The 115343-nt window shown below is 65.4% G+C and carries 102 protein-coding genes and 1 tRNA gene (1 of these 103 running past the window's edge); 69 read left to right on the top strand and 34 right to left on the bottom strand.

The genetic code is table 11. The annotated features are described in order from the left end of the window. Window positions 1–639: 639 nt before the first annotated feature. On the bottom strand, window positions 640–1536 hold the full coding sequence (locus J2S97_RS15945; RefSeq protein WP_307050933.1) for a hypothetical protein: 897 nt from the start codon (window positions 1534–1536) through the stop codon (window positions 640–642). A 54-nt stretch (window positions 1537–1590) separates the two neighbouring features. Here J2S97_RS15945 and J2S97_RS15950 point away from each other — a divergent pair, with 54 nt between their 5' ends. The 6 genes from J2S97_RS15950 to recN are packed head-to-tail and all read left to right on the top strand — an operon-like array spanning window position 1591 to window position 7342. After that, complete coding sequence (locus J2S97_RS15950) at window positions 1591–2466, top strand: hypothetical protein (protein WP_307050934.1); 876 nt, start codon at window positions 1591–1593, stop codon at window positions 2464–2466. Between the two features lie 6 nt (window positions 2467–2472). Continuing rightward, entirely contained in the window at window positions 2473–3465 is a 993-nt protein-coding gene (locus tag J2S97_RS15955; RefSeq protein WP_307050935.1) for an HAD-IIA family hydrolase, read from the top strand. A gap of 22 nt (window positions 3466–3487) precedes the next feature. Beyond that, entirely contained in the window at window positions 3488–3748 is a 261-nt protein-coding gene (locus J2S97_RS15960) for a hypothetical protein (protein ID WP_307050936.1), read from the top strand. 2 nt (window positions 3749–3750) lie between these two features. After that, entirely contained in the window at window positions 3751–4563 is an 813-nt protein-coding gene (locus J2S97_RS15965; RefSeq protein ID WP_307050937.1) for a TlyA family RNA methyltransferase, read from the top strand. A 13-nt stretch (window positions 4564–4576) separates the two neighbouring features. Next, the gene (locus J2S97_RS15970; protein ID WP_307050938.1) at window positions 4577–5599 is read left to right on the top strand and encodes an NAD kinase; all 1023 of its coding nucleotides are present in this window, start codon (window positions 4577–4579) and stop codon (window positions 5597–5599) included. 3 nt (window positions 5600–5602) lie between these two features. After that, entirely contained in the window at window positions 5603–7342 is a 1740-nt protein-coding gene (gene recN, locus J2S97_RS15975; protein ID WP_307050939.1) for a DNA repair protein RecN, read from the top strand. 50 nt (window positions 7343–7392) lie between these two features. On the opposite strand, the gene J2S97_RS15980 is transcribed toward recN, so the two are convergent. Continuing rightward, the gene (locus J2S97_RS15980; protein ID WP_307050940.1) at window positions 7393–7917 is read right to left on the bottom strand and encodes a DUF2867 domain-containing protein; all 525 of its coding nucleotides are present in this window, start codon (window positions 7915–7917) and stop codon (window positions 7393–7395) included. Between the two features lie 78 nt (window positions 7918–7995). On the opposite strand from J2S97_RS15980, the gene J2S97_RS15985 reads away from it, so the two are divergent. Genes J2S97_RS15985 through J2S97_RS16000 form a run of 4 tightly spaced genes read left to right on the top strand, consistent with a single transcriptional unit; the run spans window position 7996 to window position 12046 of the window. After that, window positions 7996–9789, top strand: a complete 1794-nt coding sequence (locus J2S97_RS15985; RefSeq protein WP_307050941.1) for a CTP synthase — start codon at window positions 7996–7998, stop codon at window positions 9787–9789. Between the two features lie 27 nt (window positions 9790–9816). Beyond that, window positions 9817–10479, top strand: coding sequence for an NUDIX domain-containing protein (locus J2S97_RS15990; protein ID WP_307050942.1), 663 nt, complete (start codon window positions 9817–9819; stop codon window positions 10477–10479). Beyond that, a complete protein-coding gene (gene xerD / locus J2S97_RS15995; RefSeq protein ID WP_307050943.1) occupies window positions 10479–11531 on the top strand; it encodes a site-specific tyrosine recombinase XerD in 1053 nt (350 codons plus the stop codon). Before J2S97_RS15990 ends, xerD begins: the two co-directional genes overlap by 1 nt. A 23-nt stretch (window positions 11532–11554) precedes the next feature. Next, window positions 11555–12046 (top strand): 8-oxo-dGTP diphosphatase, encoded by a 492-nt coding sequence (locus tag J2S97_RS16000; protein WP_307050944.1) that lies wholly within the window; start codon window positions 11555–11557, stop codon window positions 12044–12046. A 125-nt stretch (window positions 12047–12171) separates the two neighbouring features. Here J2S97_RS16000 and J2S97_RS16005 read toward each other — a convergent pair whose 3' ends face one another. The 4 genes from J2S97_RS16005 to J2S97_RS16020 form a co-directional block, all read right to left on the bottom strand. Continuing rightward, on the bottom strand, window positions 12172–13311 hold the full coding sequence (locus tag J2S97_RS16005) for a bifunctional 2-methylcitrate synthase/citrate synthase (protein ID WP_307050945.1): 1140 nt from the start codon (window positions 13309–13311) through the stop codon (window positions 12172–12174). Window positions 13312–13376: 65 nt separating this feature from the next. Next, on the bottom strand, window positions 13377–14282 hold the full coding sequence (prpB, locus tag J2S97_RS16010) for a methylisocitrate lyase (RefSeq protein WP_307050946.1): 906 nt from the start codon (window positions 14280–14282) through the stop codon (window positions 13377–13379). Beyond that, a complete protein-coding gene (locus tag J2S97_RS16015) occupies window positions 14282–15802 on the bottom strand; it encodes an MmgE/PrpD family protein (RefSeq protein ID WP_307050947.1) in 1521 nt (506 codons plus the stop codon). The genes prpB and J2S97_RS16015 overlap by 1 nt, the downstream gene beginning before the upstream one ends. Before the next feature lie 10 nt (window positions 15803–15812). Then, window positions 15813–16454, bottom strand: a complete 642-nt coding sequence (locus J2S97_RS16020) for a GntR family transcriptional regulator (protein WP_307050948.1) — start codon at window positions 16452–16454, stop codon at window positions 15813–15815. Between the two features lie 174 nt (window positions 16455–16628). Here J2S97_RS16020 and J2S97_RS16025 point away from each other — a divergent pair, with 174 nt between their 5' ends. Next, the gene (locus J2S97_RS16025; RefSeq protein ID WP_307050949.1) at window positions 16629–18530 is read left to right on the top strand and encodes a propionyl-CoA synthetase; all 1902 of its coding nucleotides are present in this window, start codon (window positions 16629–16631) and stop codon (window positions 18528–18530) included. 73 nt (window positions 18531–18603) lie between these two features. Here the strand turns inward: J2S97_RS16025 and J2S97_RS16030 are convergent, their stop codons facing one another. Both J2S97_RS16030 and J2S97_RS16035 read right to left on the bottom strand, forming a co-directional pair. Then, window positions 18604–19314: a response regulator gene (locus J2S97_RS16030; RefSeq protein WP_307050950.1), complete on the bottom strand. Its 711-nt coding sequence runs from the start codon at window positions 19312–19314 to the stop codon at window positions 18604–18606. Continuing rightward, entirely contained in the window at window positions 19311–21008 is a 1698-nt protein-coding gene (locus J2S97_RS16035; RefSeq protein ID WP_307050951.1) for a sensor histidine kinase, read from the bottom strand. The genes J2S97_RS16030 and J2S97_RS16035 overlap by 4 nt, the downstream gene beginning before the upstream one ends. A gap of 140 nt (window positions 21009–21148) precedes the next feature. Between J2S97_RS16035 and J2S97_RS16040 the strand changes: the two genes are divergently transcribed. The 10 genes from J2S97_RS16040 (at window position 21149) to J2S97_RS16085 (ending at window position 30846) form a co-directional block, all read left to right on the top strand. Continuing rightward, complete coding sequence (locus J2S97_RS16040; protein ID WP_307050952.1) at window positions 21149–22489, top strand: cation:dicarboxylate symporter family transporter; 1341 nt, start codon at window positions 21149–21151, stop codon at window positions 22487–22489. 232 nt (window positions 22490–22721) lie between these two features. Continuing rightward, window positions 22722–23621 carry a ParA family protein gene (locus J2S97_RS16045; RefSeq protein ID WP_028271698.1) on the top strand — a complete coding sequence of 300 codons (900 nt, stop codon included), beginning with the start codon at window positions 22722–22724 and terminating at the stop codon, window positions 23619–23621. Window positions 23622–23629: 8 nt separating this feature from the next. Then, a complete protein-coding gene (locus J2S97_RS16050) occupies window positions 23630–24487 on the top strand; it encodes a segregation and condensation protein A (protein ID WP_373460573.1) in 858 nt (285 codons plus the stop codon). 101 nt (window positions 24488–24588) lie between these two features. Continuing rightward, window positions 24589–25170, top strand: coding sequence for an SMC-Scp complex subunit ScpB (scpB, locus tag J2S97_RS16055; RefSeq protein ID WP_373460576.1), 582 nt, complete (start codon window positions 24589–24591; stop codon window positions 25168–25170). A gap of 109 nt (window positions 25171–25279) precedes the next feature. Then, window positions 25280–26485: a pseudouridine synthase gene (locus J2S97_RS16060; RefSeq protein WP_307050953.1), complete on the top strand. Its 1206-nt coding sequence runs from the start codon at window positions 25280–25282 to the stop codon at window positions 26483–26485. 3 nt (window positions 26486–26488) lie between these two features. After that, window positions 26489–27598: a prephenate dehydrogenase gene (locus tag J2S97_RS16065; protein WP_307050954.1), complete on the top strand. Its 1110-nt coding sequence runs from the start codon at window positions 26489–26491 to the stop codon at window positions 27596–27598. Then, complete coding sequence (gene cmk, locus J2S97_RS16070; protein WP_307050955.1) at window positions 27598–28311, top strand: (d)CMP kinase; 714 nt, start codon at window positions 27598–27600, stop codon at window positions 28309–28311. Before J2S97_RS16065 ends, cmk begins: the two co-directional genes overlap by 1 nt. 64 nt (window positions 28312–28375) lie before the next feature. Continuing rightward, window positions 28376–29059: a lysophospholipid acyltransferase family protein gene (locus J2S97_RS16075; protein WP_307051154.1), complete on the top strand. Its 684-nt coding sequence runs from the start codon at window positions 28376–28378 to the stop codon at window positions 29057–29059. 10 nt (window positions 29060–29069) lie between these two features. After that, on the top strand, window positions 29070–30620 hold the full coding sequence (gene der / locus J2S97_RS16080; protein ID WP_307050956.1) for a ribosome biogenesis GTPase Der: 1551 nt from the start codon (window positions 29070–29072) through the stop codon (window positions 30618–30620). Between the two features lie 149 nt (window positions 30621–30769). After that, window positions 30770–30846, top strand: a tRNA-Pro gene (locus tag J2S97_RS16085). A 71-nt stretch (window positions 30847–30917) separates the two neighbouring features. On the opposite strand, the gene J2S97_RS16090 is transcribed toward J2S97_RS16085, so the two are convergent. Then, on the bottom strand, window positions 30918–31808 hold the full coding sequence (locus J2S97_RS16090) for an Fpg/Nei family DNA glycosylase (RefSeq protein ID WP_307050957.1): 891 nt from the start codon (window positions 31806–31808) through the stop codon (window positions 30918–30920). A 147-nt stretch (window positions 31809–31955) separates the two neighbouring features. Between J2S97_RS16090 and gcvH the strand changes: the two genes are divergently transcribed. The 5 genes from gcvH (at window position 31956) to J2S97_RS16115 (ending at window position 35032) form a co-directional block, all read left to right on the top strand. Further along, a complete protein-coding gene (gene gcvH, locus J2S97_RS16095) occupies window positions 31956–32342 on the top strand; it encodes a glycine cleavage system protein GcvH (protein WP_307050958.1) in 387 nt (128 codons plus the stop codon). Between the two features lie 132 nt (window positions 32343–32474). Then, the gene (locus J2S97_RS16100) at window positions 32475–32951 is read left to right on the top strand and encodes an FHA domain-containing protein (RefSeq protein WP_307050959.1); all 477 of its coding nucleotides are present in this window, start codon (window positions 32475–32477) and stop codon (window positions 32949–32951) included. A 23-nt stretch (window positions 32952–32974) separates the two neighbouring features. Further along, window positions 32975–33691, top strand: coding sequence for a transcriptional regulator FtsR (gene ftsR, locus J2S97_RS16105; protein ID WP_307051155.1), 717 nt, complete (start codon window positions 32975–32977; stop codon window positions 33689–33691). Beyond that, a complete protein-coding gene (locus J2S97_RS16110) occupies window positions 33691–34194 on the top strand; it encodes a bifunctional nuclease family protein (protein ID WP_307050960.1) in 504 nt (167 codons plus the stop codon). The genes ftsR and J2S97_RS16110 overlap by 1 nt, the downstream gene beginning before the upstream one ends. 241 nt (window positions 34195–34435) lie before the next feature. Further along, window positions 34436–35032 (top strand): MerR family transcriptional regulator, encoded by a 597-nt coding sequence (locus J2S97_RS16115; protein WP_307050961.1) that lies wholly within the window; start codon window positions 34436–34438, stop codon window positions 35030–35032. Between the two features lie 110 nt (window positions 35033–35142). Here the strand turns inward: J2S97_RS16115 and J2S97_RS16120 are convergent, their stop codons facing one another. Continuing rightward, complete coding sequence (locus J2S97_RS16120) at window positions 35143–35979, bottom strand: ParA family protein (protein WP_307050962.1); 837 nt, start codon at window positions 35977–35979, stop codon at window positions 35143–35145. Between the two features lie 309 nt (window positions 35980–36288). Here J2S97_RS16120 and J2S97_RS16125 point away from each other — a divergent pair, with 309 nt between their 5' ends. After that, window positions 36289–39684, top strand: a complete 3396-nt coding sequence (locus tag J2S97_RS16125) for a pyruvate carboxylase (RefSeq protein WP_307050963.1) — start codon at window positions 36289–36291, stop codon at window positions 39682–39684. 86 nt (window positions 39685–39770) lie between these two features. On the opposite strand, the gene J2S97_RS16130 is transcribed toward J2S97_RS16125, so the two are convergent. Next, entirely contained in the window at window positions 39771–41609 is a 1839-nt protein-coding gene (locus J2S97_RS16130; protein ID WP_307050964.1) for an AMP-dependent synthetase/ligase, read from the bottom strand. Window positions 41610–41787: 178 nt separating this feature from the next. Between J2S97_RS16130 and J2S97_RS16135 the strand changes: the two genes are divergently transcribed. Beyond that, on the top strand, window positions 41788–42879 hold the full coding sequence (locus tag J2S97_RS16135; protein WP_307050965.1) for an ROK family glucokinase: 1092 nt from the start codon (window positions 41788–41790) through the stop codon (window positions 42877–42879). 3 nt (window positions 42880–42882) lie between these two features. Here the strand turns inward: J2S97_RS16135 and J2S97_RS16140 are convergent, their stop codons facing one another. Genes J2S97_RS16140 through J2S97_RS16150 form a run of 3 tightly spaced genes read right to left on the bottom strand, consistent with a single transcriptional unit; the run spans window position 42883 to window position 44986 of the window. Then, window positions 42883–43407 carry a hypothetical protein gene (locus J2S97_RS16140; protein WP_307050966.1) on the bottom strand — a complete coding sequence of 175 codons (525 nt, stop codon included), beginning with the start codon at window positions 43405–43407 and terminating at the stop codon, window positions 42883–42885. Next, window positions 43407–44201 carry an alpha/beta hydrolase gene (locus J2S97_RS16145; RefSeq protein ID WP_307050967.1) on the bottom strand — a complete coding sequence of 265 codons (795 nt, stop codon included), beginning with the start codon at window positions 44199–44201 and terminating at the stop codon, window positions 43407–43409. The genes J2S97_RS16140 and J2S97_RS16145 overlap by 1 nt, the downstream gene beginning before the upstream one ends. Next, window positions 44198–44986: an alpha/beta hydrolase gene (locus J2S97_RS16150; RefSeq protein ID WP_307050968.1), complete on the bottom strand. Its 789-nt coding sequence runs from the start codon at window positions 44984–44986 to the stop codon at window positions 44198–44200. The genes J2S97_RS16145 and J2S97_RS16150 overlap by 4 nt, the downstream gene beginning before the upstream one ends. Window positions 44987–45097: 111 nt before the next feature. Between J2S97_RS16150 and J2S97_RS16155 the strand changes: the two genes are divergently transcribed. Next, window positions 45098–45832, top strand: coding sequence for a lysophospholipid acyltransferase family protein (locus J2S97_RS16155; protein WP_307050969.1), 735 nt, complete (start codon window positions 45098–45100; stop codon window positions 45830–45832). A 92-nt stretch (window positions 45833–45924) separates the two neighbouring features. Beyond that, a complete protein-coding gene (locus J2S97_RS16160) occupies window positions 45925–47316 on the top strand; it encodes a class II 3-deoxy-7-phosphoheptulonate synthase (RefSeq protein ID WP_307050970.1) in 1392 nt (463 codons plus the stop codon). Window positions 47317–47388: 72 nt separating this feature from the next. Here J2S97_RS16160 and J2S97_RS16165 read toward each other — a convergent pair whose 3' ends face one another. Both J2S97_RS16165 and J2S97_RS16170 read right to left on the bottom strand, forming a co-directional pair. Next, a complete protein-coding gene (locus J2S97_RS16165; RefSeq protein ID WP_307050971.1) occupies window positions 47389–49524 on the bottom strand; it encodes a Stk1 family PASTA domain-containing Ser/Thr kinase in 2136 nt (711 codons plus the stop codon). Between the two features lie 103 nt (window positions 49525–49627). Beyond that, entirely contained in the window at window positions 49628–50980 is a 1353-nt protein-coding gene (locus tag J2S97_RS16170) for a lytic transglycosylase domain-containing protein (protein WP_307050972.1), read from the bottom strand. 242 nt (window positions 50981–51222) lie between these two features. On the opposite strand from J2S97_RS16170, the gene J2S97_RS16175 reads away from it, so the two are divergent. Continuing rightward, a complete protein-coding gene (locus J2S97_RS16175) occupies window positions 51223–51576 on the top strand; it encodes an Rv2175c family DNA-binding protein (RefSeq protein WP_307050973.1) in 354 nt (117 codons plus the stop codon). A gap of 101 nt (window positions 51577–51677) precedes the next feature. On the opposite strand, the gene J2S97_RS16180 is transcribed toward J2S97_RS16175, so the two are convergent. After that, complete coding sequence (locus J2S97_RS16180) at window positions 51678–52772, bottom strand: polyprenyl synthetase family protein (protein ID WP_307050974.1); 1095 nt, start codon at window positions 52770–52772, stop codon at window positions 51678–51680. Next, the gene (locus J2S97_RS16185; RefSeq protein WP_307050975.1) at window positions 52769–53299 is read right to left on the bottom strand and encodes a hypothetical protein; all 531 of its coding nucleotides are present in this window, start codon (window positions 53297–53299) and stop codon (window positions 52769–52771) included. Before J2S97_RS16185 ends, J2S97_RS16180 begins: the two co-directional genes overlap by 4 nt. A gap of 140 nt (window positions 53300–53439) precedes the next feature. Here J2S97_RS16185 and dinB point away from each other — a divergent pair, with 140 nt between their 5' ends. The 23 genes from dinB (at window position 53440) to dnaE (ending at window position 80486) form a co-directional block, all read left to right on the top strand. After that, window positions 53440–54600 (top strand): DNA polymerase IV, encoded by a 1161-nt coding sequence (dinB, locus tag J2S97_RS16190; protein ID WP_373460577.1) that lies wholly within the window; start codon window positions 53440–53442, stop codon window positions 54598–54600. Window positions 54601–54844: 244 nt separating this feature from the next. Then, complete coding sequence (locus tag J2S97_RS16195; RefSeq protein WP_307050977.1) at window positions 54845–55216, top strand: DUF3040 domain-containing protein; 372 nt, start codon at window positions 54845–54847, stop codon at window positions 55214–55216. 365 nt (window positions 55217–55581) lie between these two features. Next, window positions 55582–56010: a division/cell wall cluster transcriptional repressor MraZ gene (mraZ, locus tag J2S97_RS16200; protein ID WP_028271726.1), complete on the top strand. Its 429-nt coding sequence runs from the start codon at window positions 55582–55584 to the stop codon at window positions 56008–56010. A 188-nt stretch (window positions 56011–56198) separates the two neighbouring features. Beyond that, window positions 56199–57197, top strand: a complete 999-nt coding sequence (rsmH, locus tag J2S97_RS16205; protein ID WP_307050978.1) for a 16S rRNA (cytosine(1402)-N(4))-methyltransferase RsmH — start codon at window positions 56199–56201, stop codon at window positions 57195–57197. After that, window positions 57194–57862, top strand: coding sequence for a hypothetical protein (locus J2S97_RS16210; RefSeq protein ID WP_307050979.1), 669 nt, complete (start codon window positions 57194–57196; stop codon window positions 57860–57862). The genes rsmH and J2S97_RS16210 overlap by 4 nt, the downstream gene beginning before the upstream one ends. 43 nt (window positions 57863–57905) lie before the next feature. Beyond that, window positions 57906–59708 carry a peptidoglycan D,D-transpeptidase FtsI family protein gene (locus J2S97_RS16215; protein WP_307050980.1) on the top strand — a complete coding sequence of 601 codons (1803 nt, stop codon included), beginning with the start codon at window positions 57906–57908 and terminating at the stop codon, window positions 59706–59708. Window positions 59709–59785: 77 nt separating this feature from the next. Then, complete coding sequence (locus J2S97_RS16220) at window positions 59786–61438, top strand: UDP-N-acetylmuramoyl-L-alanyl-D-glutamate--2,6-diaminopimelate ligase (protein ID WP_307050981.1); 1653 nt, start codon at window positions 59786–59788, stop codon at window positions 61436–61438. 6 nt (window positions 61439–61444) lie between these two features. Then, a complete protein-coding gene (locus J2S97_RS16225; RefSeq protein ID WP_307050982.1) occupies window positions 61445–62920 on the top strand; it encodes a UDP-N-acetylmuramoyl-tripeptide--D-alanyl-D-alanine ligase in 1476 nt (491 codons plus the stop codon). Continuing rightward, window positions 62917–64026 carry a phospho-N-acetylmuramoyl-pentapeptide-transferase gene (gene mraY / locus J2S97_RS16230; RefSeq protein ID WP_307050983.1) on the top strand — a complete coding sequence of 370 codons (1110 nt, stop codon included), beginning with the start codon at window positions 62917–62919 and terminating at the stop codon, window positions 64024–64026. The genes J2S97_RS16225 and mraY overlap by 4 nt, the downstream gene beginning before the upstream one ends. Beyond that, window positions 64008–65609: a UDP-N-acetylmuramoyl-L-alanine--D-glutamate ligase gene (murD, locus tag J2S97_RS16235; RefSeq protein ID WP_307050984.1), complete on the top strand. Its 1602-nt coding sequence runs from the start codon at window positions 64008–64010 to the stop codon at window positions 65607–65609. The genes mraY and murD overlap by 19 nt, the downstream gene beginning before the upstream one ends. Before the next feature lie 2 nt (window positions 65610–65611). After that, window positions 65612–66985 (top strand): putative lipid II flippase FtsW, encoded by a 1374-nt coding sequence (ftsW, locus tag J2S97_RS16240; protein WP_307050985.1) that lies wholly within the window; start codon window positions 65612–65614, stop codon window positions 66983–66985. Between the two features lie 6 nt (window positions 66986–66991). Beyond that, a complete protein-coding gene (gene murG, locus J2S97_RS16245) occupies window positions 66992–68092 on the top strand; it encodes an undecaprenyldiphospho-muramoylpentapeptide beta-N-acetylglucosaminyltransferase (protein ID WP_307050986.1) in 1101 nt (366 codons plus the stop codon). Continuing rightward, the gene (murC, locus tag J2S97_RS16250; protein WP_307050987.1) at window positions 68089–69492 is read left to right on the top strand and encodes a UDP-N-acetylmuramate--L-alanine ligase; all 1404 of its coding nucleotides are present in this window, start codon (window positions 68089–68091) and stop codon (window positions 69490–69492) included. The genes murG and murC overlap by 4 nt, the downstream gene beginning before the upstream one ends. Continuing rightward, window positions 69485–70348, top strand: coding sequence for an FtsQ-type POTRA domain-containing protein (locus tag J2S97_RS16255; protein ID WP_307050988.1), 864 nt, complete (start codon window positions 69485–69487; stop codon window positions 70346–70348). Before murC ends, J2S97_RS16255 begins: the two co-directional genes overlap by 8 nt. A 275-nt stretch (window positions 70349–70623) precedes the next feature. Then, entirely contained in the window at window positions 70624–71847 is a 1224-nt protein-coding gene (gene ftsZ, locus J2S97_RS16260) for a cell division protein FtsZ (protein WP_104175489.1), read from the top strand. A gap of 46 nt (window positions 71848–71893) precedes the next feature. After that, the gene (locus J2S97_RS16265; RefSeq protein WP_307050989.1) at window positions 71894–72631 is read left to right on the top strand and encodes a polyphenol oxidase family protein; all 738 of its coding nucleotides are present in this window, start codon (window positions 71894–71896) and stop codon (window positions 72629–72631) included. Continuing rightward, window positions 72624–73370, top strand: coding sequence for a YggS family pyridoxal phosphate-dependent enzyme (locus J2S97_RS16270; RefSeq protein WP_307050990.1), 747 nt, complete (start codon window positions 72624–72626; stop codon window positions 73368–73370). Before J2S97_RS16265 ends, J2S97_RS16270 begins: the two co-directional genes overlap by 8 nt. Before the next feature lie 88 nt (window positions 73371–73458). Beyond that, the gene (locus J2S97_RS16275; RefSeq protein WP_307050991.1) at window positions 73459–73995 is read left to right on the top strand and encodes a cell division protein SepF; all 537 of its coding nucleotides are present in this window, start codon (window positions 73459–73461) and stop codon (window positions 73993–73995) included. A 117-nt stretch (window positions 73996–74112) separates the two neighbouring features. Continuing rightward, window positions 74113–74400, top strand: a complete 288-nt coding sequence (locus J2S97_RS16280) for a YggT family protein (protein WP_307050992.1) — start codon at window positions 74113–74115, stop codon at window positions 74398–74400. 174 nt (window positions 74401–74574) lie between these two features. Further along, on the top strand, window positions 74575–75273 hold the full coding sequence (locus J2S97_RS16285; protein ID WP_307050993.1) for a DivIVA domain-containing protein: 699 nt from the start codon (window positions 74575–74577) through the stop codon (window positions 75271–75273). A gap of 133 nt (window positions 75274–75406) precedes the next feature. Beyond that, window positions 75407–75973 (top strand): signal peptidase II, encoded by a 567-nt coding sequence (gene lspA, locus J2S97_RS16290; protein ID WP_307050994.1) that lies wholly within the window; start codon window positions 75407–75409, stop codon window positions 75971–75973. Further along, on the top strand, window positions 75966–76892 hold the full coding sequence (locus J2S97_RS16295) for an RluA family pseudouridine synthase (RefSeq protein ID WP_307050995.1): 927 nt from the start codon (window positions 75966–75968) through the stop codon (window positions 76890–76892). Before lspA ends, J2S97_RS16295 begins: the two co-directional genes overlap by 8 nt. Window positions 76893–76928: 36 nt before the next feature. Further along, a complete protein-coding gene (gene dnaE, locus J2S97_RS16300) occupies window positions 76929–80486 on the top strand; it encodes a DNA polymerase III subunit alpha (RefSeq protein WP_307050996.1) in 3558 nt (1185 codons plus the stop codon). Window positions 80487–80498: 12 nt separating this feature from the next. Here the strand turns inward: dnaE and J2S97_RS16305 are convergent, their stop codons facing one another. Then, window positions 80499–80957, bottom strand: a complete 459-nt coding sequence (locus J2S97_RS16305) for a flavin reductase family protein (protein ID WP_373460578.1) — start codon at window positions 80955–80957, stop codon at window positions 80499–80501. 181 nt (window positions 80958–81138) lie between these two features. Here J2S97_RS16305 and J2S97_RS16310 point away from each other — a divergent pair, with 181 nt between their 5' ends. The 3 genes from J2S97_RS16310 to nrdR all read left to right on the top strand — a co-directional run bounded on the left by J2S97_RS16310 (window position 81139) and on the right by nrdR (window position 83892). After that, entirely contained in the window at window positions 81139–81783 is a 645-nt protein-coding gene (locus J2S97_RS16310; protein ID WP_307050998.1) for a hypothetical protein, read from the top strand. A 94-nt stretch (window positions 81784–81877) separates the two neighbouring features. Further along, window positions 81878–83254 (top strand): histidinol dehydrogenase, encoded by a 1377-nt coding sequence (hisD, locus tag J2S97_RS16315; RefSeq protein WP_307050999.1) that lies wholly within the window; start codon window positions 81878–81880, stop codon window positions 83252–83254. A 140-nt stretch (window positions 83255–83394) separates the two neighbouring features. After that, entirely contained in the window at window positions 83395–83892 is a 498-nt protein-coding gene (gene nrdR, locus J2S97_RS16320) for a transcriptional regulator NrdR (protein ID WP_307051000.1), read from the top strand. A 69-nt stretch (window positions 83893–83961) separates the two neighbouring features. Here the strand turns inward: nrdR and J2S97_RS16325 are convergent, their stop codons facing one another. From J2S97_RS16325 to map, 3 genes are all read right to left on the bottom strand, one after another. Then, a complete protein-coding gene (locus J2S97_RS16325; protein ID WP_307051001.1) occupies window positions 83962–84720 on the bottom strand; it encodes an SDR family oxidoreductase in 759 nt (252 codons plus the stop codon). Window positions 84721–84736: 16 nt separating this feature from the next. Beyond that, a complete protein-coding gene (gene ppgK / locus J2S97_RS16330) occupies window positions 84737–85540 on the bottom strand; it encodes a polyphosphate--glucose phosphotransferase (RefSeq protein ID WP_307051002.1) in 804 nt (267 codons plus the stop codon). 72 nt (window positions 85541–85612) lie between these two features. Next, window positions 85613–86491, bottom strand: a complete 879-nt coding sequence (gene map, locus J2S97_RS16335; RefSeq protein ID WP_307051003.1) for a type I methionyl aminopeptidase — start codon at window positions 86489–86491, stop codon at window positions 85613–85615. 123 nt (window positions 86492–86614) lie between these two features. On the opposite strand from map, the gene J2S97_RS16340 reads away from it, so the two are divergent. Beyond that, entirely contained in the window at window positions 86615–86779 is a 165-nt protein-coding gene (locus J2S97_RS16340) for an SPOR domain-containing protein (protein WP_146072382.1), read from the top strand. A gap of 5 nt (window positions 86780–86784) precedes the next feature. On the opposite strand, the gene panB is transcribed toward J2S97_RS16340, so the two are convergent. Then, a complete protein-coding gene (gene panB, locus J2S97_RS16345) occupies window positions 86785–87690 on the bottom strand; it encodes a 3-methyl-2-oxobutanoate hydroxymethyltransferase (protein ID WP_307051004.1) in 906 nt (301 codons plus the stop codon). A 278-nt stretch (window positions 87691–87968) separates the two neighbouring features. Here panB and glnA (J2S97_RS16350) point away from each other — a divergent pair, with 278 nt between their 5' ends. From glnA (J2S97_RS16350) to J2S97_RS16365, 4 genes are all read left to right on the top strand, one after another. Continuing rightward, entirely contained in the window at window positions 87969–89309 is a 1341-nt protein-coding gene (glnA, locus tag J2S97_RS16350; RefSeq protein WP_104175506.1) for a type I glutamate--ammonia ligase, read from the top strand. A gap of 9 nt (window positions 89310–89318) precedes the next feature. Further along, complete coding sequence (locus tag J2S97_RS16355) at window positions 89319–92330, top strand: bifunctional [glutamine synthetase] adenylyltransferase/[glutamine synthetase]-adenylyl-L-tyrosine phosphorylase (RefSeq protein ID WP_307051005.1); 3012 nt, start codon at window positions 89319–89321, stop codon at window positions 92328–92330. Window positions 92331–92414: 84 nt separating this feature from the next. Beyond that, window positions 92415–92834: a VOC family protein gene (locus J2S97_RS16360; RefSeq protein WP_307051006.1), complete on the top strand. Its 420-nt coding sequence runs from the start codon at window positions 92415–92417 to the stop codon at window positions 92832–92834. Window positions 92835–92935: 101 nt separating this feature from the next. Then, entirely contained in the window at window positions 92936–93451 is a 516-nt protein-coding gene (locus J2S97_RS16365; protein WP_307051007.1) for a GNAT family N-acetyltransferase, read from the top strand. Between the two features lie 178 nt (window positions 93452–93629). On the opposite strand, the gene glnA (J2S97_RS16370) is transcribed toward J2S97_RS16365, so the two are convergent. Further along, window positions 93630–95054 (bottom strand): type I glutamate--ammonia ligase, encoded by a 1425-nt coding sequence (glnA, locus tag J2S97_RS16370; protein WP_307051008.1) that lies wholly within the window; start codon window positions 95052–95054, stop codon window positions 93630–93632. Window positions 95055–95339: 285 nt separating this feature from the next. Here glnA (J2S97_RS16370) and J2S97_RS16375 point away from each other — a divergent pair, with 285 nt between their 5' ends. Continuing rightward, window positions 95340–95777, top strand: coding sequence for an RDD family protein (locus tag J2S97_RS16375; RefSeq protein ID WP_307051009.1), 438 nt, complete (start codon window positions 95340–95342; stop codon window positions 95775–95777). A gap of 99 nt (window positions 95778–95876) precedes the next feature. Here the strand turns inward: J2S97_RS16375 and J2S97_RS16380 are convergent, their stop codons facing one another. From J2S97_RS16380 to lipB, 4 genes are all read right to left on the bottom strand, one after another. Beyond that, window positions 95877–96233 (bottom strand): DUF3817 domain-containing protein, encoded by a 357-nt coding sequence (locus tag J2S97_RS16380; RefSeq protein WP_307051156.1) that lies wholly within the window; start codon window positions 96231–96233, stop codon window positions 95877–95879. A gap of 111 nt (window positions 96234–96344) precedes the next feature. After that, the gene (locus J2S97_RS16385; RefSeq protein WP_307051010.1) at window positions 96345–97109 is read right to left on the bottom strand and encodes a DUF4191 domain-containing protein; all 765 of its coding nucleotides are present in this window, start codon (window positions 97107–97109) and stop codon (window positions 96345–96347) included. An 89-nt stretch (window positions 97110–97198) separates the two neighbouring features. After that, window positions 97199–98206, bottom strand: a complete 1008-nt coding sequence (gene lipA / locus J2S97_RS16390) for a lipoyl synthase (RefSeq protein ID WP_307051011.1) — start codon at window positions 98204–98206, stop codon at window positions 97199–97201. Continuing rightward, the gene (gene lipB / locus J2S97_RS16395; protein ID WP_307051012.1) at window positions 98203–98871 is read right to left on the bottom strand and encodes a lipoyl(octanoyl) transferase LipB; all 669 of its coding nucleotides are present in this window, start codon (window positions 98869–98871) and stop codon (window positions 98203–98205) included. The genes lipA and lipB overlap by 4 nt, the downstream gene beginning before the upstream one ends. A 131-nt stretch (window positions 98872–99002) precedes the next feature. Between lipB and J2S97_RS16400 the strand changes: the two genes are divergently transcribed. Then, on the top strand, window positions 99003–100664 hold the full coding sequence (locus J2S97_RS16400) for a serine/threonine-protein kinase (protein ID WP_307051013.1): 1662 nt from the start codon (window positions 99003–99005) through the stop codon (window positions 100662–100664). 6 nt (window positions 100665–100670) lie between these two features. On the opposite strand, the gene J2S97_RS16405 is transcribed toward J2S97_RS16400, so the two are convergent. Beyond that, the gene (locus J2S97_RS16405; protein ID WP_307051014.1) at window positions 100671–101570 is read right to left on the bottom strand and encodes a TIGR01777 family oxidoreductase; all 900 of its coding nucleotides are present in this window, start codon (window positions 101568–101570) and stop codon (window positions 100671–100673) included. 73 nt (window positions 101571–101643) lie between these two features. Here J2S97_RS16405 and J2S97_RS16410 point away from each other — a divergent pair, with 73 nt between their 5' ends. Further along, a complete protein-coding gene (locus tag J2S97_RS16410; RefSeq protein ID WP_307051015.1) occupies window positions 101644–105213 on the top strand; it encodes a S41 family peptidase in 3570 nt (1189 codons plus the stop codon). Between the two features lie 121 nt (window positions 105214–105334). Here the strand turns inward: J2S97_RS16410 and J2S97_RS16415 are convergent, their stop codons facing one another. Then, window positions 105335–105766: an OsmC family protein gene (locus tag J2S97_RS16415; RefSeq protein ID WP_307051016.1), complete on the bottom strand. Its 432-nt coding sequence runs from the start codon at window positions 105764–105766 to the stop codon at window positions 105335–105337. Window positions 105767–105898: 132 nt separating this feature from the next. Between J2S97_RS16415 and J2S97_RS16420 the strand changes: the two genes are divergently transcribed. After that, complete coding sequence (locus J2S97_RS16420; protein ID WP_307051017.1) at window positions 105899–106288, top strand: VOC family protein; 390 nt, start codon at window positions 105899–105901, stop codon at window positions 106286–106288. 132 nt (window positions 106289–106420) lie between these two features. On the opposite strand, the gene J2S97_RS16425 is transcribed toward J2S97_RS16420, so the two are convergent. The 4 genes from J2S97_RS16425 to J2S97_RS16440 form a co-directional block, all read right to left on the bottom strand. After that, window positions 106421–106771, bottom strand: coding sequence for a hypothetical protein (locus J2S97_RS16425; RefSeq protein ID WP_307051018.1), 351 nt, complete (start codon window positions 106769–106771; stop codon window positions 106421–106423). Between the two features lie 158 nt (window positions 106772–106929). Continuing rightward, entirely contained in the window at window positions 106930–108681 is a 1752-nt protein-coding gene (gene sucB / locus J2S97_RS16430; RefSeq protein ID WP_307051019.1) for a 2-oxoglutarate dehydrogenase, E2 component, dihydrolipoamide succinyltransferase, read from the bottom strand. Window positions 108682–108808: 127 nt separating this feature from the next. Beyond that, window positions 108809–110191 (bottom strand): dihydrolipoyl dehydrogenase, encoded by a 1383-nt coding sequence (gene lpdA, locus J2S97_RS16435; protein ID WP_307051020.1) that lies wholly within the window; start codon window positions 110189–110191, stop codon window positions 108809–108811. Between the two features lie 251 nt (window positions 110192–110442). Then, entirely contained in the window at window positions 110443–111969 is a 1527-nt protein-coding gene (locus J2S97_RS16440; RefSeq protein WP_307051021.1) for a leucyl aminopeptidase, read from the bottom strand. A gap of 359 nt (window positions 111970–112328) precedes the next feature. On the opposite strand from J2S97_RS16440, the gene J2S97_RS16445 reads away from it, so the two are divergent. The 3 genes from J2S97_RS16445 to J2S97_RS16455 all read left to right on the top strand — a co-directional run. Beyond that, window positions 112329–113267, top strand: coding sequence for a proteasome assembly chaperone family protein (locus tag J2S97_RS16445; protein ID WP_307051022.1), 939 nt, complete (start codon window positions 112329–112331; stop codon window positions 113265–113267). Window positions 113268–113300: 33 nt separating this feature from the next. Further along, window positions 113301–114632, top strand: a complete 1332-nt coding sequence (locus J2S97_RS16450; protein WP_307051023.1) for an MFS transporter — start codon at window positions 113301–113303, stop codon at window positions 114630–114632. Window positions 114633–114707: 75 nt separating this feature from the next. Further along, window positions 114708–115343: the beginning of a DUF4192 family protein gene (locus J2S97_RS16455; RefSeq protein ID WP_307051024.1), read on the top strand. The gene runs 654 nt beyond the window's last position; 636 of the gene's 1290 nt are visible here — the first part of the coding sequence; the start codon lies at window positions 114708–114710; its stop codon lies beyond the right edge, outside the window.

A 115343-nucleotide genomic window follows, 5' to 3' on the forward strand; every position in this document is an offset into this window, starting at 1 on the left:
TCCCGGGCGGACGCTCTGCACTTCATGCAGTGAAAACCGAGACGCTCTCGCACTTCCTGCACGCTCCGGGCAGACCCTCTCTCACTTCCCGCAAAGGCCGGCAGCGGCACCCAAGCCCCACACCGCCGTCGTAATTCAGCACAAAGTGAGAGAGCATCGGTGAATTTCACCCAGGAAGTGAGAGAGCATCCACGAATTTCACCCCGGAAGTGAGAGAGCGTTGCCCTTGGATTTCGCGCGGAACCCAGGCACCGTTTCTCAGTTGCATATGAGAGCAACAATGCCCGTGTCCCCAAGAGCGACCGCCCGGCCGCAGGCTGACTGGCGCCCCAGTGCCTTGGGCCTGCTGTGCCTGTGACGCTTGACACGAGAGTCCCTTGCGAGGCCGGGACAGTTAGTTCGTGAGCGGCGACTCGCCTAGAATTGCATGAGATGTACGGACTTGGAAGCGCTTTATTTCGGGTTGCGTAGGAAAACGAAACACGGATAAGAGCGGCTGCGATTGCGCCAGTGGTCAGCTCACAACAGGAGGAATCCAACATGGCTGAGCACAACGGCGGAAATCGCAGCGGAAAAGATCGCGGCAGCCACGGAGGGGGTCGGCCTTCAGGTGGCGGCCCGTTCCGGGCGTCAAATAATTCAGGCGGGGATCCCCGCGGATTCCGTGCCAAGGATGACCGCGGCGAGCGTCCGGCCCGTGAGGGTGGTGGAGAGCGTCGCAGCTTCGGTGCGGGCGATCGTGATCGTAAGCCGTTCGGCGAGCGTCCGTCCCGTGAGGGTGGGGAGCGTCGCAGCTTCGGTGCGGGCGATCGTGACCGTAAGCCGTTCGGCGAGCGTCCGGCCCGTGAGGGTGGGGAGCGTCGCAGCTTTGGTGCGGGCGATCGTGACCGTAAGCCGTTCGGTGAGCGTCCGTCCCGTGAGGGTGGGGAGCGTCGCAGCTTCGGTGCGGGCGATCGTGACCGTAAGCCGTTCGGTGAGCGTCCGTCCCGTGAGGGTGGGGAGCGTCGCAGCTTTGGTGCCGGCGATCGTGACCGTAAGCCGTTCGGTGAGCGTCCGTCCCGTGAGGGTGGGGAGCGTCGCAGCTTTGGTGCCGGCGACCGTGATCGTAAGCCGTTTGGCGACCGTCCGTCCCGTGAGGGTGGGGAGCGTCGCAGCTTTGGTGCGGGCGACCGCGACCGTAAGCCGTTCGGTGAGCGTCCGTCCCGTGAGGGTGGGGAGCGTCGCAGCTTTGGTGCGGGCGACCGCGACCGTAAGCCGTATGGCGACCGTCCGCGCCGCGAGGGCGACGGCGAACGCCGCAGCTTTGGCGGCGGTGACAACCGCAAGCCTTTCGGCGACCGCCAGGAACGGGCTCCCCGGAGTTTTGACCGTGGCGACTCCGGCCCCCGCGAGTTCGGCCGCGACCGTCCCGAGGACCGTCCCACCCGCGTACCGAACGCGCGCGACCTGCGCAGCGCCAACCGGCCGGACCGTGAGCGCTCTCCCGAGATCGACGAAGACGTCACGGGCCAGGAACTGGACCGTGCAACCAAGCACGAGATCAAAACCCTCGAAGCCAAGAGCGCGGAATGGGTTGCACGGCACCTGGTCATGGCCGGGCGCCTCATAGACGAGGAACCGGAACTTGCATTCCAGCACGCGCTGGCTGCCAGCCGCCGTGGCGGACGCCTGTCTGCTGTCCGTGAAGCCGTGGGCCTGACAGCCTACGCCGCGGGCCACTACGGGGAAGCCCTGCGGGAATTCCGCACCTACCGACGGATCAGCGGCTCCAACGTGCACCTGCCTGTCATGGCCGACTGCGAGCGGGGCCTCGGCCGTCCCGACCGTGCCCTCGATGTCGCACGGTCCGAGGAAGCCAATGACCTCGACGCGCCCGGCAAGGTTGAACTGGCCATCGTGGCCGCCGGAGCCCGCACGGACCTTGGCCAGCTCGATGCTGCTGTGGCCGAACTGGAAATCGCGCAGCTGGACATTAACCGGGCCTTCTCCTACAGCCCGCGGCTCTTCCGCGCCTATGCAGATGCCCTGGCAGCTGTTGGCCGCGAACAGGAAGCCGACAAGTGGCAGCGCCAGGCCGTTGTTGCGGAGAACGCGCTCGGCCTCGGAGCCGACGAGGAACCCGACATCATCGACCTCGGCTGGGACGAGGAAGAGGAAGCCCGCGAAGAGGAAGCGCGGCGCCGTCTGCTTTCCCAGCAGAAGGCTGACAGCGCTCCGGCCCCCGCTGCGACCGTTCAGGACGCAACCCAGGCAGCAGTTGCCGAGGCCGCCGCATCAGATGCAGCCGCCCTCGATGAAGGCAACGACGACGCCGAATCGGATTACTTCGAGTCCGACGACGCTGAATCTGACGAAGACTCCGCGGAGGAAGACGAGTTCGAGGCCCGCGGCGACGCGGAAGCCGGCACCACCGACGAAGGCGACAGCAACGACGATTCCGCACAGCCGGACCGCGAGAGGGAATAACTGCGCATGAGCGCTGATTCATTGATCTCAAGGTTCGATGCCCTGCTGTCCGACCTTGACGGTGTTGTCTATGCCGGCCCCCACGCCATTCCCGGTGCCGTTGAGGCGCTCCGCCAGCTGGCGGGAATCGACGTCGGGCTTGGCTACGTGACCAACAACGCGTCACGGACTCCCGCGCAGGTGGCGGCGCATTTGCGGGAGCTTGGCGCCCCTGCTGAAGACGAGCAGGTGGTCAGCTCTTCGCAGGCTGCCGGTGAGCTGCTGGCCGGTCTCCTTCCGGCAGGGGCACGGGTCCTGGTAACGGGCAGCCCGGCGCTGGCGCATGAGGTGGAGTTGGTGGGGCTGACCCCGGTGCACAGCGCCAAGGACAATCCGGTGGCGGTGGTCCAGGGATTCAATCCCGAAATCGGCTGGAAAGACCTCTCCGAAGCCTCGTACGTCATCGCCGGCGGCGCGCTCTGGGTGGCCACCAACACGGACATGTCCATCCCGCAGGCCCGCGGCATCGCTCCGGGCAACGGAACCCTGGTGGCTGCCGTTGCAGCAGCCACCGGACAGCGCCCACTCGTTGCCGGAAAACCCGAGGCTCCGCTGTTCCGAACCGCCGCCAAGAGGCTCGCTTCCGAGCGACCCCTCGTCGTGGGCGACAGGCTGGACACCGACATCCTCGGCGGGAACAATGCCGGGTTCGCCACAGTGGCGGTGCTCACCGGCGTCGACACGCGCGAGTCCATCCTTGCCGCCCGCACGGCCGAGCGGCCTGACTACCTCATCAATGACCTCAGCGATCTGTACCGCCCGTACCCGGCCGTCGAGGAGCACGACGGCGGCACCTTCCGTTGCGGTGAGGCCTCCGCCGTCGTGCGGGGCGAAGCAGTCCACATCAGCGGAGTTCCGGGCGACCTGGACGCGTGGCGTGCGGCCTGCTCTGCGTGGTGGACAGCCAATCCGCAGGCAGACGCTCCTCTGGCGCCGGCCATCGAGTGGCTGACGCACTAGGCCGACTCACTAGACTGGGAACATGACCGAGCTGAACAACTTTCCGGAAACGGACTCCGATCCGGCTGGGGTCAGCTGGCCTGCAACGCCGGCCGGCAACGGCGGATCGGCCGGCCACAGGATGGCTGCCGTCGAAGACGTTTCAGTCGCTGCTGTCCTGGACCGCCTGGCCGACATTCCGGGTCTGCCCGTTGGCGGGCACGCGGACGCCTACTCGGCACTTCACGATGCACTGCTCGACGCACTGAACGACGACGACCCGTCGGCTGCGGGTGACGCCTGAGGATGGCAAGGCTTGACCAAATGCTCGTCACCCGGGGACTGGCGAGATCCCGCACCCATGCCGCGCGCCTGATTGCCGAAGGCAAGGTCAGCTCGGACGGCACAGTTCTCGCGAAGGCCTCGACGCAGGTGGATGACCTCACGCCCCTGGAAATTGCCGACGACGGGCAGGATACATACGTCAGCAGGGCCGGCTACAAACTGGCCGGGGCGCTGGATGCATTCCCGGCAGTCATCGCGGAAGGAAAGCGCTGCCTGGACGCCGGTGCCTCTACCGGCGGCTTCACGGAGGTCCTGCTCAGGCGCGGCGCGGAACACGTGGTTGCTGTCGACGTCGGGCATGGCCAGCTGGTTCCCCAGCTCAGGAACGACGCACGCGTGTCGGTGCACGAAGGCCTGAACGTGCGCTACGTGACGCCGGATGAGATCGGCGGTCCGGCCGCGCTGACCGTTGCTGACCTGTCGTTCATCTCGCTGACCCTGGTCCTGGAGCCGCTCGCGGCATGCACACATCCCGGCGGCGACCTGGTGCTGATGGTGAAGCCGCAGTTTGAGATCGGCAAGGACCGCCTGGGCCGCACCGGCGTGGTGAATTCCGAGCGTGAACGCCGGATGGCGGTGGAGAAAGTCGCTAATGCGGCGCTGGACGCCGGACTGGATCTGCATGGCCTCGCGGCAAGCCCGCTACCGGGCCAGGACGGAAACGTCGAATACTTCCTGTGGATAAAGCGCAGGATCACCACAGACTTGCCTAAGATCGAAGAGCGGGACGCAGCCGTTGCTGCGTTGCTCGGAACAATCTGGCCGAACCACTAGAAAGCGGAACCCGATGAGCAGGCGTGTACTGGTCCTTGCCCACACCGGCCGCGAGGAATCACTGAAGGCTGCCTGGGAGGCGTGCATCCAGCTGCATGCCTCAGGCATTGTCCCGGTGATGCAAAAATCCGAGCTCGAGGACATGGAGGGGCTTTTCGGCAGGCTCGAAGACCCCGTGGAGATCCTCCACGACCATATCCAGCTGCCCGACGTCGAACTGGTCATGGTCCTCGGCGGGGATGGCACCATCCTCCGCGCCGCCGAACTCGTCAGGGAAGTGGACGTTCCTCTTCTGGGCGTCAACCTTGGGCATGTGGGTTTCCTCGCCGAAAGCGAAAGGGCCGACCTTGCCCAGACCGTCGAATGGATCGCGAGCCGCGATTACACGGTGGAAGAACGGATGACCATCGACGTCCAGGTCTGGGTCAGGGGACAGAAAATCTGGCACACGTGGGCCCTGAACGAGGCCGCCATCGAGAAGGGCAACCGCGAACGGATGCTTGAGGTGGTCACCGAAGTCGATGAGCGCCCGCTTTCGTCATTCGGCTGCGACGGCGTGGTGATGGCAACGCCCACCGGTTCAACCGCTTATGCCTTCTCCGCCGGCGGCCCGGTGGTGTGGCCGGAAGTTGAGGCCCTGGTGATTGTTCCCATCAGCGCCCACGCGCTGTTCGCCAAACCGCTGGTGGTTTCGCCCCGCTCCAGGCTGGCCGTGGAGGTCCTCAACCGGACCGATGCCCAAGGTGTGCTGTGGTGTGACGGCCGCCGTTCCGTTGACCTGCCCCCGGGCGCCCGCGTCGAAGTGACCCGCTCGGCCACACCTGTGCGGCTCGCGCGGACGCACCAGACACCGTTTTCGGCGAGGCTGGTCCGTAAATTCCAGCTCCCCATCCACGGCTGGCGCGGACCCATGCCCCAGGCAGAGTCCGTCCATACCGGGCCCGTACCCATCATCCGTACCCCCAGGCCCATGGTGCCGCCTGCGGGTCCCCGGCGCGCCGGGACGTCCGAGACTGATCCGACGACTGCGAAGTGAATCATGCTTGAAGAACTGAGAATCCGCGACCTCGGCGTCATCACTGACGCAACCCTCCCGCTCGGCCCCGGCCTCAGCGTGGTGACCGGCGAAACGGGCGCCGGCAAGACCATGGTGGTCACCGCCGTCGGACTCCTGTTGGGTGCCCGGTCGGATGCGGGCGCCGTGCGGAGCGGCGCGAAAAGCGCCTCCGCGGAGGCCGTGCTCAAGCTCGACGCCGGCCACGCTGCAGTCGTACGAGCGCTGGAGGCGGGTGCCGAGGTGGAGGAGTTCGACGGCGGCGCTGAACTGATCCTTGCCCGACGGCTGGGTGCGGACGGACGCAGCCGTGCCTACCTTGGCGGCCGCGCTGCCCCCGTGGGGGTCCTTGCGGAGATCGGCGAAAGCCTGGTGGTGGTCCATGGCCAGTCGGACCAGATCAGGCTGAAGGGGGCGCTTGCCCAGCGCGGGGCCTTGGACAAGTTTGCCGGTGACGCCCTGGCCGGCCCGCTGGGTGCATACCAGGCCCTGTACAGCCACTGGAAAGCCAGCCAGGCGGAGCTGGACACGCTGCGTGGCGCGGCTCGTGACAGGCTGCGGGAAGCAGAGTCGCTGGAGATCGCGCTGGCTGAAATCGATGAGGTGGACCCGCAGCCGGGCGAGGACGAGTCCCTGAAGGCGGAGGCCGTGAAACTGGCCAACGTCGAAGAACTCAGGATTGCGGCGAACACCGCGCACCAGGCGCTCATTGCGGAGGACTACGGTGACGAGGGTGACGCCACCACCCTGGTGGACGCGGCGAAACGGACCTTGGAACATGTGGCCGAGCACGACGCCGAACTCGGCGCGGCAGCCGCCCGCCTGGCCGAGGTGGGCTTCCTGCTGAACGACATCGCAACGGAACTGGCGAGCTACCAGGCCGGGCTGGATTCAGAGGGTCCGGAGCGGCTCGCGGAAATCGAGGACCGGCGGGCCGCCCTGGCCAAACTGGTCCGCAAGTACGCCCCCAGCATCGACGAGGTCCTGGTGTGGGCCGAGAACGCTCGCGTCCGGTTCGACGAACTGCAGGACGATTCCACCCGGATCGAGGCGCTGGACGCGGAAGTCGCCCGGACCGAGGCAGAGCTGAAGAAGCAGGCCGCCGCCATCAGCAAGGTTAGGGGTAAGGCCGCCAAAGATCTCTCTGCACGGGTCAGCGCCGAACTGAAGGCGCTGGCCATGGCCGACGCGACCCTGGTGATCACCATCGAGCCCGCCGGCCAGCTGATGCCGTACGGCGCGGACGAGATCTCGTTCCTGCTCCAGCCACACTCCGGTGCGCCGGCCCGGCCGCTGGGCAAGGGAGCCTCCGGTGGCGAGCTTTCCCGCGTGATGCTGGCCATCGAGGTGGTGCTCGCCGCAGTGGATCCGGTGCCCACCTTTGTGTTCGACGAAGTGGACGCCGGCGTGGGCGGGCGGGCCGCCGTCGAGATCGGCCGCCGGCTGGCCATGCTTGCGCAGCATGTGCAGGTCCTGGTGGTCACGCACCTGCCCCAGGTCGCCGCGTTCGCGGACCAGCACATCACCGTCACCAAGACATCGGTCAGGGGGGCCGACGGCGGCACCGCCACCGGGTTCACCTCCAGCGACGTGCGGCTGCTTGATGGTCCCGAAAGGGTCAAGGAGCTCGCCCGGATGCTGGCCGGCCAGGAGGACTCCGAATCGGCGCAGGCCCACGCACAGGAGCTGCTCGACGACGCCAAGCTGCTGCCGCAGCGGGCCTAGCTGCTTCAGGCCTGGCTGCTTCGGGCCCGGCTGCTTCAGGCCCGGCTGCTTCAGGCCCGGGGTTCGTGCAGGCGGGCCGCCGCCCGGACCATCATCGAGTGCACCACCAGCGGATGCAGCAAGCGGACGGGCGCGAAGTACAGCCTTCCCCGCCAGCCCTTCAGGCGCACGGCCGTGGTGACACGCAACAGCCGGGCGCCCGCGTCGTAAGCGACTCCGCAGCGGAAATCCAGGTGCGTGTCGTCGACGCTGATCAGCGCCTCCTCGCCGCGGACCCCGGCGACGTCGAAGACCCCGGCCCGCGCCCTGTTGATCCCGACCAGGCCAACCAGGGCCTGGCGCAGGCCCATCAGGGCTGTCACCCATGCCGGCATTGACTGGGGCGAGAAGAGCGTCTCCGCCCAGATCCGCGGATCGGAAGGGCGCCCCGCCGGTACTGGGACAACAATCACATCGGCGTAGTCCGGGACCGGGATCGAGTCGAGCGCCAGGGACCTGAAGACCGGGCTGGATCCCGCCCGGGCCAGGTCCTGCGGGTGTTCCGGGGTTTCGCCGGACAGATCCTCGGTGGTCACCCCTTGATCGTAGGGGGACGGCACGGGAGACTGAAGCATTTGGGGAATCCGATTTTCGACCCGTGGAAGGCTCATTTGATGATAGGCTCGAATTCCGTGGTGCAGCGATCAAATTCCCGTGTAAATTCCCGGTTCCCGGGCTCGTCCAAGACGACCAAACACATCTTCGTCACCGGTGGTGTGGCGTCCTCGCTAGGCAAGGGACTGACGGCTTCGAGCCTCGGACACTTGCTGCGGGCACGCGGTTTGTCTGTAACTATGCAAAAGCTCGATCCTTACCTGAACGTGGATCCGGGCACGATGAACCCCTTCCAGCACGGCGAAGTCTTTGTGACTGACGACGGCGCCGAAACGGACCTCGACGTCGGCCACTACGAGCGCTTCCTCGATGAGAATCTCGAAGGTTCGGCCAACGTCACCACCGGCCAGGTGTACTCCACGGTTATCGCCAAGGAACGCCGCGGCGAGTACCTCGGCGACACCGTCCAGGTCATTCCGCACATCACCGATGAAATCAAGCGCAGGATGCGCCTGCCGGCCGAGGGCAAGAACGCCCCGGACGTGATCATCACCGAGATCGGCGGCACCGTCGGCGACATCGAGTCGCAGCCGTTCCTCGAATCCGCCCGCCAGGTCCGCCAGGACATCGGCCGCGGAAATGTCTTCTTCCTCCACGTTTCCCTCGTGCCGTACATCGGCCCGTCGCAGGAACTGAAAACCAAGCCAACGCAGCACTCCGTTGCCGCGCTGCGCTCCATCGGCATCCAGCCGGAGGCGATCGTGATCCGTTCGGATCGCGAAGTCCCGCAGCCCATGCGGGACAAGATCGGCCGCATGTGTGACGTCGACATCGACGCTGTCATCGGCTGCCCGGATGCCCCGAGCATCTACGACATCCCCAAGACCCTGCACACCCAGGGCCTGGATTCCTACATCGTCCGTGCCCTGGACCTTCCGTTCAAGGACGTTGACTGGACCAGCTGGGACAAGCTGCTCGAAGCAGTTCACAACCCCAAGCACGAAGTTGAAATCGCGTTGGTCGGCAAGTACATCGACCTTCCGGACGCCTACCTGTCGGTCACCGAGGCACTGCGCGCCGGCGGCTTCGCCAACGACACGAAGGTCAAGATCCGCTGGGTCCCCTCCGACGAGTGCGAAACCCACGAGGGTGCGGTCAACTCGCTCTCCGGCGTGGACGCCATCTGCGTTCCCGGCGGGTTCGGCATCCGCGGCCTTGAAGGCAAGCTCGGTGCGCTGAAGTTCGCCCGTGAAACCAAGCTGCCCGTCCTGGGCCTGTGCCTGGGCCTCCAGTGCATGGTCATCGAATACGCCCGGAACGTGGTGGGCCTCGAGGGCGCATCGTCCAGCGAATTTGAACCGGACTCCAAGTACCCGGTGATCGCCACCATGGAAGAGCAGCTGGACATCGTCGAGGGCAAGGGTGACCTTGGCGGAACCATGCGCCTTGGACTCTACGAGGCCAAGCTGGACGAAGGTTCGGTCATTGCCGAAACCTACGGCACCACCAAGGTGAGCGAACGGCACCGTCACCGCTACGAAGTGAACAACAAGTACCGCGACCAGATTGCATCGAAGGGACTCGTGTTCTCCGGAACGTCCCCCGACGGCAAGCTCGTGGAGTACGTGGAGCTTCCCCGTGAAGTCCACCCGTACTACGTGGCCACGCAGGCGCACCCCGAGCTCAGCTCCCGGCCCACCCGGCCGCACCCGCTGTTCGCGGGCCTGGTCAAGGCCGCCCTGGATCACCAGAAGGGCGGGGACCTTCTTCCCGCCGCCAACAGTGCGGAAACGTCCACTGCGGCAGCACCGGCTGAAACCAGCGGCGCTGCCCGCAAGGTCTCGGCCAAGTAAACACCAACTAAATCAAAGGACGGCGCGATGCCCGGTATGCCTGAAACCCCCAATGCTGCACGGCAGGTTTCGGATGCGCCGAGCCCGCGCCGTCTTTTGTCGTCCCGGAAGGTGTACGAAGGCCGCATCTGGGACGTCGTCAGCGATAGCTTCCAGCTCAGCGAGCACGGCGACGAACTGGTCCGGGACTACATCGACCACCCGGGCGCGGTGGCGGTCCTGCCGATGAACGACGCCGGCGAGGTGCTCCTGATGAAGCAGTACCGGCATCCGGTGGGTATGGACCTCTGGGAGATCCCGGCCGGGCTGCTGGATATCGAGGGCGAGGACTTCGTGGTGGGCGCTGCGCGCGAGCTTGCCGAGGAAGCGGACCTGGTTGCCGGGACCTGGAACGTACTGGTGGATTTCTTCAACTCACCGGGATCCTCGAGCGAAGCGATCCGCATCTACCTGGCCCGGGAGCTGAGCGATGTGCCCGGTCATGAACTCCACGTCCGCACGGATGAGGAAGCGGAGATCGAACTGCACTGGACGCCGTTGGACCAAGCAGTTGCTGCCGTCCTGGAGGGCCGGCTGCACAACCCGTCCGCCGTCGTCGGCATTCTTGCCGCAGCGGCTGCCCGCGCCGACGGCTTCGAACATCTGCGTCCGGCAAACGCCCCCTGGCCTGCACATCCCAGCCAGCGCTGATGGGCAGCACCGTCACTCCCGCGCCGGAACGTGCCGGTGCCGAGCACGCACTGGCGGAACGTCCCGTTGCCCCGGCTTCGATAGCCACACCTGCGAACACCCAGCCTGACCGGCCCCGCAATGCCATAGACCGCGCCGTCAACGACTATCTCCAGCACATGGGTGTCGAACGTGGGCTCGCGGCGAACACGCTTTCCGCCTACCGCCGGGACCTGGCCCGCTACGCAAACTACCTTGCGACCAACGGCGCTGGGCACCCCGGAGAGGTCACCCGCCGTCACGTCACCGGGTTTGTGCAGGCACTCTCCGACGGCTCCGACGGCGGGACGGCCCTCGGCGTCAGGTCCGCTGCACGGACCGTGGTGGCGGTCCGTGGCCTGCACAAGTTCTGGGCCCTGGAAGGGATCACGACGGCGGATCCCGCCAGCGATGTCCACCCCCCGATGCCCGGCAAGCGGCTGCCCAAGGCCATCAGCGTCGACGAGGTCACAAGGATCCTCGAAGCGGCCGGCACAGACACCGCAACGGGCCTGAGGGACAGGGCCCTGCTGGAATTCCTCTACTCCACCGGCGCACGCATCAGTGAGGCAGTGGGCCTGGATGTCGACGATATTTCGCTGCAGCCGGAAGAGTCCGGCCCGGCGATCGTCAGGCTGTTCGGCAAGGGGTCCAAGGAACGCCTGGTTCCCCTGGGATCCTACGGCGCACGTGCCCTTGACGCGTACCTGGTGCGCGGGCGGCCGCTGCTCGCTGCCAAGGGCAAGGGTACGCCGGCGCTGTTCCTGAACGCCCGTGGCGGCCGCATCAGCAGGCAAAGCGCGTGGACCATCCTCAAAGCAGCAGCGGACAAGGCCAGCATCACCAAGGACGTTTCCCCGCACACCCTTCGGCATTCGTTCGCCACGCACCTGCTGGAGGGCGGCGCGGATGTCCGGGTGGTCCAGGAACTCCTGGGACACGCCTCGGTCACCACCACGCAGGTCTACACGCTGGTGACGGCCGATACCCTGCGGGAGATTTACGCCGCGGCCCATCCGCGGGCGCTTGGCTGAAATCCCGGGTTAGTCTGGTTGCCATGACCTCGACCCCAGTCACCCTCTGCTTCCTGCTCCGCGATCGTCGAGGCGGTGGAACGGAGGTCCTCCTCGGCCTCAAAAAGACCGGATTCGGCCTTGGAAAGATCGTTGGGCTGGGCGGTCATGTGGAGCCGGGGGAAAGCCACGCAGAAGCCGCCTGCCGGGAAGTCGAGGAAGAGGCCGGCGTGACGGTGCTGGAGCGGGACCTGCGCCCGGCCGGCGTCGTGGAGTTCGTATTTCCCGCCCGCCCCGAATGGAACATGCATACCACCCTGTTTACAACCCGCCGCTGGGAGGGGGAGCCGTCCGAAAGCCTGGAGATCGCGCCCAGGTGGTTTGATGTGCTTGAGCTGCCTGTGGATCGCATGTGGCAGGACGCCGACCACTGGCTACCGCCGGTCCTGGAAGGCGGCACAGTGGACATCGTGGTCACCCTCAACCCCGACAACGAAACGGTGGCGTCTTCGGTGAGTGTATTGCGCAATCTGTAACCGGCCGCTGCTCCCGGGGTGAGGTTCCTGGTCGTGGTGAACAGCAACGCATTACGACGGCGGGCCGGCCACCTGCGAAGGTGACCGGCCCGCCGCCGAACGTGCTGTGCTAACCGAAAACAGTGTTACGAAAGGTGCCGTTCGTCCTCGCCGTTGTACTCGCTCAACGGTCGGATGAGGGAGTTTGCGTCGAGCTGTTCCATGATGTGCGCGGTCCAGCCGGTGATGCGGCTGGCAACGAACAGGGGAGTGAAGGTGTCGGTGTCGAAGCCCATGAGGTGGTAGGTGGGTCCGGTGGGGTAGTCGAGGTTCGGCTTGATTCCCTTGGCCTCGTCCATGGCGGTCTCCAGCCCGTTGTAGAGACCCAGGAGTTCCGGCCGGCCGTAGTGGGCGATCATTTTGTCCAGGGCGGCCTTCATGGTGGGGACGCGCGAGTCGCCGTGCTTGTAGACGCGGTGGCCGAAGCCCATGACCTTCTTCTTCTGGGCCAGGGCGTCCTCCATCCAGGCCTTGGCCCGGGCGGCGGCGTCCTCCAGGGATTCCTCCGGCCGGATGCCGATCTCGTCAAAGGTGTGCATCACGGCTTCGTTGGCGCCGCCGTGGAGCGTTCCCTTGAGAGCGCCGATGGCGCCGGTCACGGCCGAATGCAGGTCCGACAGCGTGGACGTGATCACGCGGGCCGTGAACGTGGAGGCGTTGAAGGAGTGCTCGGCGTACAAAATCATTGAGACATTGAATGCGTCGACTACTTCGGGGACGGCCTCCTCGCCGAACGTCATCCAGAGGAAATTGGCGTCGTAACCCAGATCGTCGCGGGGCTCAACCAGGTCCAGGCCGTGGCGGCGGCGCTGGTCGTAGGCCACGACGGCGGGCATCGCGGCGAACAGATCCATGGCCTTGGCCAGGTTGGCTTCGCGGGAGGAGTCCTCGGCGAGCGGGTGCCGTGCGCCCATGACCGATGCTGCCGTCCGGCAGACATCCATCGGGTGGGAGGTGGTGGGCAGGGTGTCGATCACCTGTTTGACCACCGGATCCAGCGGACGTCCGGCGCGTTCCTTTGCCGTGAACTCGGCCAGCTGCTCCGGCGTGGGCAGTTCGCCGTTCCAGAGCAGGTAGGCCACTTCCTCGAAGCTGCACCTGGCGGCCAGTTCCTGGACCGGGTAGCCGCGGTAGAGCAGCGAGTTCGTGTCTGAATTGACCTTGGACACCGCGGTGTAGTCCACCACGACGCCGGCGAGGCCCTTTTTGATCTCATTTTCAGCCATGCTGAAACTCCTTCGTTCCTTGTGCCTGTATGCCGGCCGAAGCCGGAAGTCCGGGATGGTTGGGGTCAGTGCGTACCTGGAACCTTGAAATTGAAGACTCCGGTGTCAAAGCGGTTGTAGGCTTCGTAGTCAACGAGGTCGTACAGCCGCGCACGGGTCAGCATGTTTCCTACCTGTGCCTCCTGGGTGCCGTCGGACCTGATCGATTCCAGAGTACGCTCCGCGGCGCCCATGGCACTACGGAGCAGCGTGACCGGATAGATGACCATGTTCACGCCGACGCCCTGGAGCTGGTCGACCGTGAACAGATCGCTTTTGCCGAACTCGGTCATGTTGGCCAGGATCGGTACATCCACTGCATCACGGATGGCTTGGAATTCGCTGAGATCCTTCATGGCCTCCGGGAAGATGGCGTCCGCCCCGGCCTCGACGAGTGCCTTGGCGCGTTCCTGTGCCGCTTCCAGCCCTTCCGTGGCACGGATGTCCGTCCGGGCCATGATGAGGAAGTTCGGGTCGCGCCGCGCGTCCGCCGCGGCGCGGATGCGCTTGGTGGCAGTGTCCAGGTCCACCACGTTCTTACCGTCGAGGTGGCCGCACCTCTTCGGGTTGAACTGGTCCTCGATGTGGCAGCCGGCCAAGCCGGCGTTTTCGAGTTCCTGGACGCTGCGGGCAACGTTCATGGGCTCGCCGAAGCCGGTGTCGGCGTCGACGATGGAGGGCAGGTCGGTCATGCGGGCGATCTGCCCGGCCCGCGTGGCGACCTCGGTGAGCGTGGTCAGCCCGATGTCCGGCAGGCCAAGGTCGTTGGCCAGTACCGCGCCGGAAATGTAGACTCCGGCGAAGCCTTTCTCCTCGATCAGCCTCGCCGACAGCGGGTTGAACGCGCCGGGGAACTGCTGGATGGTCCCCGAGGCCAGGAGCTCGCGGAAACGGACCCGTTTCTGTTCCGGCGTGACCTTCGAGTACAGCATCAGAAGAGTCCCTTCGGGGCGGCGGCGAGGTCGATCACGCCGTCGGCTGCCTTGATGTTGAGCTGGTCCAGCTCCCCGGCAGCCAGTTCCGGGAGCCGGGCTGCTGCAGCGAGGAACCGTTCGATCTCGTCTTCCGCCACCAGTCCGGCCGCGAGGGTTCGGAACTTGTTGACGTACTGTTCCCGTGCGAACGGCCGGGCTCCCAGCGGGTGGGCGTCGGCGACGGCGATCTCGTCCCGGATGACCGTGCCGTCGGACAGGGTGATCTCCACGGAACCGCCGAAGGCCTTCTCCGCGATGTCCAGGGAGTGGTAGCGGCGGGTCCATTCCGGGTCCTCGACCGTGGTGACCTTATGCCACAGGTCAACGGTGTCCGGCCGGGCTGCGCGCTCCGGGGCGTAGGAGTCCACGTGGTGCCAGGCGCCGTCCTGCAGTGCGACGGTGAAGATGTACGGGATCGAGTGGTCCAGTGTTTCGCGGCTGGCCGTGGGGCTGTACTTCTGGGGATCGTTCGCGCCCGAGCCGATCACGTAGTGGGTGTGGTGGCTGGTTTTGATCAGCACGGACTTCACGTTGGCGGGGTCGGTGACCTCGGGGTGTTCGCCGTGGATCTTGCGAGCCAGGTCGATCCACGCCTGCGCCTGGTATTCGGCGGAGTGTTCCTTCGTGTACGTGTCCAGGATGGCGCGCTTGGCCTCACCGGGCGTGGGCAGCGGCACCATGTAGGAGGCCTCGGGGCCGTCCAGCATCCAGGCGATGACGCCGTCTTCACCTTCATAGATCGGGACGGGGGACGTCTGGCCGCGCATGGAGCGGTCCACCGCCTCGACGGCCATCTTCCCGGCGAAGGCCGGGGCGTGGGCCTTCCAGGTGGAGATCTCGCCCTTCCGGGACTGGCGGGTTGCCGTGGTGGTGTGCAGCGCCTGGCCCACGGACTGGAAGATGGTCTCCACATCGAGGCCCAGCAGGGTGCCGATGCCGGCAGCGGCGGACGGGCCGAGGTGGGCCACATGGTCGATCTTGTGCTTGTGCAGGCAGATGGCCTTGACCAGGTTCACCTGGATTTCGTAGCCGGTGGCGATGCCGCGGACCAGGTCTTGCCCGCTGGAGCCCACGTGCTGGGCGACGGCCAGGAGGGGCGGGATGTTGTCGCCCGGGTGGGAGTAGTCCGCTGCCAGGAAGGTGTCGTGGTAGTCGAGCTCGCGGACAGCCACGCCGTTGGCCCAGGCGGCCCACTCAGGGGATACGCGCTCTTCGATGCCGAAGACCTTGGAGCCCTGGCCGCCGGTGGTGGGTCCGTGCGTCAGGGCCTGGGCGCGCGCTGCCACGATCGGGGCGCGGTTCAGGGAGGCAATGGCCACCGAGGCGTTGTCGATCACGCGGTTGATCACCATGTCGGTGACCTCGTCGGTAACGGCGACCGGATCGGCGGCAACCTTCGCGATCTTGTACGCGAGCTGGTCCTCGCGGGGCAGGTTTTCCTCGCTCTTGTAAACGCGGACGTGGTGTTCCTTGACCATGGTGCTCCTTTTAGTGAGGTGTATGCGCAACTTTGACGTGGGAAAGACTTCGGTGCAGGTGGAGGGTGGTGGCCGCCTGGGCTAGCCGGGGATTCCGTGCGGCAATAGCTTCTGCAATGGCGGCGTGCTCGGCGGCAGCGGCGGTAAGCCGCTGCGCGTCGTCGGCAGCCAGCCGGCGGACCCGGACCAGGTGCACGCGCAGGCTGCGCATCGCCTGGGCCAGGTAGGCGTTGGAGATCGCTGCGTCAATGGCCTCGTCGAGTCGTCCCACGAGGTCGTAGTAGGCGTGGCGGGCGGGGTCGCTGCCGCTGATCAGCTCCGGTGCCTTGAGCAGCTCGAGCCGGAGCTGTTCGAAAGTGGCGGCGTCGCCGCGCTCTGCGGCGAGGGCCGCAGCCTTTCCTTCGAGGGTTTCCCGGAGCTCGAAGAGCTCGTCGATGTCCTCCAGCGAAATATCGGTAACGACGACGCCGCGACTGCCCGACGTCGTCGTCAGTCCCTCTGCGGTAAGCCGGCTCAGGGCCTCCCGCAGGGGAGTCCGTGAGACGCCGAGCCGCTCGGACTGCTCCACTTCTGCGAGCACCGTCCCGGGCAGGAGGCGCCATTCGATGATGTCGTCGCGGAGGGCCGCGTAGGCCTTGTCGCTGGCGCGCATCCCTGCCTCCTTCGTTGGTTGACGTCATCAGTGTATACACAGAAGGGCTGCCTGCCCAGTGTGTGCCACTGATTTGGGCGAATATTCTGTCTTATGTATACAAAGAGGCTTGTGCGTGCCTGCAGGCCGGGGCTAGCATGGGCGTCATCACAACGTCGTGGACGGGATGCACTCATGGTTACCAACACCTATCAGGACAGCTATGCGCAGAGCCTGGAGAAGCCGGATGATTTCTGGCTGGATGCTGCCGGAAGGATCTCATGGTCGACGCCGCCGAGGCAGGCCCTGGAAACCAGCAGGGCACCGCTCTACGGGTGGTTTCCGGACGGCGTCCTGAATACTTCGTACAACGCCCTCGACCGCCATGTGGCAGCCGGGCGGGGCGAACAGGATGCGCTCATCTACGATTCCGCAATGCTCGGGACCCGGCGTCGCTACAGCTACGCTGAGCTCACGGAACTGGTGGCCCGCTTCGCCGGCGTGCTTCGCAGCCAAGGCGTGGGCAAAGGGGACCGCGTGGTGATCTACATGCCGATGATTCCCGAAGCCGCGATCGCCATGCTGGCAACGGCCCGGCTTGGGGCGGTCCATTCCGTGGTCTTCGGAGGTTTCGCGCCCAAGGAGCTCTCGGCCCGGATTCGGGACGCCGCGCCGTCAGTGCTCGTCACGGCGACGGGCGGAATCGAGCCTTCGCGCCGGATCGAATACCTTCCCGCCGTGGAGGAAGCCCTCCGCCTGGCGGGGGCTCCCGGGCTACCGGTGATTGTCACGGCGCGGGACGGGTTCGCCTCTGCAGCCTCGGACTACGCCGGCTGGCTGGACTGGGACACTGAAATGGCCACGGCAGCGCCGGCAGCGCCGGTGGAGGTCAAGGCAACGGACCCGCTCTACATCCTCTACACCTCCGGAACTACAGGTACTCCCAAGGGAGTGGTACGGGACAACGGAGGCCATGCCGTGGCACTCAGCTGGACCCTGGACAATATCTACGACATCGGCCCCGGGGACGTTATGTGGACGGCCTCCGACGTCGGCTGGGTGGTGGGGCACTCCTACATCGTCTACGGCCCGCTGCTGGCCGGTGCCACCACCGTCCTCTATGAAGGGAAACCGGTGGGCACACCCGATGCCGGTGCCTTTTGGCGCGTGATCCAGGACCACAAGGTCAATGTCCTTTTCACCGCCCCCACGGCCCTGCGCGCTATCCGGAAGGCCGACCCCGACGCGAAACTTTTGGGGGAGTACGACATCTCCAGCCTCCGCACCCTCTTCGCTGCGGGGGAGCGGCTCGACACGGACACCTTCCATTGGGCGTCGCAGGCGCTGGGCGTACCTGTGGTGGACCACTGGTGGCAGACCGAGACGGGCTGGGCCATCTGCGCCAACCCGCAGGGATTGGAAAGGCTTCCGATCAAGGCAGGTTCCCCCAGCGTCCCGATGCCCGGGTTCAAGCTCAGGATCGTCGACGGCCTGGGGGAGGACGTCCAAGCCGGGACCGAAGGCAACATAGTGCTTGGACTGCCGCTGCCGCCCGGCACGCTGACCACGCTCTGGGGCAATGACGAGCGCTATGTCTCCTCCTACCTCCAAGCGTTCGAGGGCTGCTATGCCACGGGCGACTCCGGTTACCGCGACGAGGACGGCTACGTCTTCGTGATGGGGCGTACAGACGACATCATTAATGTGGCGGGGCACCGGCTATCCACCGGTGCCATGGAGCAGGTGCTCGGCCAGCATCCTGCGGTGGCCGAGTGCGCGGTGATCGGCCTCTCGGATCCGCTGAAGGGCCAGCGGCCCAGCGGGTACGTGGTGCTCAAGTCGGGAGTGGACGTGCCGGAGGAGGTTCTGGTCAGGGACCTGATCGCCCTGGTCCGCCGGGACATCGGAGCCGTTGCGGACTTCAAACATGTGGCAGTCGTGGAGGCCCTGCCCAAAACCCGGTCGGGCAAGATCCTCCGTAAAACCATGAGGCAGATTGCCGACGGCGAGGAGTACGTGGTGCCCTCCACCATCGAGGACGCCAGCGTGATCGACCAGCTGATCGGGACCCTTCGCCCGGCCGACCCCCGGAAGTAAGCCGACCGGAACCAAGCCGACCCAGGTCCTCAACAGGCGGAGCAGCGCTGCGCTCGCCGGCAGGGTCCGGAAGTCAGCCCCGGTTCCAGCGGTACTCGTTTTCCGGCCTGCCCGGTGCGCCGTACCGGGCAGTGCGGGAGACGGTTCCCGCGTCCGCAAGGTACTCGAGATAGCGCCGGGCCGTCACGCGGGACATACCGAGCGCGTCCATGACCTCCGTGGCCGATACCGCCTCCGCCTGCTGTTTCATGAACTCCTGCACCGCGTCCAGGGTCGATGTCGAAAGCCCCTTGGGAAGCGGCAGTTCGCTCGGGGCGCGCAGGCTTGCGAAAGCCTGGTCGACGTCGCTCTGTGATGCCCCGGACCTGTTCCCGACGGAGCTGGCCCCGAGTTGCTCCCGGAACTGACGGTAGCTGGCCAGCTTGTCCGCAAAAGTGGCGTAGGTGAAGGGTTTGATGAGGTACTGGACCACGCCGATGGAGACGGCGCTGCGCACGATGTTTAGTTCGCGGACAGCCGTAATGGCAATAATGTCGGCCAGCAGTCCTGAAGCCCGCATCCGCCGTGCTATGTCCAGGCCATGGAGGTCGGGAAGGTTCATGTCCAGCAGGACCAGTTCCACGGGGTTGCCGGCGGCCGCGAATTCTCCCAGCAGGCGCAGCGCCGACTGGCCGTCCGGGGCCGTGCCGGCAAGGGAAAAGCCCTTGAGTCTCCCTACGTAGGCGCCGTGCGCTGCCGCGGCTACGGGTTCGTCCTCAACGACGAGGACTCTGATATCGCTCATGAAAGCTCCTTGGTGGTGCCGGCTGTGTTGCCGGCCGCGGCGCCCGGCGCGGCGCCTGGTGCGGCGTCCGGGGCAGTGCCCGAAGGGGTGGCGGCGGGGAGGTGAATCTGGAAATGCGCCCCGCGCGGATTCGTGATGGTCATGGTGCCGCCCAACCGGTGGACGGCCTGCCGTACGAGCGCCAGCCCGAGCCCCCGTCCGTACTTGCCGGGCGCCTTTGTGCTGAAACCGTACCGGAACACGTCATCCACGGCATCGGGGTCGATTCCGCGTCCGGAGTCCTCCACGCCGATATCCACGCCCTGCGCGCCGGACTCCACCGACAATTCCACCCACTTCGGTGCCGGAGCATCGGCTGCAGCGTCAATGGCGTTATCCAGCAGGTTGCCAAGAATGGTCACCAGGTCCTGGACGGCCACACCGGCGGTCCCGGCCGTGCTGTTCGCCTGCAGGCCCAGTTCGACGCCGCGCTCGTGGGCCTCGGCTGCCTTGCCCATGAGGAGGGCACTCAAAACAGGCTCTTCAATGGCACCCACCATCTCGTCGGTGAGATGCTGGCTGAGCTCCAGGTCCTTGGTGGCATAATCCAGCGCGTCATCCGCCCGGCCCAGTTCCATCAGCGAAACGATCGTATGGAGGCGGTTGGCGTGCTCATGGGTCTGCGCCCGCAGCGCGTCAGAAAGAGTACGCATGGTTTCCAGTTCGCTGCCCAGGGACTCGATCTCCGTGCGGTCGCGGATGGTTGCCACGGTCCCGAACACTGCCGGGCGCTGCCGGCCCGTGGAAGCGGGTCCCACCGCGGGCCCCTGGTTGATCACCAGGACCCGCGGGCCTGCGAGGTGGATTTCATCCTGGGCAGTCCGGCCGGATTCGAACAGGTCCTTCAGGCTGGTTGCCAGCGGGAGGTCACTGAGCAGGACGGCGTCGGCAGGGTCTCCTCCCGCTGAGCGCGGAGCCAGCCCCAGGAGCTCGGCAGCCTGGTCGTTGTACATCACCACACGGCCCTTTGGATCGATCAGGATGACGCCTTCCCTGACAGAATGCAGGACCGACTCGTAGTATGCGAACAACTGGGCGAGCTGTTCAGGCCCCCAGCCCCGGGTGACATTGCGCAGGTACCGGCCCAGCAGCCAGGACGCCACGGAGCCGCCCACCAGGAGGGCAAACGCAATCGCCAGGATGGCCGGCAGGCGGCCGGCGAGGGCAACGTCCACCGTATTCACCGTCACTCCGGCGGCCACCAGGGCCTTCACGTTTCCCGACTGGTCCTTGACGGGTGCGATGGTGCGTACGGACGGCCCCAGCGTGCCGGCCGTGATTTCAGTGAACACCTGGCCGTTCAAGGCGGCGTCGATGGAACCGATGTAGGGTTTGCCGAGCTCCTCGTCCCGTGGGTGTGTCCATCGGGTCCGGTCCGGAGCCATGATGGTGATGAAATCCGCGTCGGCGTCGGCCATCACGTCCAGGGCGTAGGGCTGCAGCGTGGCGGACGGGTCGGCTGACCCTGCAGCCTCCAGCACGAGGGGATTGTCAGCTACGGCCGTGGCGATGCCGGACATGCGCCGTCCCGCCTCGTCGTAGGAATGGTCCCGGGCGTCGATGAAGGTGGCCGTGCCCACTGTTGCGGTCAGTGCGAGCATAAACACCAAATGCGCCACGAACAGCCGGCGCGCGATGCTCCATTTATGCCTCATTCCAACCTTCCATGACCAATATGAACGCAACGGTGAGCCAGGTCACGCCATGCCCAATGATGGATATCACACCGGACGGACGTGAAAAGCCCAGAGAATGTGCCGCAACGTCTTCCAGATTATCCATAAGGAGAGACATCATGGCTTCTCAACGAGGAGAGTCAGCCGCGCCAGTCAAGGCAAAGCGCAAGGGACTCGACAAGTCGCACTACCTCTACATCGCCGTCATTGCCGCCGTGATCCTGGGCGCCCTTGTCGGTCTGCTGTTTCCCGAGGTCGGCAAATCGCTGAAACCGCTCGGCGACGGCTTCATCAAGCTCATCAAGATGATGATCGCGCCGATTATCTTCTGCACCATCGTCCTGGGCATTGGCTCAATCGCCAAGGCAGCCACCGTAGGAAAAGTCGGCGGACTTGCCCTGGGCTACTTTGTGCTCATGTCCACCTTCGCCCTGGGTATCGGCCTCGTCGTCGGCAACCTCATCCACCCGGGTGAAGGTTTGAAGCTGGCGGCATACGATCCCAACAAGAAGGCCGAAGTAGACAGCACCGTTGCCTTCCTCCTGGGCATCATTCCGGGCGACATTCCGGTTCTGCCCACGCTCCTCGCGGCCATCCTCGTCGGTTTCGCCCTCCAGAAAATGGGTGGGCAGGGCGCTCCTGTCCTCAAGGCCATCGGCTACGGCCAGGCAGTGGTGTTCAGGATCCTCATCATGATCATGTGGCTTGCTCCGGTAGGCGCCTTTGGTGCCATCGCCGCAGTTGTCGGCGCCACGGGCGTCGCGGCAATCGTGAGCATGTTCACCCTCATGGTTGCCTTCTACATCACATGCGCACTCTTCATCGTTGTCATCCTCGGCGGCCTCCTCCAGGTGGTGACCGGCGTGAACATCTTCAAGCTGATGAAGTACCTTGCCCGGGAATACCTCCTGATCTTCTCCACTTCCTCCTCTGAGGCAGCGCTGCCCCGCCTCATCGCCAAGATGGAGCACCTGGGCGTGTCCAAGCCGGTCGTCGGCGTCACTGTGCCCACCGGTTACTCCTTCAACCTGGACGGCACCGCCATCTACCTGACCATGGCATCGCTGTTCGTGGCCAACGCCATGGGAACCCCGCTGGATCTCGGCGCCCAGGTATCCCTGCTGATCTTCATGATCATCGCCTCGAAGGGTGCAGCCGGTGTCACCGGTGCAGGTCTCGCCACGCTGGCTGCCGGCCTTCAGGCACACAAGCCCGAGCTCCTCGGCGGCGTAGGCATGATCGTCGGGATCGACCGCTTCATGTCCGAAGCCCGCGCATTGACCAACTTCACGGGCAACGCTGTAGCCACTCTCCTGATCGGAACCTGGGTCAAGGAGATCGACGGCGAGCAGGTCCAGCGCGTCCTGTCCGGCCAAGAGCCGTTCGACGAGCAGACCATGATCGCCGGCCACCACGTCGAGCAGGAAGAGCCGGCCAAGCCAGTTCTCGCGAACGCCTGAGCCAACGCCTGAGCTGAACCGAAACCGCCCGTGCAGGATCATCCGGCACGGGCGGTTTTTTGTGTCGGCGGCCCTAACCTTCGACCTTTACCAGAAGGTAAAGGCTCAATCAAGGGCGCGTGTCAAGTTCCGTTGAATCGCGGGTGCGGCGCTGTAACCTTGGGAAGAAGAAGGATCGGCGCTGAACATTCAGCGGCAGGACATCAACGTCATCGAAAGTGTGGATAGATACGTGAGCAGCGAACAGGGTTCAGCAACTCTGGAAGGCACCGAACTCGACCTGGAAGACGCCGTCATGGGTCCCACCGGGCGCCCCTACCGCGAATTTCCCGAGCCTGCGCCGCTGTCGTCCCACGGCCCCGCCCGTGTGATCGCCATGGTGAACCAGAAGGGCGGAGTCGGTAAGACGACCTCCACCATCAACCTGGCCGCCGCGCTTGCCGAGTACGGCCGCCGTGTCCTGCTGGTGGATTTTGACCCCCAGGGGGCACTGTCAGCCGGCCTTGGGACGAATCCGCATGAACTGGACCTGACGGTCTACAACGTCCTGATGGACCGCAAAGTGGACATCCGGGATGCCATTCAGCACACCGGCGTCGAAAATGTCGACCTGCTGCCGGCCAACATCGACCTCTCCGCCGCCGAAGTGCAGCTGGTCAATGAGGTTGCCCGCGAACAGGTGCTCGACCGGGCCTTGAAGAAAGTCGAGGACGATTACGACGTCGTCCTGATCGACTGCCAGCCGTCGCTTGGCCTGCTGACGGTCAACGCCCTCACCGCCGCCCACGGCGTCATCATCCCGCTGATCTGCGAATTCTTCGCCCTGCGCGCCGTAGCCCTTCTGGTGGAAACCATCGACAAGGTCCAGGACCGGCTGAACCCCAGGCTGCAGGTGGACGGTGTGCTCGCCACGATGTATGACGCCCGTACGCTGCACAGCCGCGAGGTCATCAGCAGGCTGGTCGAGGCATTCGGGGACAAGGTCTTCGAGACCGTCATCAAGCGCTCCATCAAGTTTGCCGACGCCACAGTTGCCGCGGAACCGATCACCAGCTACGCCGCCAACCACATCGGCGCCGACGCCTACCGCCGCCTGGCCAAAGAGCTGATTTCGCGCGGCGGCGCGCCCTAGCCAAGGCAGTGGCACTGGCAGTCACCCCGCTCGCTCCCACCCGCCCCCCGGAAGAGGCAGCGAAGAAAGCCGGGTTCGAAGTCCGGCTCGCCAACTTCACCGGCCCGTTCGACCTGCTGCTTGGCCTGATCACCAAGCACCAGCTGGATATCACGGAAGTGGCCCTGGCCACTGTGACCGACGAATTCATCAAGTACATCAAGAACCTTCAGCAGCTGGGCGAGGAATGGGCGCTCGACGAGGCCAGCGAATTCCTGGTGATCGCAGCCACCCTCCTGGACCTCAAGGCTGCCCGGCTCCTGCCGGCAGGCGAGGTTGAGGACGATGAGGACATCGCGTTGCTCGAGGCGCGGGACCTCCTTTTCGCCCGTTTGCTCCAGTACAAGGCCTTCAAACAGGTGGCCGGGCTGATCAGTTCCACCCTGGAGCTCGAATCCCGCAGCTACCCGCGCCAAGTGGCCCTGGAAGGCCACTTCGCCGCACTGCTGCCGGAACTGGTGTGGCGGCACACGCCGCGGCAGTTTGCCGCCTTGGCGGAAGCGGCGCTGAAACCCAAGGAAGCAGCCCCGACCCGGGTTGGCCTGGCACACCTCCACGGCAGTGCGGTCAGCGTGAAAGAGCAGGCCGAAATCCTTGGATTGAAGCTCCGGCAGGGGAGGCCGCTGTCCTTCCGGGCCCTGATCGCCGACGCCGAGTCCACCCTGGTCGTTGTGGCCCGTTTCCTGGCCCTCCTGGAAATGTTCAGGGACAAGGTGGTCGCGTTCGACCAGCTCGCACCGCTGGGGGACCTCACGGTGCACTGGACGGCAGGGGCTGAGGACTGGAGCAGCGACAATCTCACCGAGGAATATGAGGAACAGCCGTGAGCGCTACGACGCCGGACCCAACCACCAGCGGGGAAGGGGACAGCGGGCTGAATGTAGCCGATCTCCCCGGCGGGGCGCGCGCCGCGATTGAGGCCGTGCTTATGGTGATTGATCAGCCCGCCACCGCCACGGAACTCGCCGCAGGGCTGAACCTGACGGTCGACGCCGTCGAGCAGCTGCTCGCGGAACTTCAGCGCGAGTATAACGGCTATACTGTTAATGCCCCGGACACGGACGTTGCCAGCACTGCTGTTATCAATGCAGGCCACAAATCCAGCCCCCGGGGTTTTGAATTGCGGAATATCGCCGGAGGCTGGCGCATCTATTCCCGCTCGGAGTTCGCCGACGTCGTCGGCGGGTTCGTGCTGGAGGGACAGACAGCCAGGCTGACGCAGGCGGCGTTGGAAACGCTCGCCGTCATCGCATACCGCCAGCCCGTATCAAGGGCCAGGGTGTCTGCAATTCGAGGAGTTAACGTTGACTCTGTCGTGCGGACGCTGATGCAGCGGGGACTGATCGAAGACGCGGGAACGGATCCCGAGTCCGGAGCCATCCTTTACCGCACGACGTCGTATTTCCTGGAACGCATGGGAATCGGCTCGGTGGCGGAGTTGCCGCAGCTTTCACCCCATCTTCCGGGGCTTGAAGGCATCGAAGAGTTCTACGACGCCGGAAGAATGTAGGCAGCATCCCTGCCTGCGCACGAGTATCCACCAGGGCGGAGTAAATCCGCCCGGCTGGCAAGTTTTGTCGGGAGACAACTTCGCCGGCCAACATAACGAAGGACGGGTCATGACACAGGCGGGACGCCAGGGTTCACCACGTAACAGTTCGGGACGCAACAGCGCCGGACAGAATAAGACCGGACGCAATCCGGCACAGGGCGGCGGCAGTCGCGCAGGCGGCGCCAGCGGCGCCGGCTACAAGGGCGGCGGCGACCGTCCCTTCAAACGCCCCAAGCCGCGCGAAGAGGCCTTCATCGATCCGGACCTGCAGGGTCCGGCCGGCGAGCCGGCAGACCGCCCGGCATCCGGTGACTGGAAGCAGGGCAAGCCTGCTGCCCGGAAGCCCGGCTCACGCAAGCCCGGCGCCGGAAAGGCGCCCGGCACCCCCGGCGCCCTCAAGCCCAAGCCGCGGTCTGCTGCAGCCAAGACATTCGGTACGCGCGCCTTCGGCGGCGAACGGTTCGGCCAGAACCTTGGAGCCGTCCGCAAGCCTTCGCGCAAGCGTGGACCCCGCGGCGATGTTCCGCAGTCGGAGTTGCACGATGCCGACGGCATCCGCCTGCAGAAGGTCATGGCGTCTGCCGGCGTCGCTTCACGGCGAGTCTGCGAAGAAATGATCTCCGAAGGCCGCGTTGAAGTGGACGGCAAGGTGGTCACCGAACTCGGCGTCCGCGTCGATCCGAAAACAGCCGTGATCCACGTTGACGGCCTGCGCATCCAGCTGGACGAAAACATGGTCTACATGGTGTTCAACAAGCCCAAGGGCGTTGTGTCCACCATGGAGGATCCGGACGGCCGTCCGTGCATCAGCGACTTCGTCCGCAACAGCCACGGCGAACGCCTCTTCCACGTGGGACGCCTCGACGTCGCCACCGAAGGACTGCTGCTGCTGACCAACGACGGCGAACTCGCCAACCGTTTGACACACCCGTCGTACGAGGTGCCCAAGACGTACCTGGTCCAGGTCCGCGGCCCGTTCCCGCAGGGAATCGGCGCGCAGCTGAAGTCAGGCGTTGAACTCGAAGACGGATTCGCTTCGGTGGACTCGTTCAAGCTGGTGGACTCCACCCCGGGCCATGTGCTGATCGAGGTTGTGCTGCACTCCGGCAAGAATCGCATCGTACGCCGCCTCTTCGACGCCGTCGGCTTCCCTGTGCTGCGGCTCGTGCGCGTCAAGGTGGGTCCCATCGGCCTGGGCGACCAGCGTCAGGGGAGCATCCGCAACCTCGGCAAGCAGGAAGTCGGCCACCTGCTGGCATCTGTAGGGCTGTAGCGCATGTCTGCCTTTCGTACCCACGGCCGCGGGCACCTGAACGGCCCGGTGGTGGTTATCGGAACGGGACTGCTGGGAACCAGCATCGGCCTCGGACTCCGGGGGCGCGGCGTGTCCGTGTTCCTGTCCGACCCGTCACCCACCAACCAGGCTGTCGCCGTCGACATCGGGGCGGGCCTTCCCTTGTCGCGCCTTGGCGCCGAGCAGCCTGAACTCGTTGTTGTGGCCGCGCCGCCGGACGTAACAGCGGACGTGGTGGAACAGTCGCTGGCCGACTTCCCCGAGGCAACGGTGGTGGACATCGCCAGCGTCAAGGCCGGCATCCTGGCCGACCTGCGCGGTCGCGGCGTGGACCTTGCGCGCTATGTGGGGACACATCCGATGGCCGGCCGGGAAAAGTCCGGACCTGTGGCGGCCCGAGGTGAGCTGTTCACGTCGATGCCGTGGGTGGTTTGCCCGTCGGAGGAAACTTCGCCCGGCGCCCTGCAGGCCGCGCGCGCCCTGGCGACTGACCTCGGTGCCATGGTCACCCAGTTCGGCGCCGAGGAACACGACCAGGCCGTGGCACTCGTGTCGCACCTTCCCCAGGTGATGTCTTCCCTCGTTGCCAGCAGGCTGCAGGGTACGCCCATGCATGCCCTGTCCCTTGCCGGCAACGGCTTGCGCGACGTCACCCGCATCGCAGCCAGCGATCCCACGTTGTGGGTCCAGATCCTTGGCGGCAATGCGGTACAGGTGGTCGAAATCCTGCACGGGGTCCGTGAGGACCTCAACCGTCTGATCGGGACTCTTGAAGATCCCACGGCACCCGGCGCCCGCCTTGATCTGGCACAGTTGATCAGTGAGGGCAATGCCGGGCAGTCCCGTATTCCGGGCAAGCACGGCGGGCCACCGCAGGCCTATTCCTGGCTGACCGTCCTCGTGGACGACCGGCCGGGGCAGATCGCCCGCCTCCTGACGGAGATCGGCGAGATCGGGGTCAACCTCGAAGACCTGCGGCTGGACCACTCGTCCGGGCAGAATGTAGGAATGGTGGAACTGTCGGTCTTGCCCAACAAGCATGATCTGCTGATCGAAGCACTCAACGACCGTGGATGGCGGGTACTGCAGTAATGACACAGGAACTCATCGATACCGTGCCCATGCTTCGCCAGGGCAGGCCGCTGGTTGTCGCCATCGACGGCCCCTCCGGGTCCGGAAAATCCAGCGTCAGCCGCGAAGTGGCACGCCGCCTGCGCCTCGCCTACCTGGACACCGGCGCCATGTATCGCGCCCTGACCTGGTACTGCCTGGACAACGGCATTGACCTGGACGACGCCGCCGCCATCGAGCAGGCTTCCGAGGACCTGCCGCTGGAAGTCAGCACCTCCCCGAACGAGGAATACGTACGTGTCGGCGGCACCGACGTCACCCAGGCCATCCGGGAACCGGCCATCTCCTCGGCCGTCAGTGCCATCGCCACCACCCTTGGTGCGCGGAAGGAACTGGTGCGCCGGCAGCGTGAGCTGATCGAGATCCACCACCGCCGCATCGTGGTGGAAGGACGCGACATCACCACCGTCGTCGCTCCCGGTGCGGAGGTCCGGATGCTGCTGACCGCCAGCGAGGAGGCCCGGCTTCGCCGCAGGGGCGTCCAGCTGGGCGGCACGCAGAGCGCGGAACAGCTGGCGGCCCAGGTCACCCAGCGCGACGCCAAGGACTCGACCGTAGTGAACTTCACCACGGCGGCGGATGGCGTTGTCACCCTGGATTCTTCAGATCTCGACTTCGACGGCACAGTTGACGCGGCCCTGGGCATAGTCAACAAGGTCGTTAACCGTGGCTGACGCCGCAGGGCGCCCGTCGCGCCCGTTCGCCACGGGCGCTTCCGTCCTTCCAGGCGCCTGGACCATGGCCTGGAGCCGCCCGGTCGGCTGGTTCCTGGACCACGTTATCTACCGGACAACAATCCACGGACGGGAAAACGTTCCCACCGGAGGTCCCGTGATCTTCGCAGGGAACCACATCAGTTTCCTGGACGGGCCGGTCATGTTCGGCGCATCACCGCGCCCCATGCACATCCTGGTCAAAAAGGAGATGTTCAAGGGGTTCCTGGGGCTGGTGCTCAAGGGCTCGGGTCAACTTCCGGTAGACCGGTCCGGCGACCGCGCCGCGCTGCATTTAAGTAAGAACACGCTCGACGCCGGGCGGTGCGTCGGTATCCTCCCGGAAGGAACCCGGGGGAGCGGCGAGGCGTCCACCATCAACAACGGGGTGGCCTGGCTCGCCCTGAACTCCGGGGCGACCGTAGTTCCCGTTGCGATCCTGGGCACCAGGATCACCGGTGAGCACCTCGACGCCGTTCCCCGGCCGGGCCGGAGGCTGCACGTCAGTTTCGGCGAGGCCGTGGCAGTAGGCCGCAGGCCCGGCGAGACAGGCCGTGCTTCAATGGACAGGGCGGGAAACGAGATCCGCGCTGCTCTGGCACGGCATGTCCAGCAAACAATTCAATTCAGCGGGCAGGCTTTGCCCGGCGCGGATTCCCCGCAAGAACGTCATGAAGAAGTAGCCGGGACGCCGGCAGATCACCACTAAGGAAAGTGCAATGAGCGATACGACTCAAACCTCCGGCAAATTTGGCGCCGGCGAAGACGAATACACGCCCACCGGCACGGACCAGGTGGCAGAGCATCTTGCTGCCCTGGACGATGACGAGGCGGAGCTTCGTGCTGCCTCCCTCCGGGCAGGCCTGGACGACTACGAACTGGACGAGGAAGACGCCGCCCTCCTGAGCGGCGACTATGACGACCAGGACTTCGACGGCCCGGTCAAACTGGATCCCGTCCTGGCCATCATCGGCCGGCCAAACGTGGGCAAGTCCACCCTGGTGAACCGTATCCTCGGACGCCGTGAAGCCGTGGTGGAAGACACGCCCGGCGTCACGCGTGACCGTGTTATGTACTCGGCCACCTGGAACGGCCGGAACTTCACTGTCGTCGACACCGGCGGCTGGGAGCACGATGCCCGCGGCATCCACGCCCGCGTAGCCGAGCAGGCCGAGATGGCCGTGGAGCTTGCCGACGCCGTGCTGTTCGTCGTTGACTCCGCCGTCGGCGCTACCGCCACGGACGAAGCCGTCGTGAAGATGCTCCGCAAGAGCAAGAAGCCGGTCATCATGGTGGCCAACAAAGTGGACGACTTCGCCCAGGAAGCTGATTCGGCCACCCTGTGGGGCCTCGGCTTCGGCGAGCCGTACCCGGTGTCGGCACTGCACGGCCGGGGCGTCGCCGACCTCCTGGACCACGTGATGGACACTCTGCCCGAGTTCTCCACGATCGAAGGCCTGGAACGCTCCGGCGGTCCTCGCCGCATCGCCCTGATCGGGCGTCCCAACGTCGGCAAGTCGTCGCTGCTGAACAAACTGGCCGGTTCCGAGCGCGTCGTGGTGGACAACACCGCAGGCACCACGCGCGACCCGGTCGATGAGTTCATCGAGTTGGGCGGACGCACCTGGCGCTTCGTTGATACCGCAGGCATCCGCCGGCGCCAGCACATGGCACAGGGCGCAGACTTCTACGCCTCACTGCGGACCCAGAGCGCCCTCGAAAAGGCGGAGGTCGCCGTCGTGCTCCTCGCCGTGGACGAAGTGCTCAGCGAGCAGGACGTCCGCATCCTGCAGCTGGCCATCGAATCCGGCCGCGCATTGGTTCTCGCATTCAACAAGTGGGACCTGCTGGACGATGAACGCCGCACTTACCTCGAGCGTGAAATCGAGCAGGACCTGGCCCACGTGGCCTGGGCGCCGAGGGTCAACATTTCGGCGCTGACCGGCTGGCACAAGGACCGTTTGGTTCCTGCCCTGGATACTGCACTGGAAAGCTGGGACAAGCGCATCCCCACCGGCCGCCTGAACGCGTTCCTCGGCGAACTCGTAGCAGCCCACCCGCACCCGGTCCGCGGCGGCAAGCAGCCCCGCATCCTGTTCGGCACCCAGGCCTCCAGCCGCCCGCCGAAGTTCGTGCTGTTCACCACCGGATTCCTGGACCCGGGTTACCGCCGCTTCATCACCCGTCGGCTCCGCGAAACCTTCGGTTTCGAGGGCACGCCCATCGAGGTCAACATGCGTGTCCGCGAAAAGCGGGGCAAGAACCGTTAAATCCGACACACCTTGCCCGTGACACCCGCAAAGTGTCACGAGCACCCTCCGGAATCGTGTAAGCTTTTGGAGGTGGTTCGGCCGGACTGCTGAGGTGAAAATCCCGGGGTAACCCAGGAACAAACCGAGGCGGAGAACGGCGGAACTAACGGGCTGTAGCGCAGCTTGGTAGCGCACTTGACTGGGGGTCAAGGGGTCGCAGGTTCAAATCCTGTCAGCCCGACCAAAGAAACCGCCCCATCACCGGGAAGTATCCCGGCGGTGGGGCGGTTTTTCTTTGTGCCGCTTTTTGCGCCCCTACTTCAGGAAACGCGAGGTCCGCCGGTCGGCGAGGATCTTGCCGCCCGTCTGGCATGTAGGGCAGTATTGCAGGGCCCTGTCGGCGAAGGACACTTCCCTGACCGTGTCCCCACAGACCGGGCAGGGCTGCCCATTCCGGCCGTGGACCCGCATCGTGCTCCGCTTCGCGTCCTTCAGTTCGTTCGGCGCCTTTCCCACGGCGTCTGCCACGGCGGCACCGAGGACACTGTGGATGGAGTCGTAGAGGACGCGGACGGTGTCGGGGTCCAGTGACTTTGCGATGGCGAAGGGGGAGATCCGGGCCGCGTGGAGGATTTCGTCGCTGTAGGCGTTGCCGATCCCGGCCATTACCCCCTGATTGCGTAACAGTCCCTTAATTTGCTGGGAGCTGTCGGAAAGAATTCCGGCGAACGCATCGAACCCGAAGGAATCGCCCAACGGATCGGGACCCAGGCTGGCGATCCCCGGGACTTCCGCGGGATCCCTGACCACGTACAGCGCAAGACTCTTTTTTGTGCCGGCCTCGGTCAGGTCGATCCCGAGATGGGTCTCGCCGCTGTCGGTTTCCGGGCTGTTCCTGGCGAACTCCAGCCGCGCGGCGATGTACCCCTTGCCGCGGGGCAGCACGGCATTCGAGGGCGACTCTATATACCGCAGCCAGCCGGCCTTGGCCAGATGGAACGCCAGGTAGATTCCACCGGTGTCCAGGATGATGAATTTCCCCTGGCGCTGGACTTCGGTGATGGTCCGGCCCTCCAGGGCCGTGTACGGGGGATCCGCCGTCTTGAGGACAGCAAACGAGACGATCTGGATTTTCGTCAGCACGGCTCCGCGAAGCTGGGTGCCCAGGAAAGCGCTCAGCCCGGCCACTTCGGGAAGTTCTGGCATGTCACCACTGTGCCACAAGGGTCCGACAGGGTGCTCCCTGCCGCGGCAGTTGATATGCATATACTTTCAGCGGCGGCTTGTTCTGCAGACCTCCGTTGACATTGCTGATTGACCGATAGTCCTGGTTGACCCGATGAAAGGCCCCTGATGAGCAACATTCCCGAAGACCTGTCCTACACTGCCGAACACGAGTGGGTTACCGCACCGAACTCCGATGGCGTGGTGCGCGTCGGCATCACCGATTTCGCCCAGGATGCCCTGGGTGACGTCGTCTACGCCCAGATGCCCGAAGTGGGCACGAAGGTGACCGCGAACGACGTCGTGGGCGAGGTGGAGTCCACCAAGAGCGTGAGTGATATCTATGCTCCCGTATCCGGCGAAGTGGTTGCCCGGAACGAAGCGCTGGACACCGATTCGGCTCTCATCAACAGCGATCCCTACGGTGAGGGCTGGCTGATTGAAGTCAAGCTTGCAGAGGCTGACGCAGTGGAGTCCCTGCTCAGTGCATCGGAGTACGAACAACAGGTAGGCTAAAGACAACCGGCATGGAGGTCCGGCTGTTAAGCCATTAACAGCCGGACGACACGCCGTAACCGGATCTGCCAGGCTTTTCCGGAGGCACGCGTTGTTTGCAGGGGGACATCTGCAACGGAAGAGGAGGAATCCATGGTTGGTCACGAGAATAACCACAGCAGTGGTGATTACGGCACGAGCGGAGTGAAGGCTTCGGAGACCACCTCGATCCACCTCACGCCAATCCGTGACGAGCCGATCATCGAGCCCAGGCTGTCGCGGGAGGAGCGGGTTGCCGTCGAGGCGCTTCCGTTCGGTTCGGCACTCCTGGTTGCCCACAGCGGACCCAACGCGGGCGCACGCTTCCTGCTGGACTCGGACGTCACCACGGCCGGCCGCCACCCTGACGCGGACATCTTCCTTGACGACGTCACTGTGTCCCGCCGCCACGTCGAATTCCGCCGCACGGCCCGCAGCTTCGAGGTCGTTGACACCGGCAGCCTCAACGGAACCTACGTCAATCACGACCGCGTGGACAGCGTGGAACTCAGGTCCGGGAATGAAGTCCAGATCGGCAAGTTCCGGCTTACTTTCTACCTCAGCCCTGCCCGCGCAGCAGGCAACGTCTGATTCCGGGGTAGTTGCCTGTGGCACTGGCACAACCGGAACGGCGCGGACCCCAGGTCCTGAACATCGGGGAAGTACTCGCGCAGCTGAGCGACGACTTTCCGGGAATGACCGCGTCCAAAATCAGGTTCCTGGAGGAAAAGGGACTGATCAACCCGCAACGCACCCCCGCCGGCTACCGGCAGTACGCGGACACGGACGTTGAGCGGCTTCGTTTCGTCCTCGCCCTTCAGCGGGACCAGTATCTTCCGCTGAAGGTCATCAAGGACTATCTCGACGCCATCGACCGCGGCGAACGGCCGGAGAATCTGCCGCCTGGTGTCACGGTGTCACCCCGGATCGTTTCCGACGAGCTCGCCACCGAGCTGCAGAACAAAGTGCGCAGGCTGAGCGAGGAGCAACTACGGGCCGAATCCGGCGCCAGTGTGCCGCTGCTGCAGTCCCTGCTCGACTTCGGCCTGATCGGCCATGTCAACGGGAAGTTCGACGAGCACGCCCTGCAGGTGGCCCGCGCGTGTGTTCAGCTGGAAAGCCACGGCCTCGAACCGCGGCACTTGCGGCCGTTCCAGGCCGCCGCGGAACGGGAGTTCGGGCTGGTGGAGCGGGCTGTAGCGCCGCTGACCTCCCGCAAAGATGCTGCATCCCATGCCCGGGCAGCCGAGGCAGCCCGGGAAATCAGCGATCTGTGCCTGACGCTGCACCGCGCCCTGGTGCAAGACCGTATTTCGCGAATGGACATCTGATGATTGAAGTGGAGATCGTGGGTGTGAGGATCGAGCTGCCCTCGAACCAGCCGCTGGTACTGCTGCGGGAGATCCACGGGGAACGGCATGTGCCCATCTGGATCGGCACCCCCGAAGCCAGCGCCATTGCGCTTGCCCAGCAGGGTGTGGTGCCGCCGCGGCCCATGACGCACGACCTCCTGATCGACGTCGTCGAGTCCTTGGGCCATTCGATCGTCAGCGTGAACATCGTTGCGGTTGAAGACAACATCTTTTACGGCCAGCTGCAGTTTGACGACGGCACCACCGTGAGTTCCAGGGCCTCGGACGCCCTGGCGCTGGCACTGCGGGCCAAATGCCGCATCTGGTGTGCGGATTCGGTCATGGATGAAGCCGGTGTACGGATCACCGAGCACGACGAAGGCGAGGATACCGAGCCTGGTCCCACGGTGGACGAGGAGCGCGAACTGCGGCGCTTCCGGGAGTTCCTGGATGACGTTGAGCCGGAAGATTTCGACGGCTGAGATCACGTTAAGGTTAAAGTTGAGGCTGAAAGTTTCGACACGCCCCCCGGAAGGGGCCAACGTCTTTGACCTTGGGGCGCGGCAGGCCTAACGTCGAAGGTATCAAGTTCCCATTGCATACAACAGCCGCGCAAGTCACACTGGAATGTGCAGCCACGGCTGAATTACACGGATGATTTTCAGATCTGTGATCGCTGTTGCTGCAACTTCCTTAGGGGAGCAAACGACGAGGAGGGTCCACGTGAGTCCGAAAGGCGAAGCAGGCGAGCTAAAGCAGGCTTCAACGGCAGGCGTAGCCCTGCCCGCGAGTGGTGCCCAGGGCCTCCTCTTCACGGAAGACCTGCCCGTCCTGGACGAGGACGCAGGTTACCGCGGACCGACCGCCTGCAAGGCCGCAGGCATCACCTACCGCCAGCTCGACTACTGGGCCCGCACCGGTCTGGTAGAGCCTGCCGTGCGCGGTGCAGCCGGCTCCGGCTCGCAGCGCCTCTACGGCTTCCGCGACATCCTGGTGCTGAAAGTGGTCAAGCGGCTCCTGGACACCGGAGTCTCGCTGCAGCAGATCCGTTCTGCCGTGGAGCATCTGCGCGAACGCGGCGTTGAAGACCTCGCCCAAATCACCCTCATGAGCGACGGCGCAAGCGTTTACGAATGCACGTCCGCGGATGAGGTCATAGATCTGGTCCAGGGCGGCCAGGGCGTCTTTGGAATCGCTGTCGGCCGCGTGTGGCGTGAAGTGGAAGGCAGCCTCGCGGCGCTTCCCAGCGAGCACGCCGTCGAACAGTCCTTTCCGGACGATGAACTCAGCAAGCGCAGGGCAGCCCGCAAGATCGGCTGACCAGCAACCGCCTGGCCAGGTGTCAGGTTGACCCGAACTCAACAGAAAAGGCCGCCTTCCATCAGGAAGGCGGCCTTTTCTGCTGGTGTAGACCGGAGGGGAGTGGCCCGCTACCGCAGGCTGCGTGCCCGGACTGCCCCGGCGGAATCCACGCCGTTGGAGGCCATGAGGTTGTCGAGCAGCGTGTTGAACAGGCTGGCGGCATGCTTGGCCGAATCGCCCGGCCAGTGGTGCACCGAATGGGCCGCACCCTGGATTTGTTGCCAGTTCGCCTGCTCCGGGATGTGCGGCGCCAGCAGCAGTTCACCGAACATCGACTGCATCTCGGCCAGGCGGAAAGCGTGCTCGGACGAACCGGTGCGGACACGGTTCGCGATAATCCCGGCGGGTGAGAGGTTCGGGGCAAACTCCTGGCGGAACAGCTGGATGGCGCGCATGGTGCGCTCCGTGCCGGCTACCGAAAACAGTCCCGGCTCGGCAACGAGGGCCACCTTGTCGCTTGCCGACCACGCCATCCTGGTCAGCCCGTTCAGCGAGGGCGGGCAGTCGACAAGGATTAGCTGGTACTTGTCCGTGCCGGCCAGGACAGCCGACAGCCTGCGCAGGTCCCGGCGGCCGAGGTCCGGACGGTCATAGATGCCGGTGTACGCGGAACCGACGGCCACGTCCAGGACGGCGGGCCGGGCTCCGTTGTAGTTTTCGCGGGCCACCCAGCCGCTCGTGACGACGTTCTCCGCCAGGCGGGCACGGCGCGGGGACTTGAGCATCCTGCCGATATCCAGTTGCTCATCGGGCTGGACGCCCAGCGCCGTGCTGGCGTCCGCATGGGGATCAAGGTCCACCACGAGAGTGGGGATGCCGGCGGCCAGGGCCGCAGATGCCAATCCGGTGGTGACGGAAGTTTTGCCGACCCCGCCTTTGAGGCTGCTGATGCTGACTACTTGCACTTGAAAAACCAATACCTAACGCCGGTTGCCGTGTTGGGGTAGTGCCGGCTCCGGCTTGCCCGGAGCGGAGGGCGGGCTTGCGCCACCCCCAACTCATCATATGTTGCCGCGGTGGTGAATCCCGTTTCATTGGGCGTGTGTGCGGCGCATCCGGCAGGGTCCCGAAGGCCACGGCCAGCCCGGCCTGCCTATTCCGGGCTGCATGACGGATAATTCTGTGATGGTCGACACAATGATTTGTGTTTCCCCGCGCCCGTCTTACACACTGTGACCACTTACCGATCACACCCGCAATGATGCAGGAGAAGTATGTTTTCCAAGATTCTGGTGGCTAACCGCGGCGAAATCGCGATCCGAGCCTTCCGCGCCGGCTACGAGCTGGGCGCCAAGACTGTCGCCGTGTTCCCCAACGAGGACCGTAACTCCATCCACCGCCAGAAGGCTGATGAAGCGTACCTGATCGGCGAAGAGGGCCACCCGGTCCGCGCCTATCTCGACGTCGACGAAGTGGTGCGGGTGGCCAAGGAATCAGGCGCCGACGCCATCTACCCCGGTTACGGCTTCCTCTCCGAGAACCCGCGCCTGGCCCGGGCCGCAAAAGAAGCCGGCATTACCTTCGTCGGGCCGCCGGCCGAGGTCCTGGAACTGGCCGGAAACAAGGTCGCCGCGCTTGAGGCGGCACGCGCCGCCGGCGTGCCAGTCCTCAAGTCCAGCCAGCCCTCCAAGGACCTGGATGAGCTGATCGCCGCCGCGGACGAAATCGGCTTCCCCATCTTCGCCAAGGCCGTCGCTGGCGGCGGTGGCCGTGGAATGCGCCGTGTGGACACCCGGGAAGGCCTGCCCGAAGCGCTCCAGGCCGCCATGCGCGAGGCCGACGCCGCGTTCGGTGACCCCACCATGTTCCTGGAGCAGGCAGTGCTGCGCCCCCGCCACATCGAGGTCCAGATCCTGGCCGATGCCGAGGGCAACGTTATGCACCTCTTCGAGCGCGACTGCTCCATTCAGCGTCGCCACCAGAAGGTTATCGAGATCGCTCCCGCCCCCAACCTGGACGAAGGCATCCGGCAGGCGCTCTACCGCGATGCCGTGAAGTTCGCCAAGGCGCTCAACTACGTCAACGCCGGGACCGTGGAATTCCTCGTGGACACCGTCGGGGAACGCGCCGGCCAGCATGTGTTCATCGAGATGAACCCGCGCATCCAGGTGGAGCACACCGTCACCGAGGAAGTCACGGACGTGGACCTGGTCCAGGCTCAGCTGCGCATCGCCTCGGGCGAGACCCTCGCGGACCTCGGTCTGTCCCAGGAGACCGTCCAGCTCAAGGGTGCAGCACTGCAGTGCCGCATCACCACCGAGGACCCGGCCAACGGCTTCCGGCCCGATGTCGGAAAGATCACCGGTTACCGCTCTGCCGGCGGCGCCGGTGTGAGGCTCGACGGCGGCACCGTGTACTCGGGTGCCGAGATCAGCCCGCACTTCGACTCGATGCTGGTCAAGCTGACCTGCCGCGGGCGAAACTACCCCGCAGCCGTGGCGCGTGCCCGGCGCGCCCTGGCGGAATTCCGCATCCGCGGTGTGTCCACCAACATTTCCTTCCTCCAGGCCGTCCTGGACGACAAGGACTTCGTCGCGGGCGATGTGGCGACGAACTTCATCGACCAGCGCCCCGAGCTGCTTAAGGCCCGCGTCTCCGCCGACCGCGGCACTAAGCTGCTGACCTGGCTGGCAGAGGTCACCGTCAACAAGCCCAACGGCGAACTCACGGTTCACTCGGACCCCGCCGCGAAGCTGCCCGCCGTCGGGGACACCCCCGCTCCCAAGGGGTCGCGCCAGCGGCTGCTCGAGCTGGGTCCTGAGGGCTTTGCGAAGGCCCTCCGCGACCAGAATGCCGTGGCGGTCACCGACACCACGTTCCGCGACGCACACCAGTCGCTGCTGGCCACCCGGGTCCGTACCCGCGACCTCGTGGCGGCCGGCCCTGCCGTCTCCGCTTTGCTGCCCGAGCTGCTCTCCGTGGAGGCCTGGGGCGGAGCCACGTACGACGTCGCCCTCCGGTTCCTCGGCGAGGATCCCTGGGACAGGCTCGCAGCGCTCCGGAAGGCCCTGCCGAACATCTGCCTGCAGATGCTGCTCCGCGGCCGGAACACCGTGGGATACACGCCGTACCCGGAGGAAGTCACCGAGGCCTTCGTGAACGAGGCCGCAGCCACCGGAATCGACATCTTCCGGATCTTCGATGCCCTCAATGACGTCAACCAGATGGCTCCGGCCATCCGGGCCGTCCGGGCTACCGGTACCGCCGTCGCTGAAGTCGCCCTCTGCTACACCGGCGACATGCTCGATCCCGACGAGAACCTCTACACGCTGGACTACTACCTGGAGCTGGCGCAGAAGATCGTCGACGCCGGCGCGCACATCCTGGCTATCAAGGACATGGCGGGCCTGCTGCGCCCTGCGGCCGCTGCGAAGCTTGTCGCGGCCTTGCGGGAGCGCTTTGACCTCCCGGTCCACTTGCACACCCACGACACGGCAGGCGGCCAGCTGGCGACGCTCCTGGCGGCCGTGGATGCGGGAGTGGACGCAGTGGACGTGGCCTCGGCTTCCCTTGCCGGCACCACCAGCCAGCCTTCGGCATCAGCCCTGGTTGCCGCCCTGGCCCACACTCCGCGCGATACCGGCCTGGGCCTGGCCGAGGTCAGCTCGCTGGAACCGTACTGGGAGGCCGTGCGGCGCGTATATGCACCGTTCGAGTCGGGCCTGCCGGGTCCCACCGGCCGTGTCTACCAGCACGAGATCCCCGGCGGCCAGCTCTCCAACCTGCGGCAGCAGGCCATGGCCCTTGGCCTCGGCGAACGCTTCGAGGCCATCGAGGACATGTACACGGCAGCCGACCGCATCCTTGGCCGGCTCGTGAAGGTCACGCCGTCCTCCAAGGTGGTGGGTGACCTCGCCCTGCACCTGGTGGGCCTCAACGCCGATCCGGCGGACTTCAACGAGAACCCGCAGAGCTACGACATCCCGGACTCCGTCATCGGATTCCTGTCCGGCGAGCTCGGCGACCCTCCCGGTGGCTGGCCCGAGCCGTTCCGCACCAAGGCCCTCCAGGGCCGCAGCATCAAGGTGCGCGACGCCGAGCTGACCGCCGAGGACAGCGCCGCCTTGAAGGGTGATTCCAAGACCCGTCAGCAGACCCTCAACCGGCTGCTCTTCGAGGGGCCCACCAAGGATTACCTCAAGAGCGTGGAGACCTACGGCAACCTCTCTGTCCTGGACACCCGCGACTACCTTTTCGGGCTCCAGCGCGGAGCTGAGCACGAGATCGAACTTGAGAAGGGCGTGCGCCTGATCGCCTCCCTCGAAGCCGTTTCGGAGCCGGACGAGAAGGGCATGCGCACCGTGATGTGCACGCTCAACGGGCAGTCCCGGCCGGTTGTGGTCCGCGACCGCTCGGTTGTCAGCAACGTCAAGGCCGCTGAAAAGGCAGACTCAACCCAGCCGGGCCAGGTCGCCGCACCGTTCGCCGGGGCCGTGACGCTGACGGTCAAGGTGGGCGACGCCGTCAACGCCGGTGACACGGTCGCCACCATCGAGGCCATGAAGATGGAGGCCTCAATCACGACGCCGGTGGCCGGCACGGTCTCCCGGCTGGCTGTGTCCGCTGTGGAACAGGTCCAGGGCGGAGACCTGCTGCTCGTGGTCGAGTAAGCCAGTAAACCAGTAGACAAAAGGAGGACCTCCCGGTCGGGAGGTCCTCCTTTGTTGTTCCTGCGGCTTTTGTTCCTGCGACCGGACTAGTGCTGTCCGGACGGCTCGGTGCGGGCCGGGCGGGGTGCAGCGTACATGTCCGCGATGACGGATTCGAAGTCCTTCATCACCTGGGCACGCTTGACCTTCATTGACGGGGTCAGATGGCCGGATGCCTCGGTGAAGTCGGACGGTACGATGCGGAACGACTTGATGGCCTCGGCCTGGGACACCGACTGGTTGGCGTGTGTGATCAGGTCCTGGACGGCTGCCTTGACCACCGGATGGTCGGCCGCTTCCGCCAGCGTGGTGGTGGCAGGCAGCCCGTGGCGCTGCAGCCACCCCGGCAGGGCTTCCTCGTCCAGCGTCACCAGGGCGCCGATGAACGGCCTGTTGTCTCCCACAACGAGGACCTGGGAGACGAGCGCATCGGCACGGATCTGGTCTTCCAGCAGGGCGGGCACCACGTTCTTGCCGGTGGCCGTCACGATGATTTCCTTCTTGCGGCCCGTGATGGTCAGGAATCCGTCACTGTCCATTTGCCCGATGTCGCCCGTCCGGAACCAGCCGTCCACGAAGGTGTCGGCCGCGAGGTCGTCACGTTTGTAGTAGCCGCGCATCACGCAGACGCCCTTGGCGAGGATCTCGCCGTCGTCGGCTATCTTCACCGCGTTGCCGGGCAGGGGAGCGCCCACCGTTCCGATCCTGATCAGTTGGGGAGTGTTCACCGTGATCGGGGCCGTGGTTTCGGTCAGGCCGTAGCCTTCGAGGATCTGCAGGCCGATGCCCTGGAAGAAGTGCCCCAGGCGTTCGCCCAGCGGGCCGCCGCCGGAGACGGCGTGGGCCACCTCGCCGCCCATGGCCGCGCGCAGCTTGCTGTAGACGAGCTTGTCGAAGAGCGCGTGCCGGAGCTTGAGGCCGAGGCCCACAGACCCGGCCTGACGGGCACGCGAGTAGGCGATCGCGGTGTCGGCAGCCTTGTGGAAAATCGCTCCCTTGCCGCCGTCCTCGGCCTTCGTCAGTGCGGAGTTGTAGACCTTTTCGAACACCCGCGGCACGGCCAGGATGAACGTGGGCTTGTAGCTCTGCAGGTCCGGCAGGAGGTGCTTGATATCCGGGGTGTGGGCCACGGTGACACCGGCCGCCACGGCCAGGACCGAGATGAAGCGGGCAAACACGTGGGCCAGCGGCAGGAACATGATGGTCCTGGCTTCCTCATGGACGATGCCGCTCAGGGAAGTGGCCAGCGCGTTCTCCGAAAGCTCCACGAAGTTGCCGTGCGTCAGTTCGCAGCCCTTGGGGCGGCCGGTGGTGCCCGAGGTGTAGATGATCGTGGCGACGTCAGAGAGGGAAGCGAGGCTCCGGCGTGTCTCCAGGTCTTCGTCGCTGACGGCCGTCCCGGCGGCCCGGAGCTCCTCCAGGCCTGTGCCTTCAAGCTGCCACACGTGGGCCAGTGACGTGAGACCTTCGGACGTGGCGGCCTGCCGGATGATGTCTTCGTGGTGCGCTGCCTCGCCAAAGGCGGCGACTGCGCCCGAGTCGCCGAGGTTCCAGGCCACCTGGGTGGGTGAGGACGTCTCGTAGATGGGGACCGAGATGCCGCCGGCGAACCAGATGGCGAAGTCCACCAGTGCCCACTCGTACCGCGTGCGGGACATGATGCCGACGCGGTCGCCTGCTGCGACGCCGCTGGCCATGAGGCCCTTGGCCAGGACGCGGACGTCGGCGAGGAAGTCGGTGGCAGAAATATCCTGCCACTGCCCGGCGGCATCGAGCCGCGAATACAGGGACGGGTTCGAGGCCTTGGCGGCTTGCCGCAGCACCAGGTCGGTGATATTGGTTTCCGGGGGTACGTTTACCAAGGGCGGAACACTGAATTCGCGCACGATAGCTCCTTTGTTATCCATAGACCCGCAAGGGGTACTGCTAACACTAGTACGCCCGTTGCGGAGGTGTGTCCTGATTCACCTACTGGCGAGTAACTTTACGGTCAAGTGCAGGAATTCCGCTACTCCGGCATGCCCGGCGGCGCCGGAAACGGGCCGGGCAATAGAATGGGGAACCATGCACACACCTTCGCCCGGCGACCTGCCCAGACCCTTTCGACGGACGGCCGCCTGGCGGCGCAGGAAGCCTGCCGTACAGGATGTACTGTCTGCAAGCCAGGGCTTCCGCGAGCACCTCCGGCTGGGTCGCAAGGGGCTGGCGATCGGTGTGGACATCGGGGGAACGAAGGTTGCCGCCGGCGTGGTGGATGCCGACGGCAGGATCCTCAGCCAGGCCCGGCGATCGACGCCCGGATACGACCCCCGGGCGGTGGAACAGGTCATCGTGGAACTCGTGGAGGAGTTGGGCCGCGGCCACCGCATCTGGTCGGTGGGCATCGGCGCGGCCGGCTGGATGGACCTCGACGGCGGAACTGTGCTCTTCAGCCCACATCTCGCCTGGCGCAACGAGCCGCTGCGGGAGAACCTCCAGCGCCTGCTGCGCCGGCCGGTCCTGCTGACCAACGACGCCGACGCTGCCGCGTGGGCGGAGTGGCGCTTCGGCGCGGGGCAGGGACAAAACAGGCTCGTCTGCATCACCCTCGGCACCGGGATCGGCGGTGCCATGGTGATGGACGGCAGGGTGGAACGCGGACGGTTTGGTGTCGCCGGTGAGTTCGGCCACCAGATCATCATGCCCGGCGGACACCGGTGCGAATGCGGAAACCGCGGCTGCTGGGAGCAGTACGCGTCCGGAAACGCCCTGGGCCGTGAAGCCCGTGAGCTTGCTGCTGCCAATTCACCCGTGGCGCAGGAACTCCTGAAAGCCGTGGATGGGCAGGCGGATAAAATCACCGGGGCCATCGTGACGGAATTGGCGAAGGCAGGGGACCCAACATCGCGGGAACTGCTCGAAGACGTCGGGGAATGGCTGGGCCTTGGCCTCGCAAACCTCGCGGCCGCGCTGGATCCCGGGAAGTTCGTGATCGGCGGAGGACTCTGCGATGCCGGCGAACTGCTGGTGGCGCCTGCACGCAAGGCTTTTGCCCGGAACCTGACCGGGCGGGGGTTTCGGCCCGCAGCAGAGATCGCACTGGCGGCGCTGGGTCCCAACGCGGGACTGATTGGCGCAGCGGACCTGTCCCGGGTCAGCAGCCGAATGCACGGCTAGACGCTAAACGCGGGCGCCGTCGTCGTGATCGTCCTTTTCCTGCGGCAGCTGCATGATCAGGTAGATCACTGACAGGACGAATGCTGCGACAACGCCCAAAATGGCCATCAGCGGCGCCGACCGCCAGAACATGGCGGCGAGCACCAAGGCGACAGGGCCGCCCACAGCACCCAGCCAGGCCAGCATCGTCAGGGGATCTGTGCCAGCCAGGCTTGGCGGTTCCTCGGGAACGAACGGGTCATCGTCGTCCGCCTCGTAGTCCCGTGGGCCGGTGCCCGCCTCCGCGTGGTCTGCTTGAGGAAGCGGTTGCCGGGCAGCGGCCAGGCGTTCGGACGCCGAGGGCTCAGTCGGCGCGGCGCCGGACAGCCCCAGCGGATCGAAGTCGCGGAACGGCCGTTTGGACGGAGTGCTGCCCTCCGCCGCCGGAGCCTCAGAGTCGCGGCCCTCGAGGCGGGAGACGAGGTCGAGCCACACGGCATCGTCCTGGTTCGCGCTCTGGTCCGAGGAATTCGAGTCGGATCTGGTCATCAGCCATGTCCTTCAGGGCTAGCGGGGGAAGCGTCCACGTTTCCCGGAACCACTGTGCGGATGAAGTCCGCGGTCCCGCGGAAAATCTCCTCGGCGTCATTATCCAAGGTGGCCACGTGGTAGCTGTTTTCCAAGGAGCTGAGCTCCAGCGGGGCGTTTCTAAGGCCCCGGCGCAGCGCCGCGATGCTGGAGTCGGACACCACATGGTCCACCGTGGAGCGAAACACCCGGACGGGTGCGGTGATCAGCGGCAGCAGCCGCAGGGTGTCCTTGAACATTTTGTTGAGCTCATGGGCCGCCGCCACGGGTGTCCGCGGGTAGGCGCCCTCGTCCATGTCCGGCTTCAGGATGTCGTTCGCAATGGCGGGCGTGCTTTTCATGACCAGCTTCAGGATGCCGGCGAGCGGGGCCCGCGGATCGTCGATCACCAGGCCCGGATTGACCACGACGGTTCCCGCCACAGGACGCTGCGCGGCCACCCTCAGGGCAAGGGCGCCTCCCATGGACAGACCGGCCGTGAACACATGGTCGCATTCGGCCTCAAGCTCCAGGTACGCGGCGTCGTAGGCCGCGTGCCAATCCTGCCAGCGGGTCCGCGCAAGTTCCTGCCAGCTGGTGCCGTGCCCCGGCAGGAGCGGCATCCGCACGGCGAAGCCGGCGTCGGCCAGCGATTGGGCCCAGGCCCGCACACCGTGCGGGCTGCCAGTGAAACCATGGGAAACCGCGACGCCGATTGACGGGCCGTCGCCAGTAAAGGGGCTGCTAAAGGGGGTGTGGTCGGCGGCGATGCTCATGATGTCTCCGAGGATACGTGGTTCGGCGCGTGGTCATGGAAAAAGCGGGTCGAATTCTCGAAAATCACCGGCGCATCGTTGTCCAGGGTGGCGACGTGCCCACTGTTCGGCAGCGTTACGACGTCAAGGTCGGCTGACCCCAGCCGTCGCCTGATCATCGCAAGGGACGACGGCGGCACAACGTCGTCGTGGTCTGATTTGAAGACCAGGACCGGCGCGGTCACCCGGGGCAGTCCCCGGCGGGCGGCAGCGAACAGTTTCTTCAGCTGGTGGACGGCGGCCAGCGGTGTCTGTGAATAGTCGCCATCTTCAGTCGTGGCCGCGGTGGGGTTGGCCTCCACAATCGGCAGGGTGGTGCGCTGGAAGTACTTCAGGACGCCGATGACCCGAACCCTGCGGTCGTAGAAGCTGAGCCCCGGGTTGACCACGGCCACACCGGCAACCGGGTGGCGGGACGCCGTCCGCAGGGCGAGGGCGCCGCCCATCGAGAGTCCGGCGACGTAGCAGGCGTCAGTCCGGCCCGCGAGCTCAGCGTAGGCGGCGTCAAACGTTCCTGCCCATTCCCGCCAGCCGGAACGGGCCAGCTCGCGCCAGTCAGTTCCATGTCCGGGCAGGAGGGGGACGGAGACCGCAAACCCCTGCTCGGCCAGGTGCAGGGCCCACGGCATGACGCTGAGCGGACTCCCGGTAAAGCCGTGGCAAATGGCAATGCCAATCCTGGCATTCCTGCCATGGCCGGGGTAACTGAAAGCGGCAGGCGTCGACGGTTTGCTGCTTTCTCTCATATGCCCATCGTGTCACTCTTCGGTACAAATCTCACTAGAGTAGGGTTGCATTGAAGTCCTGGCCGGACCCGACGAAGGGCCGGTTAGACGCCTTCCGGAGAGGTACACCACGTGTTTTATTGGTTCATGAAGACGTTCGTTCTGGGACCGGTGCTAAAGCTCCTGTTCCGGCCCTGGGTCAAGGGGCTCGACAACGTTCCCGCCGAAGGCGCAGCCATCCTGGCCTCGAATCATCTGTCGTTCTCCGACTCCATCTTCATGCCCCTGATGGTTCCGCGCCCCGTGATTTTCCTGGCGAAGTCGGAGTACTTCACTGGCAGGGGCCTCAAAGGCAGGCTGACCGCCCTCTTCTTCCGGCTGACGAACCAGCTGCCCATGGACCGTTCCGGGGGAGCGGCCTCGGCCGCTTCGCTCAACGCCGGCATGGATGTCCTGACGCACGGCTCGCTGTTGGGAATCTACCCCGAAGGAACCCGGAGCCCCGACTCGCGGCTTTACCGCGGAAAGGTCGGTGTTGCGAAGCTCGCCCTGGAGGCCAGGGTTCCGGTCATTCCCGTAGCCATGATCGGAACGGACAAGGTCCAGCCCATCGGGAAGCGGATGCCGAACATCCGGCGGATCGGCATGATCTTCGGTGAGCCGCTGGACTTCAGCCGCTATTACGGCATGGAGGAAGACCGCCTGATCCAGCGGTCCGTGACGGACGAAATCATGTACGAACTAATGCGCCTGTCCGGGCAGGAGTACGTGGACGAATACGCGGCCGTAGTCAAACTGCGGTTGGCGGGAAAGCCCACGGACAGCTCAGGCGGCGGGAGCGGCCCCGCGGAGCCGGGGAAAGCGTGACGCCGGTTCTGTGACGCTTGTTCTGTGACGCTTGTTTGGGACGAATGACGGTTACGGTGCGGAAACCCGGATCCGGGAACTAGTCTTGTAGTGTGACTGAGCTATCTGCAAAACCTGCCTCCCTGCTGACCAGTACTGCCCAGAGCGGTGCCGCCAATTATCCGGGACTGGACAACTGGCGGGAACTGCCGGTCTCCCAGCAGCCCAGCTGGCAAAACAAAGAGGTTTTTGACGCGTCCGTGAAGGAACTTTCCGTCCTTCCGCCGCTTGTCTTCGCCGGCGAAGTGGACATCCTCCGTGAAAGGCTCGCCGCTGCTGCGCAAGGCAAGGCCTTCCTGCTCCAGGGCGGGGACTGCGCGGAAACATTCGAGGCAGCGACAGCTGACAAGATCAGCGCGCGGGTCAAGACCATCCTGCAGATGGCCGTCGTCCTCACTTACGGCGCGGCGATGCCCGTCATCAAAATGGGCCGTATGGCCGGACAGTTCGCGAAGCCGCGCTCTTCCAACGACGAAACGCGCGACGGCGTGACGCTCCCCGCCTACCGCGGCGACATCGTCAACGGCTATGACTTCACCCCGGAATCCCGCGCCCACGACGCCGGCCGGATGCTGAAGGCTTACCACACGTCCGCCTCCACGCTGAACCTCATCCGGGCCTTCACCCAGGGCGGCTTCGCGGACCTCCGCCTGGTGCACCAGTGGAACAAGGGCTTCACCGAAAACCCGGCCCACGCCCGCTACGAGTCGCTGGCGCGGGACATCGACCGTGCCATCAAGTTCATGGCGTCCTGCGGCGCGGACTTCGAGGCACTCAAGCGCGTGGAGTTCTACGCCAGCCACGAAGCGCTGCTGCTCGACTACGAACGCGCGCTGACCCGCATCGACTCCCGCACGGGACTTCCGTACGACACCTCGGCGCACTTCCTCTGGATCGGGGAACGCACCCGTGAACTGGACAACGCCCACGTCGATTTCCTCTCCCGCGTCCGCAACCCGATCGGCGTCAAGCTGGGCCCCTCGACGTCCGGCGACGACGCCCTGCGGCTCATCGACAAGCTGGATCCGAACCGCGAACCGGGCCGGCTCACCTTCATCACCCGGATGGGCGCGGGCAACATCCGCGAGAAGCTCCCCGCCATCGTCGAAAAGGTCACGGCTTCCGGCGCACAGGTCCTCTGGGTCACCGATCCCATGCACGGGAACACGGTCACCTCGCCCAACGGCTACAAGACCCGTAACTTCGACGACGTCATTGACGAAGTGCGCGGCTTCTTCGAGGTGCACCATTCGCTGGGCACCATTCCGGGCGGCCTGCACGTCGAAATGACGGGTGACGACGTCGCGGAGTGCCTTGGCGGCGCCGACCCCATTGACCAGGAGGCTTTCCTGGACCGCTATGAATCGGTCTGCGATCCGCGACTGAACCACATGCAGTCCCTGGAGATGGCCTTCCTCGTCGCCGGGGCGCTTTCCAAGCGCTGACCCCGCCGCACTGGCTGACAGAAAAGCTCCGCCCGGCTGGACCAGCCGGGCGGAGCTTTTTCGTGTCTTGGCTTAGACGACCGTGAGGGTGACGACCGAACCCTCGGGAACCTGGGTGTTCACAGGATCCTGGTCCCGCACTGTTCCGAAGAAGCCGCCCAGGATGTTGTTGACCCGGACTTCGAAGCCTAGCTTCTCCAGCGCCTTTCGGGCATCGTTGGCCTGCTTGCCGATGTAGCTGGGGACCGCCACGAGCTTGGGGCCCTTGGACACCGTGAGCGTGACGGACTCGCCGCGGGTCAGGGTGCCGGAAGACGGATCCTGGGCCACCACGGCGCCCTTGGGAACCTTCTTGTCATTGACCGTTTCCGGCGAGATGACGGCCTTCAGCCCGGCTGCCTCAAGCGCCTTGACCGCGGCACCCTGTTCCTGCCCGCGCACGTCAGGCACCTGTATGGGCTCGGGTCCCTTGGAGACGGTCAGGCTGACGGGCGTACCGCGTCGGGCGGGGGTGCCGGCGGCAGGGTCCTGGGCCAGGACGGTGCCTGCGGGCTCTGTTTCGCTGAACGTCTCCGTGACGGTGCCGAGTGCCATCTCGGCGCCGTTGAGCTCGTTCTTTGCCTCGTCCAGCGACTTGCCGCTCATTGCGGGCAGCGGAAACAGCTGGGGACCCTTGGAAACAAACAGCGATACCGGCTGGAATTTGCGGATCTCCCGTCCCGCCTCAGGTTCGGTCCCCACCACCAGCCCGGCCCGGATGTCGTCGTCGAAAACGTCCTTCGTGGTGGATTGGAACCCGGCGGTGCCCAGCAGTTGCTGGGCTTCGGCCACTGTCTTGTTGGTGACGCGGGGAATCGTTCCGGGGGAGCCGGGCCCCATGCCGAAGAACCAGCCTGCCCCCGTTGCCAGCAATGCCGCGATCACCAGGATGATGATCCAGAGAAGGCCGCGACGGCGGGGGTTGCCTTCGCGGAGAGACCGGACCGGTGTTGACGCTGCCTTCGACTGCGCCTTCGCCGTGTCCCGGTCGTGTTTGCGCTGCGCCCGTTTGCTCAGGGGAGCCGCGGTGTCCGGATCCTCATCTTCGTCATCGCCGAAGGCGGCTTCCGGTTCAGCCGGGGCCGCCAGGGCACCGAACTGTCCCGGGCCCCGCGGTGAAGCCGAGAGCACCGTGGTGGGATTGCTCTGGCGGGAGATGATTTCTGTCGGATGCTGTCCGGCGGACAGGATCTCCGTTTGGTCCTGGTGCGCAGGGGGCCGGAGCCCGGCAGGGGCGGTTGCGGGCGGGTGCGAAGGCGTGCGCAGCCCTGCCGGAGAGTGGGCGACGGCGGCGATCGCCGCCGGGGGCTGGAGATCAAGTTCCGCGTCGGTGAGGTTGGTCCGGATGTGCCTTAGCTCCGACAGGAGGGCATTGCCGTCCACCGGGCGCTGCTCGGGGTCCCTTGCCGTGCACCACTGCACCAGCTCGTCCACTTCGGTGGCCAGCCCCGGCACGTCCGCCGAGGGGGCTTCCACCGAGGAATTCACATGCTGATAGGCCACCTGGATGGGGACTTCGCCGTCGAACGGCTGCTTGCCGGTGATCATTTCGTACAGCATGATGCCCACCGAGTAGATGTCGCTGCGGGCATCCGCGGTCCTGCCGAGTACCAGCTCCGGTGAAAGGTAGGCCACCGTGCCGATCAGGGCTCCGGTGCTCGTAGAGGTGGTCACCGCCCGGGCCAGTCCGAAGTCACCCACCTTGATGCGCCCGTCATCGGCGATCAGGACGTTTTCCGGTTTGATGTCCCGATGGATCAGGCCGGCTGTATGGGCCGCCCCCAGCCCTTCCACCACGGGGTCGATCAGCGCCAGGGCAAGGCGCGGAGACAGCGCGCCCTTCTCTTTGATTACGTCCCGGAGGGTGTGGCCCTTGATGTATTCCATCACCAGATAGGCGGTGGGCCCGTCGGAGCCCTGGTCCAGGACGCCTACGACATGGGGGTGGGACAGCTTGGCGGCCGCCTTTGCTTCCCGGCCCAGCCTGTCCAGGAAGTTGCCGTCGTTAACGAGGTGCGGATGAAGGACCTTGAGCGCAACGTCGCGCTCGAGCCGCTGGTCCGTTGCCAGGTAAACGGTGGACATTCCGCCGCGCGCCAGTCTGGACTGGACCCGGTAGCGGTTGTCCACCAGCGTTCCAACAAGGGGGTCCGACACTTTTTCCTGCACCCTACGATCCTAAGTGCTACACGGAAACGGGCCCGAATCGACATGCAATCCGGACCCGTATCGTTACCCGCCGGCACGCCTGTTTGCGCGTGCCGTGACGGAATTAGCTGAAGTTCTTCTGGTGTGCCTTGATGGCGGCGACGTAGGTCTTGGTGTCCTCGTACATGCCGTACTTGCTGACTGAGTACTGGCCTTGGTAGTAGCCGGCGATGGCGTGGTCCAGGTCCTTGCTCGTGCGGGTCAGCTGGCGGATGATGGCCACGCCCGCTGTTGCGTTGTCATACGGATCGAGCAGGTTCAGCTTGCGGCCGACGAGGTCCGAAGCCCACTCACCCGACGTCGGGATGACCTGCATGGTGCCAATCGCGTTGGCGGGTGAGACCGCGCGCTGGTCGAAACCGGACTCCTGGTACGCGAAAGCCAACGCGAGCGAGGGATCCACGCCCATCCGCCGGGCGGTGTCCGCGACAATCGACTTCATCTGTTCCCGGCTGGGTACGGGTGCGGCGTTGAGTAGGGCCTTGTTCTGGTTGGCGGACGAGACCACAGCGGCGGGGTAGGTGAACCCGAGGAACGAACTCGGCACCAGGGGAGTGACACTGGCGGCCGGTTGGATCGAGGCTCCGGGGATGACCAGCTTGTTGCCGGGGTAGATCATGCTGGACATCGTCAGCTTGTTAGCGGAAAGGATGTCCGAGAGCTTGACGCCGTGCTTAGCGGCAATGGCGGACAGTGTGTCGCCGGACTTGACCGTGTAGGAGCCGGAACTGGCGGCGGGGGCCGCAGCCGGCGCCGGAGCGGGCGTTGCCGCCGGGGCAGGAGCGGCGGACTGTCCGCCGCCGATCTTGATCTTCTGTCCCGGGTAGATGATGGAGCTCATGTTGAGGCCGTTCCAGCTCAACACCTCCGACAGCTTGACTCCGTGCCGTGCAGCGATGGCGCCCAGGGTATCACCGGACTTGACGGTGTAGACGCTGCCGCCGGTGCTGGCCGTTGCAGGCGCCGGGGCAGCCGGCTTGGCCGCGGGAGCAGAGGCGGTAGGGGCCGAACCGGTCAGCTTGATCTTCTGTCCCGGATAGATGATGGTGTTCGGCTGCAGGTTGTTCAGCTTAAGGACCGCGTAAGTATCCAGTCCGAAGCGGCCGGCAATGCTGCTGATGGTGTCGCCGCGCGCAATGGTGTACTCGGCGGGCGCCGCCGGCCGGGCGGGTCGCAGGGAGCCGGGAATGGTCGTAGACACCGAGGCGGCCGGGATGACGCCGGATTTCTGCGCCGCTTCCTGGGCCTGCATTGCCGCAGCAAGCGTGGCAGGCACGGTCCGGGGGCGGGATTCAGCCGCTGCAGGCTGGGCCATGGCCAGCGACGACAGGACGACTGCCGGGAGGGCGGCCGTGGTTGCCGCAATCACAGGCAGGCTCGGCCTGGGGTGCTGCTTTGGCGATCGGGGCGTCGTCATGGGAGTGATCCTCTTCTCAGCGGCGAATGCTGTCGGTCAGGCCGGTGTTACGAATGATACTAGTGTTACTAAAGTTAGTGCTGGTGCAAATGTGATCTATGTGAATCTCTCACGAATTGTCGATTAGCACAAGAAATGTCGGGCATTGTCCATATGCCTTTTTTCGGAGTGTCGGTTTGCGGGTTCAGGCCGCCGCTTGCGTTGACTAGGCGCAATAGCGCCCGCCGTGGCAATCTTGTTCCGTGAGTAATGTAGAAAGCCTTGTAGGCGAATGGCTGCCGCTGCCCGACGTTGCAGAACTGATGAACGTTTCCATCACTAAGGTCCATGGATTGCTGGACGAAAAGGCGCTCGTGGCCCTCAGGGTTGGCGACCGTAGGATCAGGTCGGTGCCCGCCGACTTTATGCAGGACGGCCATCCGGTCGAGAGCCTCAAGGGAACCATCGTCGTGCTGTCGGATGCCGGCTACTCCGATGAAGAGCTGGTCACGTGGCTTTTCACCCCGGATGAATCACTCCGGGGCCGCCCGATTGACGCACTGCGTGAAGGCCGCAAGACGGAGATCCGCCGCAGGGCACAGTCCCTCGCCTGGTAGTACTTTCCAGGGCTCCTGCCAATTCCTGGCAACTAATACTTGGCAACGGCCGCGGCCGCGCCGCTTAATACTTGGCAACGGCCGCGGCCGCGCCGCTGAATTCAGGCGGCGCGGCTGACGGTTGCTTCGGCCAGCTTTCGCAGGGCCGTCTTGGGCAGGTCTTCCAGCGGCAGCAGGTCGAGTTCCGAGAATGCTGCCCGGCCGAACTCCTCAATCAATACTTCAGTGGCCTGGAGCGCTCCGCAGTCCACAATGATCCGCCGGATTTCCTCCACGTCCGCGTCCGACAGGTCCGGGCTTCCGAGCCTGGCGTCAAGGAAACGGGATTCTTCCGGCGCCGCCTGGTCGAGGGCAAAGGCAACCAGGACCGTGCGCTTGCCTTCCCGGAGGTCGTCGCCCGCAGGCTTGCCGGTGGTGACGGGGTCACCGAAGACTCCCAGTACGTCGTCCCGGAGCTGGAAGGCTTCGCCGAGGGGCAGGGCAAACGCTGAGTAGCCACGCAGCAGTTCGTCGGAAGCACCTGCCAGCGCACCGCCCAGGGCGAGCGGGTGCTCTGTGGAATATTTCGCCGACTTGAACCGGATGATGGACTGGGCGCGGCTGACCGCTCCGGCGCGGTCCCGCCTGGGCCCGGCGACCTCTTCCAGGATGTCCAGGTACTGGCCCGCCATCACTTCCGCCCGCATCAGGTTGAAGATCAGCCGTGCCTGGCTTCCCGAAGCAGCCGTCTCGCCGATGTCCGTGAATGTCTCCTCGCTGAACGAGAGGCACAGGTCTCCGGTCAGGATGGCGGCGGCATGGCCGAATCGTTCACTGTCCAGGGCCCAGCCTTGGTCTTCATGCAGCTGGCTGAAGCGGCGGTGCACGCTGGGGCCCCCGCGCCGTGTGTCCGAACGGTCAATGATGTCATCGTGAATCAGCGCCGCCGCCTGGAACAGCTCCAGCGCCGATCCCGCAGTGACTACCTCAGCGGCTGCCGCGTCTCCGCCGGCGCCGCGCCAGCCCCAGTAGCACATGAGTGCCCGCAGCCGTTTGCCTCCGGTCACCAGGTTGGAGATGGAGCCCATCAGCGGATCGATGTCCTGGGAAATTGCGGACATCACGGATTGGCGGGTGGCCAGGAAGTCATTGAGCTTGCCGGCGACGGCGGCCACGTATGCCGTCTGCTCGAGGCGCAGCTGCTCGGCCACCGTCACTTCGCGGACTCGGCTGCAAAGTTGGCGCCGATGGTGAACGTGGAGACCCCGCCGGTCTCCACCACCGCGATGTTCACGGTTTCGTTGTCGCCGCGAAGGAAGTCCTTCGACGCCACTGCGCCCACGTTTTCTCCCGGTACTGCCTTGAAGCCCTGGGCTTCCAACTCCTTCGTATAGAAAGCGACGACGGCGGCAGCGGGAGAAGTGATGTTTCCCACCAGGGCCGCGGTCGCCGGAGTGGAGGTCTTATCGAAGCTGCTGGAGACTACCTTCGACCCCGGCATGACCGGCAGCAGCTTTTCCGGGAAACCGGAGACGAGCGCGCCAACGGTTGCTGTGGTGCCGGTCGACGCCGAGGGGCTGGCCGGGGCAGTGGTGGATGCCTGTTCAGTGGCGGAAGCTGAAGCGCTGGCCGTCCCCGAGGCCTTGGCGCCGGGATCCGCCGGGGTGCATGCCGCCAGGGCAAGCGCAAGGCCAGCCACGATCACGGCACAGCCCGTAGGCTTGAGCTTTCCAATTACAATCACTGAGACAGTCCTCCTGGTGTTGACGCCGGATTCAGCCTCCAGTTTAGTCAGTCCCACGGCATAGGATTGAAGGCGTGGGGTCGGAACAGGATAAACAGCAGCTCGAAGCGACCCTCCGGGAGCTCCGTCGAAGCAGCATCATGCACGTGGACATGGACGCTTTTTTCGTCCTGGTGGAACTCCGGAGCCGTCCGCAGCTGCGTGGAAAACCGGTGATCGTCGGTTACCCGGCGGACCGTTCGGTGGTGCTGTCCGCTTCCTATGAAGCCCGGGCCTTCGGGATCAAGTCCGCGATGCCCATGGCGGTGGCTGCGCGCATGTGCCCCTCGGCAATCATCATCGAACCCAGGCACAAGCTCTACTATGAGGTTTCCGCGCAGCTGATGGCGATCTTCGGGTCCATCACGGACCTGGTGGAGCCACTGAGCGTCGATGAGGCCTTCCTCGACGTCGGCGGGGCCATCCGGCGGCTGGGAAGTCCGCGCGAGATCGGAGAGATTATCCGCCGGCGCGTGCAGGGCGAGCTTGGCATCACGGCGTCCGTCGGCATTGCTGCCAGCAAATTTGTGGCCAAGATAGCGTCCACCCGCTGCAAGCCGGACGGGCTCCTGCTCATCGCGCCCGACGAGACAGTTGCCTACCTGCACAGTCTTCCCGTCAACGCGCTCTGGGGCGTCGGGGCCAAGACGGTGGAGGTGTTGGCACGGATGGGAATCCGGACGGTGGCGGATGTGGCCGCGACACCGCCGGCCTCGCTGAAGAAATCGCTCGGGGCCTCCGGCGAGCACGTCTACAGGCTTTCGTGGGGGATTGATCCGCGGCCGGTGACCCCGGTCCGGCTTGAGAAGAGCATCGGTGCCGAGGAAACGTTCGCCGTGGATACGGCAGATGATGTGCTCCTGCACCGGGAGCTGCTGCGGTTGTCGCACCGGACGGCCGAGCGGCTCCGAAGTGCAGGAATGGTTGCCAGGACCATCTCCCTCAAGCTCCGGTACGCCGATTTCTCCACCATCACCCGCAGCCGTACCGTGCACGCCCCGGTCGACAGTGCGCAGCTGATCTATGCCGTCACCGTGCAGCTCCTCGAATCGCTGGGCACGCGGCCCATGACAGTGCGGCTTGTCGGAGTCAGGGCGGAGCAGCTCGAGGATGCCGCCCACACCTCGCTGCAGCTCAGCCTGGACCGCCGCGATGACAATTGGCGCGCGGCAGAACAGGTCCTGGACAGGGTGGCCCGGAAGTTCGGCTCGAAATCGGTTCTGCCGGCGCGGCTTCTGGACCCCCACAACCCTGCCGACTGAGTGCAGGCGGCCCCGCCCGCGGTGTCTTTCAGAACAGGGCTAGACAAACTATCCTTAGATATACATAGATTTCGAACGTTTGGACTTACTGAAAGCCAGCTGCCTCAGCCCATCGTCCGAATGCGTGGAACCCGGGTCCTCCGGTATACGGTGGCCGGGAACCTCCAGCGCATGCCGGACGTTGTCGGATTGAGAACCAGAGGCCACGGCAAGTCCGGACGTTGGCCGACTTAAGGAGGTCGTGATGCCGCTCTCGGAGCACGAACAGAAGCTGCTCGAGCAGCTGGAGAAGCAGCTGCACGAGGACGATCCGAAGTTTGCCAACTCAATGGGATCGGATCCGGGCCGTAACTGGTCCACGCGCCACATTGTGATGGGCGTGCTGGCCACCCTGGCCGGTGTCCTCCTCCTGCTGGTGGGCGTATCACTTCAGAGCATTTTTGTTGGTGTCCTCGGTTTTGTCGTGATGGGAGCCGGAGTCTATTTCGCCACGATGCGTAGTTCGGCCGCCGGAAAAGCAAAATCGTCCGGCGCCAAGAAGTCCGGGAAAGGACGCAGTTCGTTCATGAGCGGCCTTGAGGAGCGCTGGGACGAACGCCGCCGCGGCGAACCGTGACGGTCATCCCGTGACTGGCAGCCCCTAACGCTCCACTTCGCACCACCCTGCCTCAGGCAGGCACTGCACGAAGACCCGTCCTGGCGGGTCTTTTGCATTTAATCGGCGGATATTCCGGCCGCCCGGCCTTTGACCCGCCGTCGTACTTTCGGCTGGCGTCCGCGTGCGCCACTCGCCGCCAAAACCCCTCCACTTTCCACCACGTCCCAAGAAGCCCGTATTTCCGGGGAACCGTTCGTCCAGTCCCGGGACGAATCTTTCGTGTCGCGTTGACTGTGGAGCGATGTGGAGTAAAGTGGAGCGAGTAAGAGGGTAGTGGCAGCACAGGGGACGTGCAGCTCCTGACGACAGACAGGCGGGTGGCCATGTTTCTTGGCACTCACTCGCCACGTTTGGACGAAAAGGGGCGGATCATCCTCCCAGCGAAGTTCCGTGAGGAACTTGCCAGCGGACTGGTACTCACAAGGGGCCAGGAACGCTGCATCTACGTCTTCAGTGAGCGGGAATTCGAACGGATTCACGAGCAAATGCGGGAGGCGCCCATCTCCTCCAAGCAGACTCGTGACTACATCCGGGTTTTCCTCTCTGGAGCCTCGGACGAGGTACCTGACAAGCAGGGGCGCGTGACTATTCCTCCCGCACTCCGGGCATATGCAGGTCTTGGCAGGGAGCTCGCCGTCATAGGCGCCGGCTCCCGGGCGGAGATCTGGGATGCCCAGGCTTGGAACGAGTACCTGGCAGAGAAGGAAACCTCCTTCTCTGAAACCGACGACGCCATCCCGGGAATCTTCTGATGCCCGGAGGCGACGACGGAAGCGTTTCTTGAACGAGATCTCCAGCCGCCCATCCGAACGTTTTCCTGGCTCACTTCCCCGGAGCCAGGCGGACGCTGGGATAGGCGCGGATGGGGATCTGGCTCAAGAAGCGCACCGAGGCCCACCGGGCCCACCGGGGAAAACAACAGGCAAGAGAGGACAACGGTATGAGCGATCACAACGAGCCAAAACCCACGTCCGAACGCCATGTGCCGGTCCTCAAGGACCGGTGCATCAATTTGTTGGCCCCGGGTATCGAGGCAGCCCGCCAGCGCGGCGAGAGCCCCGTGGTCATCGATGCAACCCTGGGAATGGGCGGCCACTCCGAAGCGCTGCTCCAGCGGTTCCCGGACCTCCACCTGATCGGAATCGACCGTGACGAGGAGGCCCTGGCCCTTGCCGGCGAGCGTCTGAAGCCCTTCACCGGCCGGACCGACCTGGTACACGCTGTCTACGACGAAATCCCCGACGTTCTCCGGGAGCTTGGTGTTACCGAGGTCCATGGCGTCCTCATGGACCTGGGGGTTTCCTCCCTGCAGCTCGACGAGCGTGAGCGCGGGTTCGCCTACTCCTTTGACGCACCTCTGGACATGCGCATGGACACTAGCCGCGGCCAGACGGCCGCGGATGTGGTGAACAACTACAGCGAAGAGGACTTGGTCCGCATCATCCGCAAGTGGGGCGAAGAGAAGTTTGCAGGGCGAATCGCCAACCGCATCGTGGCAGCGCGCGACGTAAAGCCGTTCACCACCACGGGTGAACTCGTCGACACCATCCGCGCTGTTGTCCCGGCAGGGGCGGCAAAGACCGGGGGACACCCGGCCAAACGGACTTTCCAGGCCCTGCGGATCGAAGTCAACGAAGAGCTCGACGTGCTGGAGCGGGCGGTGCCTGCTGCCGTGGACGCCCTGGCGATGGGGGGCCGCGTCGTGGTCATGTCGTACCACTCGCTGGAAGACAAGATCGTCAAGAAAGTCTTCCAGGCCGGCTCAAAGTCGTCAGCTCCGCTGGGGTTCCCGGTGGAACTGGAAGAGCACAAGGCCGAACTCAAGACCCTGACCAAAGGCACCGAGGTGCCCACCGCCGAGGAAATCGCCGAAAACCCGCGTGCAGCGTCCGCCCGGTTGCGCGCAGTTGAACGAATCAGAGCCAGGAGGGCCGCATGAGCACCGCCGCTGCCAAGAACTTCCCAGCCGTGTCCGGCACGGCGGCCCGTGCCCTCACGGGGCTCAAGCCTGACGGAGGTTCCGAGCGGAAGCTGCGGACCCCGCTGTCGGTAGTCCGCTCCACGCCGCGCAAGCGCAGGGCTCCCTTCGTTGTGCTCTGCTTCGCGCTGCTGGCCGTCGCCCTGATAGCCGTCCTGGTCCTGAACATCTCGGTCTCCACCGCCCAGTACCAGCTGGTACAGCTGCGGAGCGACCAGTCCACGCTGACGAAACAGAACCAGGACCTGACACAGCAGGTCCAGAACTTCGATGCTCCACAGAATTTGGCTGCCAAGGCAGCAGAACTGGGCATGGTAGCTTCCACCGGCAAAGGGCAGATCGACCTGTCCACGCTGACTGTCAGCGGCAGCCCCAAACCGGCGGCCAAGGGCGACAAGCCCGGCGCCGTCATTGCAGCGCCCGCTGTCGCCGGACAGCTCACCGTAGTTCCGCCCGCCACAACCAAGGACCCGCTGGCCGCCCGTAAGCCCGCGGAAGCCGACGTCCCTGCCCGGCCCGCACCGGCCGCGCCGGCGGCAGCAGCACCGGCCGCCGCCCCAAAGCCCGCGGCCGAGCTCCACGGAGGTTCCGTTCCGGCGCCGCGGCAAAAGACGCCGGGACAGTAACTGACAGGACTGACCACCAGCACGCAAGCAGCAAGGACTCATCGTGGCGCAGAGCACGGGCAAGAAGAAAACCGCAAAAGTGCCGAACGCCACCAGGAGGCTCCGCCTCGGCCTGGGCATGATGCTGGCACTGTTGCTTGTGGTTGGGGGCAAGCTGTTCATGGTCCAGGGCCTGGACATCGGCGGGATGGCTGAGGCCGCGCTGAACAACCGCCTGACCCCGATTGAGCTCCCTGCCGAGCGTGGCAGCATTTTGGACGCCAACGGGACGGTCCTGGCCGACAGCGTCATCCGCTACAACGTTGTGGTGGATCAGCGGGTTAACACCAAGACCGAGACGTTCAAGCGATTGGACACCGTCGGTGAGAAGGAAGAGCTCGTCACCGTCTCCAGGGACAAGGGCATCGAGGAGCTTGCCGCTGTCCTGGGACAGGATCCCGAGGACATCAAGGACGCCCTGACGGGGGAGAAGCCCTACTACATCGTGGCGAAGGACCTCAAGCCCGACATGGAGGACCGGATCTCCAAGCTGCAGATTCCGGGAATCGTCACCGTCGGCACCAGCAAGCGCGTCTACCCCAACGGTTCAGTCGCCGGCGGCATCGTAGGGTTCCTGCAGGACGGTGGTAGCGGCCAGGCGGGATTGGAACAAACCCAGGACGAAATCCTCAAGGGAACTCCCGGCAAGCGGCTTTTTGAAATCGGCGCCGACGGCCTCCGTATCCCGGTTGGCGTGGACGAGCTGACTCCGGCGGTCAACGGCAAGGACATCCGGCTTACCCTCAACTCGGATCTCCAGTACTTCGCGCAGCAGGCCATCCAGAGCCAGACGGACAAATTGAGCGCCGAATGGGGCGTCATCATCGTCCAGGACATCAAGACCGGCGACATCATCGCCATGGCGGACACCAATTCACCGGACCCCAACGACCCCGGCAAGGTGGCCGCCAAGGACCGCGGCGTTCGTTCGGTGACGGCCGCCTACGAGCCCGGCTCGGTGGAGAAGATGATCACAGCGGCCGCCGTGATCGAAGAAGGCAAGTCCAGCCCGCTCGATCACTTCACCATCCCGTCGTCCCTGGTGGTGGACGGCCAGGTCTTCACGGACTCCTTCGATCACGGTACCGAGGAACGGACCCTGGCCGGCATCCTGGGCTGGTCCATGAACACCGGAACGGTCATGGCGGGCCAGCGCCTCACCAAGGAACAGCGCCACGACTGGCTGCAGAAGTTCGGCATCGGCGAAGCTCCGGACATCGGGCTGCCCGCCGAAGCCAGCGGCATCCTCACGCCGGCCGATCAATGGGATGGCCGGCAGGAGTACACCGTCCTTTTCGGACAGGGTGTCTCGCAATCCACGCTGCAGACCGTCCGCGCCTACCAGTCCATTGCCAACAACGGCGTGATGCTGCAGCCGCGCCTCATTGACAGCTACATCAGCCCCGACGGAACCGAGGAAAAGGTCCCCGCCAAGGAGAGCCGCCAGGTCGTGTCAACGGAGACCGCGAAGCAGGTCCGGGACATCCTGGAGAGCGCCGTGACCGAAGGCCAGATCAAGGATGCGGCCATCGACGGTTACCGCGTGGGCGCCAAGACCGGAACGTCCGAATCGCCGTGCGACGACGGCAAGTCGGGGTACTGCGGGTACACGGCGTCCATGGTGGGAATGGCGCCGATGGACGATCCGCGGTTTATTGTTGAAGTTGTCCTGCAGCGTCCCAAAGGCAGCATCTACGGAATCACCAATGGTCCGGTGTTCCGCTCGGTGATGAGCCAGGCTCTGCGAACCTACAACGTTCCGCCGTCAACGGGCGAGCCGGTCAGGCTGCCCCAGTACGTCAAGTAGCACGTCCACAACATCGTACGCATCAGGGGATCATCCCCTACGCCCGGTGTGATCCACTAGCACCAACGGAGATCCACTTGTCAGAGCACCATGCCCCAGGCAGCACCGACGCCACGAACGGCGCGGAATCCGGTTCCGGCTACCGTCCCACGGCCGTTGCCGCGGTGCCCCTGGGCACCATCGGCGAGTCTGTCGGCGTCGTGGTTCCCGGGGCTTCCAGTTCCGTACCCGTTACCGGGATTTCCCTAAACTCGCGGACGGTGCAGCCGGGCGACCTCTACGTCGCGCTGCCGGGCGCAGCCCGGCATGGGGCGGACTTCGTGTCCCAGGCCGTCACGGCGGGTGCCGTTGCGGTCGTAACGGACGACGACGGCGCAAGGCTCCTCGCGCTGTCCGCGGACACTCCCGTACCAGTCCTGGTGGTTGACCAGCCCCGCAGCGCCGTCGGCGGCCTCGCGGCCCTGATCTACCAGAGCCGCCCGGAAACGGGCGCCGCTCCCGCGCTGTTCGGGGTCACCGGCACCAACGGCAAAACCACCACCACCTACTTCATCAACGCGCTGCTGCAGGCACTGGGCCGCAAGACCGGGCTGATCGGCACCATCGAGATCGTGGCCGGGGGCCAGCCGATTCCCAGCCTGCTCACAACACCTGAATCGACGGACGTCCACGCCCTGCTGGCGCTCATGCGCGAACGCGGCCTGGACGCTGCCTCCATGGAGGTTTCCTCGCACGCCATATCGTTCCACCGGGTGGACGGGGTACAGTTCGACGTCGCCGGCTTCACCAACCTGACCCAGGACCACCTAGACCTGCACGGCACCATGGACGAATACTTCCAGACCAAGGCGGAGCTGTTCACACCGCCACGTGCCAAGTCAGCCGTCGTCACAGTTGACGACGAATGGGGCAGGCGCCTCGCGGCCGGTGCAGGCATTCCGGTCACCACCCTGGCCACGGCCGAAGGCAACGACCCGACAGCATCCGCAGCCGACTGGGCGGTCACTGCCACCGTGCCGCGGGGGCTCGGCACCGAATTCCGGCTGACCCACCGGGACGGCACGGAACTGCGAGTCCACACGGGTCTGCCCGGGGGCTTCAATGTCTCCAACGCCGCCCTCGCAACCCTCATGGTGCTGGCCAGCGGGGTCGACGCTGAAACGCTGCAGTCAGCGCTCGACTCGGCCGACCCCTTCACCGTGGCCGTCCCCGGACGCATGCAGCTCGTTTCCACGGCGCCGGCCGCCGTCGTCGACTTTGCCCACAACCCGGACGCCCTCCAGCGTGCGCTGGAAGCCGTGCGCTCACCGGAGCCCGGCTCGAAGGTGATTGTGGTCTTCGGAGCCACGGGGCAGCGGGACCAGGGCAAACGGCCGGCCATGGGAGCCATCGCCGCGCGCCTGGCGGACGTGGTCATCGTCAGCGACGACGACCCGCACGACGAGGACGCCGCGGCCATCCGTGCCGACGTCCTGGCGGGCGCCCGCGACGCGAAGGAAAGCGAAGGCCTCGGGTGCACAATCCTTGAGTCCTACCCGCGCGATACAGCCATCCGGCAAGCCGTCGACATGGCCACTCCGCAGGACACGATCCTCGTGGCCGGGCGCGGCCACGAGGTCTGGCAGGAAGTCAAAGGCGTCAATCTGGCACTCGACGACAGGGTGGAGCTGCGCGAGGCCTTGACAGCCCGCGGATTCACCGTTCTGAATGACGAGCGGATAGAGTCCTAGACCGAGATGATTGCTATTACTGCGGCGGAAATTGCCGAACTTACAGACGGCCGCCTTGCCGCCGACCCGACCATCACGCCCCTGGCGGTCGTCACGGATTCCCGTGAGGCGACGGAGGGGTCCCTCTATGTTGCCAAGCCCGGCGAGACCGCTGACGGCCACGACTTCATCGCTGCGGCCTTTGAACGCGGCGCCGTCCTGGCCCTGGTGGAACGTGACCTTTACGACGATTCCGGGATACCGTACCCCGCCATTGTGGTGAAGGACGCTGTCCTGGCCATGGGGGCACTGGCCGCCGAATCCGTCCGCCGGATCCGCGCCCGCCGAGAGGCCGAGGGTTCAGGCTTCACCGTCATCGGCATCACCGGATCGGCCGGAAAGACCACCACCAAGGACCTGCTCGCCGGAATCCTTGCCGGGGAAGGGAACACAGTTTCGCCCCAGGGCTCCTACAACGGCGAGGTGGGTGTACCGCTGACCGTTTTCAAGGCCGGGTTCGACACCCGCTACTTGGTGATAGAAATGGGCGCCACCGGAATCGGCCACATCCGCTATCTCGCGGAGATGGTCCAGCCCCGGATCGGCGTGGTCCTGGGCATCGGAACCGCCCATGCCGGCGAATTCGGTGGAGTGGACAACATCGCCGTTGCCAAGGGGGAACTGGTCGAGGCACTGCCTGAAAGCGGGACCGCGGTCATCAACCTCGACGACGGGCGTGTTGCCGGAATGACGGACAGGACTTCAGCCAGCGTGCTGGGCTTCTCCGCGCAGGCCGCCGAAGACATCCCGGATGCCGGGCTTCGCGCCACGCACGTGGAAACGAACGCCAGCGGAAACCCGGAGTTTGAACTGTTCTTCCCCGATGAGGCCGCGGGGTATCAGGTCCGCAGCCGCCTCATCGGTGCACACCACGTGACCAACCTCCTGGCAGCAGCCGGAGCGGCGTATGCGGCGGGGGTCCCGGCGGATCGCATTGCGGCTTCCCTCAGCGCCCAGTCGGCCGCCAGCCGCTGGCGGATGGAACGCACGGAGCGCCCGGATGGCGTAACCATCATCAATGACGCCTATAACGCCAACCCCGAATCGATGCGGGCCGCCCTGCGGACGCTTGCCGACCTCGGCCGCGGCCGACGCACCTGGGCGGTGCTCGGGGCCATGCTGGAACTGGGCTCCGATTCCATCCGGGAGCATATGGCAGTGGGCACGCAGGTGGTCAGGCTCAACATTTCCCGCCTCGTCGTCGTCGGCCGCGAAGCACGCTCGCTCTACGTCTCGGCCGTCAATGAAGGCTCCTGGGGAGACGAGTGCGTCTTCGCTGAATCCGCGGACGAGGCCTTTGATCTCCTCCAAAAAGAGCTTGAACCCGGCGACCTGGTCCTCTTCAAGTCCTCCAACAGTGTTGGGCTGAGGCACTTAGGGGATCGGATAGCATTACCCCCACAAACCCAACCAACCGCCAATGAAGGGAGCGATTCGCTGTGATTGCACTGCTCATCGGCGCTGGCCTGGCCCTGCTGTTTGCATTGGTGGGAACCCCGCTGTTCATCCGTCTCCTCGTCCGGAAGAGCTACGGACAGTTCATCCGCGACGACGGACCCACATCGCACCACACCAAGCGCGGCACCCCGACCATGGGTGGCACAGTCGTCGTGTTCGCGGTGCTGCTGAGCTATGCGCTGACCCACCTCATCATGTGGATGATGAACCCACGGTCAGCCGGGCCTTCCGCCTCCGCCCTACTGCTCCTGTTCCTGATGGTGGGCATGGGCCTGGTGGGATTCCTGGACGACTTCATCAAGATCTCCAAGCAGCGCAGCCTTGGCCTGGACGCCAAGGCCAAGCTAGTACTCCAGGCCGCTGTCGGCATCATTTTCGCCGTCATGGCCCTGAACTTTCCGGATGAGAACGGCCTGACGCCGGCATCCACGCAGATCTCCCTGGTGCGGGACATCCCCTGGCTGAACCTCGCCTTCGGCGGAACCGTCCTCGGCGCCATTCTGTTCGTCCTGTGGTCCAACCTGATCGTCACCGCCGCCACCAACGGCGTGAACCTGACCGACGGGCTGGACGGGCTCGCAGCCGGAGCCTCGGTCATGGTGTTCGGCGCGTACACGCTGATGGGAATCTGGCAGAGCAACCAGGCCTGCGGTTCCCCGCGGCAGGCCGGCGGCGGCTGTTACACCGTCCGGGACCCGCTGGACCTGGCACTCCTTGCAGCCATCCTGAGCGCGGCGCTGGTGGGCTTCCTGTGGTGGAACACCTCGCCGGCCAAGATCTTCATGGGTGACACCGGTTCGCTGGCCATCGGCGGCGCGGTCGCCGGTTTCGCGATCCTGTCCCGGACCGAACTCCTGCTTGCCTTCATCGGCGGCCTCTTCGTCCTCATCACGCTTTCGGTGATCATCCAGGTGGGCTATTTCAAGATCACCAAGGGCAAGCGTTTCTTCAAAATGGCTCCGCTACAGCACCACTTTGAACTCAAGGGCTGGGCGGAAGTCACCGTTGTGGTCCGGTTCTGGATCCTCGGCGGCCTCTTCGTCGCCGCGGGCCTTGGTATCTTCTACGCAGAATGGGTGGTCCTGCTGTGAGCAGCCCTATACCTTCGCCGCTGGCAACGTCACCCCGGCTCGAGAACCTGGTGAGCTGGGACTCGGACTGGGCCGGACTCCGCGTCGTCGTGACGGGAATAGGCGTGTCCGGGTTCGCCGCCGCCGACACCCTGATCGAGCTCGGCGCCCGGGTTGTGGTGGTTGACGCCGCCACCAGCCCGATTGCCCGGGCCCAGGCGGACACCCTGAAAATCGTCGGTGCGGTGGACGTCCTCCTAGGCGAAGACGCGGTGCACTCCATGCCGAAGATCGACGGCCAGAAGCCGGAACTGATTGTGACCTCCCCGGGTTGGCGTCCGGACCAGGCCCTGCTCGCGTTGGCTGCACGGACCCATATCCCGGTCTGGGGAGACGTGGAACTCGCCTGGCGGGTACGGGAGCGGAAGGGCCGCAAGACCGCGGACTGGCTGACCATCACCGGAACGAACGGAAAGACCACAACCGTTGGCCTGACCGAATCCATGCTGCAGGCCGCAGGGCTCAAAGCCATTGCCGTCGGCAACGTGGGAACGCCCATTTTGGACGCCCTGCGTGACCCGGTGGAGTATGACGTCCTGGCCGTGGAACTTTCGAGCTTCCAGCTGCACTGGAGCCACTCGCTGTCACCGGTCGCCAGCGTCTGCCTCAACGTTGCTGAGGACCACGTGGACTGGCACGGTTCCTACACTTCGTACCTGGCCGACAAGGCGAAGGTCTACGAACGGACCCAAAAGGCCTGCATCTACAACGCCGAGCAGATCGAAACGGAACGTATGGTGGAAAATGCGGACGTCGTGGAAGGCTGCCGGGCCGTGGGTTTCACCACCGTGACGCCCGCCATCAGCATGCTCGGAGTGGTTGAGGGCCTCCTGGTGGACCGCGCCTTCATCCCCGGGCGCAAGGACAGCGCTGCCGAGCTGGCCGCCATGGCGGACCTCGGTCCGGTGGCACCGCGGCACATGGTGGCTAACGCCCTGGCCGCGGCTGCCCTGGTCCGGGCCTACGACGTGGAGCCGCAGGCCGTGCGCCAGGGACTGAAGAACTACATCCCGGGAGACCACCGCATCCAGCTCGTCGCCCGCCACAACAACGTGCTGTGGATCAACGACTCCAAAGCCACGAACCCGCACGCCGCGGCGGCGTCGATCTCCGCATTCAGCAACGTCATCTGGATAGCCGGAGGCCTCTCCAAGGGCGTGAGCTATGACCAGCTTGTCCAGGAACAGGCCCCGCGGCTCAAGGCCGTGGTCCTGATCGGAGCGGACACCGCCGCCCTCTCCGAGGCACTCAAGCGACACGCACCCGATGTCCCGGTCATCGGACGCACCAAGGGCGACACTGAAAATGTGCAGTCTGCCGAAACGGGCGATGCCGGCGCAGTACCCTCGCCGATCTACGGGGAAACTGTGATGGCCCAGGCCGTTGCCGCAGCGGCGCAGCTGGCCTCTCCGGGGGACACTGTGCTCATGGCCCCGGCGGCTGCTTCCATGGATCAGTTCTCTTCCTACGCTCACCGTGGGGACGCCTTCATTGAAGCTGTCCGCGGGCTCGTGGAAGGGCAGGCTCAGACCGGCGAGGAGTAACAATGGTCAGCACGCCCACCCGTGCCCCGGCTGCCAAGCAGCGGGGTGCAACCCTGCCCCCGGCGACGTCCCGGGCCGACAAGGCAACGGGCTCCAAGCCCAAGGTGCAGGCTCCCGGGACTGCCGGGAAGGGCCATGTGCCGCCCCTGGCGAAACTCCGCGGCTGGTACCGGAGCTTCTGGGCAAAGCTGGAAGGAACCGGAAAATCACGCAACGGTTCCACGTATTACCTCATCCTCGGCTCCACCCTCGCGCTCACGGCCATCGGCATCATGATGGTGCTGTCCGCGTCCAGCGTCGAAGCCATTGCAGCCGGCGAATCACCGTACACCGCCGCGCTCAAGCAGGGCATGTTCGCGGCCATCGGCGTATTCCTGATGTTCGTGCTTTCGCGCGTCAATGTCGTCTGGCTCAAGCGGCTCGCCTGGCCGGGCATCGCCGGGGCCTATGTGCTCCTGGTCCTCGTGCTCCTGATCGGCACAAGTACGAACGGCAACCAGAACTGGATCGAATTCGGCGGCATCACCTTCCAGCCCTCGGAGGCAGCCAAGCTGGCCCTGGCGCTCTGGATGGCCACCGTCCTGGCGGTCAAGGCCAAACTGCTCCACCGCTGGCAGCACGTGGTGGTCCCGGTCCTTCCCATCGCCGCCGGCATCATCGGGCTGGTCCTCGCCGGAAACGACCTCGGCACCGGCATGATCATCATGATGATCATGGCCGCCGCACTGTTCTTTGCCGGTGTACCGCTGTACATGTTCGGCATCGCGGCCTTGGTTGCCGTGGCCGGAGCCGGCTTCATGGCCGTGACCAGTTCAAACCGGATGTGCCGCATTACGTCCTGGTGGACCGGAAACTCCTGTGGCGAAGGCATGGATGCCAACTACCAGTCCACCAACGGGCTGTACGGCCTGGCCTCCGGCGGCTGGCTGGGCGTCGGCCTCGGCCAGAGCCGGCAGAAGTACAGCTGGATCCCCGAAGCCCACAACGACTTCATCTTCGCGATCATCGGCGAGGAACTCGGGCTCGTGGGCACCGTCGTCGTCCTGATCCTCTTTGCCATCCTCGGTGCCGCCATCTACCGGGTGGTCGTGGCGCAGGAGGACCTGTTCCATCGGGTCCTCGCGGGGACCATCATGGTGTGGCTCCTGGGCCAGGCCACCGTCAACATGTCCGTGGTCACCGGCCTCGTACCCGTCATCGGCGTGCCGCTTCCGTTCATTTCCTACGGCGGTTCGGCCCTGCTGATGTCGCTGTGCGCCGTCGGCGTAGTGTTGTCGTTGGCACGTGAACAGATGGCACCAAGCGTCCAGCCCAAGCGGCTGCTCAAGTTCCGTACCAAGGGCGGACGCCCACACTCCACACGAAAGCGTAAATAGCACTTAATGAATGCCGAGTCTTTGTCAGTAGTCCTCGCCGGCGGCGGAACGGCGGGGCACATCAGTCCCCTCCTGGCCATAGCGGCCGCGTTGCGGGAGGTGCGCCCGGAGGTGCGCCTCCTGGCCGTGGGAACGCCGAGCGGGATGGAGACCAGGCTCGTTCCCGCAGCCGGCCTTGAACTGGCCACCATCAGCCGTGTGCCGTTTCCGCGCAAGCCGTCACTGGACCTGCTGCGGCTTCCGGGGCGGCTGGCCGGCGCGGTCAAGCAGGCTGGAAGAATCCTCGACGACGCCGAAGCGGACGTCCTGGTAGGCGTCGGCGGCTACGTGTGCACACCGCTGTACCTTGCCGCCTGGCGACGCAGGATCCCCATCGTTATCCACGAAGCCAACACCCGGGCCGGCCTGGCCAACAAGGTGGGCGCACGCTTCAGCCGCCACGTCGCCGTCGCCTTCGCGGGCACGAAACTCCGCGGGGCCAGGCACGTCGGCATGCCGATGCGCAGGGAAGTCTCCGGGCTGGACCGCGCCGGCGCCCGGCATGCGGCGCGTGAGCTGCTGGGGCTGGACCAGGGCAAACCTGCGCTCATTGTCACCGGCGGCTCATCCGGTGCACAGAGCATCAACCGGACGATCGCGGCGTCCGTGGAGGCACTGGCCGCGGCCGGGGTCCAGACCCTCCACATCACCGGAAAAGGCAAGGCAGTCCTCGACGCCGATGGCAAGCCCCTCGCCGCGGACGGCTACCGCCAGGTTGAGTATGTCGACGGCATGGAGAACATCTACGCGGCGGCCGACCTGCTGCTGGGGCGTGCGGGTGCGGCCACGGTCTGCGAAACCGCGGCCGTGGGTGTTCCGGCGGTATTCGTTCCGCTCCCGATCGGCAACGGCGAGCAGGCCCTGAACGCCGAAGGCCCCGTGGCAGCGGGAGGGGCGCTGATCGTGGACGACGGATCGTTCACACCCGAATGGGTCAGCAAGAAGATCATCCCCCTGCTGTCCGATCCTGCCCGGCTGGCCACCATGGCGTCGAAGTCCGAAGCGCTGGGTATCCGAAACGCCGATCGCCAAATGGCTGAACTTGTCCTGGAAGCAGTAAGCAAATGAGCACATCCACCGCCGGTTCCGGTACGCGGAGCCAGGAATCCCTGGGCCGCGTGCATTTCATCGGCATTGGCGGCGTAGGCATGTCCGCCGTGGCCCGGATCATGGTGGCCCGTGGTGTCCCGGTAACCGGCTCCGATGCCAAGGACCTGCCCGTCATGGCAGACTTGGCTGCCGCGGGTGCGGGCATCTTCGTGGGCTATGAGGCAGGAAACCTGGGAACCGCCCAGACGGTGGTGGCCGGCTCGGCCATCCGTGCCGACAATCCCGAGCTGCAGGCCGCGCATGCCGCCGGGCTGCCTGTGCTCCACCGCTCGGAGGCGCTGGCCGCAACCATGGCGGGCGACCGCGTGGTGACGGTAGCCGGAACACACGGCAAATCAACCACGACGTCGATGATCACGGTCCTGCTGCAGGGGGCCGGACTGGATCCCACCTTTGCTATCGGCGCCAACGTCCCCGCGCTGGGGGTCAATGCCGCCAGCGGCACGGCGGACATCTTCGTTGCCGAGGCTGACGAATCCGACGGATCGTTCCTCAACTACCGTCCGCGGATTGCGGTGGTCACCAACGTGGAACCCGACCACCTTGACTACTACGGAACCGCTGAAGCCGTGTATGCCTCGTTTGACCGCTTCACCGAACTCCTGCCGGCCGATGGTGTCCTGGTGGCCTGCGCCGATGATTCCGGCGCCCGTGCCCTCGCTGAGCGAACCAAGGCCCGCGGCAACACCAGGGTGGTCCTCTACGGCACCGCGGAAGATTCCCAGCTGCGGCTGCACGACGGCGGACCCGGCGACGTGTGGGTGTCCACTCCTGCGGGGAAGTTTGCGCTGGAACTCCAGGTCCCCGGCCGGCACAATGCGCTCAATGCCGCGGCAGCGTTCGCTGTGGCGCTGGAACTCGGCGTCGCTACCGAAACGGCATCGGCCGCGCTGGCGCGTTTTTCCGGCGCGTCCCGCCGTTTTGAGTTCAAGGGTGCGGGGCGGGGCGTGCGCGTGTACGACGACTACGCCCACCACCCCACGGAGGTCCGGGCGGCGCTGGCCGCAGCACGGTCCGTGGCCGGCGACCACAAAGTGCACGTGCTGTTCCAGCCGCACTTGTTTTCCCGAACCCGCGAGTTCGCGGCCGAATTTGCCGACGCGCTCAACGCCGCAGACACCGCCCTGGTCCTGGACATCTATCCGGCCCGGGAAGACCCGATTCCGGGAGTCAGCAGCCAACTGATTGGGGACCGGCTTTCCGACGGTGGGCGGCTTGTCTCCGCTGACGACGCGGTCAGGGCCGTTGTGGCGGACGCGGCACCCGGCGATATCGTGCTCACGGCCGGTGCCGGTGACGTCACGGCGTATGGGCCCCTGATTGTGGAGGCCCTGCAGGCAGAGGCACCCGGTGGCTAGCACCCGGCGGCCAAGCTACAGGACCGGCGGCCCGGCCCCGAAAGGCAAAGCAGATCCGGGCAGCGGACGCACGGACGTGATTTCCGCGTCCAAGGCCGCGCCTGCGGCCGAACCCGCGGCTCCCACCGGTCCCGACAACGTGCTGTCCTTTCCGGAACCCAAAGGCAAACGGATCCGGCGCAACATCATCCTGGCTGCGTGCATCGTAGCGGCGCTGGTGGCCGGCCTGCTCGCGGCAGCCGTCTACTCGCCCGTGTTTGCCGTTCAGACCGTCTCGGTGGTCGGTACCAGGATGCTGACGCCCGAGCAGGTGCAGGGAGCGCTGGAACCGCTGCACGGCAAGCCGCTGCCCCAGGTGAACGATGACGAAGTGAGGCAGCTGCTGCAGCCCTTGGTCCAGGTCAAGGAGGTGACGACGGAGGCTCGGCCGCCGTCGGTACTGGTGGTCCACATCCACGAACGCACGCCGGTCGCCCTGGTGAAGCAGGGGGAAGTCTTCCAGCTGGTTGACGTCGACGGGGTGCAGCTTGGCACCACCCAGGATCCCGCCAGCATCCAGCTGCCGGTGATCGACGGCGGGGCTGGAGTCATTGGCAAGGATCTGTTCAAAGCCATCACCGCGGTGCTTGCCGCGCTGCCCGCGGATGTGCTGGCCAAGCTGTCCGATGCCTCCGCGAAGTCCGCTGACGCCGTCGAACTCAAACTGGTGGACGGACAGACAATTGTCTGGGGCAACGCGGGGGAGAGGGAGCTCAAGGCGAAGGTGCTCGAAGCCCTGCTCAAGGCGCCCGCGGATCCGAAAAACCCCGTGCAGGTCTACGATGTCAGCGTGCCGCGGCATCCCGTGACACGATAGTGGACGACATCCCGGGAATGGCACCGGGACGGGCATTCAGGTGCGCTGTGCAACCAACCGACCCGTGGCCGTCTTCCAAGGCGATATCCGCTCTATTTAGCGGGTATTCCTACGACACGCGGTGCCGGTCATTGAATGTCTCAGGCATAGGAAATAGCGTCACAGACATGAGTTACTTGACATAACTATAACCCTCAAGTCGAAGGTTAAGGTTAGAACTTTCAAGCACGACTCCATCAGTTTTCGCAATAGAACACGAACAAGGGACACGTAACGTGGCAGCTCCGCAGAATTACTTGGCCGTCATCAAGGTCGTCGGCATCGGCGGCGGTGGCGTGAACGCAGTCAACCGCATGATCGAGGTCGGTCTTCGCGGTGTCGAATTCATCGCAATCAACACCGATGCCCAGGCTCTTCTGATGAGTGACGCAGACGTCAAACTTGACGTCGGACGCGAGCTGACCCGGGGTCTTGGTGCAGGCGCTAACCCTGAAGTGGGCAAGCAGGCGGCAGAAGACCACGCTGACGAGATCGAAGAGGTCATTCGCGGCGCGGACATGGTGTTCGTGACGGCCGGAGAGGGTGGCGGCACCGGCACTGGCGGCGCCCCTGTGGTTGCCCGCATTGCACGCTCCCTCGGCGCCCTCACCATCGGTGTTGTCACCCGCCCGTTCACCTTCGAGGGCCGCCGTCGTGCCGGCTCCGCCGAGGCGGGCATCGACGCCCTCCGTGACGAAGTCGACACCCTGATCGTGATCCCCAACGACCGCCTGCTGTCCATCAGCGACCGCAACGTCTCTGTCCTGGATGCATTCCGCTCCGCTGACCAGGTCCTGCTGTCCGGTGTCCAGGGCATCACCGACCTGATCACCACCCCGGGCCTGATCAACCTCGACTTCGCGGACGTCAAGTCCGTGATGCAGGGTGCCGGCTCCGCACTGATGGGCATCGGCTCGGCGCGGGGAGAGGACCGGGCAGTCAAGGCCGCGGAACTCGCCATCGCGTCACCCCTCCTTGAAGCATCGATCGACGGCGCCCACGGCGTCCTCCTGTCCATCCAGGGCGGCTCGGACCTCGGCCTCTTCGAGATCAACGAGGCGGCCCGCCTGGTCCAGGAAGTTGCCCACCCGGAGGCCAACATCATCTTCGGCGCCGTCATCGACGACGCCCTTGGCGACGAAGCCCGCGTGACCGTGATTGCAGCGGGTTTCGACGACGTCAAGGCGACGTCACCGTCCATGGACCAGTCATTGCCGCAGGCCGCCCCCCAGCGTCCCGCCGCGCCCGCTTCCGCTCCTGCCCCCGCACAGGCGCCTGCACAGCACGTCCAGCCCGTGCACGCCGGCATCGGGGCGTCAGGCCTGAGCAACTGGGGCCAGCAGCGTCCCTCTGCCGTCCCCGCCGACTCGGGATTCGACGTGGACCTTCCGTCCGTCGTGGAGCCGGACCTGTCCGGCAGCCGCTCGGATGACCTGGATGTCCCCGACTTCCTGAAGTAAGGATCGGCTCGACGCTTTGTCGGCTAGTCAGTTAGCGGTGTTTTGATTGTTTTGGTGGCGAACCGAGGTCCGGCCGGGCGTGTGGGTGGCATTCACTGACGCCGGGGCCGGAAACCTCGCCCTCCATGTGGGGGACGACCCGGCTGACGTGCGTCGCCGGCGGGAACTCCTGGAAGCCGAAGTTGGCCTGGCGGCCGGCAGCTTCCAGTACATGAACCAGGTCCACGGCAATGCCGTGGCCTACATTGGCGACGCAACGGACAGCACTGCGGCAGACAGCATTGCCGCAGGCAGCCCAACGGCAGGCGGGCCCACAGCGGACGCGATGGTGTCCGCCGGGCGGCCGCTGGCTGTGATGGTGGCGGACTGCGTCCCAGTGGTCCTGGCCGGGGCAACATCCGGGGGACAGCCGGTCCTGGGCGTTGCCCACGCGGGCCGGCCCGGGGTTGCCAGCGGCGTCATCCCCGCAACCCTGGCGCGCATGCGTGCCGAGGGCGCTGAAGACATTCGGGCCTGGATCGGTCCGTCGATCTGCGGATCCTGCTACGAGGTTCCGGAAGGCATGCGAGCGGACGTGGCGGCGGCCGTCCCGGCAACCTGGGCCACAACATCGTGGGGCACTCCCGGCCTGGACCTCCCGGCAGGTGCGCGCAGCCAGTTGGAAGCCAACGGCGTCACCGTGGAGTACTCCGGGCCGTGCACTCTCGAAAACGAGGACCTGTTCTCCTATCGCGGCAACCCGGACACGGGCCGGTTCGCCGGACTGGTGTGGACCGATGAGTGAGCACCGCGACGTGACGGCGGCAGACGACCCGCGCCTGATCGAACTCCAAGAGCGCCTGGCTGCAGTCCGGGCCAGGATTGCCGCCGCCACGGAAGCCGCCGGCCGGCACGGCAACCCGCCGGAGCTGATCGTGGTGACCAAGTTCCACCCTGCCGATGATGTGCGGCGGCTGGCTGCCCTGGGTGTTGGCGATGTGGGGGAGAACAGGGACCAGGAAGCCTCGGACAAGGCTGCACGGCTCAGCGCCCTTGGGCTCCGCTGGCATTTTGTGGGCCAGCTGCAGAGTAACAAGGCCAAATCCGTGGTGCGCTATGCACACTCCATCCATTCAGTGGACCGGCCGCAGCTGGCAGCTGCCCTCGCCCGTTCCATCGCCACGGAGCAGGAAAGGACCGGCCGGGGACCGCTCGAATGCTTCATCCAGGTGAGCCTGGATGAAGACGCCGGCAGCCACCGGGGAGGCGCCAGCCGCCTGGACGTTCCGGCGCTGGCGGACCAGCTGGCCGGATCGCCGGGGCTGGTGCTGGCCGGCCTGATGGCGGTGGCTCCGCTCGGTTCCGATCCGGATGCGGCTTTCGGCAGATTGGCCGAAATTTCGGCGCAGCTGCTGACGGACCACCCCTCGGCGACAGGGATTTCCGCGGGCATGAGCCAGGACCTTGAATCCGCTGTCAGGGCAGGTGCGACACACCTGAGAATTGGCTCGGATATATTGGGTTCGCGTCCTGCGTTGCGGTAGCGTCAAAGCATTGGAAGAGAATGGCGGGGATTCCAATGCTGTCAAGTCAACTCAGCGGCCCGCTTACGGACACGATTAGGAGTCGACCATGGCTGGCGCTCTGCGCAAGACAATGATCTATCTTGGGCTCGCCGATGGCGATGAACACTACGAGTCTGAGCACCACACACCGCATAGGGACGAGGACAATTCAATGGAGCATGACCGCGAGGAACGCCGGGCACCGGCGCCCGTCCGCGAGGTCGCCCGGGATACTCCGACTCCACACGCCGCCGAAGAGGAATATCGCGCACCTGTGACACCTATCAAGCGCGCGGCCTCGAGCCGCGAAGAGACCACCGGACTCCGCCAGATCACCACGATCCACCCGCGGTCCTACAACGACGCCAAGCTGATCGGCGAAAGTTTCCGTGACGGCATCCCCGTCATTATGAACGTCACGGACATGGGAGAAGCCGACGCCAAGCGTCTGGTCGATTTCTCGGCCGGACTGGTGTTCGGCCTTCGCGGTAGCATCGAACGGGTCACCAACAAGGTGTTCCTGCTGTCGCCGTCGTACGTAGAGGTCATCGGTGACGACAAGAAGGTCAGCGAGACCCAGGCCAGTTTCTTTAACCAGAGCTAGCATCGGACTCTCGCGGATGCCAGGCAGGACACCTGTCTGGCATCTGTGCTGAAATAGATTAGAACGTCAACAGGACACTGCGGTATCCGGAATGAACACGGAGATATGAGTTAAGTCATGGGAATTGTTTTCGGACTTGTCTATATCGCGTTGTTATTCGTATTTGTGGCATTGATCATCCGTTTGGTCTTCGACTGGGTGCAGATGTTTGCACGGGAGTGGAGGCCGCGGGGTGCCGCCCTGGTGGCTGCCCACACTGTCTACTCCGTCACAGATCCTCCCCTGAAGGTGCTGAGGCGCCTGATTCCGCCCTTGCGTCTGGGCGGCATTTCGCTGGATCTCGGGTTTTTGCTTTTGTTCATCGCGATCTCCGTGGCTATGGCAATTGTGAAGTCTTTCGCGTAATTTTCATAACAGCTTGCGGCGCAGTAACAGGGCGGGAAACCGTCATCCACAGCATCGCGTAGAAACTCCGGTTTGACACCTCAGTGTTGAATTAGAGGAACCAGACCATATTTAGGTACCGTAGTTTTGACGGCCGGAAGGCCTACTGACTAACTAGACCAACGAGGTGACCAGATGGCTTTGACGCCAGAAGACGTTGTCAACAAGCGCTTTCAGCCGACCAAGTTCCGCGAAGGCTACGACCAGGACGAAGTTGACGACTTCCTGGACGAAATCGTCGTCGAACTGCGCCGCCTGAACCAGGAGAACGATGAGCTTCGCAAGAAGCTTGCCGAGAGTGGCTCCGGCACGCCTGCCAGCTCCGCAGCAGCGGCGCCGGTAGTGGAAAAGGTCCCCGCGCCGGTCAAGGCTGAAAAGGACGAGTCCCGGGCCAAGGCGGAAGCCGAGGCCAAGGCCGCTGAAGCCAAGAAGAAGGCCCCGGAGCCGGCAGCTGCCCTTGCACCGGTTCCCGCACCGGCCACCTCATCAGCGGTCAATCCGACCGCCGAGTCGGCTGCCGGCCTGCTGGCTATGGCACAGCAGATGCACGACAAGCACGTCGCCGACGGCCAGCAGCAGAAGGACAAGATCATCGCCGAGGCGCAGATCGAAGCCAGCAGCCTTGTCAACGACGCGCAGGAGAAGTCCCGCAAGATCCTTGGTGCCCTGGAACAGCAGCGGTCCGTCCTGGAGCGCAAGGTGGAGCAGCTGCGCGGCTTCGAACGCGACTACCGCTCACGCCTGAAGGCCTACATCGAAGGCCAGCTGCGCGACCTGGATGCCCGCGGCTCCGTGGCAGCCCCTGAGGTTGGCGACGGCAGCCCCGCCGTTTAGCAAGTATTCTGAAAGCCGGTGGCTGAGGATTCCTCGGCCGCCGGCTTTTGCCATTAACCGCCACCGGTGCGACCACCGGCCGGCACGAGCACCTTCCTCCCGGTCCCCGGACTGGCTCCTGAATGAAAGCTTTATGACAGACGAAACAGCACCTGCCGCAGCGCAGCCAACACCGACGCAAGCCCGGCCCCGAAAGGCGGTCCTGCTCACGCTCTTCGCCGGCTTCGCTGTTTTCGCCTACGTCTTCGATCAGCTCACCAAACTGTGGGTCACAAGCACCATGGTGGAGGGGGAACGGACACCGGTGCTTCCCCCGCTGCTGCACTGGTACTACATCCGGAACTCGGGTGCTGCGTTTTCCATCGGCGAGAACGTGACCTGGGTATTTACCATCATCATGGCCGCCGTTTCGATCGCCATTCTCTTCCAGCTGCGAAAACTCGGATCCGCCTGGTGGGCCCTGGCGCTTGGACTGCTCCTCGGCGGCGCGCTGGGAAACCTCACGGACCGGCTGTTCCGGGAACCGTCGTTCGCCATGGGCCATGTGGTGGACTTCATCCAGCTGCCCAATTTTGCGATCTTCAACATCGCCGATTCGGCTGTAGTCTCCGCCGTCGTGATCATCTGCCTGCTGACGCTCCGCGGCATTTCCCTTGACGGTTCACGGCTCCAGAAGCCGGCGGAGGACCACAATGCCTGAAAGACTCACCGTTCCTGACGACCTGGCCGGTACGCGCGTCGATGCCGGGCTCGCCCGGCTGATGGGCATATCCCGCTCGCAGGCCGCAACACTGATCGCCGAAGGCAACGTCAGCTCCGGCGGCAAGGCCGTGGGCAAGTCCCTGAAGCTCGCCCCGGGCACCGTGCTGGAAGTCGTTGTTCCCGAACGGCGGGACCCCCTGGAAGTCGTGGAGGAAGTTGTGGAAGGCCTTAAGGTACTGCTGGACGACGAAGACTTCGTGGTCATCGATAAGCCAGTGGGTGTGGCCGCGCATCCGTCCCCGGGCTGGGTGGGACCCACTGTCGTGGGCGGCCTCGCCGGGCTGGGCTACCGGATCTCGACGTCGGGTGCCCCCGAACGTGCGGGCATTGTGCACCGCCTCGACGTCGGCACCTCAGGGGTCATGGTGGTGGCCAAGTCGGAACAGGCATACACGGCGCTCAAACGCGCCTTCAAGGAACGCACGGTGGACAAGGTGTACCACGCAGTGGTCCAGGGACTCCCGGATCCCCTGGCCGGCACCATCGATGCACCCATCGGCCGTCACCCCGGCCATGACTGGCGCTTCGCCGTCCTCGAAGACGGCCGCGATTCCGTGACCCACTACGAGGTTCTGGAGGCCTTCGGCAAGGCCACGCTCGTGGAAGTGCACCTGGAAACCGGCCGGACCCACCAGATCCGCGTTCACTTCTCCGCCCTGCGGCACCCGTGTGCAGGAGACCTGACGTACGGCGCGGACCCGCGCCTGGCTGCCACGCTTGGCCTGACCCGGCAATGGCTGCACGCCAGGCAGCTCGGCTTCGACAATCCCCGGACCGGGGAACGGGTGACCGTGACCAGCGAATACCCGCAGGACCTGGCCTACGCACTGGAGATTCTTTCCTCCGGGCAGGCCTGAGCCAGAACTGTCGCCGGTCGGCACTAGAATGGTCCGGTGACTTCCAGCAACGACTCGTTTGTCCATCTCCACAACCACACCGAGTACTCGATGCTGGACGGTGCCGCCCGGCTCGGAGAGCTTTTCGACGAAACCGAGCGGCTCGGCATGCCCGCCCTGGCCACAACAGACCACGGCTATCTGTTCGGCGCCTTCGATTTCTGGAAGCGGGCCACCGACAAGGGCATCAGACCGATCATCGGCGTCGAAGCCTATGTGACTCCCGGAACCGCCCGCGGTGACAAGAGCCGTGTCCGCTGGGGCGAGGAAAGCCAGCGCAAGGACGACGTCTCCGGCGGTGGTTCCTACACCCACATGACCCTGCTGAGCTACAACAACGTGGGCATGCGGAACCTGTTCCGTACCTCTTCGATCGCTTCATTGGACTCGGTTTTCGGCAAATGGCCCCGGCTGGACCGGGAGCTGCTGAACACCTACTCGGAAGGGCTCATCGCCACCACCGGCTGCCCGTCCGGTGAGGTCCAGACCCGGCTGCGGCTCGGCCAGTACCGCGAGGCGCGGGAGGCTGCTGCAGAGTTCCGCGACATCTTCGGCGCGGAGAACTACTTCTGCGAACTGATGGACCACGGCCTGGATATTGAGCGGCGCGTCACCGGCGACCTGCTGCGCCTGGCCAAGGACCTCAACCTGCCGCTGGTGGCCACCAACGACCTGCACTACACGCACGAGCACGACGCGAAGGCGCACGAGGCCCTGCTGGCCATCCAGTCGGGCTCCACCCTCCTGGAGCCGACCTACGACAACGGCGGTTCGCGCTTTGCCTTTTCCGGCAGCGGCTACTACCTGAAGTCACCGCAGGAAATGCGTGAACTCTTCCGCGACCACCCGGAGGCGTGCGACAACACCCTCCTGATCGCGGAGCGCTGCGAAGTTTCGTTCAACACCGGCGCCAACTACATGCCCCGGTTCCCTTGCCCGGAGGGGGAAGACGAAACGTCCTGGCTGGTCAAGGAAGTCGACAAAGGACTCCACTACCGCTATCCCCAGGGCATCCCGGACAAGGTCCGCAAGCAGGCCGACTATGAGCTGGAAGTCATCACCTCCATGGGCTTCCCGGGCTACTTCCTCGTGGTTGCCGACTTCATCAACTGGGCCAAGAACAACGGCATCCGGGTTGGTCCCGGACGTGGTTCAGGTGCAGGCTCCATGGTGGCGTACGCCATGCGCATCACCGACCTTGATCCGCTGCACCACGGCCTGATCTTCGAGCGCTTCCTCAACCCGGACCGCGTCTCCATGCCTGACTTCGACGTCGACTTCGATGACCGGCGCCGCTCCGAAGTGATTGACTACGTCACGCGCAAATACGGCGACGAACGCGTAGCGATGATCGTCACCTACGGCACCATCAAGACCAAGCAGGCCCTCAAGGACTCCTCTCGCGTGCTGGGCTACCCGTTCAGCATGGGCGAGCAGCTGACCAAGGCGCTGCCGCCGGCCGTGATGGCCAAGGACATTCCGCTGGCCGACATTCAGAACAAGGAAGCCAAGCGCTACAGCGAAGCCGGCGACTTCCGCCAGCTGATCAGCACAGACCCTGAGGCCGCCAAGGTTTTCGAGACGGCACTGGGCATCGAGGGCCTGAAGCGGCAATGGGGCGTGCACGCCGCCGGCGTCATCATGTCTTCGGACCCCATCATCGACGTGATTCCGATCATGCGCCGCTTCCAGGACGGCCAGGTCATCACGCAGTTCGACTATCCGACCTCCGAGGGCCTCGGCCTGATCAAGATGGACTTCCTCGGGCTCCGAAACCTGACGATCATTTCGGATGCCCTGGAAAACATCAAAATGAACCGCGGCATCGATCTCGACCTCGAAACCCTGGAACTTGACGACACCGCCTCCTACGAGCTGCTGGCCAGGGGAGACACCCTGGGCGTGTTCCAGCTCGACGGCGGCCCCATGCGCTCCTTGCTCAAGCTCATGAAGCCGGACAACTTCGAAGACATCTCCGCGGTGCTGGCCCTCTACCGGCCTGGTCCCATGGGCGCCAACGCGCACACCGACTATGCGCTGCGAAAGAACAAGATCCAGGAGGTCATCCCGATCCACCCGGAGCTTGAGGAGCCGCTCTCCGAGATCCTGGGTGGCACCTACGGGCTGATCGTGTACCAGGAGCAGGTCATGGCCGTGGCACAGAAACTCGCCGGCTATACGCTCGGCCAGGCCGACATCCTGCGCCGCGCCATGGGCAAGAAAAAGAAATCCGAGCTGGACAAACAGTTCGCCGGCTTCTCGCAGGGCATGCAGGACAACGGCTACTCCATGGCCGCAGTCAAGACCCTCTGGGATATCCTGCTGCCGTTCTCCGACTACGCCTTCAACAAGGCGCACTCGGCCGCCTACGGCGTGATCTCCTACTGGACCGCGTACCTGAAGGCGCACTACGCGCCGGAGTACATGGCGGCCCTGCTGACGTCGGTGGGCGACGACAAGGACAAGTCAGCCATTTACCTCAACGAATGCCGGCGGATGGGCATCACGGTGCTGCCGCCCGACGTCAACGAGTCAGCGCTCAACTTCACCCCGGTCGGCAACGACATCCGCTTCGGCATGGGTGCCATCCGCAACGTCGGTGTGAACGCCGTGGAAGCAATGGTGGCGGCGCGCGAAAAGGAAGGCGCCTACACGTCCTTCAAGGACTACCTGATGAAGGTCCCGGCGGTGGTCTGCAACAAGCGCACCATTGAATCCCTGATCAAGGCAGGCGCATTCGACTCCCTGAACCACCACCGGCGAGCCCTGGCCATGATCCATGAAGAGGCCATCGACTCCGTGATCACGCTCAAGCGCAACGAGGCGATCGGGCAGTTCGACCTCTTTGCCGGCTTCGAAGAAGCCGAGTCCGAGGCGTCCCTGAGCATCGAAATCCCCGACCTCCCGGAGTGGGAGAAGAAGGACAAGCTCTCGTTCGAACGCGACATGCTCGGGCTCTATGTCTCGGACCACCCGCTGCAGGGGCTCGAAGGGCTCCTAAGCCAGCATGCCGACCAGTCCATCACCTCGATCATTGCGGAGGACGGCCCGCAGGACGGCGCCGTCATCACCATTGCGGGCATGATCACCTCACTGAGCCGACGGATTGCGAAAGCCAGCGGCAACGCCTATGCCCGGGCGGAAATCGAAGACCTGGGCGGCTCCATGGAGGTCATGTTCTTCGGGCAGGTGTACGGTCCGATCGCGTCCGTGCTGGCCGAAGACCTGATCGTGGTGGTCAAGGGCCGGCTGCAGCGCCGCGACGACGGCGCCATCGCGCTGAACTGCATGGAACTGTCCGTGCCGGACCTCAGCGAAGGCCTGAACGGCCCCGTGGTCATCACCATGCAAACGCACAAGGCCACCGAAGCGGTGGTGACGGAGCTCGGCGACGTGCTGCGGACACACCGCGGCAATTCGGAGGTCAGGCTGCACCTGCAGGGCGACACCCGGGTGGAAGTCATGGGCCTGCCGGTGCACCTGAGGGTCAACCCCAGCCCGTCACTTTTCGGCGACCTGAAGGTGCTGCTCGGGCCGACCTGCCTGGACAGCTGAGGCCGCCGGGCCTTAGATTTCGTAGTCGAGCGGGACGGGCTGGCTGTAGGAGCCGGAGTGGTAGAGCAGCGGCGAGCCGTCCTCGCCAACCTGGCCTTCGACGACCTCCACCACTACAACGGCGTTGTTCTCAAAGGAGAGGCGCATCTGGATCTTGCCGATCAGCCAGCCGGCCACGTCTTTGAGGATAGGCACTTCGTGCGGCCCGAGCTCCCAGTGGTCGCCCTCGAACCGGTTCCTGGTACGGGCGAAGCGGTCGGCGAGTTCCTGGTTCTCCAGTCCGAGCATATGGACGCCGATGTGCGTGGTGTTGGCCACTGCCGGCCAGGAACTGGAGCTGCGGGCCATGTTGAAGGTGAAGCGTGGCGGCTGCGCGGACAGCGATGCCACGGAGGTGGCCGTGAATCCGTACGGGACGCCGTTGTAGTTCACCGTGATAATTGCCACGCCGGCCGCGTGCCGGCGGAACATCTCCTTGAACGTGCCTTCGAAGGCTGCGTTGTCTGAGGTCACTGTGATCTAACTCCCTGCTGAAAACTGTTCTGGTTGCGTCCTGCATGCCAGCGTATGGGCGCGCCTTGGTGTGGCCGTCACTTGTTTACCCGCCGCGTCAATTGTTTAACTGCGGTGAACGTTTGTTAATGTTTGTTTCATGACACAGCCATCAGGCAACGGCCCGGTTCCGCAGAATCCGAGCAATTTCGGGAATGCCGGCAGCCCACCCGCCTATGGTGAACTTTACCGCGCTGAAGGGGATACGGATTCCGGGAGGGGGAGACGTGCGGCCCGGTCCGGCGGGGAATCCGACCCCGGAGACGGGGAACCGGCGGCATGGCGGCGCCCCGCAATCATTGCCGCTGGCGGAATTCCGGTGGGACTTCTGTGGTGGCTGCTGGCGCCGGGCGGCCTGAACCTATTGACCGGCGACCCCGCCCTGGCGACCGGCACGAATGCCGAAGGGTGGCTCCCGCGGGACCTGGTGCTGGCTGGCCTGTTCCTGCTGGCCGGATGCCTGACGGGATTCCTCCTCAACGGGAAGCGGACCGGCGCTCCGGCACCCGGAACCGTCGTTCTCGCAGTGATCGGCGGGGCGGTTGGCGCCGTTATCGCCTGGCAGGCCGGCGTGCTGGCGGGGCAATGGTGGGGTCCGGCCGAGGATACTGCGCCGAACGCCAGTATTGCCTTCTCACTCCGTTCTTTCGCCGTGCTGGCAGTCTGGCCGGCGGCCGTGGCCATCTCAGTGTTTGTGGTCAACCTGCTCAGCCTCATGGGCAAACCGCCGGTGCAGGACAGCTAGGTCCGCTGGTAGCGGGGCGGGCCGCCTGCCGGAGCCTGACCTGCCCGGACTTAACACTGACCAATGCGCTCCCGGCGGCACGTAAAATGGTCGGGTGACCATTTTTCCGGACCGCCCCGCACAGACCACCACGCCGGCCATCAGCTACCGCACCATCGATTTGCGCGGCCGGCGGCTCTCCTTGGCCGGGCTTCGCGCGGCTGTTCCGCGCGCGCGGCACCAGACCATGGCTGACGCCGAGCAGAAGGTCACGGACATCATCACGGCGGTCCGTTCCCGCGGCTTCGCTGCTCTGAGCGAGCTCGCGAAGACGTTCGACGGCGTCGAGCAGGAACACCCGCGGGTTCCCGCCGCGGCGCTGCGCGCGGCACTGGAGAACTTGGACCCCGCGGTGCGGGCTGCCTTGGAAGAATCCATCAACCGCGCCAGAAGGTTCGCCGACAGCCAGCGGCCGGCAGACATCGACGTCGAACTGGGCGAAGGCGCCGTCGTCAGCCAGAACTGGGTCCCCGTGGGCCGCGTGGGGCTGTATGTCCCGGGCGGACTCGCCGTCTACCCGTCCTCTGTCATCATGAATGTCGTCCCCGCACTGGCCGCCGGCGTTGCGTCCATTGCCCTGGCGTCGCCTCCGCAGAAGGACTTTGGCGGGCTACCGCACCCCACAATCCTGGCCGCCGCGGCCCTGCTCGGCATCGATGAGGTGTACGCCATCGGCGGAGCCCAGGCCATCGCCGCCTTCGCCTACGGTGTTCCCGCGGAGGACTCGGCGGCAGCCCTTGACCCGGTGGATGTGGTCACCGGGCCCGGCAACATTTTCGTGGCCACCGCGAAGCGGCTCGTCAAAGGTGTGGTCGGTATCGATTCCGAGGCAGGCACCACGGAAATTGCCATCCTCGCGGACAGCGGGGCCCGCCCGTCGCTGGTTGCGGCCGACCTCATCAGCCAGGCTGAGCACGATCCGAAGGCGGCGTCGGTCCTCATCACCGATTCCGAAGCCCTCGCCGGGGCCGTCCGCGCGGAACTTGAGGTGCAGGCGGGACTGACCAAGCACTCGGACCGGGTGCGGGAGGCTTTGTCGGGGCCGCAGTCGGGCGTGGTGCTGGTGGACGACCTGGAGCAGGGAATCGCGGCCTGCGATGCCTACGCCGCGGAGCACCTGGAGATCATGACGGCGGATGCACCCGCGGTCGCTGCCCGCATCCGCAATGCGGGAGCGATCTTCGTGGGGGACTACAGCCCCGTGAGCCTGGGGGATTACTGCGCCGGCTCCAACCACGTGCTGCCCACCAGCGGGACGGCCGCTTTCTCCTCCGGCCTGAATGTCACGACGTTCCTCCGCGCCATCCAGGTGGTCAACTACAGCAAGTCGGCTCTCGAAAAAGTCAGCGGGCACATCGTCAGCCTTTCCGGGGCAGAGGACTTGCCGGCACACGGCGAGGCCGTGACGGCACGGTTCACCGACGGGGACTAAACCACTACATGTAGTAATTACAGGCTTGTTATTCAGCTACATCTAGTCGTAAACTGAGATTGGAAGAATGTATTCCGGCCATTCGAAGTTCGGCTTAGCGAAGTTCGGCCAGCGAATTCCGGCCAGGGGAAGGAAATAACGTGTATTGCCCGTTTTGCCGCAACCCTGATTCCCGAGTCGTGGACAGCCGGATGGCCGACGACGGTTCAGCCATTCGTCGCCGCCGGCAGTGCCCGGAATGCGGCCGCCGGTTCACCACAGTGGAAACCACCAGCCTCTCGGTCATCAAGCGGTCCGGCGTCGGCGAACCGTTTAGCCGGAGCAAAGTGATCAACGGCGTGCGGAAAGCCTGCCAGGGCCGGCCCGTGACCGAAGACGACCTTGCCATGCTGGCGCAGGAGGTCGAAGAAACCATCCGGGCATCCGGCGCGGCGGAAATCGACGCCCACGAGGTTGGCCTTGCCATCCTCAGCCCGCTCCAGAAACTGGACGAGGTCGCCTACCTCCGCTTTGCGAGTGTGTATCAGGCATTCGAATCCCTGGAGGACTTTGAGACTGCCATCTCCATCCTTCGCCATGAAGCGGAAGTTGAAGCGAAGGCAGCCAAGGGCCAGGGTTCCGAGAAGAGCCCGCTTTAGACTCCGGTGGTGGCAACGGAGGGGAAGCCGACGCCACCACCGGCACCAACCCCGGGGAAACGGATGCGGTTAACGGCCGCCGGCGACAGGTAGAACGGCTCCGGTAACGTAGCCGGCTTCACCTGACAACAGCCACATCACCGCAGCCGCCACTTCGTCGGGTTCGGCGCCACGGCCCATGGGGATCGTCGGATTCAGTCGCTCCACCCTGTCAGGCATGCCCGCCGCCGCGTGCAGCCCGGTGTTGGTGCTGCCGGGCGCGACGCAGTTGACGCGGATTCCCTGTGACGCGACTTCCGAGGCCAGGCCAACGGTCAGCACATCAACGGCTCCCTTGGACGCGGCGTAGTGCGCCCAGGTGCCCGGGGATCCGGCCTTCGTGGCAGTGGACGAGATGTTCACGATGGACCCGCCGGGCCCGCCCGTGCCCGTGCCGAGTCTGCGCACGGCTTCCTGGCAGACGTAGATGACGCCGGAGACGTTGACGTCCACGACGCGGCGGACGGTGTCCGGCGGCACGTCCACGAGATTCCCGATCAGGTTGCCCGTGATGCCGGCATTGTTAATGACGGCGGTGACGGGGCCCAGGGTTGCGGCCTGGTCAAACATAGGTCCAACGGCGGTGGGATCGCTGACATCTGCCTGGTGGGCCAGGGCATCCCCGCCGCCCTCACGGATTTCCTGCACCACCGACGCCGCACCGGCGGCATCGGCGGAGTAGTTGACCAGCACGGCGTACCCGTCCTCCGCCGCCCGCAGGGCGATGGCAGCGCCGATTCCCCGGCTTGCGCCGGTCACAATGGCAACGCCCCTGCCGTCGGCAGCCACGGTGTCGGCGTCCTGCCTATTTGGCAAGTTTGTGCGTCAGCGCGACCTCGATCGCGGCACCCACAATACCGGCGTCGTTCTTGAGTTCGGCCGGGACAATCGGCGTACGCAGCTTCATGTGCGGCAGGTACTCGTCCGCGCGCTTGGAGATCCCGCCGCCGACGATGAACAGTTCGGGGGAGAAGAGGAACTCAACGTGGGAGAAGTAGCGCTGCAGGAGCACGCTGTATTCGGTCCAGCTCAGGCCGTCCCGCTCACGGGCCACGGCGGAAGCCTTGCTTTCAGCGTCAAAACCGTCTATCTCGAGGTGTCCGAGTTCGGCGTTCGGCACCAGCTTGCCGTTGAAGATGAAGGCCGATCCGATGCCTGTCCCGAGCGTAATCACGAGGACGGTTCCCGAGACACCTTCACCGGCGCCGTAGCGCGCTTCGGCAAGGCCGGCCGCGTCGGCGTCGTTGATGACCTCGACCGGGCGGCCCAGGCGCTTGGTCAGCAGGGCGTCAATGTCCGTGTTGAGCCATGACTTGTCGACGTTGGCTGCAGAGTGCACCACCCCGTGCTGGATGATGCCCGGGAAGGTAACACCGATGGGGGAGTCCAGGGCAGGAGCGTCCGGCCGTGTGTTGAGCTCCTCGACTACCGCGGCCACCGTTTCGGCAACCGACTCCGGCGTGGCCGGCTGCGGGGTGGGGACACGGAAGCGGTCGCCCACGAGCTTGCCCTTCTTGAGGTCGACAATGCCGCCCTTGATTCCAGTGCCGCCGATGTCAATCCCGATCAGCGGGGCGTTCTTGGTTGACTTGTCGTCCTTCTTGGCCAATGTGATTCCGTTCGTGGCTGGTGTCGGGCAATGGGCGTAGCGGGTAAAGAAGCCGGCGGGCCGGTTGTTAAATCAAGGCAGGGTGAGGATTTCAGCGCCCGACTCGGTGACGAGCAGGGTGTGCTCGAACTGGGCCGTGCGCTTGCGGTCCTTGGTTACCACGGTCCAGTCGTCGGCCCACATGTCCCACTCGACCGTACCCAGCGTCAGCATCGGTTCTATGGTGAACACCATGCCCGTTTCCATGACCGTGTTGTAAGCGGGAGCGGCGTCGTAATGCGGAATGATCAGGCCGGTGTGAAAGGCCTCGCCAACACCGTGGCCGGTGAAATCCCGGACAACACCGTAGCCGAAACGCTTGGCGTAGGACTGGATGGCGCGGCCGATGACATTTATTTCGCGCCCGGGGGCAACGGCCTTGATGGCGCGGTTGAGCGATTCCTTGGTGCGCTCCACCAGGAGCCGTGACTCTTCGTCGACGTCGCCCACCAGGAACGTGAAGTTGGTGTCCCCATGGACTCCGCCGATGAAGGCGGTGATGTCGATGTTCAGGATGTCGCCGTCCTGGACCACCGTGGTGTCAGGTATGCCGTGGCAGATCACTTCGTTCAGTGAGGAGCACAGCGATTTTGGGAAGCCCCGGTAGCCCAGGGTGGAGGGATAAGCGTTGTGGTCGAGCAGGAACTCGTGGCCGATCTTGTCGAGCTGGTCCGTCGTGACGCCGGGCTGGATGTGTTTGCCGACCTCGACGATGGCCTGTGCCGCGATCCGGCTGGCGATCCTGATCTTCTCGATGGTCTCGACGGACTTAACTTCCGAGCCGGTGAATTTCTCCGGACCGGGCTTACCTACGTACTCGGGGCGGGGAATTGCTGCCGGGACCGGCAATTGCGGGCTGACGGTTCCTGGGACCAGCGTGCCGGTGGGTGCAGTCGAGGCAAGAGAAGGCATAGATTGATCATATAAGGCGGCATGGAAGCCCATGTAACGGAAAGCCCCTTCGGAACCCGTTGGAGCACTACGTTACGTGGATCACTCTCAGCAGCCAGGGCCTGCAGAATGCGAGGAGCAGCGATGACCGAGTACTGGTACAACGTCAAAACCCACGAGGTCGAAGAAGATGCCATGTCCGACTGGACCCAGCTGATCGGGCCGTACAAGACGCGCGCAGAAGCCGAGCACGCGCTGGAGAAGGTCAAAGCACGCAATGAAGCCTGGGAAAAGGGCGACGAGGACTAGGCCGGCTAGAAGGAGTGTTCGGGGCCGGGGAACTGGCCCGTCCGGACGTCGTCGCCGTAGGCCTTTGCAGCGTTGCTGAGCGAGGTGCGCAGATCGGCGTACTGTTTGACGAACTTGGCCATCTTGCCGCCCCGCAGCCCGGCCATGTCCTGCCAGACCAGAACCTGTCCGGTGGTGGTGTTGCCGGCACCGATGCCGACCGTGGGAACGGAAATGGCGGCGTCGACGGCCGCAGCAGTGTCGGCCGGGACCATCTCCATCAGGACGCTGAAGGCGCCTGCCTCAGCTAGGGCCACGGCGTCGTCGATGAGGCGCTGCGCGTCATCGCCGCGGCCCTGGACGCGGTAACCGCCCAAGGAATGCTCGCTCTGGGGCGTGAAACCGATATGCGCCATGACCGGAATGCCGGCCTGGACCATGGCCCGGACGGTGTCCGCGTAAAACTTGCCGCCCTCAATCTTGACGGCGTGCGCGAGGCCTTCCTTCAGGAAACGGACGCCGGTGGCCACTGCCTGCTCGGCTGAAACCTCGTAGCTGCCAAAGGGAAGGTCCGCGACCACGAGGGCCCGCTTGGCCGACCGTGCCACGGCCCGGCACAGGGGAAGCAGTTCGTCCACGGTGACCGGGAGGCTGGTTTCGTTCCCGAAGACGTTATTGGAGGCGGAGTCGCCGACCAGAAGTACCTCGATGCCCGCCTCGTCGAAGATCTCGGCCGTGTACTGCTCGTAAGCCGTGAGCATCGCAAAGTGCTCACCGTTTGCCTTGGCCTGCTGCAGGTGGTGGGTCCGGATCCGTGCCACCGGTTTCCTTGCGGTCTCCGGCGCTGCTGCGGCCTGCTGGGCGGGACCGATGCCGTAGGGAGCAGGTACTTCAGCGGACATGCTGGAATCGGAACTGTTGCTTGTGGCCATGGCAAGAGCGTAATGCGGTACCGTGCGTCCTAGCTACCGGGCGGCGTTCCCCGGCCGGTGAATCGCGTCACAAAACGGCGTCCTGACGGCGTCCCGAGGGGCGGCCCCGGGGCAATTGCCCGCCCCAACGGGACGCCGTGCGTGTTAACGCTGTGTTACGCGGACCTCCGGCTCCAACATTCAGCGGGAATGCTTAGTAAAGTGAATCGTGAGCTGCCGCCGGCTCTAAGCAATAGGGACCCGGGGCATCAACATGTTGATCCGGAGAAGAGGCCATAATGGACCGCCAGCAAGAGTTTGTCCTGCGGACGATCGAAGAGCGCGACGTGCGGTTCGTGCGTCTTTGGTTCACGGATGTCGTGGGTTCACTCAAGTCTGTTGCGCTTGCCCCTGCCGAAGTCGAAGGCGCCTTCGAAGAGGGCCTTGGCTTCGACGGCTCCGCGATCGAGGGCCTGGCCCGCGTGTTCGAATCGGACATGCTGGCGCAGCCGGATCCCTCGACGTTCCAGATCCTGCCATGGCGCGGCGAAACGGAACAGACCTCGCGCATGTACTGCGACATTCTGACGCCCGACGGCGAGCCTTCCGCGGCCGACCCCCGCAACGTGCTCAAGCGCACCCTTGCCAAAGCCGCAGACATGGGCTTCACCTGCTACACCCATCCCGAGATCGAGTTCTACCTGCTGAAGTCGCAGGAGCCGGGCCCGGACGGTTCGCCCATCCCCGTCGACGAGGGCGGCTACTTCGACCACGTCCCGGGCGGCGTCGCGCAGGATTTCCGGCGCACCGCTGTGACCATGCTTGAGTCCGTAGGCATCTCCGTCGAGTTCAGCCACCACGAAGCCGGTCCCGGCCAGAACGAGATCGACCTCCGTTACGCCGACGCCCTGCAGACCGCGGACAACATCATGACGTTCCGCACCGTCATCAAGGAAGTGGCCCTGCAGCAGGGCACGTACGCCACCTTCATGCCCAAGCCGTTCACCGCGCACCCGGGCTCCGGCATGCACACGCACTTCTCGCTCTTCGAAGGCGACACCAACGCCTTCTACGAAGCCGGTGCGGAATTCCAGCTGTCCAAGACGGCCAAGCAGTTCATCGCGGGCATCCTCAAGCACGCCCCCGAGTTCACGGCCGTGACCAACCAGTTCGTGAACTCCTACAAGCGGCTCTGGGGCGGCGGCGAAGCGCCCAGCTACCTGAGCTGGGGCCACAACAACCGCTCTGCATTGGTGCGCGTCCCGCTGTACAAGCCGGGCAAGGGCCAGTCCGCCCGCATCGAGTACCGCGGCATCGACTCCGCCGCCAACCCCTACCTCGCCTACGCCGTGCTGCTGGGCGCCGGTCTGAAAGGCATCGAAGAAGGCTACGAGATTCCCGCCGCGGCCGAGGACGACATCTGGTCGCTGAGCTCGGCCGAGCGCCGTGCCATGGGCCACGATCCGCTGCCCGCCAGCCTGCACGACGCCATCAGGGCCATGGAGGATTCCGAGCTCATGCCGCAGATCCTCGGTGAGCAGGTCTTCGAGTACTTCCTGCGCAACAAGCGCGCCGAATGGCAGGACTACCGTCTCCAGGTGACGCCCTACGAGCTGCAACGCAATCTCGGCATCCTCTAGGGGGCGGCGGTGAGCCTTGCCCGTCGCCTGATCTCCGCCGGTTTCAGTGACCTGGACAAGGGGGAGCGGTTCCTCGCTGCCCCTGAACTGGAAGGGATTGACCAGGAGGCCCTGTTCGCGGGCTTCCATCTTGCCGCCAGCCCGGATACCGCGTTGCAGTCGCTGGTACGGCTGATCGAAAAGCATCCCGACCTCCGGAAACTCGCAGCAGCTGACATCGATACGAGCGAGCCGCTGTACCGGGTGCTGGGGGCCTCGGAGGCCCTGGGTGAATTCCTGATCCGACATCCGGAGCACCTTGACGCCTTCGACGTGGTGGCCAGCCCGGAGCCGGTTCCCGCCGACGCCGGGGAACTCCGTGCCCACCTCCTGCGGTCCGTGCAGGCCGACCCGAAGGCTCGCAGGCCGGTGGCGGGACTGTCCGGCCCGGAGGCCTACGTTGCGCTGCGGACCGCGTACCGGCGCGGTGTGGTGGACCTGGCCGTCAAGGACCTGTGTGCCGCTGATCCCCTGGATTTCATGCCCGCGGCCGGTGCCGAACTGGCCGACCTCGCCGGAGCGGCGATCGAGGCGGCGCTGGCCGTCTCCCGGGCTGAAGCGGCCGAGCAGTTCTCGGCGTCGGAAGTCGCCGACGTCGGCCTTGCCGTCATCGGCATGGGCAAGTGCGGTGCCCGCGAACTCAATTACATTTCCGACGTCGACGTCATCTATGTCATCGAAGCGGACGAGCTGGATGACGCACGCGCCAGCACCATCGGGACAGCCCTCGCCACCGGCATTTCCAGGGCCATCATGTCTATCGGCCGGGAACCCGGCCTGTGGGAAGTGGATGCAAACCTGCGGCCCGAAGGCAAGTCCGGACCACTGGTGCGGACGCTGGCGTCCCATCAGAGCTACTACGCGCGGTGGGCCGAAAGCTGGGAGTTCCAGGCACTCCTGAAGGCCCGGACCATCGCCGGCGACGGAGAGCTGGGCGCCCGGTACGAGGCCGCCGTCCTGCCCCTGATCTGGGGTTCGGCGAACCGGGAAGGATTCGTGGAATCGGTGCAGGCCATGCGCCGCCGGGTCACGGACAACATCCCCGCCGATGAGGAACAGCGCCAGATCAAACTGGGCCGCGGGGGCCTGCGGGACATCGAATTCACCGTCCAGCTGTTGCAGCTGGTGCACGGAAAGGCCGACGAATCCCTACGCCACCGGGACACCACCTCGGCGATTGCCGCGCTCTCGGCCGGCGGCTACATCGGACGGACGGACGCCGCTGAATTCGACCACGCCTACCGATACCTGCGGCTCCTGGAGCACAGGATCCAGCTTTTCCAGCTGCGGCGCACGCACCTCATGCCGGCCAGGGAAGAGGCCCTTCGTGCCCTCGCAAAGGCCGTGCTGGGCCCGTTCGCGCGTGAACGGCCGCACCCCGATGCGCTGCTGGCTGCCTGGCAGAAGACTAAGCGGTCCGTTCGGGAACTGCACGAGCGCATCTTCTACCGGCCGCTCCTGAACACCGCCGCCAAGCTGAGCAGCGAAGACGCGCGGCTGACGCCGGAGGCTGCCCAGGGACGCCTGGCCGCGCTGGGCTACCTGGACCCGCAGGGGGCAATGCGGCACATCGAGGCGCTCACCGCCGGAGTGAGCCGGCGCGCGGCGCTCCAGCGCCAGCTGCTTCCCATCCTGCTCGGGTGGCTCGCCGACGGCGTAGATCCCGACGCCGGGCTGCTGGGTTTCCGCCGCGTCAGCGAGGCGCTGGGAACAACGCACTGGTACCTGGGAATGCTGCGCGACTCGACGGCGGCCGCCGAGCGGCTGTGCCACGTGCTCTCCAACTCCCGGCTGATCGCCGACCTCCTTGAGGTCTCACCGGAATCCGTGGCCTGGCTGGGGACCGACAAGGAACTGGCCCCGCTGGAATTCGAGGCGCAGTGGCTGGAAATCACCTCGAAAATGTCGCGGCACGAGAACCCGGAAAGCGCCATGCGGCTCATCCGGCTGATCCGGCGCCGGGAAATCCTCAGGGTCGCCATTGCTGACAGCGCCGGCCTGCTGGAGCAGGACCAGGTAGGAGCTGCCCTCGCGGACACGGACCGGGCGGCCATCCTGGGCGCACTGCGGGTGGCCGAAGGAATCGTGGCCGCATCGGGCCCGATTAAGACACGCGTCCTGGTGGTTGCCATGGGCCGCCAAGGCGGCCGCGAGATCGGCTACGGCTCGGACGCGGACGTGATGTACGTTTACCGCGGCCTGCCCGGTGTTCCCGAGGAAGAGGCGCAGAACCAGGCCGCCCAGATCGTGGGCCACATTTCGAACCTGCTGACCCAGCCGTTGAAGCCGGCCATCCTCGCCGAGCGCGTGCTGATGGTGGACGCTGATTTGCGGCCCGAAGGCAAGAGCGGCGCCATGGTGCGTTCCCTGGATTCGTACGCGGAATATTACCGCCGGTGGTCGCTCGTCTGGGAAGCGCAGGCTCTGCTGCGTGCACTGCCCGTCGCGGGGGACGACGACCTCGCTGCCGACTTTGTGGAGCTGATCGATCCGATCCGATATCCGGCGGAACTGTCGGAGAAGGACGTGCGGGAAATCCGGCGCGTCAAAGCCAGGGTTGAATCCGAGCGGCTGCCGCGGGGTGCGGATCCCGCGCGGCACCTGAAACTGGGCCGGGGCGGCCTGAGCGACGTCGAATGGCTCGTCCAGCTGCTGCAGCTGCAGCATGCGGGAAAGCACCCGGAACTGCGGACCACCTCCACCGTGCCGGCGCTGGAAGCCGCCGCCTCCCTGGGGTTCCTGGAGCCGGACGAGGCGGCGCTACTGGTTCAGGCCTGGCGGCTGGCGAGCCGCATCAGGTCGGCCAATGTGATCTGGACGGGCCGCGCCTCAGACCTCCTGCCGTCCTCGCGCCGGGACCTGGAAGCCGTGGCGCGCTGGTGCGGCTACCAGCCGGGCAACGCGGCAGCACTCGAAGAGGACTATCTGAGGCTCAGCAGGCGGGCGCGCGCGGTTTTCGATCGGGTGTTTTACGGCCAGTAGCCGGGTTCGACGCGGCCGCGGGGCAGATTGGGCGGAGGCACCCGGGGGCTGACACGTGCCCGCGGCCGGTGCTAGTTTGAGCGGATGGCCACGCAACTCTTTCTGAATCTTCCCGTCAAAGACCTTAACCGGTCGGTCGAGTTCTTCACCGCGCTCGGCTTTTCCTTCAATCCCGACTTCACCGATGAGAATGCCACCTGCATGATCGTTAATGACGGCGCTTACGTCATGCTGCTGGTGGAAGGCTATTTCAAGACGTTCATTTCCAAGGGCATAGCGGACACCGGCAGCGCCGCCGAGGCGATCGTGGCATTTTCCGTTGACAGCCGTGATGCCGTTGACGACACCATGCGCAAGGCCCTGGCCGCGGGCGGCACCCCTTCGCAGGAAGCGCAGGACTACGGGTTTATGTACAACCACAGCTTCCAGGACCCGGACGGCCATCTTTGGGAGGTCTTCTGGATGGACCCTGCCGGGCCTCCTGCTGAGGCTTCGGCGCCGTAGCCCCTTCCCCGCCAACCGCCGCGTACTGAACCAGACAACGACGCCGGCCGTCACCTCGACAGGTGGCGGCCGGCGTCGTTGTTTCTGGGTAGGCTCGGTCCATGCCTGATTCCGTGTGGCTCATCGCCCTGAAAGACCTTGACGACGACGCACGGGCCATCAAGCTCGGCGAAGTCGCAGAACTGGCGCTTGCGGAGGGACAGCAGGACTTCGCGGGGGATCCGCTGCGCATGATGCTCGTGGCGCTGGAAGAGGATTCACGGTACCCATATGTGGTGGACGCCGTCGGTGAAGCCGTCGGTGTGTTCACGCTCCAACGCGGGGCGGCTTCGCTGGCCGGCTGGGCTGACGACGACACAGTGTGGCTCCTACGGGGATTCCTTATCGACCGCGTCCGCCAGGGCCAGGGATTGGGCACCCTGGCAGCTGCTGCCGCCGTCCGGGAGGCGGCAAAACTGACGGCCAGGCTGGGCGGGGGAGAGACCGGCGTCGTACTTTCCGTCAACGAACGCAACCCCGCCGGGCAGGCGGCATACCGCAAAGCCGGATTTGAAGACCGGGGGCAATACCTCGGCGGCAACGCCGGGCCGCAACGTACCATGTACCGGGCGTTCTGAGCCGGCCCGCACGCAGCCGAGGGCGGCCGAGGGCGGCCGCGGCGTCCCGCTTGATCCCGGCGGAGAGGCGATGCGGTGTATTACCTGCGTTTGGGTACAAAAAAGCCCGCATATGCTGCCGAAGCAGCACATGCGGGCTTTCTGCGGACTACTAAACGCTGTTAGGCCCGCGGTGTGACTAGACGCCGTAGTAGAGCTCGAACTCGTACGGGTTCGGGCGCAGCGACAGCGGACGGATCTCGTTCTCGTACTTGTACTCGATCCAGGTGTCGATCAGGTCCTGGGTGAACACGCCGCCGGCCTGGAGGAACTCGTTGTCCTCGGCCAGTGCGTCCAGGGCTTCCTCAAGGGTGCCCGGAGCCTTGGGGATGTCCTTGGCTTCTTCGGCCGGAAGCTCGTAGAGGTCCTTGTCGATGGGAGCCGGCGGTTCGATGCGGTTGCGGATGCCGTCAATGCCGGCCATCAGCTGGGCAGCGAATGCCAGGTACGGGTTCGAGGAGGGGTCCGGAGCGCGGAATTCGATGCGCTTGGCCTTCGGGTTGGAACCCGTGATGGGGATGCGGATACCGGCGGAGCGGTTGCCCTGCGAGTAAACCATGTTGACCGGAGCTTCGAAGCCCTTGACCAGGCGGCGGTAGGAGTTAACCGTCGGGTTGGTGAAGGCGAGGACAGCGGAGGAGTGCTTCAGCAGGCCGCCGATGTACCAGCGGGCCATGTCGGACAGGCCGGCGTAACCCTTCTCGTCGTAGAACAGCGGCTCGCCGCCGTTCCACAGCGACTGGTGGCAGTGCATGCCTGAGCCGTTGTCGCCGAAGACCGGCTTGGGCATGAAGGTGACCGACTTGCCCCAGGCGTCAGCGGTGTTCTTGACGACGTACTTGAACTTCTGCAGGTCATCAGCCGCGTGGGTCAGCGTCGTGAACTTGTAGTTGATCTCAGCCTGGCCGGCGGAGCCGACCTCGTGGTGGCTGCGCTCGACCTCAAGGCCGGCCTCGTCCAGGGCGACACACATGGCGTCGCGCAGGTCGGCCTGCTTGTCGGTGGGGGAAACCGGGAAGTAGCCGCCCTTGACGGGGGTCTTGTAGCCGAGGTTTCCGCCTTCTTCTTCGCGGCCGGTGTTCCAGTGGGCTTCTTCGGAGTCGATCTTGTAGAAGCTGCCCTGCGGGGAGGACTGGTACTGGACGTTGTCGAACACGAAGAACTCGGCTTCGGGAGCGAAGAATGCGGTGTCCGCAATGCCGGTGGACGCGAGGTAGGCTTCAGCCTTCTCGGCCACGCCGCGGGGGTCGCGGTGGTACGGGTCGCCGGTGCGGGGGTTCACGATGGAGAAGTTCAGCGCGAGGGTCTTCTCCATGCGGAACGTGTCCAGGAACGCCGTGGTGACGTCTGGGATGAGCTGCATGTCGGACTCAGCGATGCCCTGGAAACCGCGGATGGACGAACCGTCAAAGAGCTGGCCATTGATGAAGAAGTCTGCATCAACGCTCTTGGCCGGCACGTTGAAGTGCTGCTGCACGCCAGGAAGATCGGTGAAGCGGATATCGACGAATTTAATATCTTCGTCCTTGATGAACTTGAGGACTTCGTCCGCAGTCTTGAACATCTATGCTCCTTACGCATAAGTAATAACTGGCTGTAAAGCCATATGGTCCAGCGCAATCCGACGGCGCGAAAACACAAAAGTGCCCCCGCTCCCAGCTCGCTAGCAACTGTTACCACCCTAGGGACACGGGGTTTCCCGTCCGTGTCCGCTTTGTTTCCGGCAGGTTACATAACCGCCTGATATGTAAACGCTATACGGTGTCCACACTGTGGTCCATCCGCATCCATACTGTGAACTTCGCCGGGCACTTTTCAGAGGACTTCCTGCAGCGGATAGTCTTGATCTGTGGTTGATCGCAAAGACATAGGCTCGTGGCTCAGTGGTCCGGACACGTCCGGCATTTCCAAATACCCCGGCGAACGGCTCGGCCTGCCCGAGACGGGACCTGGCTCGATGGCCCGGGCGGGGCGCCGGATCCTTGCCATCTGCGTCGACTGGGGCCTGGCGCTCCTGATCAGCAACTTCGCCTTCGGCGGCGACCCGTGGGCAACGCTGGCCGTGTTCGCGGCCGAGCAGGCCCTCCTCATCGGAACCCTGGGCTACAGCATCGGCCACCGCCTCGTCGGAATCCACGTTGTGCGCCTGGGCGGCGCTCCGGCTGGGCCGCTGGCCGCACTGGTCCGCACCGTACTCCTGTGCCTGGTCATCCCGGCGGTCATCTTTGACCCGGATCACCGGGGCCTGCACGACAAGGCAATGAACACCATCCTCGTCCGGATGTAACCCGGCCGGACCGGCCGCTGCAGGGTTGGCCGTTACCGGGCGCCGGTTGCAGCCAAGGATCCGGTCAGACCCCGGCGCCGGTTGCAGCCAAGGATCCGGTCAGACCCCGGCGCTCTCGCGCTCCCGGGCAACGGACTGTCCGCTGGCGGCCGGGGTCAGGTAACCGCGCTTGCCCGCCCAGCGTTCGAACAGGATCGTGGCGAACGGAAACACCGCGGAGAGCCCGGCGAAGAACGCCACCAGGAACGGCCACCGCTGCAACCGCCACAGGGCCAGCGCCGCTACGCCGTATCCGATGAACAGGGCACCGTGAACCGGGCCGGCGATCTCCACACCCAACTCCGACGTCCTGGCCACCCACTTGAAGTACATTCCGGTCAGGAGGGCCGCCCAGCTGAACGCTTCGGCAATGGCGAGTATCCGGAAGAGACGGATGACGGCGGATTTCGAGGGCAGTTTCACGGTTCTCCGTTTTCGCTCGTGATAGTGGTGCTGGTGGTGGTTGTCCCAAAGCAAACGCCCCGGTTGCCGGCCGGATGGCCGGACGCCGGGGCGTTAACGGTGCTGCTAGCGGCCGCGGGCGGCTTTGCGATCCGGCCGGGCTTTGTAGGGGTCGATTCCCTTGGGGATGGGGAGGCGGTTTCCCAGCGAGGAAATGCGCTTGGACACCGCGCTCACTTCAAGCTTGGTGAGTTCCTTGTCCAGCTTGTTCATCTTCTTGGCGACCTGGCTGATGGGAGTCTGGCCTTCGCCGCGGCCTGTCTCGATCACGTGCACGGTGACGTTGGGCAGGATGCGCGCCAGGCGCTTGCGTTCCGCATCGACGAGCGGCCTGACACGGTGCGTGGGGCCCTCACTGACGAGGACGACGCCGGGGCGGCCGATGGCGCGGAATACGGCGTCCTGGGTGCGGGGGTTGACGGCGACGGGCTGGTCTTCGGTGATCCAGCCGCGCTTCAGCGTGCCGAGGGCGGCGCCGGAGGCACCGGGCTGGTTCTCGATCTGGGCGAAGGCGGCCCGCTCAGCGCGGCGGGAGAGGATAAGCGTGGCGGCAAGAAGACCAAGCGGGATGCCGATGATCAGGCCCGTGATCCAGTTTTCGAGCAGGTAGCCCACCAGGAAGCTGACAGCTACGACGCCCAGGAAGGACAGCAGCATGAGCCAGACCACCATGGGATCATGGCGGCGCGTCATCTGGAAGACTTCGTTGATCTGCTTCAGCCTGCTGGGCTTCTTGACCTTGGCTTCCTTCGGCTTGCGAGAGAAGAGGCCACGCTTCGGAGCGTCGGAGGCTGCCGGAGTCGGTTTGCTGGAATCAGGGGAATTCGCCATAGTGCCTTAATTCTACGTGATTTATGCCTGAGGGCCGGACGCCGGAGTGCTCCGGTTCCGGCCCTCAGGCACGTTTGTTACGAAAGACCCTAGGAGTGTGCTGCGATTAGGGAGCTTGCTTCCTGGCGGGTGCTGCCGGAGCTTTCGATGTGGGCGAGTTCTGCGGGGATTTCCCAGCCCTTTTTGCGCATTGCGGTGGCCCAGAGCCGGCCGGCGCGGTAGGAGGACCGGACCAGCGGGCCGCTCATGACGCCCAGGAAGCCGATTTCCTCGGCCTCGGTGGCGAGGTCGACGAATTCCTGCGGCTTGACCCAGCGGTCCACCGGGAGGTGCCGCTCGGACGGGCGCAGGTACTGGGTGATGGTGATCAGGTCGCAGCCGGCGTCGTGCAGGTCCTGCAGGGCTTCGGAGATTTCCTCGCGGGTTTCGCCCATGCCCAGGATCAGGTTGGACTTGGTGACCATGCCCAACTTGCGGCCCTGGGTGATGACGTCAAGGGAGCGGTCGTAGCGGAACGCCGGGCGGATGCGCTTGAAGATCCTGGGCACGGTTTCGACGTTGTGGGCGAAGACCTCGGGCTTGGAATCGCAGATCGCCTCGATGTGTTCGGGCTTGCCGGAGAAGTCCGGGATCAACAGTTCGACGCCGGTGCCGGGGTTCAGTTCGTGGATCTTGCGGACCGTTTCGGCGTAGAGCCAGACGCCCTCGTCGGCGAGGTCGTCGCGGGCCACGCCGGTGACCGTGGCGTAGCGCAGCTGCATGGCCTGCACAGAGCGGGCCACCTTGGTGGGTTCGAACATGTCCACCGGGGAGGGCTTGCCGGTGTCGATCTGGCAGAAATCACAGCGCCGGGTGCACTCGGAGCCGCCGATCAGGAAGGTGGCTTCCTTGTCTTCCCAGCACTCGAAGATGTTCGGGCAGCCGGCCTCCTCACACACGGTGTGGAGGCCTTCCTTCTTGACCAGGTTCTTGAGCTGGACGAACTCCGGGCCCATCTGGACCTTGGCCTTAATCCAATCCGGCTTACGTTCCACCGGAGTGGCCGCATTTCGCTGCTCAATGCGCAGCATCTTCCGGCCTTCTGGTGCCAGTGTCACAGTAGAGCTCCTTCGGGGCTTGAAACGAGTGCTTCTTCGTGCTTGCGGAATTCTTCCACGATCCGGTCCGCGATATCGCCGGGGCTGATGTCCCTGCCGGCTTCGATCGACATCGTGGTGACGCCGGCGTCGGTGATGCCGCAGGCGATGATCTGGGCATACGGTGCCAGATCATTGTTGCAGTTGATGGCGATACCGTGCATTGTGACCCCGTCCAGCACCCGGATGCCGATCGCGGCAATCTTGCGGTCCGGCCCCTTGCTGTCCGCCTTGATCCACACGCCGGCGCGTCCCTTGATGCGCTCGGCGTTGATGCCGTAGTCGGCCATGACCGCGATCATGACGGCTTCGAGCCGCTCCACGTAATCGCGGATGCCGGACCGGTTCCTAAGCTTGAGGATCGGGTACGCGATCAGCTGGCCGGGTCCGTGCCAGGTCAGTTTGCCGCCGCGGTCGACGGCTACGACGGGTGTCCCATCGAACGGCCGTTCGTGGTCTTCAGTGAGCTTGCCGGCCGTGTAGACGGCGGCATGCTCGAGGAGCAGGACTGTGCTGGGCGTCTCAGCTGCGACGACTTTGTCATGGAGTTCGCGCTGGATATCCCAGCCCTTCATGTAATCAACGAAATCCGGAGCAAGACCCAGCGTGGAAAACTCAAGAGTCATGGCATCCAGCTTAGACCCCGTCCGCCGTGGTACCCGATTCTGTGTTTAACCTCTCACCGGCGGCCGCCGGAGGGCGCCGGTGCCTGTGGATAACTTCTGCGGAATCCTGCCGTTTCCGCTATTCCTTGGGTATGGAGAAATTCGAGCACGACGGCGGCGCTTACGACGGTGATGCGGCACCGGCTGATGCGGTGGTGGCACCCCGCGATGCGGTCGGCGGCCAGCCTCCGGGAGCGGCCCCCGAAGTTCCGGGGTATGTCGTGGGGCGTGAACTCGGCCGGGGCGGAAGCGCCAGCGTGTGGCTTGTCCGCGAGGAACGGACCCTCCGCGAGTTTGCGGTGAAGTGCTTCGACGCACCCGTGGCCGACGCCGGTGTTCCCGGCACGGGGCGGGACGGGGAGGACAACGTACGCCGTGAACTGAGGATTCTCTCCGTACTGGATCATGACCACCTGGTGAAGGCGCACGATGTGGTCCGGCTCCGCGGTGCAGCCGACGGCAGCCTGGGGCTGGTCATGGACTACGCGGCAGGCGGATCCTTGGCCCAGCTCGTCACCTGCCGCGGTGCGCTGAGCGTAGGCGAGGCCGTAACGGTCCTGACGCCCATCGCCCAGGCCCTGGGCTACCTGCACGGAAAGGGCTTCATGCATTCTGATGTTGCGCCCGCCAACGTGCTGTTCACCGCTCACGGCAAGCCCCTGCTGGCGGACCTCGGCATCACGCGCATGGTCGGTGACGCGTCGGTCCCGTTCCCTGCCGGCACTGATGGGTTCCTGGACCCGGCGCCGGTGGACGCGCTGAGAGCGGGGCTGCAGCCCGAGCGGGATGTGTACTCAGCCGCAGCCGTCGGCTGGTACTGCCTCACAGGGAAGGCGCCGGAGCCCGGCCTGAGCCGTCCGCCGCTGTCCCTTCTGGTCCCTGGTGTCCCTGCCGCCCTCGCTTCCGCTTTGGAAGCAGGCCTGAAGGAGGACCGTCGCCAACGTCCGACGGCCTTGGAATTTGCGGCTGCCATCTACCGCAGCGCGGACGCTGCCCCGGTGGACCTTGCCGGCGCAGTCCACCCCACGGTGCTGCCCCAATTGCTGACGCGCCGCAACGTTCCGCCGTCCCGAATCGCCCGCCGCGCGGCGAAACTCCGCGCCTGGCGGCGCCGTCTGGGCTCCCCGGGCGGCCCCGCCCGACGGAGGGTCCGCGCCCCGGGCAGGCATGCCGGCGGAAGACGGCGGTGGCTCCGCGCTGCGGTGGCAGCGCTTGCCTGCGCGGGACTCGCGTCTGCGTGGATCCTGACAGCGCCACAGCAGGCAGCCGCCCCGGAGTCGGCGCGTGCGCCGTCAGTGCTGGCACAAGATGTCCTGCCGGGGACCTCAGGCGACCCGGTTTCCGCGGCGGCCAGGCAGCTGGCGCTTTCGCCAAAGCCCGAAGAGGCGGCCCGGGGACTGGCGCAGGTTAGGTCTGCTGCCTTCAGCTCAGGAAAGCTCGAGCTCCTGGACGAGGTCAATCTCGAGAATTCCCCGGCCGCCGTGGCCGACGCCAGGATCAGCGGTAGGCTCCGTGATTCAGGGCATGTCCTGGCCGGCTTCGGCACCACCTTGACGCGTGCCGAGGCAGAGCCTGGCGGCTCGGGTTCGCGGGCCGTCGTCGCAATCACAGCGGTAACCTCTGCGTACCGGGAGACAGACGCCGGCGGAAATGTCGTGGCAGTGGAAGCCGCCGGTCCGGAGCAGCGGCTCCGCCTGGTCCTGGTCAGATCCGGCGGGCGCTGGCGGATCCAGGAGATCCTGCCTGCGGCCTAGCTGCCACTACGTCTGATCCCTGCCGGTGGCCCAGGCCGCTGCCTGGGCCAGGGAAGGATGCTGCCACTCGAATCCGGCGTCGGCCAGCAACGCAGGCTCCATGCGCTGACTTCCCAGCAGGAGTTCATCGGCCAGTTTTCCCATGACCAGCCGCAGCACCGGTGCGGGAACCCGGAAAAGGGCCGGCCGGTGGAGTGCGCCGGCAAGCCGGGCAACCAGGGTATTGACGTCCGCGGTTTCCGGGGCGCAAAGGTTGACCGGGCCGGCCAACGGGGCCGCCAGCAGGAAACCGAACGCGGAGGACACGTCAGGCAGTGTCAGCCACGGCCAGCATTGCCGGCCGTTTCCCAGCGGGCCGCCGACACCCAGCCGGAGCAACGGCAGCAGCCGTCCGAGCGCCCCTCCGGACCTGCTGAGGACCACCCCCGTCCGGGGCGTGACAACACGGACGCCAGCCGGCGCCCCGTGTGCGGCTGCTTCCCACTCGTTGCAGATCCGTGCCATGATGCCGCTGCCGTTGGGCGAGTTCTCGCGCAGCACGGCAGTACCGCGGTCACCGTAATAGTTCGAGCCTGACTGGCTGATGAAGACCTGCGGCGGCTGCTCCAGCTTCGCCATCGCCGCGGCCAGGGTGCGCGTGGGGTCCAGCCGCGAGTGGAACAGCTCATCAATTCGGCGCCGGGTCCACGGACGGTCTCCGATCCCGGCACCGGCCAGGTTGATGACGGCGTCGGCGCCCTCAAGTCGGGCGGGATCAAGCTGCCCGGCCGCAGGATCCCATCGGAATTCGTCGGCCGTTGCCGGTGCCCTGCGCACCAGCCGGATGACCTCATGGCCGCCCGAACGCAAATGGGCGGACAAGTCGCTTCCGATGAGGCCTGAGGCGCCGGCCATGATGATTCGCATGATCCATCTCACCATGCCCGGCACGGCCGCAGCACCTCCCGAGCGGTCCGCCGACTTTGACTATGATCGAACGATGACCTCTTCGAGCTACCTTCGTTTCCCGCATCTGCACGGCGATCTGGTCACCTTTGTGGCCGAGGACGACGTCTGGATTGCACCCCTGGATGGAGGCCGCGCCTGGCGCGTATCCTCCCTTCAGCTCCCCGCCCGTAACCCCCGCTTCACGCCCGATGGCAAGCGGCTGGTATGGACCGTGGTGCAGGGGACGGCCCCGGAAGTTGTCACCGCGGAAGTCGACGGCGGCGGGTACCGGCAGCTGACGTACTTCGGCCACAGCTCCACCAGGGTGAAGGGCTTCACCGCGGCCGGCGACGTACTCGTCACCAGCGCGTTCCGGCAGGCCGAAAGCCGCCACACCCATGCATACAGCGTCCCGCTGGAAGGCGGCTGGTCGCAGGAGCTGGCCTACGGACCCGTCGAATCGGTTGCCTTCGGCCCTGAGATCGGCGATGAGCGCCCCGTGGTGGTGGCCAGTGTGCTCTCCCGCGAGCCCGCCTGGTGGAAGCGCTACCGGGGCGGAACCGCCGGAAAGCTCTGGATCGATGCCGACGGCAACGGCGAGTTCGAACGGCTCGTGCCGGAACTGGACGGCAACCTCGCGGACCCCATGTGGGTTGACGGACGGGTGGCCTTCCTTTCCGACCACGAAGGCTACGGCAACCTGTACTCGGTGCTCCCCAACGGCACCGGACTGCGCCGCCACACCGACCACGAAGACTTCTATGTACGCCATGCCGCCACGGACGGCAAGCGCGTGGTGTTCGAATCCGCCGGCGAGCTCTGGCTGGTTCCTGACCTTGGTTCCGACGCCGTCAAGCTCGACATTTCGCTGGGATCGGCCTCCCAGGGGCGCAGGCCTGCACTCCTGAAGACCGCCGGCCACCTCGGCGCTGTGATTCCGGACCACACGGGTTCCTCCAGCGCAGTGGAGGCGCACGGCACCATCCACTGGCTCCGCCACAAGGACGGACCCTCGCGGGTTGTGGAGGCCACGCCGGGCGTCCGGGCCCGCCTGCCAAGGCCGCTGAGCGAAGGCCGCATTGCCTACGTCGCCGACCACGACGGCGTGGAGGCCCTGTACATCAACGAAATCGCTCCACAAGTGGCGAGTGCGCAGGCAGCACCGGCCGCGCGGCCCCAGCAGGCAGCCGGGCAGGAACCGGGAACGCCGCTGCCAAAGCCCGTCCCGGCCTCGGGGATGAACCGCTCGGGCGTCGAGTCGCCCGCAGGGGATGACTCTGCGACGGACTCCCTTCCCCTCGCCGGCGGAACCAAAGGCGGCGGAACCACCGCCGGCGAGAACACCGCAGACCGGAACACCGCAGCAGCACCGGGTGCTGAAGGCGCTGGTGACGTCGCGGGCGGAGCGCCGGCTGATGCGGCCCTCCCCGGACGTGGCGCCGGGGCCGCGCGCCTCAAAAAGATCGATTTCCCTAAATCAACCCGGGCGAGTGCCATGGAGGCCAGCCCGGACGGCCGCACGCTTGCTGTGGGCACGTCCTTTGGCGACGTCTACCTGGCCGACACCCGGACCGGGACCATTAAGCTCGTCACCAGCATCGGCGAGGGCACGATCGACGGGCTGTGCTGGTCGCCGGACTCGGCCTGGCTCGGATGGTCCGAGCCGGTCACGTCCTTTGGCTCACGGAGCCGGCTTCGGATCGTCCGGGTGGACGATCCGGAATTCCGGATCGTGGACGTCACGGACGGGCGCTTCCGCGACGCCTCGCCGTCCTTCACCCCGGACGGCAGGTTCATCGCGTTCCTCTCGAACCGGAGTTTTGACCCTGTCTACGACGGACACTCCTTTGATTTGTCCTTCCCCAGCCCCATCAAGCCCTACCTGGTGGCGCTCGCAGCCGACACGCCGTCGCCGTTTGGCCCCTCGGTAGACCTCGTGGACGGGCCGGACGTCGAAACCGCTACGGATGCCGGCGAAGACGGATTCCGCGTGCCTGCCGTCCGGGTGGATGCTGAAGGACTGGCCCACCGGGTGATCGGAGTCCCGGTGCCGCAGGGCAACTATTCGGCCCTCGAAGCTACGCCGGGCGCTTTGCTCTGGCTGGACAACGCACTCGCCGGCGTCACGGGCGACGGCCGGGCCACGACTGACGACAAGGACGCCGCACCCGAACTGGTGCGTTTTGACATGGCCAAGCGCAAGACGGCCACCCTCGTGGAGGCCCTGGACAGCTACCGTGTGTCCGGTGACGGCACGAAAGTGGTTTTCCTGCAGGACAAGCAGATCCGGGTGGTGCCCGCAGACGCCAAGGCCGACGAGGACTCCGGCCAGCTGGTGAAGGTGGATGTCAGCCGCATCCGCGTGCTCATGCATCCGCTGAGCGTGTGGGGCCAGGCGTTTGACGAAGCCTGGCGGCTCCAGCGTGACTTCTTCTGGACCGAGGACATGGCCGGACAGGACTGGGAATCAGTGCACAGCCGGTACCGCCCCATCGTGGACCGGCTGGGTTCGCATGATGACCTCGTGGACCTGTTGTGGGAGCTGCACGGTGAACTCGGGACATCCCACGCCTACGTGCGTCCGGTTGCAGTCACCGAAAACGGCAGCAACGGACAGGGCCGCCTGGGCGCGGACCTGGCTTTCACCGGAGCGGGCTGGGAAATCATCCGCATCCTGGCGGGGGAATCCTCGGACCCGCTCGCAACCTCCCCGTTGACCAGGCCGGGAGCGGACGCCAAGCCCGGGGACATCCTGCTCGCCATCGACGGGGTGGAGCTGTCTGAATCACTGACTCCTGCCATGCAGCTCGTCGGTGCGGCGGGACGGGCCGTGGAGCTGACCCTTCGCAACGGCGCTGCCCACGGCGACGCGGCAGGCGATCAGCGCCGCATTGCCGTGGTGCCGGTCAAGGACGAGGAGCGCCTCCGCTACCAGGAGTGGGTTGCCGGCAACCGGCGGACGGTCCGTGAAGCGTCCGGCGGAACGTACGGCTACCTCCATATCCCGGACATGATGGCGAACGGCTGGGCGCAGCTGCACCGCGACCTTGACACCGAGACAGCATTGGACGGACTTATCGTGGATGTCCGCCGCAACCGCGGCGGCCACACGTCCCAGCTTGTTGCCGAGCTCATCGGCCGCAAGGTGACGGGATGGAGCATGCCCCGCGGCGAAAAGCCCCGGACCTACCCCCATCACGCGCCGCGCGGGCCGGTGGTGATCTTGACGGATGAGTTTGCCGGTTCGGACGGGGACATCATCACACAGGTGTCCAAGCTCCGCGGCATCGGTCCGGTCATCGGCACCCGTACCTGGGGCGGCGTGGTGGGCATCGATAACCGCTTCTCCCTCGCGGACGGAACCGGGGTGACGCAGCCGCGCTACGCCACCTGGTTCAGCGGGGGAGTGGGCTGGGGTGTCGAGAACTTCGGCGTGACCCCGGACATCGAGGTGACGTTCCCGCCGCATGCCTACGCCGCAGGCAGGGACCCCCAGCTGGAGTACGGCATCGGTGCCCTGAAGGAAATGATCCAGGAACTTCCCACGGACCGGCCGCCACTCCGGGAAGGCTACCGGCGGCTGCTTCCGGGCCCCTTGCCTGCCCGCAGCAGCAAGGACTGAGCCAGCCTGCTGCCTGGACACATAAAGGCCCCGTTTCCTGCCCTGATCGTCAGGGCAGGAAACGGGGCCTTTGCCGTGCGGTAATGCGGCTTTCCCTAGGGATGCGCCGCGCCGCGCAGGCCTAGGAAGCCGCGAGTGTGGCGTCCAGGGTGATGTCAATGCTGGCCAGGGCGCCGGAGACAGGGCAGCCGACCTTGGCTTCCGCTGCGATCTTTTGGAATTCCTCTTCCGAAATGCCCGGGATCCTGGCGCTGACGGTCAGGTGGCTGCCGGTGATGCCGGTGCCCGGCTTGAAGGTGACATCGGCCTTGGTGTGCACCTCTTCCGGCGTGTGCCCGGCCTGCGCCAGCATGTTGCTGAAGGCCATGGAGAAGCAGGCTGAGTGCGCTGCGGCAATCAGTTCCTCGGGGCTGGTCTTGCCTTCGGCCTGCTCGGTACGGGCCTTCCACGTGACGGCGTAGGTGCCCAGGCCGGAGCTGTCCAGCGTGGTGTTGCCGGACCCCTCGATCAGGTCGCCGTTCCATACGGTGTGCGCGGTGCGTGTTGCTGCCATGTCCACTCCTCAGCTTAGATTCGATCCGGTTCGGGCTTCCGCCCAAACCTTCCGGATCAATCCTATGGATTCAGGACCCGCGGCGCACGGGCTGTCCGCTGTCAGAGGATTATGACCGTCTACACTGGCGCCATGGGAACCCAACGCCGCAGGAACCAGGCCGCCGAGATTTCACCGCAGGCGCGGATCGCCGCCATCATGGTCAACGCGGCGAACGCCGAAGAGCTGTCGGGATTCTGGGCGGCGCTGCTCGGCACTTCCGTTTCCGCACGCTTTGACCAGTTTGTCTGGCTGAAGCCGGCATCGCCCGGGGCGCCGCAGTTGGCCTTCCAGGAAGTCCCTGATGCCACTCCGGGACGGCGTCGGCTGCACCTTGATGTCCACGGCCCCGATCCGGACGGCCTGCGCGCCCATGCTGAATCGCTGGGGGCTGTGTTTGTGGAAGGACATGACATCGGCGATTTCCACTGGGACGTCATGCATGACCCCGAAGGCAACGAATTCTGCATCGCCCGGGACTGACCGGCCGGGGACTGGGGCGCCTGCGACTTTCCCGCCTGTTTCAGGCCCGCAGATTCAGGTGTGAACGACGACGGCGACGCTCCCCGGCCGGGGAGCGTCGCCGTCGTTGTGGTGCCGAGGTTGTTGAAGCAGTTACTGCCAGAGGGTGGCGATGGCAACGTTCAGCAGCGCCAGGCCGCCCACGCTGTGGGCCAGGCCCTTGCTGATCGGCTCGTCCTTCTTGTACTTGCGGCGGCCGATGAAGGCCAGCACGGCGACAGCCAGCGCGATGGCGAACTTGATGCCGAGCTTGAAATAGTTGGCGTCCATGTCCAGTGCGGGGATGAGCCCCATCATCACGATGCCGGTGATGAGCTGCAGGGCAGCACCGTCGAACTGGCGGGGGTGCACCGTGGGCTTTTTCATGTTGCCGATCCAGATGCCGACAATCATCGCTGCGCCGACGATGTGGAGGAAGACCATGATGTTATAAACGATGTCCATGGGGCCAGTCTAGCCAGAGGGTTCTACGCTTCGTAGTAAGCCCCGCGGGACGGCAAGGCGACGATTTGGTAACCAAACGGCGGCGGCGCAGGCACCGGTGGTTTGTCCACCGGGTCCTGCGCCGCCGCCGTTATTTGAAGCTGGTTGCCCTGCTGGGCTTAGAGCCCCAGGTCGGCCTCGAAGGCGCCGGCCTCAAGGCGGGCCTTGAGGGTCTGCAGGAAGCGTCCTGCATCGGCGCCGTCCACCAAACGGTGGTCGTACGTGAGGGAGAGGTACATCATGGAGCGGATGGCGATCGAGTCGTCGCCGTTTTCATCGGTGACCACCACGGGGCGCTTGACGATCGCACCGGTGCCCAGGATTCCCACCTGCGGCTGGTTGATGATCGGGGTGTCGAACAGTGCGCCGACAGAACCGATGTTGGTGATGCTGAACGTTCCGCCGGACAACTCATCCGGGCCGATCTTGCCGTCGCGGGTGCGGCTTGCGACATCGGCGATCTTGCCGGCCAGGCCGGCGAGGTTCAGGCTGCCCGCATCGGAGATGACCGGAACCAGGAGGCCCTTGTCCGTGTCCACGGCGATGGCCAGGTGCTCGGCGTTGTGGTAGGTGATTTCCTGCTTGTCTTCGTCGTAGGCAGCGTTCACCTTCGGGTGCTGCTTCAGCGCTTCTGCCACTGCCTTGGCGATGAACGGCAGGAAGGTCAGCTTCACGCCGTTCTGGGCCTGGAAGGAGTTCTTTGCCTTGAGGCGCAGCTTGGCGATCTTGGTCATGTCCACTTCGTGGACCTGTGTCAACTGAGTGGAGACGTCAAGGGACTCGCGCATGCGGCGGGCAATGACCTGGCGGATGCGCGGTGCCTTCTGCACCGTGCCGCGCAGGGACGAGGCCGCGGCTTCCTGCTTGGACCCGGCCGATGCCGGTGCCGCGGCGGCGGGAGCCGGAGCTGCCTTCGCCTCGGCGGCAGCAATCACGTCCTGCTTGCGGATGCGGCCGCCAACTCCGGTGCCGGTGAGGGAGGAAATGTCCACGCCCTGCTGGTTGGCGAGTTTGCGCACCAGGGGAGTGACGTAGCCGGACTCGGCCGATGCTGCTTCAGCGGCCGGAGCAGCTGCGGCTGCCGGTGCCGGAGCTGCCGGGGCTTCCTGCTTGGGTGCTGCGGGTGCTTCGGCCTTGGCCTCGGCGGCCGGAGCCTCCTGCTTCGGAGCTTCGGCTGCGGGAGCCTCCTGCTTCGGAGCCGGTGCGGCCGGTGCAGCAGCAGGTGCGGCTGCACCGGAGCCGATAACGGCAAGAACGGACCCAACCTCGGCGGTCTCGTCCTCGTTGACACGGATTTCCTGCAGGGTGCCGGCAACCGGAGACGGGATCTCCGTGTCCACCTTGTCCGTGGATACCTCGAGGAGGGGTTCGTCGACCTCGACGGAGTCGCCGACGGCCTTGAGCCAGCGGGTCACGGTGCCTTCGGTGACGGATTCGCCGAGGGCAGGAAGGGTAACTTCGTGGCCCTCGCCGGAGGCGGCCGGAGCTGCTTCCGCGGCCGGGGCCTCAGCCGGTGCCGGCGCCTCGGTGGAGGGAGCTTCTTCAGCTGCGGGTGCTTCTTCAGCGGCGGGTGCTTCTTCGGCCGGCGCCTGCTCTGCGGGAGCTGCTTCTTCGGAAGCACCGGCCGAACCAGAGCCGTCACCAATGCGGACGAGCGGGGCGCCGACTTCGGCGGTCTCATCTTCGGCGACGAGGATTTCCTCAATCACGCCAGCAATCGGAGAGGGGATTTCGGTGTCTACTTTGTCGGTGGAAACCTCGAGCAGCGGCTCGTCCACCTCTACCCGGTCACCTACCTGCTTGAGCCAGCGGGTGACGGTTCCTTCGGTGACACTCTCACCGAGGGCGGGCAAGTTAACGGATTCAGACATGTCGTCCCCGTTCTCCTTATTGATCTTTAGTGCGGATGATTGCTGCCTTGTTCGAGCTTAGTGCACCCTGCTGATCATGCCGGGTGCACTAAGCTCAGTGTTCTTGCGGTGGTGCGGGGCGGAATTACTACCCGTGGAGGGCTTTGCCCGCGAGGGCAAGGTGGGCCTCGCCGAGGGCCTCGTTCTGGGTCGGGTGCGCGTGCAGCAGCTGTGCCACGTCCTCCGGGTAAGCTTCCCAGTTCACGATCAGCTGGGCTTCGCCGATCTGCTCACCCATACGGGAGCCGATCATGTGGACGCCCACCACGGGGCCGTCCTTCTGGCGGACCAGCTTGACCAGGCCGCCGGTGCCGAGGATGGAGCTCTTGCCGTTGCCGGCAAGGTTGTACTCCTGGATTTCCACCTGGTCGTCACCGAACTTTTCCTTGGCGCCCTTCTCCGTGTAGCCCACAGTGGCGATTTCGGGCTCGGAGTAGGTGACCTTGGGGATGTTGACGTCCTCAACGATGACGGGCTTCAGGCCGGCGATTTCCTCGGCCACGAAAATGCCCTGCTGGTAGCCGCGGTGGGCCAGCTGGACGCCCGGGACGATGTCGCCCACGGCGTAGACGTTGCCGACGCCGGTGTGCAGGCGCTCGTTGGTGATGACGAAGCCGCGGTCAATGGTGATGCCGGCGTCTTCGTAGCCAAGGTTGGCGGTAACCGGTCCGCGGCCGACGGCCACGAGGAGCAGTTCGGCTTCGAAGGTCTTGCCGTCAACCAGGGTGACCTTGACGCCGTCGTTGTTCTGCTCAACGCCCTGGAAGAAGACGCCGGTGGAGAATTTGATGCCGCGCTTCTTGAACGCGCGCTCAAAGTTCTTGACGATCGCGGCGTCCTCGTTCGGGACCAGCGACGGCAGGCCTTCAACGATGGTGACGTCCACGCCGAAGGACTTCCACACCGAGGCGAACTCGACGCCGATGACGCCGCCGCCCAGGATGATCGCGCTCTTGGGGATGTAGTCCATGGTCAGTGCTTCGTCGGAGGTGATGACCTTGCCGCCGATTTCCAGCCCCGGCAACGTACGGGAGTACGAGCCCGTGGCCAGGACGATGTTCTTGCCCTTGTAGGCCGTGCCGTTCACGACAACGGTGTCGGTGCCCTGCAGCTTGCCTTCACCTTCGATGACGGTGATGCCCTTGGACTTGATTAGGCCCTGCAGGCCCTTGAACTTGCCGGCGACGATGCCGTCTTTGTAAGCGTTGACAGCGCTCATGTCGATGCTGTCCAGTGTGACGTTGACGCCGTACTTCGCGGAGTCGCGGGCGTGGTCGGCGAGCTCAGCGGAGTGCAGGAGTGCCTTGGTGGGGATGCAGCCGTTGTGCAGGCAGGTGCCCCCGAGTTTCCCCTTCTCCACGAGGCCTACAGTGAGGCCAAGCTGAACAGCGCGGAGGGCTGTGGCGTAACCGCCGCTGCCACCGCCGAGTACCAGGATGTCGAATTCTTGCGCAGTTGCCTGATCGGCCACTTAGACGCTCCCTCGCGTGAACGATGACACGAGAGTACGCATCATCTGGTCTTGGAACTTGCTCTGCCGTGATTATGCCAGCAGGCCGGTTCTCTTGCATTTGTGACTACCGCAGTTCACCTTAGCGAACCACTTATCCATGCTCCACCTTGTCACGGCGTTTGTGGAGCGCTTGTGTCGAGTGTCACGCGGCTTTGTGGCCGACGGATCATGGACTCCGCCACAAAGCCGCGTATGACTCGTGCGGACGCTTAGGCAGAGGCCGCCAGGACGTCTTCTACATACGCCACGAGCGTGCGGACCGTGCAGCCCGTGCCCTGCTTCGGGGTGTAGCCGTAGGGGCTGCCGTTGTTAAAGGACGGGCCCGCGATGTCGATGTGGGCCCACGGAATCTGCTCGCCGTCCTTGCCCTTGCCGACGAATTCACGCAGGAACACTGCAGCGGTCATCATGCCGCCGTGGCGCTCACCAATGTTGGCCAGGTCCGCCACCTCGGAGTCGAGGCTGGCGCGGAGTTCGTCCGGCAGGGGCATCGGCCACACCAGCTCGCCGGCGCGGTCGGCCGCGGTCTTCAGCGGGCCGGTGACGCTGTCCGAGCCCATGACGCCGGCGGTCCGGTTGCCCAGTGCGATCAGCTGGGCGCCGGTCAGGGTCGCGACGTCGATGATGGCGTCCGGGTACTCCTGGCTGGCGGCCACGATGCCGTCCGCCATGACCAGGCGGCCTTCGGCATCCGTATTAAGGACCTCGACAGTCTTGCCGCCGAACATGGTGAGGACGTCCGCCGGACGCTGCGCGGCGCCCGACGGCATGTTTTCGGCAATGCACAGCCACGCGGTGGCCTTAACGGGCAGGCCGAGGCCTGCGATCGCCAGCACGGTGTTAAGCACGACGGCGGCGCCCGCCATATCGCTCTTCATGTCGCCCATGCCGAGGGCGGGCTTAATGGAGATGCCGCCGGTGTCAAAGGTGATGCCCTTGCCCACGAGGGCGATCTTGGCGGTGGCCTTGGACGGCGCGTACTCCACCTTGACCAGGCGCGGCTGCCGGGTGGATCCCTTGCCGACGCCCATGATTCCGCCGAAGCCCTCCTTTTCGAGGCGCTTCTCGTCCCACACGGTGACCTTGACCGGCAAGCCCTTGGAGAGTTCCTTGGCGGCATCGGCAAAGGACTCAGGGAACAGGTGGCTGGGCGGCTGGTTCACCAGCGAGCGCGTGGCATTGACGGCCTTCCCGATCAGGGCGGCACGGTTCAGCAGCGGCTGCAGGTCCTTGTTACCGGCGAAGTCTGTGGAAATCACCACGTTCTGCACCGGATCCTTGCGGCCGTTAGCGGCTGAGCGGTACTCGGTGAACGAGTAGGAACCCATGGCGGCGCCTTCGGCGATGGCCGCTACGTCGGCGAGTGACGCCGTCGGAAGCGCCAGCGTGACGGTGCTGAGGCCGGCAAGCTGGCGGACAGCGGAGCCTGCCGCGCGGCGCAGGGCCTCCTCCGTGAGTTTGCTTCCGGCCCCCGGCTTGCCGACCCCGGCCAGTACCAGGACAGCCGCGCCGGCTTCGGGAAGGCCGGGGAGCCTGTGGACCTGGTCGGCCGCGCCGGTCAGGCCAAGAACCTTCAGGGACTCCGCGATGGCCTCGGCGGACTTGGCCGTCAGCGGGTTGTCCAGCAGCACGGGACCGTCGGGCCCCTGCGCCACTCCAATGACCAGAGCATCCGTGGGCGACTTCTTAACGTCACGCGCAATGACGCTAAGTTTGATTTCAGTATTCTTGACCACGAGGATCAGTCCTCAATTCTCTGTGATTTTCGGCAGGAAGCGCATGTTGGGCGCCCCGCCATGGGAAACCGGCCATCGTCGGCTTGAGACGCAACCCGGTGTCTGCAAGGCCGTCCGTAGGGCCAGTTCCGATCGTAGTCTCTCCGCCTGGGGACCGCTGAATCCCATGAGACCTGCAACACACCGCCGGTGGAACGGTTCGGGTGCGGAATGCTTCGGGCGACCGGTGCGTTGTAAGAAATATCCGGCGGATCTGCGCGGATTCCTTGGCGCACGTGCCACTGAACCTGCCCATTGGGTTGCCGCCCCTAAGGTGCTGACGCACCCCGCCTCCGCCGCCACTTCGAAAGGAACATGCCGTGCTTGAACGGATTTCCGGCTCCCTGCTGGACCCCGACGCTCTCTATGTGAGCAACGCCGAGCTGTTCGACAGCCCGTCACTCCGCGGGCTCAATCTGGTGATGGGCTTTACGGGATTCGCCGACGCCGGCCACGTGGTCAAGCAGATCACCGCCGAACTGCTGGACACCCTCGATTCGGAGCCGGTTGCCGTCTTCGATGCCGACCAGCTGATTGACTACCGTTCGCGCCGTCCGCACGTCACCTTCGTCGAGGATCACCTCCAGGACTACCAGGCCCCGAAGCTGGCCCTCTACCGGCTGGTCGACGGGCTGGGGAATCCGTACCTCTTCCTGGCCGGCTTCGAGCCCGACCTCCAGTGGGAACGGTTCGCGCGCGCCGTCGTCCGGATCGTCGAGCACCTCGACGTGAACCTGGTGACGTGGATCCACTCCATCCCGATGCCCGTTCCCCACACCCGGCCGGTTGGCGTGACCGTCCACGGCAACCGCCCTGAGCTCATCGAGGGAATCTCCGTCTGGAAGCCCACGGTGGAAGTTCCCGCGGCTGTGGGTCACATCCTTGAACTGCGCCTCACGGAGGCCGGCCGCAACATTGCCGGCTACGTCATCCACGTCCCGCACTACCTCGCCGAAGCCGAATACCCCAACGCCGCCGTTGCCGGCCTTGAATACCTGGGTGCGGCCACATCATTGATGTTGCCATCCGACCGCCTGCGTGAGGCTGGACGTGAAGTGGGGCGGCAGATCGCCGAACAGCTTGAGGCATCCGAGGAAGTGCAGCAGGTGGTGTCCCGCCTGGAGACCCGCTACGACGAAAAGGCGGAGGGGACGGTCCGCCGCTCACTGCTGGCAGACGAAAACGATGAACTTCCCAACGCTGACGCGCTCGGTGCAGCCGTGGAAGCCTACCTCGCCCGTAAAGAACCCGGACAATAAATCCTATTTTCCTGCCGCAGGCATAATAGGTAGGTGACTGCACCCCGCGCCTGGCTCATCTGGACCGTCGGGATTTTCGCGTACCTCGTGGCCGTCAGCCAGCGCACGTCCTTTGGGGTCGTTGGCCTCGAGGCGACGGAACGGTTCCACGCCACCGCAGCTGAGATCTCCTTCTTCACGGTGTTGCAGCTCCTGGTCTACGCCGGCCTGCAGATCCCGGTAGGGGTCCTGGTTGACCGCCTGGGATCACGGACCATGATCGCCGGGGGAGCCGTCCTGATGGGGCTTGGCCAGCTTCAGCTGGCCTTTGCGGACAATATTCCCGGCGGGGTGCTTGGCCGCGTCCTGGTGGGTGCCGGAGACGCCATGACGTTCATTTCAGTGATCCGGCTGATACCCCTGTGGTTCGCCCCGGCCAGGGTTCCGCTCATCACACAGCTGACCGGAATGTCCGGCCAGCTCGGGCAGCTCTTCAGCGTGGTCCCGTTCGCCATGATCCTTCATTCGGCCGGATGGACCCCCGCATTCCTGACCCTCGCGGCGATGTCCGCGCTCGCCGTCGTTCTGGTACTGGCTGCCCTGAAGGACCAGCCGCCCGGCCACCCGCGCCCTGAACCCGGCCAGGGACTGAAGGCCACCGGCATATCCCTGTCCAGCGCCTGGCGGCAACCCGGCACCCGGCTGGGGTTGTGGAGCCACTTCACCATCCAGTTCAGCGGGACGGTGTTTGCCATGACCTGGGGCTACCCCTTCCTGATCTCCGCACAGGGCCTTGACACCGGCACCGTGTCCGGACTGATGGCCGTATACGTCGCCGCGGCCATCGCGGCGGGACCGCTGATTGGCAGGTTCGTCTCCCGGCATCCGCTGCGGCGCTCCACCATGGTGCTCCTGATCGCAGCCACCACCGCTGCGGCCTGGGCCGCTGTGCTGCTTATGCCGGGCCGATCACCCCTTTGGATGCTCGCCGGGCTCGTGGTCGTGCTGGCCATCGGCGGGCCAGGCTCCATGATCGGCTTCGACTTCGCCCGCACCTTCAATCCGGCCCACCGGATCGGAACCGCCACCGGGATCGTCAACGTGGGCGGATTCATTGCCGCGCTGGTGGCTATTTACCTCGTCGGCGTCGTGCTTGACGTCCTCCACGCCAGCGGCTTCTCCAGGGGCGAGCTGTACGGCCTCGATCCGTTCCGGATTGCCCTGAGCGTCCAGTTCGTGCTGATCGGCATCGGCGCGGGCGCGATCATCATCACCCGACGGAAGGTCCGGCGCCAGATGGCCGCCCAGGGCGTCGTGGTGCCGCCCCTGCTCAAAGCCCTCGCGCAGCAGCGCCGGCGAAACCTGGAACGCCGCCGCGCCGAGTAGGGCACTGAAAACCGGTTTTCCACATACGCGAAGCGACCCCTGCCAGCGGGCCGCCGGCCGCTCCAGTCTGGATGCATGACACCTCCAGAACGACTGATCATCACCGGACCCGAGGACATCCTGGGCTTCATTCCCCATTCACTTGGCTACTGGCCGGCCAACAGCCTGGTGGCCATGACCATGCAGGGTAAGCGCCTTGGCGCCACCCTTCGCGTGGACTTGCCGGACCTTGACTCGGGTTCGGGGCTGCTTCGGTTTGCGCGCACGGTCAGGGACTACCTGGAAGCGGATCACGACGCCGACGGCGCCCTCCTGGTGCTCTTCAGCAACGACGGGTGGTTTGCCTGCGTGGACACTGCCCCCGGCAGCGTCCCTGCCGGGGCCCCGGTGGAGGGGACGCTGGCGTGGCTGCTGGCAGCCCTCGAGGTCGAACTGGAATTATCCGGGCTCCCCGTCCGCGACGCCTGGTACGTCGGCGAGGCTTTCTGGCGGAACGCGTACTGCTTCGATCCCTCCTGCTGTCCGTTCCCCGGCCGCTCCGTGGATGAAATCAGGGACAGCAGGCTGAATGCAGAGATGGTGTTCCGCGGAAGCAGCGTGGGGGAGGATCCTGTCCGCGCAGCCTGTGCCCGGTTCGAGGGAGCTGGCGCCGACCTGTCCGTGATGGAATCCGAAGAAAGTTGGGCCGGGAAGTTTGTTGAGCGCCGGGGT

Source organism: Arthrobacter oryzae, assembly GCF_030812315.1.
Lineage (GTDB): Bacteria > Actinomycetota > Actinomycetes > Actinomycetales > Micrococcaceae > Arthrobacter > Arthrobacter oryzae_B.

Bases quoted from the DNA above. Each gene is read 5' to 3' on its own strand.
- J2S97_RS15950 (WP_307050934.1), top strand. From the start codon at position 1,591: ATGGCCGGGCGCCTCATAGACGAGGAACCGGAACTTGCATTCCAGCAC.
- J2S97_RS15955 (WP_307050935.1), top strand. From the start codon at position 2,473: ATGAGCGCTGATTCATTGATCTCAAGGTTCGATGCCCTGCTGTCCGAC.
- J2S97_RS15960 (WP_307050936.1), top strand. From the start codon at position 3,488: ATGACCGAGCTGAACAACTTTCCGGAAACGGACTCCGATCCGGCTGGG.
- J2S97_RS15965 (WP_307050937.1), top strand. From the start codon at position 3,751: ATGGCAAGGCTTGACCAAATGCTCGTCACCCGGGGACTGGCGAGATCC.
- J2S97_RS15970 (WP_307050938.1), top strand. From the start codon at position 4,577: ATGAGCAGGCGTGTACTGGTCCTTGCCCACACCGGCCGCGAGGAATCA.
- recN (WP_307050939.1), top strand. From the start codon at position 5,603: ATGCTTGAAGAACTGAGAATCCGCGACCTCGGCGTCATCACTGACGCA.
- J2S97_RS15985 (WP_307050941.1), top strand. From the start codon at position 7,996: ATGATAGGCTCGAATTCCGTGGTGCAGCGATCAAATTCCCGTGTAAAT.
- J2S97_RS15990 (WP_307050942.1), top strand. From the start codon at position 9,817: ATGCCCGGTATGCCTGAAACCCCCAATGCTGCACGGCAGGTTTCGGAT.
- xerD (WP_307050943.1), top strand. From the start codon at position 10,479: ATGGGCAGCACCGTCACTCCCGCGCCGGAACGTGCCGGTGCCGAGCAC.
- J2S97_RS16000 (WP_307050944.1), top strand. From the start codon at position 11,555: ATGACCTCGACCCCAGTCACCCTCTGCTTCCTGCTCCGCGATCGTCGA.
- J2S97_RS16005 (WP_307050945.1), bottom strand. From the start codon at position 13,311: ATGGCTGAAAATGAGATCAAAAAGGGCCTCGCCGGCGTCGTGGTGGAC.
- prpB (WP_307050946.1), bottom strand. From the start codon at position 14,282: ATGCTGTACTCGAAGGTCACGCCGGAACAGAAACGGGTCCGTTTCCGC.
- J2S97_RS16015 (WP_307050947.1), bottom strand. From the start codon at position 15,802: ATGGTCAAGGAACACCACGTCCGCGTTTACAAGAGCGAGGAAAACCTG.
- J2S97_RS16020 (WP_307050948.1), bottom strand. From the start codon at position 16,454: ATGCGCGCCAGCGACAAGGCCTACGCGGCCCTCCGCGACGACATCATC.
- J2S97_RS16025 (WP_307050949.1), top strand. From the start codon at position 16,629: ATGGTTACCAACACCTATCAGGACAGCTATGCGCAGAGCCTGGAGAAG.
- J2S97_RS16030 (WP_307050950.1), bottom strand. From the start codon at position 19,314: ATGAGCGATATCAGAGTCCTCGTCGTTGAGGACGAACCCGTAGCCGCG.
- J2S97_RS16035 (WP_307050951.1), bottom strand. From the start codon at position 21,008: ATGAGGCATAAATGGAGCATCGCGCGCCGGCTGTTCGTGGCGCATTTG.
- J2S97_RS16040 (WP_307050952.1), top strand. From the start codon at position 21,149: ATGGCTTCTCAACGAGGAGAGTCAGCCGCGCCAGTCAAGGCAAAGCGC.
- scpB (WP_373460576.1), top strand. From the start codon at position 24,589: ATGGTGATTGATCAGCCCGCCACCGCCACGGAACTCGCCGCAGGGCTG.
- J2S97_RS16060 (WP_307050953.1), top strand. From the start codon at position 25,280: ATGACACAGGCGGGACGCCAGGGTTCACCACGTAACAGTTCGGGACGC.
- J2S97_RS16065 (WP_307050954.1), top strand. From the start codon at position 26,489: ATGTCTGCCTTTCGTACCCACGGCCGCGGGCACCTGAACGGCCCGGTG.
- cmk (WP_307050955.1), top strand. From the start codon at position 27,598: ATGACACAGGAACTCATCGATACCGTGCCCATGCTTCGCCAGGGCAGG.
- J2S97_RS16075 (WP_307051154.1), top strand. From the start codon at position 28,376: ATGGCCTGGAGCCGCCCGGTCGGCTGGTTCCTGGACCACGTTATCTAC.
- der (WP_307050956.1), top strand. From the start codon at position 29,070: ATGAGCGATACGACTCAAACCTCCGGCAAATTTGGCGCCGGCGAAGAC.
- J2S97_RS16090 (WP_307050957.1), bottom strand. From the start codon at position 31,808: ATGCCAGAACTTCCCGAAGTGGCCGGGCTGAGCGCTTTCCTGGGCACC.
- gcvH (WP_307050958.1), top strand. From the start codon at position 31,956: ATGAGCAACATTCCCGAAGACCTGTCCTACACTGCCGAACACGAGTGG.
- J2S97_RS16100 (WP_307050959.1), top strand. From the start codon at position 32,475: ATGGTTGGTCACGAGAATAACCACAGCAGTGGTGATTACGGCACGAGC.
- J2S97_RS16110 (WP_307050960.1), top strand. From the start codon at position 33,691: ATGATTGAAGTGGAGATCGTGGGTGTGAGGATCGAGCTGCCCTCGAAC.
- J2S97_RS16125 (WP_307050963.1), top strand. From the start codon at position 36,289: ATGTTTTCCAAGATTCTGGTGGCTAACCGCGGCGAAATCGCGATCCGA.
- J2S97_RS16135 (WP_307050965.1), top strand. From the start codon at position 41,788: ATGCACACACCTTCGCCCGGCGACCTGCCCAGACCCTTTCGACGGACG.
- J2S97_RS16140 (WP_307050966.1), bottom strand. From the start codon at position 43,407: ATGACCAGATCCGACTCGAATTCCTCGGACCAGAGCGCGAACCAGGAC.
- J2S97_RS16145 (WP_307050967.1), bottom strand. From the start codon at position 44,201: ATGAGCATCGCCGCCGACCACACCCCCTTTAGCAGCCCCTTTACTGGC.
- J2S97_RS16150 (WP_307050968.1), bottom strand. From the start codon at position 44,986: ATGAGAGAAAGCAGCAAACCGTCGACGCCTGCCGCTTTCAGTTACCCC.
- J2S97_RS16170 (WP_307050972.1), bottom strand. From the start codon at position 50,980: ATGACGACGCCCCGATCGCCAAAGCAGCACCCCAGGCCGAGCCTGCCT.
- dinB (WP_373460577.1), top strand. From the start codon at position 53,440: ATGCACGTGGACATGGACGCTTTTTTCGTCCTGGTGGAACTCCGGAGC.
- J2S97_RS16195 (WP_307050977.1), top strand. From the start codon at position 54,845: ATGCCGCTCTCGGAGCACGAACAGAAGCTGCTCGAGCAGCTGGAGAAG.
- mraZ (WP_028271726.1), top strand. From the start codon at position 55,582: ATGTTTCTTGGCACTCACTCGCCACGTTTGGACGAAAAGGGGCGGATC.
- rsmH (WP_307050978.1), top strand. From the start codon at position 56,199: ATGAGCGATCACAACGAGCCAAAACCCACGTCCGAACGCCATGTGCCG.
- J2S97_RS16210 (WP_307050979.1), top strand. From the start codon at position 57,194: ATGAGCACCGCCGCTGCCAAGAACTTCCCAGCCGTGTCCGGCACGGCG.
- J2S97_RS16225 (WP_307050982.1), top strand. From the start codon at position 61,445: ATGATTGCTATTACTGCGGCGGAAATTGCCGAACTTACAGACGGCCGC.
- murD (WP_307050984.1), top strand. From the start codon at position 64,008: ATGGGTGGTCCTGCTGTGAGCAGCCCTATACCTTCGCCGCTGGCAACG.
- ftsW (WP_307050985.1), top strand. From the start codon at position 65,612: ATGGTCAGCACGCCCACCCGTGCCCCGGCTGCCAAGCAGCGGGGTGCA.
- murG (WP_307050986.1), top strand. From the start codon at position 66,992: ATGAATGCCGAGTCTTTGTCAGTAGTCCTCGCCGGCGGCGGAACGGCG.
- murC (WP_307050987.1), top strand. From the start codon at position 68,089: ATGAGCACATCCACCGCCGGTTCCGGTACGCGGAGCCAGGAATCCCTG.
- J2S97_RS16270 (WP_307050990.1), top strand. From the start codon at position 72,624: ATGAGTGAGCACCGCGACGTGACGGCGGCAGACGACCCGCGCCTGATC.
- J2S97_RS16275 (WP_307050991.1), top strand. From the start codon at position 73,459: ATGGCTGGCGCTCTGCGCAAGACAATGATCTATCTTGGGCTCGCCGAT.
- J2S97_RS16280 (WP_307050992.1), top strand. From the start codon at position 74,113: ATGGGAATTGTTTTCGGACTTGTCTATATCGCGTTGTTATTCGTATTT.
- J2S97_RS16285 (WP_307050993.1), top strand. From the start codon at position 74,575: ATGGCTTTGACGCCAGAAGACGTTGTCAACAAGCGCTTTCAGCCGACC.
- lspA (WP_307050994.1), top strand. From the start codon at position 75,407: ATGACAGACGAAACAGCACCTGCCGCAGCGCAGCCAACACCGACGCAA.
- J2S97_RS16295 (WP_307050995.1), top strand. From the start codon at position 75,966: ATGCCTGAAAGACTCACCGTTCCTGACGACCTGGCCGGTACGCGCGTC.
- J2S97_RS16305 (WP_373460578.1), bottom strand. From the start codon at position 80,957: ATGTTCCGCCGGCACGCGGCCGGCGTGGCAATTATCACGGTGAACTAC.
- J2S97_RS16310 (WP_307050998.1), top strand. From the start codon at position 81,139: ATGACACAGCCATCAGGCAACGGCCCGGTTCCGCAGAATCCGAGCAAT.
- map (WP_307051003.1), bottom strand. From the start codon at position 86,491: ATGCCTTCTCTTGCCTCGACTGCACCCACCGGCACGCTGGTCCCAGGA.
- J2S97_RS16340 (WP_146072382.1), top strand. From the start codon at position 86,615: ATGACCGAGTACTGGTACAACGTCAAAACCCACGAGGTCGAAGAAGAT.
- panB (WP_307051004.1), bottom strand. From the start codon at position 87,690: ATGGCCACAAGCAACAGTTCCGATTCCAGCATGTCCGCTGAAGTACCT.
- glnA (WP_104175506.1), top strand. From the start codon at position 87,969: ATGGACCGCCAGCAAGAGTTTGTCCTGCGGACGATCGAAGAGCGCGAC.
- J2S97_RS16360 (WP_307051006.1), top strand. From the start codon at position 92,415: ATGGCCACGCAACTCTTTCTGAATCTTCCCGTCAAAGACCTTAACCGG.
- J2S97_RS16365 (WP_307051007.1), top strand. From the start codon at position 92,936: ATGCCTGATTCCGTGTGGCTCATCGCCCTGAAAGACCTTGACGACGAC.
- glnA (WP_307051008.1), bottom strand. From the start codon at position 95,054: ATGTTCAAGACTGCGGACGAAGTCCTCAAGTTCATCAAGGACGAAGAT.
- J2S97_RS16385 (WP_307051010.1), bottom strand. From the start codon at position 97,109: ATGGCGAATTCCCCTGATTCCAGCAAACCGACTCCGGCAGCCTCCGAC.
- lipB (WP_307051012.1), bottom strand. From the start codon at position 98,871: ATGACTCTTGAGTTTTCCACGCTGGGTCTTGCTCCGGATTTCGTTGAT.
- J2S97_RS16400 (WP_307051013.1), top strand. From the start codon at position 99,003: ATGGAGAAATTCGAGCACGACGGCGGCGCTTACGACGGTGATGCGGCA.
- J2S97_RS16405 (WP_307051014.1), bottom strand. From the start codon at position 101,570: ATGCGAATCATCATGGCCGGCGCCTCAGGCCTCATCGGAAGCGACTTG.
- J2S97_RS16410 (WP_307051015.1), top strand. From the start codon at position 101,644: ATGACCTCTTCGAGCTACCTTCGTTTCCCGCATCTGCACGGCGATCTG.
- J2S97_RS16415 (WP_307051016.1), bottom strand. From the start codon at position 105,766: ATGGCAGCAACACGCACCGCGCACACCGTATGGAACGGCGACCTGATC.
- J2S97_RS16420 (WP_307051017.1), top strand. From the start codon at position 105,899: ATGGGAACCCAACGCCGCAGGAACCAGGCCGCCGAGATTTCACCGCAG.
- J2S97_RS16425 (WP_307051018.1), bottom strand. From the start codon at position 106,771: ATGGACATCGTTTATAACATCATGGTCTTCCTCCACATCGTCGGCGCA.
- sucB (WP_307051019.1), bottom strand. From the start codon at position 108,681: ATGTCTGAATCCGTTAACTTGCCCGCCCTCGGTGAGAGTGTCACCGAA.